Source organism: Streptomyces sp. NPDC001270, assembly GCF_042896695.1.
Lineage (GTDB): Bacteria > Actinomycetota > Actinomycetes > Streptomycetales > Streptomycetaceae > Streptomyces.
In genome coordinates, this window is sequence record NZ_JBIAXM010000009.1 from 57,672 (window position 1) to 173,014 (window position 115,343).

General features: G+C 70.0%; 94 protein-coding genes, 1 tRNA gene and 6 pseudogenes (1 of these 101 only partly in view). 57 read left to right on the plus strand and 44 right to left on the minus strand.

Translation table 11 applies throughout. The features are described 5' to 3' along the window. Positions 1–1,294, plus strand: partial view of a DEAD/DEAH box helicase gene (locus ACFY2B_RS16845; protein WP_390763871.1) — the 3' portion only. Its footprint begins 1,460 nt before the window's first position; only the last 1,294 of its 2,754 coding nucleotides appear in the window; its start codon lies off the left edge, out of view; its stop codon occupies positions 1,292–1,294. A 40-nt stretch (positions 1,295–1,334) separates the two neighbouring features. On the opposite strand, the pseudogene ACFY2B_RS16850 reads toward ACFY2B_RS16845, so the two are convergent. The 7 genes and pseudogenes from ACFY2B_RS16850 to ssd all read right to left on the minus strand — a co-directional run. After that, positions 1,335–1,913: pseudogene (locus ACFY2B_RS16850) on the minus strand (Rv3654c family TadE-like protein); the annotation flags it as partial. Then, the gene (locus ACFY2B_RS16855; protein WP_390763872.1) at positions 1,910–2,248 is read right to left on the minus strand and encodes a TadE family type IV pilus minor pilin; all 339 of its coding nucleotides are present in this window, start codon (positions 2,246–2,248) and stop codon (positions 1,910–1,912) included. The gene ACFY2B_RS16855 and the pseudogene ACFY2B_RS16850, both read right to left, overlap by 4 nt. 28 nt (positions 2,249–2,276) lie before the next feature. Continuing rightward, positions 2,277–2,414, minus strand: coding sequence for a DUF4244 domain-containing protein (locus tag ACFY2B_RS16860; RefSeq protein ID WP_390763873.1), 138 nt, complete (start codon positions 2,412–2,414; stop codon positions 2,277–2,279). Positions 2,415–2,577: 163 nt separating this feature from the next. Then, on the minus strand, positions 2,578–3,384 hold the full coding sequence (locus ACFY2B_RS16865; protein WP_390763874.1) for a type II secretion system F family protein: 807 nt from the start codon (positions 3,382–3,384) through the stop codon (positions 2,578–2,580). Next, positions 3,381–4,241, minus strand: coding sequence for a type II secretion system F family protein (locus tag ACFY2B_RS16870; protein WP_390763875.1), 861 nt, complete (start codon positions 4,239–4,241; stop codon positions 3,381–3,383). The genes ACFY2B_RS16865 and ACFY2B_RS16870 overlap by 4 nt, the downstream gene beginning before the upstream one ends. Then, positions 4,234–5,448, minus strand: coding sequence for a TadA family conjugal transfer-associated ATPase (locus ACFY2B_RS16875; RefSeq protein ID WP_390763876.1), 1,215 nt, complete (start codon positions 5,446–5,448; stop codon positions 4,234–4,236). The genes ACFY2B_RS16870 and ACFY2B_RS16875 overlap by 8 nt, the downstream gene beginning before the upstream one ends. Continuing rightward, positions 5,445–6,548 carry a septum site-determining protein Ssd gene (gene ssd / locus ACFY2B_RS16880; protein WP_390763877.1) on the minus strand — a complete coding sequence of 368 codons (1,104 nt, stop codon included), beginning with the start codon at positions 6,546–6,548 and terminating at the stop codon, positions 5,445–5,447. Before ssd ends, ACFY2B_RS16875 begins: the two co-directional genes overlap by 4 nt. 581 nt (positions 6,549–7,129) lie before the next feature. On the opposite strand from ssd, the gene ACFY2B_RS16885 reads away from it, so the two are divergent. Next, entirely contained in the window at positions 7,130–7,960 is an 831-nt protein-coding gene (locus tag ACFY2B_RS16885) for an HAD family hydrolase (protein WP_390763878.1), read from the plus strand. A 377-nt stretch (positions 7,961–8,337) separates the two neighbouring features. On the opposite strand, the gene ACFY2B_RS16890 is transcribed toward ACFY2B_RS16885, so the two are convergent. After that, on the minus strand, positions 8,338–9,162 hold the full coding sequence (locus ACFY2B_RS16890; protein WP_390763879.1) for an oxidoreductase: 825 nt from the start codon (positions 9,160–9,162) through the stop codon (positions 8,338–8,340). Between the two features lie 143 nt (positions 9,163–9,305). Here ACFY2B_RS16890 and ACFY2B_RS16895 point away from each other — a divergent pair, with 143 nt between their 5' ends. Beyond that, positions 9,306–10,286 carry an ATP-binding protein gene (locus tag ACFY2B_RS16895; RefSeq protein ID WP_390763880.1) on the plus strand — a complete coding sequence of 327 codons (981 nt, stop codon included), beginning with the start codon at positions 9,306–9,308 and terminating at the stop codon, positions 10,284–10,286. A gap of 3 nt (positions 10,287–10,289) precedes the next feature. On the opposite strand, the gene ACFY2B_RS16900 is transcribed toward ACFY2B_RS16895, so the two are convergent. After that, positions 10,290–11,555: a hypothetical protein gene (locus ACFY2B_RS16900; protein ID WP_390763881.1), complete on the minus strand. Its 1,266-nt coding sequence runs from the start codon at positions 11,553–11,555 to the stop codon at positions 10,290–10,292. A gap of 330 nt (positions 11,556–11,885) precedes the next feature. Here ACFY2B_RS16900 and ACFY2B_RS16905 point away from each other — a divergent pair, with 330 nt between their 5' ends. The 6 genes from ACFY2B_RS16905 to ACFY2B_RS16930 all read left to right on the plus strand — a co-directional run bounded on the left by ACFY2B_RS16905 (position 11,886) and on the right by ACFY2B_RS16930 (position 21,696). After that, the gene (locus tag ACFY2B_RS16905) at positions 11,886–15,137 is read left to right on the plus strand and encodes a bifunctional SulP family inorganic anion transporter/carbonic anhydrase (protein WP_390763882.1); all 3,252 of its coding nucleotides are present in this window, start codon (positions 11,886–11,888) and stop codon (positions 15,135–15,137) included. An 891-nt stretch (positions 15,138–16,028) separates the two neighbouring features. Continuing rightward, positions 16,029–17,984, plus strand: a complete 1,956-nt coding sequence (acs, locus tag ACFY2B_RS16910) for an acetate--CoA ligase (protein ID WP_390763883.1) — start codon at positions 16,029–16,031, stop codon at positions 17,982–17,984. 458 nt (positions 17,985–18,442) lie between these two features. Next, positions 18,443–19,879: a Na+/H+ antiporter NhaA gene (nhaA, locus tag ACFY2B_RS16915; protein WP_390763884.1), complete on the plus strand. Its 1,437-nt coding sequence runs from the start codon at positions 18,443–18,445 to the stop codon at positions 19,877–19,879. Positions 19,880–19,969: 90 nt separating this feature from the next. After that, positions 19,970–20,458: a phage holin family protein gene (locus ACFY2B_RS16920; RefSeq protein WP_390763885.1), complete on the plus strand. Its 489-nt coding sequence runs from the start codon at positions 19,970–19,972 to the stop codon at positions 20,456–20,458. After that, complete coding sequence (locus ACFY2B_RS16925) at positions 20,455–21,378, plus strand: alpha/beta fold hydrolase (RefSeq protein ID WP_390763886.1); 924 nt, start codon at positions 20,455–20,457, stop codon at positions 21,376–21,378. The genes ACFY2B_RS16920 and ACFY2B_RS16925 overlap by 4 nt, the downstream gene beginning before the upstream one ends. A 138-nt stretch (positions 21,379–21,516) precedes the next feature. Next, positions 21,517–21,696, plus strand: coding sequence for a hypothetical protein (locus tag ACFY2B_RS16930; RefSeq protein ID WP_390763887.1), 180 nt, complete (start codon positions 21,517–21,519; stop codon positions 21,694–21,696). Positions 21,697–21,822: 126 nt separating this feature from the next. Here ACFY2B_RS16930 and ACFY2B_RS16935 read toward each other — a convergent pair whose 3' ends face one another. From ACFY2B_RS16935 to nth, 3 genes are all read right to left on the minus strand, one after another. After that, positions 21,823–23,022: a MarP family serine protease gene (locus ACFY2B_RS16935; RefSeq protein ID WP_390763888.1), complete on the minus strand. Its 1,200-nt coding sequence runs from the start codon at positions 23,020–23,022 to the stop codon at positions 21,823–21,825. Positions 23,023–23,119: 97 nt separating this feature from the next. Beyond that, a complete protein-coding gene (locus ACFY2B_RS16940) occupies positions 23,120–23,797 on the minus strand; it encodes an NUDIX hydrolase (RefSeq protein ID WP_390763889.1) in 678 nt (225 codons plus the stop codon). Between the two features lie 388 nt (positions 23,798–24,185). Beyond that, complete coding sequence (gene nth / locus ACFY2B_RS16945) at positions 24,186–25,220, minus strand: endonuclease III (protein WP_390764078.1); 1,035 nt, start codon at positions 25,218–25,220, stop codon at positions 24,186–24,188. A 440-nt stretch (positions 25,221–25,660) separates the two neighbouring features. Here nth and ACFY2B_RS16950 point away from each other — a divergent pair, with 440 nt between their 5' ends. Then, positions 25,661–26,335, plus strand: a complete 675-nt coding sequence (locus ACFY2B_RS16950; RefSeq protein ID WP_030734182.1) for a Crp/Fnr family transcriptional regulator — start codon at positions 25,661–25,663, stop codon at positions 26,333–26,335. Between the two features lie 210 nt (positions 26,336–26,545). Further along, entirely contained in the window at positions 26,546–27,295 is a 750-nt protein-coding gene (locus ACFY2B_RS16955; RefSeq protein ID WP_390764079.1) for a nucleotidyltransferase, read from the plus strand. Between the two features lie 275 nt (positions 27,296–27,570). Here the strand turns inward: ACFY2B_RS16955 and ACFY2B_RS16960 are convergent, their stop codons facing one another. From ACFY2B_RS16960 to ACFY2B_RS16975, 4 genes are read right to left on the minus strand one after another with little or no spacing between them, the layout of a single operon-like run. After that, positions 27,571–28,401 (minus strand): MBL fold metallo-hydrolase, encoded by an 831-nt coding sequence (locus ACFY2B_RS16960; protein ID WP_390763890.1) that lies wholly within the window; start codon positions 28,399–28,401, stop codon positions 27,571–27,573. After that, positions 28,398–29,276, minus strand: coding sequence for an NUDIX hydrolase (locus ACFY2B_RS16965; protein ID WP_390763891.1), 879 nt, complete (start codon positions 29,274–29,276; stop codon positions 28,398–28,400). Before ACFY2B_RS16965 ends, ACFY2B_RS16960 begins: the two co-directional genes overlap by 4 nt. Before the next feature lie 55 nt (positions 29,277–29,331). Beyond that, the gene (locus tag ACFY2B_RS16970; RefSeq protein ID WP_390763892.1) at positions 29,332–29,796 is read right to left on the minus strand and encodes a RidA family protein; all 465 of its coding nucleotides are present in this window, start codon (positions 29,794–29,796) and stop codon (positions 29,332–29,334) included. Beyond that, positions 29,796–29,951 carry a DUF4177 domain-containing protein gene (locus tag ACFY2B_RS16975; protein WP_376524819.1) on the minus strand — a complete coding sequence of 52 codons (156 nt, stop codon included), beginning with the start codon at positions 29,949–29,951 and terminating at the stop codon, positions 29,796–29,798. Before ACFY2B_RS16975 ends, ACFY2B_RS16970 begins: the two co-directional genes overlap by 1 nt. 71 nt (positions 29,952–30,022) lie before the next feature. Here ACFY2B_RS16975 and ACFY2B_RS16980 point away from each other — a divergent pair, with 71 nt between their 5' ends. Together ACFY2B_RS16980 and ACFY2B_RS16985 are read left to right on the plus strand one after the other, a co-directional pair. Beyond that, positions 30,023–31,000, plus strand: coding sequence for an ArsA family ATPase (locus ACFY2B_RS16980; RefSeq protein ID WP_390763893.1), 978 nt, complete (start codon positions 30,023–30,025; stop codon positions 30,998–31,000). Further along, positions 30,997–32,343, plus strand: a complete 1,347-nt coding sequence (locus tag ACFY2B_RS16985; RefSeq protein ID WP_390763894.1) for an ArsA family ATPase — start codon at positions 30,997–30,999, stop codon at positions 32,341–32,343. Before ACFY2B_RS16980 ends, ACFY2B_RS16985 begins: the two co-directional genes overlap by 4 nt. A gap of 46 nt (positions 32,344–32,389) precedes the next feature. Here the strand turns inward: ACFY2B_RS16985 and wblA are convergent, their stop codons facing one another. Next, a complete protein-coding gene (gene wblA, locus ACFY2B_RS16990) occupies positions 32,390–32,728 on the minus strand; it encodes a transcriptional regulator WblA (RefSeq protein ID WP_234540219.1) in 339 nt (112 codons plus the stop codon). Between the two features lie 440 nt (positions 32,729–33,168). Between wblA and ACFY2B_RS16995 the strand changes: the two genes are divergently transcribed. Continuing rightward, the gene (locus ACFY2B_RS16995) at positions 33,169–35,433 is read left to right on the plus strand and encodes a transglycosylase domain-containing protein (RefSeq protein WP_390763895.1); all 2,265 of its coding nucleotides are present in this window, start codon (positions 33,169–33,171) and stop codon (positions 35,431–35,433) included. Between the two features lie 382 nt (positions 35,434–35,815). On the opposite strand, the gene ACFY2B_RS17000 is transcribed toward ACFY2B_RS16995, so the two are convergent. Then, a complete protein-coding gene (locus ACFY2B_RS17000) occupies positions 35,816–36,283 on the minus strand; it encodes a GatB/YqeY domain-containing protein (protein ID WP_376524827.1) in 468 nt (155 codons plus the stop codon). A gap of 96 nt (positions 36,284–36,379) precedes the next feature. On the opposite strand from ACFY2B_RS17000, the gene ACFY2B_RS17005 reads away from it, so the two are divergent. From ACFY2B_RS17005 to ACFY2B_RS17015, 3 genes are all read left to right on the plus strand, one after another. Beyond that, complete coding sequence (locus ACFY2B_RS17005) at positions 36,380–37,306, plus strand: metallophosphoesterase (protein WP_390763896.1); 927 nt, start codon at positions 36,380–36,382, stop codon at positions 37,304–37,306. A 247-nt stretch (positions 37,307–37,553) separates the two neighbouring features. Next, the gene (locus ACFY2B_RS17010) at positions 37,554–38,345 is read left to right on the plus strand and encodes a Pr6Pr family membrane protein (protein ID WP_390763897.1); all 792 of its coding nucleotides are present in this window, start codon (positions 37,554–37,556) and stop codon (positions 38,343–38,345) included. A gap of 33 nt (positions 38,346–38,378) precedes the next feature. Next, positions 38,379–38,452: transfer RNA gene (locus ACFY2B_RS17015), tRNA-Pro, on the plus strand. Positions 38,453–38,548: 96 nt separating this feature from the next. On the opposite strand, the gene xerC is transcribed toward ACFY2B_RS17015, so the two are convergent. The 4 genes from xerC to ACFY2B_RS17035 are packed head-to-tail and all read right to left on the minus strand — an operon-like array spanning position 38,549 to position 41,599. Continuing rightward, a complete protein-coding gene (gene xerC, locus ACFY2B_RS17020) occupies positions 38,549–39,718 on the minus strand; it encodes a tyrosine recombinase XerC (protein ID WP_390763898.1) in 1,170 nt (389 codons plus the stop codon). Continuing rightward, the gene (locus ACFY2B_RS17025) at positions 39,718–39,909 is read right to left on the minus strand and encodes a helix-turn-helix domain-containing protein (protein ID WP_390763899.1); all 192 of its coding nucleotides are present in this window, start codon (positions 39,907–39,909) and stop codon (positions 39,718–39,720) included. The genes xerC and ACFY2B_RS17025 overlap by 1 nt, the downstream gene beginning before the upstream one ends. Further along, complete coding sequence (gene repSA / locus ACFY2B_RS17030) at positions 39,906–41,276, minus strand: replication initiator protein RepSA (RefSeq protein WP_390764080.1); 1,371 nt, start codon at positions 41,274–41,276, stop codon at positions 39,906–39,908. Before repSA ends, ACFY2B_RS17025 begins: the two co-directional genes overlap by 4 nt. Before the next feature lie 47 nt (positions 41,277–41,323). Beyond that, the gene (locus ACFY2B_RS17035) at positions 41,324–41,599 is read right to left on the minus strand and encodes a hypothetical protein (RefSeq protein WP_390763900.1); all 276 of its coding nucleotides are present in this window, start codon (positions 41,597–41,599) and stop codon (positions 41,324–41,326) included. Between the two features lie 234 nt (positions 41,600–41,833). On the opposite strand from ACFY2B_RS17035, the gene ACFY2B_RS17040 reads away from it, so the two are divergent. Continuing rightward, entirely contained in the window at positions 41,834–42,568 is a 735-nt protein-coding gene (locus tag ACFY2B_RS17040) for a GntR family transcriptional regulator (RefSeq protein ID WP_390763901.1), read from the plus strand. A gap of 1,017 nt (positions 42,569–43,585) precedes the next feature. After that, a complete protein-coding gene (locus tag ACFY2B_RS17045) occupies positions 43,586–44,317 on the plus strand; it encodes a protein kinase family protein (RefSeq protein ID WP_390763902.1) in 732 nt (243 codons plus the stop codon). Positions 44,318–45,135: 818 nt separating this feature from the next. Here ACFY2B_RS17045 and ACFY2B_RS17050 read toward each other — a convergent pair. Next, a pseudogene (locus ACFY2B_RS17050) lies at positions 45,136–45,288 on the minus strand (flavoprotein); the annotation flags it as partial. 414 nt (positions 45,289–45,702) lie between these two features. Here ACFY2B_RS17050 and ACFY2B_RS17055 point away from each other — a divergent pair. Then, entirely contained in the window at positions 45,703–46,245 is a 543-nt protein-coding gene (locus ACFY2B_RS17055) for an NUDIX hydrolase (protein ID WP_390763903.1), read from the plus strand. Here ACFY2B_RS17055 and ACFY2B_RS17060 read toward each other — a convergent pair. After that, complete coding sequence (locus tag ACFY2B_RS17060) at positions 46,242–47,591, minus strand: helix-turn-helix domain-containing protein (protein WP_390763904.1); 1,350 nt, start codon at positions 47,589–47,591, stop codon at positions 46,242–46,244. The two genes, ACFY2B_RS17055 and ACFY2B_RS17060, sit on opposite strands and share 4 nt — an antisense overlap. A gap of 158 nt (positions 47,592–47,749) precedes the next feature. Between ACFY2B_RS17060 and ACFY2B_RS17065 the strand changes: the two genes are divergently transcribed. From ACFY2B_RS17065 to ACFY2B_RS17075, 3 genes are all read left to right on the plus strand, one after another. Continuing rightward, complete coding sequence (locus ACFY2B_RS17065) at positions 47,750–48,175, plus strand: ATP-binding protein (RefSeq protein WP_390763905.1); 426 nt, start codon at positions 47,750–47,752, stop codon at positions 48,173–48,175. A gap of 458 nt (positions 48,176–48,633) precedes the next feature. Next, positions 48,634–49,728, plus strand: coding sequence for a radical SAM protein (locus ACFY2B_RS17070; RefSeq protein WP_390763906.1), 1,095 nt, complete (start codon positions 48,634–48,636; stop codon positions 49,726–49,728). 29 nt (positions 49,729–49,757) lie between these two features. After that, on the plus strand, positions 49,758–50,306 hold the full coding sequence (locus ACFY2B_RS17075; protein WP_390763907.1) for a class IV adenylate cyclase: 549 nt from the start codon (positions 49,758–49,760) through the stop codon (positions 50,304–50,306). 192 nt (positions 50,307–50,498) lie between these two features. On the opposite strand, the pseudogene ACFY2B_RS17080 reads toward ACFY2B_RS17075, so the two are convergent. Beyond that, positions 50,499–50,627: pseudogene (locus ACFY2B_RS17080) on the minus strand (aminoglycoside phosphotransferase family protein); the annotation flags it as partial. A gap of 257 nt (positions 50,628–50,884) precedes the next feature. Between ACFY2B_RS17080 and ACFY2B_RS17085 the strand changes: the two are divergent. After that, positions 50,885–51,085, plus strand: a pseudogene (locus tag ACFY2B_RS17085) (adenosylcobinamide-GDP ribazoletransferase); the annotation flags it as partial. 307 nt (positions 51,086–51,392) lie between these two features. On the opposite strand, the gene ACFY2B_RS17090 reads toward ACFY2B_RS17085, so the two are convergent. After that, entirely contained in the window at positions 51,393–52,034 is a 642-nt protein-coding gene (locus tag ACFY2B_RS17090) for a hypothetical protein (protein ID WP_390763908.1), read from the minus strand. 1,213 nt (positions 52,035–53,247) lie between these two features. Here ACFY2B_RS17090 and ACFY2B_RS17095 point away from each other — a divergent pair. The 5 genes and pseudogenes from ACFY2B_RS17095 to ACFY2B_RS17115 all read left to right on the plus strand — a co-directional run. Beyond that, positions 53,248–53,775, plus strand: coding sequence for a hypothetical protein (locus ACFY2B_RS17095; protein ID WP_390763909.1), 528 nt, complete (start codon positions 53,248–53,250; stop codon positions 53,773–53,775). 15 nt (positions 53,776–53,790) lie between these two features. Beyond that, positions 53,791–56,370: a hypothetical protein gene (locus tag ACFY2B_RS17100; RefSeq protein WP_390763910.1), complete on the plus strand. Its 2,580-nt coding sequence runs from the start codon at positions 53,791–53,793 to the stop codon at positions 56,368–56,370. Further along, positions 56,367–57,146, plus strand: coding sequence for a hypothetical protein (locus ACFY2B_RS17105; protein ID WP_390763911.1), 780 nt, complete (start codon positions 56,367–56,369; stop codon positions 57,144–57,146). The genes ACFY2B_RS17100 and ACFY2B_RS17105 overlap by 4 nt, the downstream gene beginning before the upstream one ends. 1,108 nt (positions 57,147–58,254) lie before the next feature. Continuing rightward, entirely contained in the window at positions 58,255–59,226 is a 972-nt protein-coding gene (locus ACFY2B_RS17110) for an SGNH/GDSL hydrolase family protein (protein WP_390763912.1), read from the plus strand. Positions 59,227–59,464: 238 nt separating this feature from the next. Continuing rightward, a pseudogene (locus ACFY2B_RS17115) lies at positions 59,465–59,575 on the plus strand (IS5/IS1182 family transposase); the annotation flags it as partial. Between the two features lie 67 nt (positions 59,576–59,642). Here ACFY2B_RS17115 and ACFY2B_RS17120 read toward each other — a convergent pair. After that, entirely contained in the window at positions 59,643–59,864 is a 222-nt protein-coding gene (locus ACFY2B_RS17120) for a hypothetical protein (protein ID WP_390763913.1), read from the minus strand. A 375-nt stretch (positions 59,865–60,239) separates the two neighbouring features. Between ACFY2B_RS17120 and ACFY2B_RS17125 the strand changes: the two genes are divergently transcribed. Beyond that, complete coding sequence (locus ACFY2B_RS17125) at positions 60,240–60,497, plus strand: UTRA domain-containing protein (protein WP_390764081.1); 258 nt, start codon at positions 60,240–60,242, stop codon at positions 60,495–60,497. A gap of 249 nt (positions 60,498–60,746) precedes the next feature. Here the strand turns inward: ACFY2B_RS17125 and ACFY2B_RS17130 are convergent, their stop codons facing one another. Continuing rightward, positions 60,747–61,319 (minus strand): hypothetical protein, encoded by a 573-nt coding sequence (locus ACFY2B_RS17130; RefSeq protein ID WP_390763914.1) that lies wholly within the window; start codon positions 61,317–61,319, stop codon positions 60,747–60,749. An 838-nt stretch (positions 61,320–62,157) separates the two neighbouring features. Here ACFY2B_RS17130 and ACFY2B_RS17135 point away from each other — a divergent pair. Further along, positions 62,158–64,347 carry an SdrD B-like domain-containing protein gene (locus tag ACFY2B_RS17135; protein ID WP_390763915.1) on the plus strand — a complete coding sequence of 730 codons (2,190 nt, stop codon included), beginning with the start codon at positions 62,158–62,160 and terminating at the stop codon, positions 64,345–64,347. Positions 64,348–64,434: 87 nt separating this feature from the next. Here the strand turns inward: ACFY2B_RS17135 and ACFY2B_RS17140 are convergent, their stop codons facing one another. After that, positions 64,435–65,460, minus strand: a complete 1,026-nt coding sequence (locus ACFY2B_RS17140) for a Dyp-type peroxidase (protein WP_390763916.1) — start codon at positions 65,458–65,460, stop codon at positions 64,435–64,437. Between the two features lie 367 nt (positions 65,461–65,827). Here ACFY2B_RS17140 and ACFY2B_RS17145 point away from each other — a divergent pair, with 367 nt between their 5' ends. Together ACFY2B_RS17145 and ACFY2B_RS17150 are read left to right on the plus strand one after the other, a co-directional pair. Further along, positions 65,828–67,150 carry a right-handed parallel beta-helix repeat-containing protein gene (locus tag ACFY2B_RS17145; RefSeq protein ID WP_390763917.1) on the plus strand — a complete coding sequence of 441 codons (1,323 nt, stop codon included), beginning with the start codon at positions 65,828–65,830 and terminating at the stop codon, positions 67,148–67,150. Beyond that, complete coding sequence (locus tag ACFY2B_RS17150; protein WP_390763918.1) at positions 67,147–67,884, plus strand: hypothetical protein; 738 nt, start codon at positions 67,147–67,149, stop codon at positions 67,882–67,884. Before ACFY2B_RS17145 ends, ACFY2B_RS17150 begins: the two co-directional genes overlap by 4 nt. Positions 67,885–67,897: 13 nt before the next feature. Here the strand turns inward: ACFY2B_RS17150 and ACFY2B_RS17155 are convergent. From ACFY2B_RS17155 to ACFY2B_RS17165, 3 genes and pseudogenes are all read right to left on the minus strand, one after another. After that, positions 67,898–68,062, minus strand: a pseudogene (locus ACFY2B_RS17155) (LacI family transcriptional regulator); the annotation flags it as partial. Positions 68,063–68,490: 428 nt separating this feature from the next. Beyond that, positions 68,491–70,086: a cation acetate symporter gene (locus ACFY2B_RS17160; protein ID WP_390763919.1), complete on the minus strand. Its 1,596-nt coding sequence runs from the start codon at positions 70,084–70,086 to the stop codon at positions 68,491–68,493. After that, complete coding sequence (locus ACFY2B_RS17165) at positions 70,083–70,475, minus strand: DUF485 domain-containing protein (protein ID WP_390763920.1); 393 nt, start codon at positions 70,473–70,475, stop codon at positions 70,083–70,085. The genes ACFY2B_RS17160 and ACFY2B_RS17165 overlap by 4 nt, the downstream gene beginning before the upstream one ends. An 816-nt stretch (positions 70,476–71,291) precedes the next feature. On the opposite strand from ACFY2B_RS17165, the gene ACFY2B_RS17170 reads away from it, so the two are divergent. The 3 genes from ACFY2B_RS17170 to ACFY2B_RS17180 are packed head-to-tail and all read left to right on the plus strand — an operon-like array spanning position 71,292 to position 75,152. Continuing rightward, positions 71,292–74,102, plus strand: coding sequence for a nitrate- and nitrite sensing domain-containing protein (locus tag ACFY2B_RS17170; protein WP_390763921.1), 2,811 nt, complete (start codon positions 71,292–71,294; stop codon positions 74,100–74,102). Between the two features lie 20 nt (positions 74,103–74,122). Next, on the plus strand, positions 74,123–74,557 hold the full coding sequence (locus ACFY2B_RS17175) for a roadblock/LC7 domain-containing protein (RefSeq protein ID WP_376524841.1): 435 nt from the start codon (positions 74,123–74,125) through the stop codon (positions 74,555–74,557). Positions 74,558–74,573: 16 nt separating this feature from the next. Beyond that, positions 74,574–75,152: a DUF742 domain-containing protein gene (locus ACFY2B_RS17180; RefSeq protein ID WP_390763922.1), complete on the plus strand. Its 579-nt coding sequence runs from the start codon at positions 74,574–74,576 to the stop codon at positions 75,150–75,152. A gap of 20 nt (positions 75,153–75,172) precedes the next feature. On the opposite strand, the gene ACFY2B_RS17185 is transcribed toward ACFY2B_RS17180, so the two are convergent. Next, entirely contained in the window at positions 75,173–76,393 is a 1,221-nt protein-coding gene (locus ACFY2B_RS17185) for a cytochrome P450 (RefSeq protein WP_390763923.1), read from the minus strand. A 379-nt stretch (positions 76,394–76,772) separates the two neighbouring features. Further along, positions 76,773–79,268 (minus strand): ATP-binding protein, encoded by a 2,496-nt coding sequence (locus ACFY2B_RS17190; protein ID WP_390763924.1) that lies wholly within the window; start codon positions 79,266–79,268, stop codon positions 76,773–76,775. 1,318 nt (positions 79,269–80,586) lie between these two features. Between ACFY2B_RS17190 and ACFY2B_RS17195 the strand changes: the two genes are divergently transcribed. Beyond that, complete coding sequence (locus ACFY2B_RS17195; protein ID WP_390763925.1) at positions 80,587–80,808, plus strand: hypothetical protein; 222 nt, start codon at positions 80,587–80,589, stop codon at positions 80,806–80,808. Positions 80,809–80,820: 12 nt separating this feature from the next. Here ACFY2B_RS17195 and ACFY2B_RS17200 read toward each other — a convergent pair whose 3' ends face one another. The 3 genes from ACFY2B_RS17200 to ACFY2B_RS17210 all read right to left on the minus strand — a co-directional run bounded on the left by ACFY2B_RS17200 (position 80,821) and on the right by ACFY2B_RS17210 (position 84,056). Continuing rightward, entirely contained in the window at positions 80,821–81,366 is a 546-nt protein-coding gene (locus ACFY2B_RS17200) for a sigma-70 family RNA polymerase sigma factor (RefSeq protein ID WP_390763926.1), read from the minus strand. Between the two features lie 183 nt (positions 81,367–81,549). Further along, entirely contained in the window at positions 81,550–83,211 is a 1,662-nt protein-coding gene (locus tag ACFY2B_RS17205) for a hypothetical protein (RefSeq protein ID WP_390763927.1), read from the minus strand. A gap of 11 nt (positions 83,212–83,222) precedes the next feature. After that, positions 83,223–84,056, minus strand: a complete 834-nt coding sequence (locus ACFY2B_RS17210; protein ID WP_390763928.1) for a lytic transglycosylase domain-containing protein — start codon at positions 84,054–84,056, stop codon at positions 83,223–83,225. 612 nt (positions 84,057–84,668) lie between these two features. Between ACFY2B_RS17210 and ACFY2B_RS17215 the strand changes: the two genes are divergently transcribed. From ACFY2B_RS17215 to ACFY2B_RS17250, 8 genes are all read left to right on the plus strand, one after another. Further along, a complete protein-coding gene (locus ACFY2B_RS17215; protein ID WP_390763929.1) occupies positions 84,669–85,193 on the plus strand; it encodes a DUF6668 family protein in 525 nt (174 codons plus the stop codon). Beyond that, positions 85,190–85,474, plus strand: coding sequence for a hypothetical protein (locus tag ACFY2B_RS17220; protein WP_390763930.1), 285 nt, complete (start codon positions 85,190–85,192; stop codon positions 85,472–85,474). Before ACFY2B_RS17215 ends, ACFY2B_RS17220 begins: the two co-directional genes overlap by 4 nt. A gap of 111 nt (positions 85,475–85,585) precedes the next feature. Next, a complete protein-coding gene (locus ACFY2B_RS17225; protein ID WP_390763931.1) occupies positions 85,586–85,873 on the plus strand; it encodes a hypothetical protein in 288 nt (95 codons plus the stop codon). A 17-nt stretch (positions 85,874–85,890) separates the two neighbouring features. Further along, positions 85,891–86,637 (plus strand): hypothetical protein, encoded by a 747-nt coding sequence (locus ACFY2B_RS17230; protein ID WP_390763932.1) that lies wholly within the window; start codon positions 85,891–85,893, stop codon positions 86,635–86,637. A gap of 1 nt (position 86,638) precedes the next feature. Then, entirely contained in the window at positions 86,639–87,871 is a 1,233-nt protein-coding gene (locus ACFY2B_RS17235; protein WP_390763933.1) for a hypothetical protein, read from the plus strand. A 278-nt stretch (positions 87,872–88,149) separates the two neighbouring features. Further along, positions 88,150–89,643 carry an SCO6880 family protein gene (locus tag ACFY2B_RS17240; protein WP_390763934.1) on the plus strand — a complete coding sequence of 498 codons (1,494 nt, stop codon included), beginning with the start codon at positions 88,150–88,152 and terminating at the stop codon, positions 89,641–89,643. 263 nt (positions 89,644–89,906) lie between these two features. Continuing rightward, complete coding sequence (locus ACFY2B_RS17245) at positions 89,907–91,520, plus strand: ATP/GTP-binding protein (RefSeq protein ID WP_390764082.1); 1,614 nt, start codon at positions 89,907–89,909, stop codon at positions 91,518–91,520. Then, entirely contained in the window at positions 91,517–93,346 is a 1,830-nt protein-coding gene (locus ACFY2B_RS17250) for a type IV secretory system conjugative DNA transfer family protein (protein WP_390763935.1), read from the plus strand. The genes ACFY2B_RS17245 and ACFY2B_RS17250 overlap by 4 nt, the downstream gene beginning before the upstream one ends. 176 nt (positions 93,347–93,522) lie before the next feature. Here ACFY2B_RS17250 and ACFY2B_RS17255 read toward each other — a convergent pair whose 3' ends face one another. Continuing rightward, on the minus strand, positions 93,523–93,903 hold the full coding sequence (locus ACFY2B_RS17255; RefSeq protein WP_390763936.1) for a hypothetical protein: 381 nt from the start codon (positions 93,901–93,903) through the stop codon (positions 93,523–93,525). Positions 93,904–94,092: 189 nt separating this feature from the next. Between ACFY2B_RS17255 and ACFY2B_RS17260 the strand changes: the two genes are divergently transcribed. From ACFY2B_RS17260 to ACFY2B_RS17270, 3 genes are all read left to right on the plus strand, one after another. Continuing rightward, positions 94,093–95,130 (plus strand): NlpC/P60 family protein, encoded by a 1,038-nt coding sequence (locus tag ACFY2B_RS17260; RefSeq protein WP_390763937.1) that lies wholly within the window; start codon positions 94,093–94,095, stop codon positions 95,128–95,130. A 123-nt stretch (positions 95,131–95,253) separates the two neighbouring features. Next, on the plus strand, positions 95,254–95,448 hold the full coding sequence (locus ACFY2B_RS17265) for a type II toxin-antitoxin system VapB family antitoxin (RefSeq protein WP_390763938.1): 195 nt from the start codon (positions 95,254–95,256) through the stop codon (positions 95,446–95,448). A 3-nt stretch (positions 95,449–95,451) separates the two neighbouring features. Beyond that, entirely contained in the window at positions 95,452–95,862 is a 411-nt protein-coding gene (locus ACFY2B_RS17270; RefSeq protein WP_390763939.1) for a PIN domain nuclease, read from the plus strand. A 325-nt stretch (positions 95,863–96,187) separates the two neighbouring features. On the opposite strand, the gene ACFY2B_RS17275 is transcribed toward ACFY2B_RS17270, so the two are convergent. The 3 genes from ACFY2B_RS17275 to ACFY2B_RS17285 all read right to left on the minus strand — a co-directional run bounded on the left by ACFY2B_RS17275 (position 96,188) and on the right by ACFY2B_RS17285 (position 99,037). Continuing rightward, positions 96,188–97,123 (minus strand): hypothetical protein, encoded by a 936-nt coding sequence (locus ACFY2B_RS17275; RefSeq protein WP_390763940.1) that lies wholly within the window; start codon positions 97,121–97,123, stop codon positions 96,188–96,190. 217 nt (positions 97,124–97,340) lie between these two features. Next, a complete protein-coding gene (locus ACFY2B_RS17280; RefSeq protein WP_390763941.1) occupies positions 97,341–97,892 on the minus strand; it encodes a DUF4913 domain-containing protein in 552 nt (183 codons plus the stop codon). A 131-nt stretch (positions 97,893–98,023) separates the two neighbouring features. Next, positions 98,024–99,037 (minus strand): hypothetical protein, encoded by a 1,014-nt coding sequence (locus tag ACFY2B_RS17285; protein ID WP_390763942.1) that lies wholly within the window; start codon positions 99,035–99,037, stop codon positions 98,024–98,026. A 211-nt stretch (positions 99,038–99,248) separates the two neighbouring features. On the opposite strand from ACFY2B_RS17285, the gene ACFY2B_RS17290 reads away from it, so the two are divergent. The 3 genes from ACFY2B_RS17290 (at position 99,249) to ACFY2B_RS17300 (ending at position 103,790) form a co-directional block, all read left to right on the plus strand. Next, complete coding sequence (locus ACFY2B_RS17290; RefSeq protein ID WP_390763943.1) at positions 99,249–99,800, plus strand: hypothetical protein; 552 nt, start codon at positions 99,249–99,251, stop codon at positions 99,798–99,800. A 124-nt stretch (positions 99,801–99,924) separates the two neighbouring features. Next, on the plus strand, positions 99,925–101,514 hold the full coding sequence (locus ACFY2B_RS17295) for a glycosyl hydrolase (protein WP_390763944.1): 1,590 nt from the start codon (positions 99,925–99,927) through the stop codon (positions 101,512–101,514). Between the two features lie 224 nt (positions 101,515–101,738). After that, on the plus strand, positions 101,739–103,790 hold the full coding sequence (locus ACFY2B_RS17300) for a hypothetical protein (RefSeq protein WP_390763945.1): 2,052 nt from the start codon (positions 101,739–101,741) through the stop codon (positions 103,788–103,790). A 9-nt stretch (positions 103,791–103,799) separates the two neighbouring features. On the opposite strand, the gene ACFY2B_RS17305 is transcribed toward ACFY2B_RS17300, so the two are convergent. Continuing rightward, positions 103,800–104,204: a DUF3592 domain-containing protein gene (locus ACFY2B_RS17305; RefSeq protein ID WP_390763946.1), complete on the minus strand. Its 405-nt coding sequence runs from the start codon at positions 104,202–104,204 to the stop codon at positions 103,800–103,802. 326 nt (positions 104,205–104,530) lie between these two features. Between ACFY2B_RS17305 and ACFY2B_RS17310 the strand changes: the two genes are divergently transcribed. Further along, a complete protein-coding gene (locus ACFY2B_RS17310) occupies positions 104,531–105,403 on the plus strand; it encodes a LysR family transcriptional regulator (protein WP_390763947.1) in 873 nt (290 codons plus the stop codon). A 325-nt stretch (positions 105,404–105,728) separates the two neighbouring features. Here the strand turns inward: ACFY2B_RS17310 and ACFY2B_RS17315 are convergent, their stop codons facing one another. Further along, entirely contained in the window at positions 105,729–107,093 is a 1,365-nt protein-coding gene (locus tag ACFY2B_RS17315; RefSeq protein ID WP_390764083.1) for a PLP-dependent aminotransferase family protein, read from the minus strand. Between the two features lie 179 nt (positions 107,094–107,272). Between ACFY2B_RS17315 and ACFY2B_RS17320 the strand changes: the two genes are divergently transcribed. The 4 genes from ACFY2B_RS17320 (at position 107,273) to ACFY2B_RS17335 (ending at position 112,314) form a co-directional block, all read left to right on the plus strand. Beyond that, on the plus strand, positions 107,273–107,926 hold the full coding sequence (locus ACFY2B_RS17320; protein WP_390763948.1) for a LysE family translocator: 654 nt from the start codon (positions 107,273–107,275) through the stop codon (positions 107,924–107,926). A gap of 145 nt (positions 107,927–108,071) precedes the next feature. Next, the gene (locus ACFY2B_RS17325) at positions 108,072–108,881 is read left to right on the plus strand and encodes a hypothetical protein (protein WP_390763949.1); all 810 of its coding nucleotides are present in this window, start codon (positions 108,072–108,074) and stop codon (positions 108,879–108,881) included. A 142-nt stretch (positions 108,882–109,023) separates the two neighbouring features. Beyond that, positions 109,024–110,232, plus strand: a complete 1,209-nt coding sequence (locus ACFY2B_RS17330) for a hypothetical protein (RefSeq protein ID WP_390763950.1) — start codon at positions 109,024–109,026, stop codon at positions 110,230–110,232. A gap of 192 nt (positions 110,233–110,424) precedes the next feature. Continuing rightward, positions 110,425–112,314, plus strand: a complete 1,890-nt coding sequence (locus ACFY2B_RS17335; protein WP_390764084.1) for an NAD-binding protein — start codon at positions 110,425–110,427, stop codon at positions 112,312–112,314. A 200-nt stretch (positions 112,315–112,514) separates the two neighbouring features. Here ACFY2B_RS17335 and ACFY2B_RS17340 read toward each other — a convergent pair whose 3' ends face one another. After that, entirely contained in the window at positions 112,515–114,287 is a 1,773-nt protein-coding gene (locus ACFY2B_RS17340; protein ID WP_390763951.1) for a prolyl oligopeptidase family serine peptidase, read from the minus strand. A gap of 149 nt (positions 114,288–114,436) precedes the next feature. Here ACFY2B_RS17340 and ACFY2B_RS17345 point away from each other — a divergent pair, with 149 nt between their 5' ends. Next, positions 114,437–115,255: an SURF1 family protein gene (locus ACFY2B_RS17345; RefSeq protein ID WP_390763952.1), complete on the plus strand. Its 819-nt coding sequence runs from the start codon at positions 114,437–114,439 to the stop codon at positions 115,253–115,255. Positions 115,256–115,343: the final 88 nt, after the last annotated feature.

The following is a 115,343-nucleotide window of genomic DNA, read 5'->3' on the forward strand; positions in this document are numbered from 1 at the left end:
GGCCCTGTTCGACCAGCCCGTGGAGTCCACGGTCCTCGATCCGGACAACCCCTACGTCCTGGCTCCGCACCTGTGCGCGGCCGCCGCGGAGATCCCGCTCACCGAGGCGGACCTGGACCTGTTCGGCCCCGCCTGCACGGAAGTGCTGCCGCAACTGGAGGCCGCGAAGCTGCTGCGCCGCCGGGCGAACGCCTGGCACTGGACGCGCCGGGAGCGGGCCGCCGACCTGACCGACATCCGCGGTGCGGGCGGCCAGCCGGTGCAGGTCGTGGAGGCCGGGACGGGACGCCTGCTCGGCACGGTCGACGCGGGCGCCGCGCACTCGACCGTGCACGAGGGGGCGGTCCATCTGCACCAGGGCCGCACCTACCTGGTGCGCTCACTCGACCTGGAGGACTCGGTCGCCCTGGTCGAACAGGCGGACCCGCCCTACTCGACGGTCGCCCGCGACACGACGTCGATCTCCGTCCTGGAGACGGACGCAGAGGTCCCGTGGGGCGCGGGGCGACTGTGCTACGGCTCTGTGGAAGTCACCAACCAGGTCGTCTCCTTCCTGCGTCGACGTGTCATCACCGGCGAAGTGCTGGGCGAGTCCAAGCTCGATCTCCCTCCTCGTACGCTGCGGACGCGCGCGGTGTGGTGGACGGTCACCGAGGACCAGTTGGACGAGGCACGGATCAATCCGGAGATCCTCGGCGGCTCCCTGCACGCCGCCGAGCACGCCTCGATCGGCATGCTGCCGCTGTTCGCCACCTGCGACCGCTGGGACATCGGAGGTGTCTCGGTCCCGCTGCACCCGGACACACTCCTGCCGACGGTCTTCGTGTACGACGGCCACCCGGGCGGCGCGGGATTCGCGGAACGCGCCTTCCACACGGCCCGCGAATGGCTCACCGCCACCCGCGAAGCCATCGCCTCCTGCGAGTGCGACGCCGGCTGTCCGTCCTGCATCCAGTCCCCGAAGTGCGGCAACGGAAACGAGCCGTTGCACAAGAGGGGAGCGGTACGGCTCCTCACGACCCTCCTGCGCGGGGCTGCGCACCCACCGGAGCCCGAGGAGACACCGGCCCCCGAGGAGACGCCGGACTCCGAGCGGAGATCGCGGCACGAGCCGGCGCCGCCAGGGTCGGCGGAGGGGCAGCCAGGGTCGGTGGAGGGGCCGGAAGGGGCGTCAGAGGGGCAGCCGAGGTCGGCGGAGGGGCCAGGAGGGTCGGCAGGGGTGCCGGGAGGCTCGGCGGAAATGCCGGCAGCGGGCCCTGCGGAGGCGGCCCAGCAGGACCGGCCCGTGCCCTGACCTCCGCCGCGAGCGGACCGCTGCCGGCCGCAACAGTGAGGTCCGAGGTCTCCCCCACGATCACGCACCGCACCAGACGTGTTTCCTGGTCCTCGGCCACCCGTCCGGCTCGCGCGCAGGCCGCGTCCGTGCCCTCGGCCCAATGGTCCGCCGCCGCGAGAGCGGCGAGGTCCGCGCCGCCCGCCGCACGATGCCGGACCACGACGGCCTGGCCCAGAGCGAGCACGCCACCGAACACCACGCACAGGACTGCGATCGCCGCGACGCACCAGACGGTGGCGGACCCCCGGTCCGACGACCGCGCCCGAGCCCACCCGGGGACCCGAACCCTCCCAGGGAACGACAACCGCTCGCGGACCACGCCCCGCCCGAGGAACGAGAACCGCTCGGAGAACGCGACCCGCCCACGGAACGAGAACCATCCGGGGAGGGAAAGCCGCCCAAGGGACAGGGTCCGTGCGGACCCGAGAACCCACCCTCGGTACGGGATCCGCCTGGGCCCCGCAACCCACCCGCGGGACGGGATCCGCCCAGGAACCGGAACTCGCCTGTGGACAACCGGGGCCCGCCTGTGGAACAGAACCGATCCGGGCAAACAGACGGGCGCCCGGCGCCTCATGGACCCACCTCCCCCGTCAGCTGTGGGCCCTCCGTGGCCGCAACGGCCTCCTCCCGCACCTCCAGCGGCAGGGAGCCGAGCAGCGGCGGCCGCGCCACGACCGTGACGCGCACCTGGTGCTCCTCGCGGGCGACCATGACCTTCGCACCGCCCGGTGCCGCCGCACGGGTGATCGCGACGACCGCGTCGGCGGGGTCCTGCCGGGCCGCCGCCCGCGCGCCCGTCCTCGCCGCGTCCACGCACTGGATCTGCGTCGCCACCACGAACAGCCCCCAGACCAGCGCCATCGTGAACGCCACCAGCACGGGCAGCACCACCGCCGCCTCGGCCGTCACGAACCCCGCATCGCGCCTCTCCTCCCACTCACATCCGCGCACTGAGGGCTCGCTTCACGATGGCCTGCAGTTCCGCGCGCACCTGTCCGCTGGTCACGACCTCGTAGAGCAGCAGCGCGAACCCCACCGCCGCGACGATCCCCATCGCGTACTCGGACGTCACCATCCCCGAGTCCCGGCACCGCCGCGCCCAAAGCCGCGCCCACGCCCTCCCGGCGTTCTTGTTCATCTCAACTCCCGCTGTTCCCAAGCCATGCCGAACCTGTCGGCCCTGTCGGCCTTGTCGGCCTTCTCACTTCACGTTCGCCGTCTCACACCCCCTCGTCCCGTCATCCACCACCCCCTCCCACCACGCCACCCGCCAGCCCGATCACCACGGGCAGGACGCCTACGGTGATGAAGGCGGGCAGGAAGCACAGCCCCACCGGCGCGGTGACCATGACGGCCGCCCTGCGAGCCCTCGCCGTGGCGGTACGTGCCCGCTGCGCACGGGCGTCCGCGGCCAGTCGGGCGACGGGTCCCGCGGCGGGCAGCCCGGACTCGTCGGCCCGTTCCAGCAGCCGGGCGAGCGGCCTGGCACCCGGCAGGGACGCCAAACGTCGCCATGCCTCGGCCGGTTCGCCGCCCAGCCGCACCTCCGCCGCACTCTGGGCGAGCCCCTCCCCGACCGGCCCCGCGAGGGCCTCGCCGACGGCCTGGGCGGCGATCACCGGTCCGGCGCCGGCCGCGATACAGGCCGCCAGGAGGTCTGCGGCGAGCGGCAGTTGGCGAGCCGCCTCCGCGGCATCGGCTCCCGCCGGACGGCCCGCCGACTCCTGCCGACACCGCCACCGCCACCGCCACAGCACCGCACCTGCTCCCAGCCCCAGCACCGCGCCGGTGACACCGCCGACCAGCGCCCACCCGGCGCACACCGCCCCGGCCACCGGCAGCCACCGGGGCCCGATGGCCCGCGCCGCCGAGACGGACCGTCGGACGGGCGGCCGGATCGCCGGAGCCCGGGCCGCCGGCAACTCGGCCAGCCGTCCGCGGACCCGGCACTCACGCCGTCGCACCGCGAGGCACCGCACCAGCAAGGCGAGGCCCCACGCCATCGCGGCGGCCACCCCCAGCCTGTGGACAACTTCCGCGCTCACGCCGCCTCCGCTCGCCGTACGATCCGCGCCGTCCACCACAGCCCGGCGACCTCGAACAGCCCGCCGATCACCAGGCAGCCCAGTCCCGCCCCGGTGTGCAGCAACACGCGCAGGGGGTCGGCGCCCATCGCCGTACCCAGCAGGAGCCCGAGGACGGGCAGGGCCGCAAGCATCACCGCGGTCGCCCGCGGGCCTGCCAACTGGGCGCGCAGATCGGCACGCCGGTCGCGTTCCGCGCGCAGGGCCGCGTCGAGCCGGTCGAGGCCGGCCGCGAGCCCGGCGCCCTGGTCCACGGCCACCCGCCAGCACGCCGCGAGTCCCCGAAGCCCCTCCGCGCCCTGCTGCCTGGCCGCCGCGGCGAGCGCGCCCGGTACGTCACCGCCGAACCGGGCCGCTGCGAGCACCGTGGCCTGCGCCTCCCCCAGTCCGTCGGAGTCCCGCGCGGCACGCAGCAGTGCCTCCCCCGGCTGCCGCCCGGCGCGCACCTCTCCTGCGAGCGCCCCGCACAGGGCGATCACCGCGTCCCCGCGCTCCTCCCGGACCCGCCGTGCCGCCCTGGCCAGCCGGACCCGGCGCAGCAGGGGCACCGCGGCCGCCCCCGCGACGACCGGAATCACCGAGCCGCTCAGCAGTCCGACCGCCGCACCAGCGGCGAGCGCGCACCATTCGCCCCGCAACCGGCTGCGCAGACGCCGCAGTTCCCCCGCTACCAGACCCCACAGGGGTGGTCCGGTCGCCACGACACCGCCGCCCGCGAGCAGCAGCCGTGCCCGCCGTGCGCCACGGTGCCGCCCGCCGAGCAGCCACGCGGCCACCGCGACGCACACCCCCGCGGCCCCCATCGGCATCTCACCCATCGCCCCCGTCACCCCCATGGCTCGCTTCGCTTCCGTCATCGCGGAGCAGCCCGCGCAGCCGCTCCCATCCCCGCTCCCGCGTGAACGCCCGCGCGTCCCAGCGCAGCGCGGGCACGGTCCGCACCAGGCCCGCCGGATCCCGCTCCAGTACGTGCACCTCGTTGATCCGCCGCCGTCCGGTACGGTCCCGGACGAGGTGCAACACCACCGACAACGCGGCCGCCAACTGGCTGTGCAGGGCCGCCCGGTCGAGTCCGGCGGCAGTCCCCAGGGCCTCCAGGCGGGCCGGGACATCCGCGGCAGCGTTGGCGTGCACGGTTCCGCAACCGCCTTCATGGCCGGTGTTGAGGGCGGCCAGCAGGTGCACGACCTCGGGGCCGCGCACCTCGCCCACGACCAGCCGGTCGGGGCGCATCCGCAGCGCCTGGCGCACCAGGTCCTCCAGGGTGACCAGGCCGGCGCCCTCCTGGTTGGCGGGTCTGGTCTCCAGCCGTACGACATGTGGATGGTCCGGCCGCAGTTCCGCCGAGTCCTCGGCGAGCACGATCCGTTCACCGGAGCCGGCCAGTCCGAGCAGGGCGCTCAGCAGGGTCGTCTTGCCGCTGCCGGTCCCGCCGCTGATCAGGAAGGACAGCCGCGCCCGGAGCAGTGCCCGCAGGATCCGGTCCCCGCCGGGCGGCACCGTGCCGGCCGCCACGAGTTCGTCGAGGGTGAACGCCCGGGGCCGTACGACCCGCAGCGACAGGCAGGTGCAGCCGACGGCCACCGGCGGCAGCACGGCGTGCAGCCGGGTCCCGTCGGGCAGCCTGGCGTCGGCCCAGGGCCGTGCGTCGTCGAGCCGGCGTCCGGCCACCGCCGCGAGCCGCTGTGCGAGGCGTCGTACCGCCGCCGCGTCCGGGAAGGTCACCGGGGTCAGCTCCAGCCCGCCGCCCCGGTCCACCCACACCCGGTCCGGGGCCGACACCAGGACGTCGGTGACGGAGGGATCGGCGAGCAAGGGTTCCAGCGGGCCGCTGCCGACCAGTTCGGAGCGCAGCAGGGCGGCCGCGCCGAGGACTTCGGCGTCGCCGAGGACTCGTCCCTGTTCGCGCAGCGCCTGTGCCACGCGTGCGGGGGTCGGTTCGGCGCCGCTCTCGGCGAGCCGGCGCCGCACGCCGTCGAGCAGCCGCGCGCCGTCCGCCGGTTCGAGCCCGGGAATCGTCCTCATGTGCCACCTGCTTCGACGAGCGTCCGTCCCCAGAAGTCCTTGCAGAACCGGGAAAGCGGCCCGCGGGCCGCGACTCCGGGTGGTTTACCGCCCTCGTGCGGGCGCAGCAGCCCCGGCTCGACGGGTACTTCGCCGGCCAGGGGAAGTCCGAGCAGACGGGCCACCGCACGGTCGTCGAGTCCCGGTGTGTACGGCCCGCGTACCGCCACGCGCAGGTCGCGCAGGACCATGCCGACGGCGGCGGCCACCCGGCCGGCCGCCGCGACGGCGCGCAGTTCGGCGGGGACGACGAGGAGCGCGAGGTCGAGCTGGGCAAGGACCTCGGCGACGCCGTCGTCCAGGCGCCTGGGCAGGTCGACGACGACCGTGCCGCCGCGCCGCCGGGCGGCGGCCAGCACCGCCCGCACGGCCTGGGGCGGGACGGCGACGCAGTCGCCGCGGTCCCAGCTGAGCACCCTCAGGGAGTGCAGCCGGGGCAGCGACTCCTCCAACGCGCCGCCGCCGACCCGGCCGCGCGAGGCCGCGAAGGCGGGCCAGCGCAACCCCTCGGCCGTCTCGCCGCCGAGGAGCACGTCGAGTCCGCCGCCGAGCGGATCCGCGTCCACGAGCAGGGTGCGCACTCCCTCGCGCGCGGAGGTCACGGCGAGCGCACACGCGAGCGTGGAGGCTCCTGCACCGCCCCGGCCTCCGATGACGCCGACGGTGAACGCGGGCCGACCGACGCCCTCGGCGACATCGGCGATGCGGTCGACCAGCCACTGCTCGCCGTCGGGCAGCATCAGGACGTGGTCGGCACCGATCTGGACGGCCCGTTTCCAGACTCCGGGGTCGTCCTGATCGCGCCCGACCAACACCACTCCGCGTCGGCGCGCGGCCCCGTGTACGCGCCGCGCCGCGTCGTCGCCGACCAGGACGAGCGGGGCAGCCTCCCAGCGGTCTCTGCGCTCCGGTACCCCGTGGTGGACCTCGGGTGTCGCGCCCGCCGCAGCGCACAGACGCAACAGGTCGTCGAGGAGATCGGTGTCCTCGGTGACGATCAGCGGCCGTCCCTGCCCGCCTCCGGTGGCGGGCGGCGGATCGTGGGTGACGGTTCCGGTCATGTGTGCTCCCCCTTCGCTGCATCTCCCGCGCGGCCCTCTGCGGCCACGCGATTCCAAGCGTGTGAAGAACCGGCGAGCTGCCTTCATATGAACGGCCGATACGTATCGGCCGAACGCGCGCCGGCAATCGCCGACCGGCCATGAACTCGCGGTCGGCGGAACGCGTGGGAATCACGGTGCAGCGATCCCGGAAATCATGTGGATCTTGGTGGAAAACTGTGGACGACTCAGTGGTTGTGAATATCGCGGTCACCCATACCGGTGAGCCCGCGCAAGCCGCCGTACGAGAGCCACAGAGCGCCCTACCGACTACTCAGCGTAGCAAGTCATGCCCCTGACAATTTCTTGATCATGCAAGCCCGGTCATGGCCTCACAGCCGACCGAAGAAGCGAAAACCCATCCGGACATGCGACGACCCCCGCCGGGGGGGAGAGCGGGGGTCGTCCCCACGGCCGACTCGGGGGGGGAGGAGTCGGACCGGGTTAGCACGGTCGCGAACGATCCGTGACTTCCATGGTGTACCCGAGAGCCATCTCAGGCAAACCCACGCGCCCCACCTTACGCCGAATGGTGGGCGCCTATGCTCGGAGGTGTGGATAACCACTCCTTGCACCGCACGGCAGCCTTCTTCGACCTGGACAAGACGGTCATTGCGAAGTCGAGCACCCTCACCTTCAGCAAGTCGTTCTACCAAGGCGGACTGATCAACCGCAGGACCGCACTGCGCACCGCATACGCACAGTTCGTCTTCCTGGCCGGCGGCTTGGACCACGACCAGATGGAGCGGATGCGCGAGTATCTGTCCGCCCTGTGCCGCGGCTGGAACGTCCAGCAGGTGAAGGAAATCGTCGCCGAGACCCTGCACGACCTGATCGACCCGATCATCTACGACGAGGCCGCCTCCCTCATCGAGGAGCACCACACGGCCGGACGCGACGTGGTGATCGTGTCCACGTCGGGCGCCGAGGTGGTCGAACCGATCGGCGAGCTGCTCGGCGCCGACCGAGTGGTGGCCACCCGCATGGTCGTGGGCGACGACGGCTGCTTCACCGGGGAGGTGGGGTACTACGCGTACGGCCCGACCAAGGCCGAGGCGGTCAAGGAACTGGCCGAGTCCGAGGGGTACGACCTCGACCGCTGCTACGCCTACAGCGACTCCGCGACCGACCTGCCGATGCTCGAAACGGTCGGGCACCCGCACGCCGTGAACCCGGACCGGGCGCTGCGCCGCGAGGCACTCGCGCGCGGGTGGCCGGTTCTGGACTTCCACCGGCCGGTGCGGCTCAAGCAGCGACTGCCCTCGCTGTCGGCGCCGCCGCGTCCGGTCCTGGTCGCGGCGGCGATAGGTGCGGCGGCAGCCACCGCGGGTCTGATGTGGTACGCGAACCGGCGCCGCGGCTCGGCCGCCTGACCTGCTGCCCGGTTCATAGACATTTGAACCTAAAAGTAAAGAACCCCGGCTGGGGGTTCCGCTGGCTTCGGGTGTGCAGTACAAAGGATTTAACGGCCCGCGAGACCAAAGGGCATCCATCAAGGATCACCTTTACAACGCATTCGGCCCCACGGACCGAGCATGAACACCGGGCACCCACGCGACGTCGACCCGTCGATTACGGGCCAGCCGCACCAGGTGACGGGCGAAGTTCCCGGCCTGATGGGCAGCATTTCGAGGACGCCTGGTAACCCGGTGGACATGCCAGCGGCGGTACGAGGACTCGTACCGCCGCATCCCTGTGAGCGGCCCCCGTGGATCGGTCCCCGTGGCCGCCCCCGGGCTCCGCGCCGCTCTCAGGCGGCTCCGCGTTGCAGTGCCTCGCACACCGCCGTCGACTCACGCACCCCCAGCTCGACCGCCCTGCCGCAATGGGCGATCCAGGCGGCCATGCCCTCCGGAGTGCCGGAGACATAGCCGTCGAGGGCCGCCAGGTAGGCCGCGCGGCCCAGCTCCGCGTGGCCCATCTCGGCGGGGCAGACCGACTTGGGGTCGAGGCCGCTGCCGACCAGGACGATCCGCCCGGCCGCGCGCGCGACCAGGCCGTTGTGGGAGGTGAAGGGGCGCAGCGCGAGCAGTTCGCCGTGCACGACGGCCGCCGTCACCAGCGCGGGCGCGGCGCTCCCCGCGACGATCAGCTCCGCCAGCCCCTCCAGCCGGCCGGACACCTCGTCCGCGCCGGGCAGCGGCAGTTCGATCAGCGGCTCGTCGACGGACTCGCCGTCCTGCCGCGGCCGGCCCACCGCGTCCGCGCTGCCCGCGGCGGCCACCAGGTGCAGCCGGGCCAGCACCCGCAGGGGTGACTGCCGCCAGATGGACAGCAGTTGTCCCGTCTCCGCGGTCAGCCTGAGGGCCGCGCCCAGCACGCGTGCCCCGTCGTCGGCGCTGAAGTCGGTGCGCCGCCGCACCTCCTCCAGGGCCCAGTCGGCGCCGGACAGCGCCGCGGAGCCCCGGGCACCGCGCAGTGCCGCCTCGGAGGTGATCTCGTTGCTGCGGCGGCGCATGATCCGGTGCCCGTAGACCCGGTCCACGGCCTTGCGTACGGACTCCACGGACTCGGGCACGCCGGGCAGCGAGCCCAGGGCCGCGAGCGGATCGGTGGTCGCGCCAGTCGTACTCATGAGTACGACACTACGCGCCCGCCGTTGCCCGACCGCCCTCCCCCGGCGGACTTCGCGCCCCCGTCGATCACCACCCCACGAAGGAGTGGTCTTCTCCCCGCAGCGCGCCCCGCACAGTGATCACACCACTACCCTTCGTGAACATGAAAATTGCTTTCGTCGGGAAGGGGGGCAGCGGCAAGACCACGCTCTCCTCCCTCTTCGTCCGCCATCTCACGGCCACGGGCACCCCGGTCCTCGCCATCGACGCCGACATCAACCAGCACCTGGGCGCTGCCCTCGGCCTCGACGAGGCGGAAGCGGCCGCGCTGCCCGCGATGGGGAGACAACTGCCACTGATCAAGAACTATCTGCGCGGCGCGAACCCGCGCATCACCTCCGCCGAGACGATGATCAAAACGACCCCGCCCGGCGAGGGCTCCCGGCTGGTCCGGGTCCGCGAACCCAACCCGGTCTACGACGCCTGCGCGCGACCCGTGGAACTCGACGGCGGCGCCGTCCGTTTGATGGTCACCGGGCCCTTCACGGACGCCGACCTGGGGGTCGCCTGCTACCACTCCAAGACGGGAGCGGTGGAGCTGTTCCTCAACCACCTGGTCGACGGCCGCGACGAGTACGTCGTGGTCGACATGACCGCCGGTTCGGACTCCTTCGCCTCCGGCATGTTCACCCGCTTCGACATCACGTTCCTCGTCGCCGAGCCGACCCGGAAGGGGGTCTCCGTCTATCGCCAGTACAAGGAGTACGCCCGGGACTTCGGCGTCACCCTCCGGGTCGTCGGCAACAAGGTGCAGGGTCAGGACGACCTCGACTTCCTCCGCGCGGAGGTCGGGGACGACCTGCTCGTCACCGTCGGGCATTCGGACTGGGTGCGTGCCATGGAGAAGGGCCGGCCGCCCCGGTTCGAACTGCTGGAGGACGCCAACCGCCACGCCCTGGGCACGCTCCAGGCGGCCGCCGACGCGAGGTACGAGCATCGGGACTGGGAGCACTACACCCGCCAGATGGTGCACTTCCACCTGAAGAACGCCGAGGCGTGGGCGAACGAGCGCACCGGGGCCGACCTGGCCGCGCAGGTCGACCCCGCCTTCGTGCTCGGCGAGGGCGTGGCCACCCCCGCCTGACGGTTACTGCTTGACCGCCGACGCGCCGGGCGCTCCCTTCGGGGCCGGGGCGGGGCGGGCCGAAAGGAAGGACGCCCAGTCCTGCTTGGGCGCCTGGCCCACCTCCAGGGTGCGCAGCTTGGCCAGCGTCTGCGGGTCCTGGGCGTCCAGCCAGTCGGCCAGTTGCCGGAAGGACACACAGCGCACCTCCGGCTTGTTGCACACCTGTTCCACGACCTCGTCGATGGCACGCATGTAGGTGCCGCCGTTCCAGGACTCGAAGTGGTTGCCGATCACCAGGGGGGCGCGGTTGCCGTTGTAGGCCCGGTTGAAGCCCTGGAGCAGGCCGTCCCGCATCTGATCGCCCCAGTAGTCGTGCTTGTCGGGGTCGCCCTGGGTCGAGGTGCCGGACTGAGCGGTCATGAAGTTGTAGTCCATGGTCAGCTGCTCGTAGGTGTGGCCGGGGAAGGGAACGAGCTGCATGGACAGGTCCCACAGCCCCTCCTTCTTCTTGGGCCAGACCTGGTTGTTGACACCGCTGGTGTCGTAGCGGAAGCCCAGCTCACGGGCCGCCTTCATGAAGTTCTTCCGGCCTTCGAGGCAGGGGGTGCGGGCGCCGATCAGCTCCTTGTCGTAGTCGAAGGGCAGCGGCGCCGACTTCGACAGACCGCTGTTGGTCTTCCAGTTCTTCACAAACTGCTTGGCCTGGGCGATCTCGCTCTTCCAGTCCTCCACCGACCACTCGCCGACCCCGCCGTCGGGGCCGCAGAAGTGGCCGTTGAAGTGGGTGCCGATCTCGTTGCCCTCCAGCCAGGCGAGGCGCAGTTGCTTGAGGGTGTCGGTGATCCCCTGCTCATCGTTGAAACCGATGTCGGAGCGGCCCGGTGAGTGCTGCGGAGGACGGTAGAGGTCGCGTTTCTCCTCCGGCAGCATGTAGACGCCGCTGAGGAAGTACGTCATGGTCGCGTTGTTGGCCTTGGCGACCTTGCGGAAGTGGGAGAACAGCTTCTGGCTGTCTTCGCCGGCACCGTCCCAGGAGAACACCACGAACTGCGGTGGCTTCTCGCCGGACTTGAGCCGCTCGGGTCTGGGCAGGTGGGGCTGCGCCCCGGTGTAGGCGGTGGATCCGTCGCCGATGAGACGGAGCACGCTGTTGGGCGCCGGCGCCCCTTGCTGCGGGCCGGGCGCCCCCTCCTTCGAACGGTCGGAGCCGGTCGCGCAACCGGCGAGCGACGCGGCACACGCCGCGGCGACCATGGCGCCCGCGGCGATCCTCTGGGGGGTGGCCATGTTCCGCCCACCTTCTTCCTTCTCTCAGGCAAACGCTGGTCGGGCGTTTTCTGGTGATGTGCCGGGTTGTGCCGACAGCGCCGCCAAGGTCGCACGGGATCGAGAAGGAATTAATACGACAAGCCGATAAGCCGAGCACTTCACCTCAACAGGTGAAGCTGTGCCCCATTTGCACAGAAAATACCTACATGGCCTTTACTCTGAATTACTATTCATTTACCCAACATTGGTACATGCCGCCGCTGCACGCCGTGCCCCACGGCCATGCCCGCCCCCGTCGTCGACGGGACCCCCTTCCGCGACCGCGCTGCCCCGGAGGAGACGGGAAACATGTCAGCCTGCGTCCACACCCAGCCCCAGCACCTGCACCCACCACACAGCCCGCCGCCGGGCCCGGCCCGCCGGTTCCGCATCGCGGGTGCCGACCTGTCCGCATCGGTCGCGGTCTTCCTGATCGCGCTCCCGCTGTCCCTCGGCATCGCCCTCGCCACCGGCGCCCCGCTCCAGGCAGGTCTGGTCGCCGCCGCCGTCGGCGGGATCGTCGCCGGACGGCTCGGCGGCAGCCCGCTCCAGGTCAGCGGCCCGGCCGCCGGACTCACGGTCGTCACCGCCGACCTGATCCACCGCTACGGATGGCGTACGACGTGCGCCATCACCGTCCTCGCCGGCCTCGCCCAACTGGGCCTGGGCTGCCTGCGCGTGGCCCGGACCGCCCTCGCCGTCAGCCCTGCCGTGGTGCACGGCATGCTCGCCGGCATCGGCCTGACCATCGCCATCGCCCAGTTGCACGTAGTGCTGGGGGGCACCCCGCAGAGCGCCGTCATCGACAACATCGTCGCGCTGCCCGCCCAGTTGGCCGGACTGCATCCCGGCGCGGTGTCGATGAGCGCCCTGACCCTGGCCCTGCTCCTGACCTGGCCACGGCTGCCCGGCAGACCGGGCCGGCTGCTGCGCAAGATCCCAGCCGCCCTCGTGGCCGTCACCGGCGCCACCGCGACCGCCGCACTCTCCGGGCTCGTCCTGCCCACGGTCGACCTGCCGTCCTGGAGCAGCCACGCCCTGGCCGGGCTGCCCGAGGGGCCGGTGCTCGGGCTGGCCGCCGCCGTCTTCACCACCACACTGGTGTGCAGCGTGCAGTCGTTGCTCGGCGCGGTCGCCGTGGACAAGATGGCCGCAGCCCGCCGCGGACCGAAACCCCACGTCGGCCGCTCCGACCTGGACCGGGAACTACTCGGACAGGGCTCGGCCAACATCGTCTCCGGGGCGCTCGGCGGGCTGCCGGTCGCGGGCGTGGCGGTGCGAAGTTCGGCGAATGTGCAATCCGGTGCCGTGAGCCGGAACTCCACGATGCTGCACGGCGTTTTCGTAGTAGTCGCCGCGCTGCTGATGGTTCCGGTCCTGGACCTCATCCCGCTCGCCTCACTCGCCGCCCTGGTGATGGCCGTCGGCATCCAGATGGTGTCGCTGCACCACATTCGCACGGTGACCCGCCACAGAGAAGTGCTGGTGTACGCCGTCACCACACTCGGCGTGGTGTTCCTGGGCGTCCTGGAGGGCGTGGTGTTCGGCGTCGCCGTGGCCGTCGCCGTCGCCATGCACCGCCTGACGCGCACCCGTATCACGCATGAAGAGAAGGGAGGGGTCCATCACGTACATGTACGCGGACAGTTGACGTTCCTGGCGGTGCCCCGGCTCAGCCGAGCCCTGCATCTCGTACCCCAAGGCGCCTACGCCGTGGTGGAGTTGGACGGTTCGTTCATGGACCACGCGGCGTACGAGTCACTGCAGGACTGGCGGACCTCGCACACCGGGCAGGGCGGCACCGCCGAGCTGACCGGCTGCCGCACGGGGCTGCGGTCCAGCGCGCGGACCGCCTCCACCGAATGCCACTGCCGGCCCTGGACGCCATGGCGCAACCACCAGTGCGTCATGCCGTCCGGCGGTCAAGGCGGGCATGGCGGTCAGGGCGATCGGGTGCGTCTGCGAGGTGACGGCAACAGCAGAGGCCGGGCTCCTGATGAGGCTGGGGCGCTGGACGGCAACAGCAATGGGCACTTGGCTTCGGATGGAGTCGGGCTGGCGGGCATCGGCAGCGGGCAGCTGGCTCCGGATGGGGTCGGACAGAGGGGAGGCAGCGGCAACGGACATTCGGCCTCTGACGGGACCGGGCAGAGGGGAGGCAGCGGCAACGGCGCAGCGGGTGGCGTCGGCAGTCGGGACGGCGTCGGTGACGGAAGAAATGGCTTCGCTGGGGGCGACAGCGGCGGCGGAGGCGGCGATTCCGGCGCCAGCACCGCCCCGGCCGTCGCTGGCTCCGGCTCCGGCTCCGCCCTGGACTCGGCAGTTTCCGGCGTCAGTATCGGTGTGCGGCCAGATATCGGTACGGGCTCAGGGGGCGGTGCGGGCCCGGGAGGCGGTGCGGATTCGAGTTCAGGCTCGGGCTCGGCTGCGGGATCGGAAGCGGTCCCAGGATCGGGAGCGGACCGGGAATCGAAAGCAGGAGCGGGCTCTGGCTCGGCAGCCGGGGCAGGCCCTGGCTCAGTAGCCGGTTCGGTCACGGGCTCCGATTCGGTGGCTGGTTCGGCGACAGGAGCGGCAGGCACAGACACAGGCACAGGCGTGGGCACGGGCACGGGTGCGCGCCCGAACCGGGGCTCGGGCTTCGGTCGGGCCGCGGGCTCGGTCTCCCGGTCGGGCTCGGCCCCCGGTTCGGGCTTGCGCCCGGTCACGGCCTCCGGCTCCGGCTGGGTCTTGGGCTCCGCCTTGGGCTCGCGCTCTGCAGTCGACCCGGGTATCCGCACCGGTGCTCACACAGGCACCGGCGCCCACTTCAGCAACGGTGACCACACCGGCACCGGTGCGGACACCGGCATGGGCGGCGTTGCCGACGCGGCCCGCAGTTCCGGTGGGCATGAACTGGCGCGCGGGATCAGCGCGTTCCAGCGCAACACCGCGCCTCTGGTGCGGAGCGAGCTGGCACGGCTGGCACGGGAGGGGCAGCGTCCGTCCCAACTGTTCCTCACTTGCGCCGACTCCCGGCTCGTCACGTCGATGATCACCTCCAGTGGTCCCGGTGACCTCTTCGTCGTCCGCAACGTCGGAAACCTGGTGCCGCTGCCCGGCGCGGAGGGCGGCGACGACTCGGTCGGCGCCGCGATCGAGTACGCGGTGGATGTGCTGAAGGTGCGCTCCATCACGGTGTGCGGGCACTCCGGGTGCGGAGCCATGCAGGCGCTGCTCGACTCCGCCCCGGAGGACGGGCGGTCGCCGCTCGGCCGGTGGCTGCGTCACGGGCAGCCGAGCCTGCTGCGGATGGCCGACGGCAGCCGTCCGCACCCGCGGCTGGCCGGGCGGACGCCGGCCGACGCGGTGGAACAGCTCTGCCTGACCAATGTGGTCCAGCAACTCGAGCATCTCCAAGCCCATGATTCGGTGGCCAGGGCGCGGGCGGCGGGTGCGCTGGAGTTGCACGGGATGTATTTCCACGTGGGCGAGGCACAGGCGTATCTGCTCCGTGGCGCGAGCGGGGAGGAGGTGTTCCAGCACGTGCCCGGGACGGAGGAGTTGCCCAGCCCCGCGTGACCGGGGCGGGGGGTCGGGCAACGTAAGCCGTGCGGGCCGGCACGCCCTGAGCCCGGCGGGCCAGCGCCGGGGTCAAGGCGCAGTGAGCGGGGTGGGGTGGGCGGGGGAGGGGAGGGGAGGGGAAAGGGAACGAAAGAAGAACAGCAGCAAGTGTGCGATCGCAGGCGTCACAAGCATCACAGGAGTCACTCACATCACAGTCCAGGGCCGCCCGTCCCCGGACTGTCCGGGCTCCGCCAACTTCCGACCACCGCCAGCAGCCCCGGACCTGGCCGACACGAGACACGGCCCTACGCCCTACGCCCAACCCAACCGCGCCCGCGCCCGCGCTCTCGCCCTCGCCCTCGCCCTCGCCCTCGCCGAATCCCGCCACACCGCACAGGCACCGGGTCGACACCACTCCAGATGGTGCCCGCATCACCGCACGCACGACACCACACGCCGCCGCACCCCGCCACGCCCCAGCCACACCCCATCTCGCACCCCACCGCCCCACCGCCCCACCGTCAACCGCCATACCCGTCAACACCGTGCGTCCCAGTAGTGGTCTTCGCAGCGCGGCGCTCCCGATGTCGAAGGTCCGACGTGGGAAGTCCATGCCGACCGGCCCGATACCAGTAAGCCCATGTCGGAGGCCCGGACACTGAAAGTCTGGACGCCGAGAGCCCGATGCCGTCCCTGCCTCCTGGTCCCCCTCCGCTCCCCCCGCGATCCCAGCGCCACGTGCTCGACCGCGCAGGTGAACCCGGCCCGGTCGGCGTCCGTGGACGCAGATGGGCGCCACCATCATAGGTCTAAACCAATTGTTCAATTCGGCCCTTGTCATCGCCCCCCGGGTCTGATGAGCTGTGGCCCCGGGACACAACGGACACCCTTCGAAAGGGAGATGTCGTGAGCAACGAAAGCCTGGCCAACCTCTTGAAGGAGGAGCGACGCTTCGCGCCGCCCGCTGACCTGGCCGCGCACGCCAACGTCACGGCAGAGGCGTACGAACAGGCCAAGGCTGACAGGCTCGGCTTCTGGGCCGAGCAGGCCCGCCGGCTGACCTGGGCCGTGCAGCCCACGGAGACGCTGGACTGGTCGAACCCGCCGTTCGCCCAGTGGTTCAAGGACGGCCGGCTCAACGTCGCATACAACTGCGTGGACCGTCATGTCGAGGCGGGGCACGGCGACCGGGTCGCGATTCACTTCGAGGGCGAGCCCGGCGACAGCCGCGCGATCACCTACGCCGAGCTGAAGGACGAGGTCTCCAAGGCCGCCAACGCGCTGCTGGAGTTGGGGGTCCGCGCGGGTGACCGGGTCGCGATCTACATGCCGATGATTCCGGAGACGGCGATCGCGATGCTGGCCTCGGCCCGTATCGGCGCCGCGCACTCGGTCGTCTTCGGCGGCTTCTCGGCGGACGCGCTCGCCACCCGCATCCAGGACGCCGACGCCAAGGTCGTCATCACCTCCGACGGCGGCTGGCGGCGCGGCAAGCCGTCCGCGCTCAAGCCGGCCGTGGACGACGCGATCGAGCGCGTGGACAACGTGGAGCACGTGCTGGTCGTCCGCCGCACCGGCCAGGAGGTCGCCTGGCACGACGAGCGCGACGTGTGGTGGCACGAGATCGTCGAGCGGCAGTCCGCCGAGCACACGCCGGAGGCGTTCGAGGCGGAGCACCCGCTGTTCATCCTCTACACGTCCGGCACGACGGGTAAGCCGAAGGGCATCCTGCACACCTCGGGCGGCTACCTCACGCAGGCGGCTTACACCCACCACGCCGTCTTCGACCTCAAGCCGGAGACGGACGTGTACTGGTGCACGGCCGACGTCGGCTGGGTGACCGGGCACTCGTACATCGTCTACGGGCCGCTCGCCAACGGCGCCACCGAGGTCATGTACGAGGGCACGCCGGACACCCCGCACCAGGGCCGGTTCTGGGAGATCGTGCAGAAGTACGGGGTGACGATCCTGTACACGGCGCCGACCGCCATCCGCACGTTCATGAAGTGGGGCGACGACATCCCCGCGAAGTTCGATCTCAGCAGCCTGCGTGTGCTGGGGTCCGTGGGCGAGCCGATCAACCCCGAGGCTTGGGTCTGGTACCGCAAGCACATCGGGGCCGACCGGACCCCGGTCGTGGACACCTGGTGGCAGACCGAGACCGGCGCGATGATGATCTCCCCGTTGCCCGGTGTGACCGAGGCCAAGCCGGGCTCCGCGCAGCGACCGCTGCCCGGCATCTCCGCCACGGTCGTGGACGACGACGCGAACGAGGTGCCCAACGGCGGCGGTGGCTATCTCGTGCTCACCGAGCCGTGGCCGTCGATGCTGCGCACCATCTGGGGTGACGACCAGCGGTTCCTGGACACCTACTGGTCTCGGTTCGAGGGCAAGTACTTCGCCGGTGACGGGGCGAAGAAGGACGAGGACGGGGACATCTGGCTCCTCGGCCGCGTCGACGACGTGATGCTCGTGTCCGGGCACAACATCTCCACGACCGAGGTCGAGTCCGCGCTGGTCTCCCACCCGTCGGTCGCCGAGGCGGCCGTGGTTGGCGCGGCTGACGAGACGACGGGGCAGGCGATCGTCGCCTTCGTGATCCTGCGCGGTACGGCGTCCGAGGACGAGAGCCTGGTCAACGACCTGCGCAACCACGTCGGCGCCACGCTCGGTCCCATCGCCAAGCCGAAGCGGATCCTGCCGGTGGCGGAACTGCCGAAGACCCGCTCCGGCAAGATCATGCGCCGTCTGCTGCGCGACGTCGCGGAGAACCGCCAGCTCGGCGACGTCACCACGCTGACGGACTCGACCGTCATGGACCTCATCCAGCAGAAGCTCCCGGCAGCACCCAGCGAGGACTGAGCACCAGGCGGAAGCACCACGGCCGGAGAAGGCCCAGCACCACCGACAGGGGCGCCCGAGAGCGGGGCGCCCCTGTTGCGTACGTACTTGTCCCGTACGGCTTGCCGTGCGCAGGGCTCGCACCGCGTACGGCTTGCCGTACGGAGGACTCGTACCGCGTACGGCTTGCCGTACGTAGGACTCATACCACGTACGGCTTGCCATGCGTGGCGCCGACGACGGTGCACAGCCCAACCGCGCCGCCGCCGCCACCGACCGCGCCAACCACACCGGCCACACCGGCCACACCGGCCACACCGACCAACCCCATTTGTACAGAGAGCGAAGATCACCCGAAAGGCCCGTCAGTGCGTCGAGTAAAATACGGAAAGCGTTAAAATTCGAAAAGGTTTGCAAGGTGCGCCGGGAAGTCTGGTCGGCATGTGTTCTGCCGTGCCCACCCACCGGAGGTCTCCCCCGTGACCGCGCCCCGCACCACCACCGCCCGCAAGGTCCTCGGCCGGCTGTCGCTGCCCGAGCGGAGGTTCGTCGCGGACGCCCTGCGGACCGAGACGGTGGGCGGCGTCCTGCTGCTGGCCGCCGCGATCGCCGCGCTGATCTGGGCGAACATTCCGGCGCTGGGGCACAGCTACACGAGCGTCAGCCATTTCCACCTGGGACTCGCGCCCCTCGGCCTGAACCTCTCCGTCGCACACTGGGCCGCCGACGGACTGCTGGCGGTCTTCTTCTTCGTCGCCGGTATCGAACTCAAACGTGAACTGGTCGCCGGTGACCTGCGGGACCCGAAGGCCGCCGTGCTGCCCGTCATCGCGGCGCTGTGCGGAATGGCCGCGCCCGCCCTCGTCTACACCCTCACCAATCTGGCCGACGGCGGCTCACTCCGGGGCTGGGCCGTGCCGACCGCCACCGACATCGCGTTCGCGCTGGCCGTGCTCGCGGTCATCGGCACCTCCCTGCCCAGCGCCCTGCGCGCCTTCCTGCTGACACTCGCCGTCGTCGACGACCTGTTCGCGATCCTGATCATCGCCGTCTTCTACACCAGCCGGCTCGACTACGCGGCGCTCGGCGGCGCGGTGGCCGGGCTCGTCGTCTACTGGCTGCTGCTGCGCAAGGGAGTGCGCGGCTGGTACGTGTACGTACCGCTCGCGGTCGTGATCTGGACCCTGATGTACAAGAGCGGCGTCCACGCGACCATCGCGGGCGTCGCGATGGGCCTGATGCTGCGTTGCACCACCCACGAGGGTGAAGACCGGTCACCCGGCGAGCGGATCGAGCATCTCGTGCGCCCGCTGTCGGCAGGGCTCGCCGTGCCGCTGTTCGCGTTGTTCAGCGCCGGCGTGTCCGTCTCGGCGCGCGCGCTCGGGGACGTGTTCACCCAGCCGGAGACCCTGGGCGTGGTGCTCGGCCTGGTCGTCGGCAAGACGGTCGGCATCTTCGGCGGCACCTGGCTGACCGCGCGCTTCACCCGGGCCTCGCTCAGCGACGACCTCGCCTGGGCCGACGTGTTCGCGCTCGCCTCCCTCGCCGGCATCGGCTTCACCGTGTCGCTGCTCATCGGGGAACTCGCCTTCGTCGGCGACGCGGTGCTGACCGACGAGGTCAAGGCGGCCGTACTGAGCGGATCGCTGATCGCGGCCCTGGGCGCGACGGTGCTGCTGAAGATCCGCAACGCCAAGTACCGCCGGTTGTGCGCGGAGGAGGAACGGGACGAGGACAGCGACGGCATCCCGGACGTCTACGAGGAGGACGACCCCGCCTACCACCTGCGCATGGCCGACATCCACGAGCGCAAGGCAGCCGAGCACCGGCGCCTGGCCCGGGAGATGACCGACGCACGCCACGGGCGTGCCGAAGTGCCGGGCGGGGCAGGCGAGGAGAACGGCCGTCCGGCATGATCTGACGAGACGGTACAAATTACGGGACCGTACGCAGTCAGGCAGAAGACGGATCCGTACGCGCGGCGTACGCAGGAGAGGGAGACCGCGATGAGCGCACCCGACGGCAGCCCGGTCGGCGCCGAACGCAGCATCGGCCAGCTGGTCGCCTCGGCGACCGCCGAGATGTCGGCACTGGTGCACGACGAGATCGCGCTGGCCAAGGCACAGCTCAAGCAGGACGTCAAGCGCGGCGGCGTGGGCACGGGCGCCCTCTCGGTGGCCGCCCTGATCCTGCTGTTCTCGTTGCCGATGCTCAACTTCGCGCTCGCGTACGGCATTCGGACCTGGACCGACTGGAACCTCGCCCTCTGCTTCCTGCTGTCCTTCGCCGCGAACGTCCTGGTCGCCGTCCTTCTCGCGCTGATCAGCATCTACTTCTTCAAGAAGGCCAAGAAGGGCAAGGGCCCGCAGAAGGTGGCCGCGTCCATGAAGGAGACGGCGGGCGTCCTGCAGAACGCCAAGCCGCACCCGCGCCCGGAGCTGCCGCACGACCGGGTGCCCGAGGCCATCGAGGCTGTGGCACGCTCGTCGTCATGACGGACCCCGCCGCTTATACGGCCGTACGGATCGAAGGTCCCTGGACGCACCGGGACGTCGCGGCGAACGGCGCCCGTTTCCACATGGCGGAGCTGGGCGACGGTCCGCTCGTCCTGTTGCTGCACGGCTTCCCGCAGTTCTGGTGGACCTGGCGGCAGCAACTGGTCGCCCTCGCCGACGCGGGCTTCCGTGCCGTGGCCATGGACCTGCGCGGCGTGGGCGGCAGCGACCGCACGCCGCGCGGCTACGATCCCGCCAACCTCGCCCTGGACGTGACCGGCGTGATCCGCTCCCTGGGCGAACCGGACGCCGCCGTGGTCGGCCACGACCTGGGCGGCTATCTGGCGTGGACGGCCGCCGCGATGCGTCCCAAGCTGGTCCGGCGCCTTGCGGTCGTCTCGATGCCGCACCCGCGGCGCTGGCGTTCCGCGATGCTGCGGGACGCCCGGCAGACGGTCGCCGGGTCCTACATCTGGGGCTTCCAGCGGCCGTGGATCCCCGAACGGCAGCTCACCGCCGACGACGGCGCGCTGGTGGGCCGGCTGATCCGGGACTGGTCCGGGCCGCAGTCCCCGGACGGGCAGGCGGTGGAGACGTACCAGCGCGCGATGTGCATCCCGTCCACCGCACACTGCGCGATCGAGCCGTACCGCTGGATGGTGCGGTCGCTGGCCCGCCCGGACGGTATCCAGTTCAACCGCCGTATGAAGCGGCCGGTGCGGGTGCCCACCCTGCATCTGCACGGCTCGCTGGACCCGGTGGTGCGCACACGGAGCGCGGCCGGCTCGGGCGAGTACGTCGAAGCGCCCTACCGCTGGCGGCTGTTCGACGGTCTGGGACACTTCCCGCACGAGGAGGACCCGGCCGGTTTCTCCGCCGAACTCGTCAATTGGCTGAAAGATCCCGAACCCGACAGGTGAAGGCGCCGATGCGCCCGGTATCCGGACCTGAACAGCTGTCCTACGGACGGCCTACGGACGGCCACATGCCTGCCGCATAGGCCAATTGAGGGTCTTCGGGGCGGTTATCGACCTTGGGGCAGGGGCAGACGTCCCGGTATGGGATGGACGCACGACTACAGTGACGCACCCCGCAACCGTCGCTCGACGGGTGGTCTGGACCACCGTCGGCCGGGCACGCCCCAGGCGTCGGACACGGACCTCCGGGTAGGAATTCCGCGCATCCTGCGCCGCCGGGCCCGCTGGGTCTCGGTGCGTCTGCGTCACTCCCGCGGCTGACGGTCCCACCAGGTCCTGCGGGGCACGGTTACCGGTGCCCCGAAGGCCGGTGTCCGGCGGGGACCAACCACCGGCGCCCAGCCGGGCACTGCCACCGGTGTCCAGCAGGGCACTGCCATCGGTGTCCTACAGGGCACAGTGGTCGGTTCCCACCTGCTGGTTCGCCGTGATCCCCTGGGTGATGTCCTGCTGGATCTCGTCCGCCGTGAGCGCGTACCCGGTGTCGGCGTCGTCGAGGGACTTCGCGAACACCACGCCGTACACCTTGCCGTCCGGCGTGAGCAGCGGACCACCGGAGTTGCCCTGGCGGACGGTCGCGTACAGGGAGTAGATGTCGCGGCGGACGGTTCCGCGGTGGTAGATGTCCGGACCGTTGGCCGTGATGCGGCCGCGCACGCGCGCGGCACGGACGTCGTACGACCCGTTCTCCGGGAAGCCCGCGACGATCGCGCTGTCGCCGCTCGCCGCGTCCTGGGAGGTGAACCGCAGGGCTGGGGCGTCGAGGTCCGGTACGTCGAGTACGGCGATGTCGCGCCGCCAGTCGTAGAGGACGACCTTCGCGTCGTACCTGCGGCCGACCCCGCCTATCTGCACGGTGGGCTCGTCGACGCCGCCGACGACGTGCGCGTTGGTCATGACCCGGCGGTCGGCGAAGACGAAGCCCGTGCCCTCCAGGACCTTTCCGCAGCTCTGGGCGGTGCCCACGACCTTCACGATGGAGCGCTGGGCGTGGGTGGCCACGGCGCTGCCCGCCAGTGCCGGGTCGGGCGGCTGGACGTCGGTGATCGGCTCGTTCGAGAACGGGCTGAAGACCTGCGGGAAGCCGTTCTGCGCGAGGACCGTGGAGAAGTCGGCGAACCAGGTGTCGGCCTGCGCGGGCAGCGCCCGGGAGACACCGAGGAGCACCTTGGAGCTGCGGACCTCCTTGCCGAGCGTCGGCAGCGTCGTACCCGCGAGGGCCGAGCCGATCAGCCAGGCGACCAGCAGCATCGCGACGACGTTGACGAGCGCGCCGCCCGTCGCGTCCAGGGCACGGGCCGGGGACCATGTGATGTACCGGCGCAGCTTGTTGCCGAGGTGGGTGGTCAGGGCCTGCCCGACGGAGGCGCAGACGATGACGACGACGACCGCGACGACGGCCGCGGTCGTGTTGACCTGGGCGTGGTCCGTGATGGCGGCCCAGATCACGGGCAGCAGGTAGACCGCGACAAGACCGCCGCCGAGGAAGCCGATCACCGACAGGATGCCGACGACGAAGCCCTGGCGATAGCCCACGATCGCGAACCAGACGGCAGCGACCAGCAGCAGGATGTCCAGCACATTCACTTGTTCAGGAACCTCGCCTCGTCACGCTCCGGTCCGACCGGCACGGCCGGAGTGCCGAGGGAAGCCCCCGGGATAGCACAGCACGGAGGCCACCCTGTCATGCCCGCCCGTCGAGCGGGACCTGCCTGTCCCCGTCCCAGGGCCGCTCCCAGCCCGCGTAGTGCAGCAGGCGGTCGATGATTCCGGCGGTGAACCCCCACACCAGCGCCGATTCGACCAGGAATGCCGGGCCTCGGTGGCCGCTCGGGTGGACCGTGGTGGCTCTGTTGGCGGGTTCCGTGAGATCTGCCACGGGGACCGTGAAGACCCGCGCGGTCTCGTTCGGGTCGACGACACCGACCGGGCTGGGCTCGCGCCACCAGCCGAGCACCGGTGTCACGACGAATCCGCTGACCGGGATGTACAGCTTGGGCAGCACACCGAAGATCTGGACGCCCGCGGGATCGAGCCCGGTCTCCTCCTCGGCCTCGCGGAGAGCGGCCCGCAGCGGCCCGTCGGCCGTCGGGTCGCCGTCCTCGGGGTCGAGGGCGCCACCGGGGAAGGCGGGCTGGCCGGCGTGCGAGCGCAGCGAACTCGCGCGCTCCATGAGCAGCAGCTCGGGGCCCCGCTGTCCGTCGCCGAACAGGATCAGTACGGCGGACTGTCGTCCGGCCCCGTTCCCCGGCGGCAGGAAGCGGCTGAGCTGTAGCGGCTCGACCGTCTCGACGACGTGTACCACCGGGTCCAGCCAGTCGGGCAGCCCGTCCTTGCTGGGCACCACCGGCGTCTCCGGCATCTCCGGCGTCACCTGCGGATCCCGCGGCCTGCCCGCGCGCGTCCCGTCGGCATTCGCCCCACTGGTACTCGCCCCGCCGGTACTCGCCCCGCCGGTATTCGCCTCGCCGGTATTCGCCTCGCTCGTGTTCGTTCCATTCGCATTCGTACCGTTCGCGTCCGTCCGGATACTGTTCGCCCCGCTCGCCCCGTTCGTCTGCGTCTTCGCCGTCTGCGCCGCTGCCGCCTCCGTCCTTACGGTCGGCGTCTTCGTGGTCTGCGTCTTCGGCGCCTGGGTCTTTGTCGTCTGCCTCTTGCTGGTGTGCGTCATGGCCGCCCCCGTTCTGCCGAATCCAACGCCCCGCGGGTCCGAGATCGTTCCAGCCGGTCAAGGTCCGGTTGACCGAGCCTCATCCGGTGGCCAGTGGAGGCGCCGGCTTGCCGCCCGCGTCGAGGTAGGACTGCGGAGGCTTGAGCCGCTGGCCGGGGAAGCCGCCCTTCTCGTACTTCAGCAGCTTCTTCGCCTTGTCCGGGTCGGTCTCGCCCTCGCCGTACGCCGGACAGAGCGGGGCGATGGGGCAGGCGCCGCAGGCGGGCTTGCGGGCGTGGCAGATGCGGCGGCCGTGCCAGATGACGTGGTGCGACAGATCCGTCCACTCGCTCTTGGGGAACAGCGCGCCGACCGCCGCCTCGATCTTGTCGGGGTCGGTCTCCTCGGTCCACTGCCAGCGCCGCACCAGCCGCTGGAAGTGGGTGTCCACGGTGATCCCGGGCTGCCCGAAGGCGTTGCCGAGGACCACGAAGGCGGTCTTGCGGCCGACCCCGGGAAGCTTGACGAGGTCTTCCAGGCGGCCGGGGACCTCACCGCCGAACTGCTCCGTCAGCGCCGCGGACAGCCCTATGACCGACCTGGTCTTGGCCCGGAAGAAGCCGCACGGCCGGAGGATCTCCTCGACCTCCTCCGGGTTGGCGACCGCCAGGTCCTCGGGTGTGGGGTACTTGGCGAAGAGCGCGGGGGTGGTCTGGTTGACCCTGAGGTCGGTGGTCTGCGCGGACAGGACCGTGGCGACCAGCAACTGGAAGGGGTTCTCGAAGTCCAGCTCGGGGTGGGCGTACGGGTACACCTCGCCGAGTTCGCGGTTGATCCGGCGGGCCCGGCGGACGAGCGCGGTGTGCGACTCGCGCCTCGGCGGCTTCACGACGGGCGCGTTCTCGACGGCGGTTTTCCCGGCGGCCACCTTCTTGCCGGCCGCGTTCTTCACCGCCGTCTTCGTCGTCGCCGTCTTCGCCGTCTTCGCCGTCTTCGCCGTCTTCTTCGCAGCGGTCGCCTTCGCGGCTGCCTTCTTGACGGGTGACTTCTTGGCGGCGGCCTTCTTCACGGGAGCCGCCTTCTTCGCCGATGCCGCATTTTTCGCGGGAACGGCTTTCTTCGCAGAAGGGACCATCTCCGCAGAACCGGCCTCCTCCGCGGAGGCGGCCTTCTTGGCGGACACCGACTTCTTCGAGGGCGCGGCCTTCTTCGCCTGCTCTGCCGCAGCCTCTTTCCCCGAAGACACCTTTTCTCCCGTTTTCACCATTTCCCTACCATCATTCGGCCCCTGTTCGCCCACAGCGGAATCGCGACGTACGTCCACCCGCCCAGCCCCCTTGGCCCGTGCTCTCACCGGCGATTTGGACACCCGGCCAGCCTAGAGCCCGGCACCGACATCTGCCCTGGACCCCCAGGATCAGCCCACGATCGGCCCCCTGCCGCTTACCTCGGTACACCCGTGCGGCATCCTTGTGACAGATCACACTGTTTGGACCGTCCGGCAAAATGGGAAGCACGGTCCCCTGGTACACCGGGGAGCAAGATCCCCTGAGCAGGTCGACAAGGAGAGAACTCGTGGACGACGTTCTGCGGCGCAACCCGCTCTTCGCGGCTCTCGACGACGAGCAGGCCGCGGAGCTGCGTGCCTCCATGAGTGAGGTGACCCTGGCGCGCGGTGACTCCCTCTTCCACGAGGGCGACCCGGGCGACCGGCTCTACGTGGTCACCGAGGGCAAGGTCAAGCTGCACCGCACCTCCCCCGACGGGCGCGAGAACATGCTCGCGGTCGTCGGTCCCGGCGAGCTGATCGGCGAGCTGTCACTGTTCGACCCGGGCCCGCGCACGGCGACCGCGACCGCACTCACCGAGGTCAAGCTGCTCGGTCTCGGCCACGGCGACCTGCAGCCCTGGCTGAACGTACGTCCCGAGGTGGCCGGCGCCCTGCTGCGCGCCGTCGCCCGTCGGCTGCGCAAGACCAACGACGCCATGTCGGACCTCGTCTTCTCCGACGTACCCGGCCGGGTGGCGCGCGCCCTGCTGGACCTCTCCCGCCGCTTCGGCGTGCAGTCCGAGGAGGGCATCCACGTCGTCCACGACCTCACGCAGGAGGAGCTGGCCCAGTTGGTCGGCGCGTCCCGGGAGACCGTGAACAAGGCGCTCGCCGACTTCGCCCAGCGCGGCTGGCTCCGCCTGGAGGCGCGCGCCGTGATCCTGCTGGACGTCGAGCGGCTCGCAAAGCGTTCACGCTGATCCGGCTCACTCCGCGCTGCTGCTGACCCGATGGAAACCGGGCCCGAGGCGGCCGAGGGCGCACATCGCGAAAGCCCCGACCCCAAGGGCGTGCATCGCACGGGTGTCGACCCCGAGGCGGTACGGCACAAGGACCTCGACCCCGAGGCGGTACAGCGCAAGGGCCTCGATCCTGAGGGCGATATCGCGCGCGAAGGCTCCCTCGCGCGCGTGCAGCCCGTCTTCCGCCCCGTCGTGACCGCCGCGCGTGCTCGGCTGCCGGAGGCGTTCGGGGTGCGGCTGCACAGCGCGTACCTCTACGGGTCGATCCCACGCGGCACCGCGCGCGTGGGGCGCAGCGACCTCGATCTGCTGGTGGCGCTGGTGGCCGAACCGGACGACCAGGACCGGGCCGCGGCCCGGGCGCTGGGCGCGGCGATCGACGCCGAGTTCCCCCAGATCGACGGGGTGGGCACGCTGTTGTTCGGCCGGGAGCGGCTGCTGAGCGACGTGGAGCGGCACGACCTGGGCTGGTTCGTGGCCTGCCTGTGCACCCCGCTGCTCGGGGAGGATCTGGCCGGCTGTCTGCCCCGCTACCGGCCCGACTCCCTGCTGGCCCGTGAGACCAACGGCGACCTCGCCCTCCTCCTCCCCCGCTGGCGGGAGCGCATCGCCGCCGTGGACGACACGGAGGCGGCCCGGCGGCCCCTCGTCCGGTTCATGTCCCGGCACCTCGTCCGGACCGCCTTCACCCTCGTCATGCCGCGCTGGAACGGCTGGACCAGCGACCTGCACGAGATGGCCGAGGCGTTCGGCGCGTACTACCCGCGGCGGGCGGCCCACCTGCGGACCGCGGCCGGGTACGGCTACGAGCCGGTCGGCGACCCCGTCGTCCTGCGGGCGTACGTCGACGACATCGGACCGTGGCTCGCGCACGAGTACGCGCGCGTGCACGGCGTGAAGACCCCAAGACCCCGCTGACCCGAACCCGCACCGGCCCGCAGACTCACGACCCCGAGGCCGCCCCCGGAACCGCCCCCGGAACGGCACCGACCGCACCGACCCGGAACCGCACCCTCCCGAAGCCACACCAGCCCCGAGGCCGGATCGTCACGCCCCGAACCGATACCAGGCCGCAGCCTCACACCCCCCGACCGGTACCAGGCCACAGCCTCACGCCCCCGGAACGGCACCGCCCTCCCAGCCGGACAGAACCCAGGCCCGGATCCCCGCACCGCGCTCAGAGCAGCCCGCGCTCAGAGCAGCCCGTGCTCGCGCAAGTACTCCAGTTGGGCCCGGACCGACAGTTCCGCCGCCGGCCACAGGGCGCGGTCCACGTCGGCGTAGACGTGGGCGACGACCTCGGCGGGCGTGCGGTGGCCGTCCTCGACGGCCGTCTCGACCTGGGCGAGCCGGTGGGCCCGGTGGGCGAGATAGAACTCGACGGCGCCCTGGGCGTCCTCCAGGACCGGGCCGTGGCCGGGCAGGACGGTCCGGACGCCGTCGTCGACCGTCAAGGACCGCAGCCGGCGCAGGGAGTCCAGATAGTCGCCGAGGCGGCCGTCGGGGTGCGCCACGACCGTCGTGCCGCGGCCGAGGATCGTGTCCCCGGTGAGCACCGCCCGGTCGGCCGGGAGATGGAAGGACAGCGAGTCGGCGGTGTGGCCGGGGGTGGGGACGACCCGGAGCTCCAGACCGCCGGTGGTGATCACGTCCCCGGCGGCCAGCCCCTCGTCGCCGAGCCGCAGCGCCGGGTCCAGCGCGCGCACCTCGGTGCGGGTCAGTTCGGCGAAGCGGGCGGCGCCCTCCGCGTGGTCGGGGTGGCCGTGGGTGAGCAGGGTCAGCGCGACGCGCCTGCCCGCCCGCTCGGCCGCGTCGACGACCGCGCGGAGGTGACCGTCGTCCAGCGGGCCGGGGTCTATGACCACGGCCAGATCGGAGTCGGGCTCCGCGACGATCCAGGTGTTGGTGCCGTCCAGGGTCATCGCGGACGGGTTGGGTGCCAGCACGTTGACGGTCCGCGCGGTGGCGGGACCCGATATGACGCCGCCCCGGGGCTGGCCGGGCAGGGCTGCCGCGTCGGTCATGCGGGACCTCCGCCGGCGGGGGCGGTCGGAATGTGCTTGGTGAACTCGTCGTGCCCCGGCCAGGCCAGCACGATCTCGTCGTCGGCAAGCCGCGCACGGGCCAGGACGGGCGTCATGTCGCGCGCGGGCGCGGCGGCGAACGCCTCGGCCGCGGTGGCGTACGGGGCCAGCTGCCGCAGGATCGCGATGGTGGGCGGCAGCATCAGCAACTCGCCCCGGTCGTATCCGGCCGCGGCCTCGGCGGGCCCGGTCCACACCGTACGGTCGGCCTCCGTGGAGGCGTTCCGGGTGCGCTGGCCCTGCGGGAGGGCCGCCACGAAGAACCAGGTGTCGTAGCGGCGGGCCTCGAACTCCGGGGTGATCCAGCGGGCCCAGGGGGCCAGCAGGTCGGAGCGCAGCACCAGTCCGCGGCGGTCCAGGAACTCGGCGAAGGACAGCTCGTGGGCGGCCAGGGCGGCGCGGTCCGCCTCCCAGTCCGCGCCGGTGGTGTCGCCGGTCACGGAGTCGGGCGTCGGTCCGGCGAGCAGGACGCCCGCCTCCTCGTACGTCTCCCGGACGGCCGCGCAGACGACCGCCTGGGCTCCCGCCTCGTCGATGCCGAGCCGATCGGCCCACCACGCGCGCGTGGGGCCCGCCCAGCGGACCTGGAGGTCGTCGTCGCGGGGGTCCACACCGCCGCCGGGATACGCGTACGCGCCTCCGGCGAAGGCCATGGAGGCGCGTCTGCGCAGCATGTGGACGGCTGGACCGGCCGCGGCGTCCTTCAGGAGCAGCACCGTGGCCGCGCGCTTCGGGCGCACCGGCGTGAGGGTGCCGTCGGCCAGCGCGCGGATGCGGTCCGGCCACTCCGGTGGGTACCACTGCCCATTCGCCATGGCCGGAGGCTATCCCGGCGCAGGCGAATCTTCGAGGGGTCCCCGGGGCCGGGACTCAGGGCACCAGCTCGACCTGGATCTCCACCTCCACGGGTGCGTCCAGTGGCAGCACGGCGACGCCGACCGCGCTGCGGGCGTGCACGCCCTTGTCGCCCAGGACCGCGGCGAACAGCTCGCTGGCGCCGTTGACGACGCCGGGCTGCCCGGTGAAGTCCGTGGCCGAGGCGACGAAGCCGACGACCTTCACCACGCGCGCGATGCGGTCCAGGTCGCCCGCGACGGACTTGACGGCCGCCAGGGCGTTGAGCGCGCAGGTGCGGGCCAGGTCCTTGGCCTCCTCGGCGGTGACCTCGGCACCCACCTTGCCGGTGACCGGGAGCTTGCCCTCCACCATCGGCAGCTGGCCGGCGGTGTAGACGTACGGGCCGGAGATCACGGCCGGCTGGTAGGCGGCCAGCGGCGGTACGACCTCGGGCAGGGTCAGACCGAGTTCGCCGAGCCGGTCCTCGACGGCGCCCATTACGCCTTCTCCCGCTTCAGGTAGGCAACAAGCTGCTCGGGGTTGGGCCCGGGCACGACCTGGACCAGTTCCCAGCCGTCCTGGCCCCAGGTGTCCAGGATCTGCTTGGTGGCGTGTACGAGCAGCGGCACGGTGGCGTATTCCCACTTCGTCATGCGCCGACTGTAGCGGCTGTTATCCACAGCCTCCCGCGTAGGTGTCGGGCGGACTGGTTAGTCTCGAAGACGTGAGCAGGCTCCAGGTCGTCAGCGGCAAGGGCGGGACCGGAAAGACGACGGTCGCCGCCTCCCTCGCGCTGGCCCTCGCCACCGAGGGAAAGCGGACGCTTCTCGTGGAGGTGGAGGGCAGGCAGGGCATCGCGCAGCTGTTCGAGACGGAGGCGCTGCCCTACGAGGAGCGAAAGATCGCCGTCGCTCCCGGGGGCGGCACGGTGTACGCCCTGGCCATCGATCCCGAACTGGCCCTTCTGGACTACCTCCAGATGTTCTACAAGCTGGGCGGGGCCGGCCGCGCCCTGAAGAAGCTCGGTGCCATCGACTTCGCCACCACCATCGCGCCCGGCCTGCGGGACGTCCTGCTGACCGGAAAGGCGTGCGAGGCGGTGCGCCGCAAGGACAGGAACGGCCGGTTCACGTACGACTACGTCGTCATGGACGCGCCGCCCACCGGACGCATCACCCGTTTCCTGAACGTCAACGACGAGGTGGCCGGGCTGGCGAAGATCGGCCCGATACACAACCAGGCGCAGGCCGTGATGCGGGTGCTGAAGTCCCGGGAGACGGCCGTGCACCTGGTCACGCTCCTGGAGGAGATGCCCGTGCAGGAGACCGCGGACGGCATCGCCGAACTGCGGGCGGCGCGGCTGCCGGTCGGCCGGGTCATCGTGAACATGGTGCGGCCCGAGGTGCTGGACACGACCGGCCTCGATCTCGTGCGGACCGTGCCGCACACCGCCGTGGCCCGTTCGCTGTCGGCCGCCGGCCTGGGCGGGGCGCGGCGCGGCGGGAACGCCGAGCGGCTGGTGGACCCGCTCCTGCGCCAGGCCGCCGAGTACGCCGAGCGGCACGCGCTGGAGCAGGAGCAGCGCGCGGTCCTGGGCGAGCTGGGGCTGCCGCTGCACGAACTGCCGCTGCTCGCCGAGGGCATGGACCTGGCGGGCCTGTACGAACTCGCATCCGAGCTGCGGAATCAGGGGTTGTCATGAGTCCGGACCCGGCCCACGCGCAGGACACCGCCCGTCACCGGCTCTCCCCCACGCGCGTGCTGGACGTCGATCCGCTGCTCGACGACCCCGAGACGCGGATCGTGGTGTGCTGCGGCTCGGGCGGGGTCGGCAAGACCACGACCGCGGCGGCCCTGGGGCTGCGGGCCGCCGAGCGGGGCCGGAAGGTGGTCGTCCTGACCATCGACCCGGCCCGGCGGCTGGCGCAGTCGATGGGCATCGATTCGCTGGACAACGTGCCGCGCCGGGTGAAGGGGACGGACGGCGCCGGCGAGCTGCACGCCATGATGCTCGACATGAAGCGCACCTTCGACGAGGTCGTCGAGGCGCACGCGGACCCCGAGCGGGCCGCCGCGATCCTGGCCAACCCCTTCTACCAGTCGCTCTCGGCGGGCTTCGCGGGCACGCAGGAGTACATGGCGATGGAGAAGCTGGGCCAGCTGCGGGCGAGGGAGGAGTGGGACCTCATCGTCGTCGACACCCCGCCGTCCCGGTCCGCGCTGGACTTCCTGGACGCGCCCAAGCGGCTGGGTTCGTTCCTGGACGGGCGGCTGATCCGGCTGCTGACGGCGCCGGCGAAGCTGGGCGGCCGGGCGGGGATGAAGTTCCTCAACGTCGGCATGTCGATGATGACCGGCACCCTGGGCAAGCTGCTGGGCGGTCAGCTGCTCAAGGACGTACAGACGTTCGTGGCCGCGATGGACACCACCTTCGGCGGGTTCCGTACCCGCGCGGACGCCACGTACAAGCTGCTCCAGGCGCCCGGCACGGCGTTCCTGGTGGTGGCGGCCCCGGAGCGGGACGCGCTGCGCGAGGCCGCGTACTTCGTGGAGCGGCTGGCGGCCGAGAACATGCCGCTGGTCGGTCTGGTGCTCAACCGTGTCCACGGCAGCGGCGCCGACCGGTTGTCGGCCGAGCGTGCGCTCGCCGCCGCGGAAAATCTTGAAGATCCTCGCATTGTGGATCAGAGGGACGGGAAAGCTGGACTTCGTAACTCTCCCGACACGTACGGCAGTTCAGATTCCCCCGCTGTTCCCCCCGCTGCCCCCTCAGCCCCCGCGTCCGAGCCCCGCTCCCCGGGCCCGGAACCGGACGTCGACCAGCTGACCGCGGGTCTGCTGAGACTGCACGCCGACCGCATGCAACTGCTCTCCCGCGAGCAGCGCACGCGTGACCGCTTCGCCGCACGCCATCCCGAGGTGGCCGTGGTGGAAGTGGCCGCGCTCCCCGGAGACGTGCACGACCTCGTGGGGCTGCGGGACATCGGCGACCGGCTCGCGGCCAAGCGGCCGGAGCTGCCCGAAACGCGCGCTGACGACGAGTGAGCGTGCGGCGAGTGCGCGTGCGGAGCGACCCGACGGCGAAACGCCCTCAGCCGACCGCCGCGTAGTTCTCGTACACCTCGTCGCTGTCGAGGGGCACGATCCCGGTGCCCCGTTCGTACTCCGAACGCGCGGTCTCCAGGAGCCGACGCCATGAGGTCACGGTGGGGCGCCTGCGCAGCAGTGCGCGGCGTTCGCGCTCCGTCATGCCTCCCCACACCCCGAATTCCACGCGATTGTCCAGCGCATCGGCCAGACATTCAGTGCGTACCGGACATCCGGTGCACACCGCCTTGGCCCTGTTCTGCGCTGCTCCCTGAACGAACAGTTCATCCGGATCGGTAGTGCGGCAGGCAGCCTGCGCACTCCAGTCGGTTACCCAGCCCATACCGGCGCCGTCCTCTCCCGAATCGAGGCTCCCCCACGGCGGCAGCGGCATATTCACCGCCGCCAGTTGAGGACGTTACGGAAGGCGGACACAGCGCAACACCCCCTTCGGGCCCAATCTTGGATGGCCCGAACGGACTATGGGTAAGCGGCAGATCACCCGCGGGAGTGAGCTGACGACATAGGTGATCACGCCGACAAAACAGGACAGCTATGGTGCGCCACAACGGACACCAGGTGACACACGAGGCGGATTCGGACACGCCATCAACATGCCTCGACACACCCGGCGGAGGAGCCCGTCGGACAAAGCCGAGAAGGTCCGGAACGATTCGGGGTCGCCGGACGTATTGATACATGGCCGCGCTGCTGTGACAGTTGAGAGCAGCTTAGGCCAAGGCATGTACGCGTGTCCGGCGAATGAGAACGTAGGCTGCCCCTATGCCAAAGAAGCGCTCGGGCGGTGGTCTGTCGCCAACGCAGCAGGCCGCCAAGTTCCTCGGTGTCAGTGTTCTCGCGGGAGCCGTCATGGCCGGCATCGCGCTGCCCGCGGCAGGCGCGCTGGGCCTCGCGGCCAAGGGCTCGGTCAAGGGATTCGACGAGATCCCGGACAATCTCAAGAGCCCCCAGCTCAGTCAGCGGACCACGATCCTGGACAACCAGGGTCAGCAGATCGCCACGGTCTACTCCCGCGACCGCACGGTGGTGGACATCAAGGACATCTCGCCGTACATGCAGAAGGCGATCGTCGCGATCGAGGACTCCCGCTTCTACCAGCACGGCGCGATCGACCTGAAGGGCGTGCTGCGCGCCGTGAACAAGAACGCGCAGAGCGGCGGGGTCGCCCAGGGCGCCTCCACGCTCACCCAGCAACTCGTGAAGAACTACTTCATCGAGGAGGCCGGCGACGACCCGACGAAGGTCGCCCAGGCCACCCAGCAGACGCTGGGCCGCAAGATCAAGGAACTGAAGTACGCCATTCAGCTCGAAGAAAAGCTGGGCAAGAAGAAGATCCTTGAGAACTACCTGAACATCACGTTCTTCGGCGAGCAGGCGTACGGCGTCGAGGCGGCCTCCGAGCGCTACTTCTCCAAGCACGCCAAGGACCTCAACCTCCAGGAGTCGGCGCTCCTCGCGGGCATCGTGCAGTCCCCGAGCCGCTACGACCCGGTCAACGACGAGGCCGAGGCCACCAAGCGGCGCAACACCGTGCTCCAGCGCATGGCCGAGGTCGGCGACATCTCCCGGCAGGAGGCCGACAAGGCGATGAAGGCCCCGCTCGGCCTGCACGTCAGCCAGCCGAAGAACGGCTGCATCACCGCGGTCAAGGGCGCCAGTTTCTTCTGCAAGTACGTCGAGAACGTCTTCCTCAGCGACCCGGTCTTCGGCAAGACCAAGGAGGACCGCGCCAAGATCTGGAACCGCGGCGGCCTGACAATCCGTACGACCCTCGACCCGCAGGCCCAGGAGTCGGTCCAGACCTCGCTCAAGGACCACGTCAACCAGTCGGACAAGGTCGCCGCGGCCGCCACCCTGGTTCAGCCCGGCACCGGCAAGATCCTCGGCATGGGCCAGTCCAGGCCGTACGGCTACGGGAAGAACGAGACCGAGTACAACTACTCGGTCGACCGCGACATGGGCGGGTCGAACTACGGCTTCCCGACCGGTTCGACCTTCAAGCCGTTCGTGGCCGCGGCGGCGGTCGAGGGCGGCAAGCCTGCCACGCAGGAGTACTCGTCGCCGTACAAGATGAAGTACCCGAGCCCGGTGCAGCGGTGCGAGAGCCAGCCCTACGTCAACACCAAGGGCGAGACCGTCGAGAACGAGAACAAGTCCGAGGTCGGCCCGTTCCGGATGAAGGACGCGATGGCCAAGTCGGTCAACACGTACTTCGTCCAGCTGATCTCCGACATCGGGCTGTGCCCGGTCGTGAACATGACCAACTCGCTGCACGTGGTCCAGGGCAACGGCGACAGGCTGCCCGAGCAGCCCGCCATCGCCCTCGGCTCGGTGGGCCTGTCCCCGCTGACCATGGCGAGCGCGTACGCCGCCTTCGCCTCCGACGGCACGTACTGCACGCCGATCGCCATCGAGTCGATCAGCCAGAAGATCGGCAACGAGCAGAAGTCGCTCCCCGTACCAAAAACGAAGTGCACCCGCGCGATGAACCAGAAGACCGCTGACACGGTCAACACCCTGCTGCGCGGTGTGGTCGACTCCGGTACCGGCAAGGAGGCCGGCCTCACGGACCGCGAGAGCGCCGGCAAGACGGGTACGACGGACGAGCGCAAGAACGCCTGGTTCGTCGGCTACACCCCGAACCTGTCCGGCGCGGTCTGGGTCGGCAGCCCCCAGCAGAACGTCGAGATGAAGAACATCAGCATCGGCGGCGTCTACCGCCCGCTCGTCTACGGTGGTGAGGTCCCGGGCCCGATCTGGAAGGACGCCATGACCGGCGCCCTGCAGGGCAAGCCGGTCCAGAGCTTCAACCTGGTCGACATCCCGGACGGCAACGGCGACAACAACGGGAACGACCACGGCCGGGGCGACGGAAACGGCCGCGGGGACAACGGCGGCGGTGACAACGGCGGCCTCCCCGGCGGCGGCGACAACGGCGGCACGAACCCGAATCCCACGTTCTCCTTCCCCGGCAACTTCATCCAGGGGCAGGGCAACGGCGGGCGGAACGGGCGCCCGCGGGGCTGAGCCCGGCTGAGCGCGGGACACGGCGGACGGGCGGGGCGGACGGGCAGAGGCGCGAACGCTCCCGGCCCCGGCCCCGGAGAGACAACGCGGCGGGGCCGCACCCTGAAGAGGGTGCGGCCCCGTTTCGCTGCCCGGATGCCCGTTGAGCGGGTGGTTGCGGAGGGGGTCGAGCAGGGGGTCGAGAAGGGGTCGTGCCCGTGGTTGAGCCGGAGGTCCTGGCGCGTCGCGGGAGCCCCCTACGCCCGGATCCCAGGCCCCGAGCCCTGGCCCCGAGCCTTCCCCGGCCGTCCCGTCGGATCGGGAATCCCGACCACGGCCCGTCCGAACCCGGCGGGCCGGTCACCGCGAGGCCCGGCGATCACCGCGAAAACAAGATCCCCGCTCAGCCCTGGAGCAGCTTCTTGACCACGGCGGCGACCCGGCCGCCCTCGGCCTGACCTGCCACCTTCGGGTTCACGATCTTCATCACGGCACCCATGGCCCGCGGCCCCTCCGCACCGGCGGCCTTCGCCTCCGCCACGGCCTGGGCGACGATCTCGTTCAGCTCCTCGTCGGACAGCTGCTGGGGCAGGTACGCAGCGAGCACCACGCCCTCCGCCTTCTCCCGCTCGGCCTGCTCGGCCCGACCGCCCTGCGCGAAAGCCTCGGCCGCCTCCCGGCGCTTCTTGGCCTCCTTGGTGATCACCTTCAGGACCTCGTCGTCGGACAGCTCACGCTTCTCCTTGCCCGCGACCTCCTCCTTGGTGATCGCGGCGAGCGTCAGCCGCAACGTCGAGGAGCGCAGCTCGTCACGCTTCTTGATCGCGGCGTTGAGGTCGTCGTGCAGCTTCGACTTGAGCGTGGTGGTCATGGGTCCGATTGTCGCAGGTGCGCAAGTCCGGCCGCCCATCGATTTCCGGGGCGCCCGCGGTCTGTGGGGACCTCCGGGTTCTGACACGATGGTCATATGCGCGCGCTATACGGAGTACCCCTGGGAATCATGGCGGCAGGCGCCGCCGGTGTGGCCTACGCGGCGGCGTTCGAGGTCCGCTCCTTCCGGCTCCGACGGGTGACGATCCCAGTTCTGCCGCCGGGCATGCGGCCGCTGCGCGTGCTCCAGGTCTCCGACATCCACATGGTGAGCGGTCAGCGCAAGAAGCAGCGCTGGCTGCGCTCGCTGGCGGGTCTGCGCCCCGACTTCGTGATCAACACGGGCGACAACCTGTCCGACCCGGAGGGCATCCCGGAGGCACTGGACGCGCTGGGCCCCCTGATGGAGTTCCCGGGCGCGTACGTCTTCGGTTCCAACGACTACTACGGCCCCAAACTCCGCAACCCCGCTCGTTACTTGCTGGAGAAGGCCGGCGGCCGCTACGGCCTGAACGGCAACCCGCCGGTCGTGGGCGCGGTCCACAACCCGTGGGAGGAACTGCGGGACGGCTTCGACGCGGCGGGCTGGCTGAACCTGACGAACACCCGGGGCGTGCTGAAGATCGAGGGCATCTCGGTGGAGATGACCGGCCTGGACGACCCGCACATCAAGCGCGACCGCTACGCGCACGTGGCCGGCGGGCCGTCGAGCGGCGCGGACTTCTCGATGGGCGTGGTCCATGCCCCGTACCTGCGTGTCCTGGACGCGTACACGGCGGACGCCTATCCCCTGATCCTGGCCGGCCACACGCACGGCGGCCAGCTCTGCATCCCCTTCTACGGCGCCCTGGTCACCAACTGCGACCTGGACACGGACCGGGTGAAGGGCCTGTCCACGCACACCGCGGAGGGCCGTACCTCCTATCTGCACGTCTCCGCGGGCTGCGGCACCAACCGCTACACGCCGGTACGGTTCGCGTGCCCGCCGGAGGCGACGTTGCTGACCTTGGTCGGCCGGGAGTAACGAACGCGCGGGCGGGCAACGCGCCCCACCCAGGCAACCGACCGACCACCGACCGACCACCCTCCTCGGAACCAATCCCTGGAACCGGTAACCCACCAGAACCAATCCACGGGCGCTAATCCACGGGTGCTATTCCACTGGGGCTAATCCACCGGAACTAGCCCATCGGAATGAACCCACTCAAGAAATAACCCACCCAGCCCACCCCATATCGCCTATTTCACCCATTCCGCTTAGCGTAGTGGGCATGACGGCCCCGATACCCAGGGACATCCCGGACCTGCCCGCGGTCCCGGGCACGCCCGTACTGATGCCCTCGTATGTCCCGGCCACGGCAGTGGTGGCCCCGGTCCGCCGCCCGCTGGCGGCGCGGTACCGACTCCTCGTCGCCCTCGCGGCCACCGCCGGCGTCACGCTGGAACTGCTGCTCGGCTCCCCCGCCCGCACCCTGAGCTACTTCAGCGTCCAGAGCAACGCCTTCCTTGCCGTGGTCATGGCGCTCTCCGCACACCGAGCGTGGGCGGCCCGCCACCCCCTCCCGTCAGCCCTCACAGGCGCCGCGCTGCTGTACATCCTGACCACGGGCCTCGTCTACCACCTGCTCCTCGGGCACACGACGCCTCCGTTCTCGATGACAGACGCGACGACACCGCCCACCGCCTGGCACGGCCAGTGGACAGCCCTCCAACTCCTCCACACCGTGACCCCGGCCGCCGCGCTCCTGGACTGGCTCCTGCTCACCGCACCCGGCCGCCTGCGCCTCCGCCAGACCGCCACCTGGCTCCTCTACCCCCTGGCCTACCTGGCCTTCCACCTGGGCCGAGCCGAACTCCTCATCCCCGGCACCACGGGCCGCTACCTCTACTCCTTCCTGGACGTCGACCAGCACGGCTACCGGGGCGTCCTCGCCAACGCCCTGCTCGTCGGCCTCTGCGTCTCCGCCCTGGCGGTCCTGCTGGTCACCCTGGACCGCACCCGCCCGAACCCGATCCGCCGCCACGGCAGAATCGGATTTCGTCTCCGGCCACCAGTGGGCTAAAGTAAACGACGTCACCGCGACAGGCAGTGACATCGGGGTGTAGCGCAGCTTGGCAGCGCGCTTCGTTCGGGACGAAGAGGTCGTGGGTTCAAATCCCGCCACCCCGACAGCCGAAACAGCAGGTGAGGCACCTAGGAACGTTCCTAGGTGCCTCACCTGTTTCTGCGTGCGTATCTATCTGCGTGACTAACGCTCCCGCGTGTCTACGGCCGCCGTTCCTGCGTGCCGAAGATGCCGTCCATGACCACGGCGCCGGTCTGGATCACGGGCCGGATCTGCTTCCGATAGACCTCCTCAGTGACCGCCGTCCCGGAGTGCCCGACGAGCTGGGAGATCTCCTCCAGCGGGACGCCCCGGTCGGAGAGCAGGGACACGAAGCTGTGCCGTAGCTCCCGGGGCGTCCACTCGTCGGCGTTGATCCCCTCGATGCCCTTGAGTGCCTGCCGGAAAGCGCGGCGGACGTTGGCAGCGTCGAGCGGCTTGCCGACCGCCGAGGAGAAGACGAGGCCGTTTTCCTCCCACGCCTCGTCAGCGGCGAGCCGATCCCATCCCTGATCTTCGAACTGTTGCCACAGGGCCTCGATGCATCGCGTCGGCAGAGCGAGCGTGCGCCGGGACTTCCGGGTCTTGGTGTCCCCGCTGCGCCGGACCGAGCGCCAGACGGCGATGTGCGGAGGCTGCGGCGGATCAGCGTCCGGTCGGCCTTTCAGGAAGACGTGGTCCCAAGTGAGGGCCCGCAGTTCTTCCGTACGAGCCCCGGTCAGCAGCGCGACGACGATGTACGCGTACATCGTCGTCCCTTCAGCGCCCTTGAGCACTGCTTCGGCCTGGGCGAACGTAAGCGCCTTGGAGGGACGCCCCGCCTGGCCCTGGGGCACAGAGCACAGCTCGACGACGTTGCGCTTCACCTTGTCGCGCGCCATGGCCCGCTTGACCGCGCGGTTCAGGCAGGAGTGGAGCGACTGGAGGGTGCGCGTGCTGAGTGTCCGGGCCTTGATGGCCAGCCAGCGGTCAACGTCCTCCGCGCTGAGGTCGCGGAGCTTGCGAGCGCCGAGCGAGGGAATGATGTGCTTCTCACTCAGGAGCGTGATGGTCTCGACTGTGCTGGGATCGAGGCCAGCCAGACCGTAGGTAAGCCAGTCCGTGATCGCATCCTTGACCGTGTAGTTGGTGGGCGCGATGGCGAGACCGTCTTCATGGTCCCGAAGTACCTCCTTGAGCTTGTTCTTCGCCTCGGTCTTGGTCTTGCCACTCCCCCGCTTCACGATCCGTTTCCCGCTCGGATCGAAGCCGAGGTTCGCCGTGGCGATCCATCGCTGTCTCTTCTCGTCCCAGTGCAGGCCACCGTCACCACGACTACGACGCTTGGTCATCAGGCGGCTTCCCCCAGCTCCATCTGGCTCTGTATGAAGTCGCGTAGGGCGTCGTCCGGGATGCGACGGCACCCCCCGACCTTGAGGGATGGAAGGCGCCGGGTGCGGATCAGCTCGTAGACCTTGGTCCGGCCGACCTTGAGCAGGGCCATCGTCTCGGGCACGGTGAGCAGTTCAGGCGTGGGGGTCATTCGGAGGTTCCTTCCAGGCTGAGCAGAGCGGGAAGTTCTTCGCGGGCGGTTGCGCGGTTCTCGCGGATATCCCGTGCGATGGAGGCCGCGAGCCACGTTTCGCCGGGGGTGTGGCCGTGGCCGGCATAGGTCCAGTGGGCGAGGACGAGCGTGGAACCCTCCGTATCGGCGGGGTCTTCGGGAAGACCTCGCTCTCGGCGCTCCTGGCGTGCGCGGAAGTCGGCGCGGACCTGGCGGCGTTCGGCGAAGGTCGAGGAGTAGTGGCGGGACTTGGTGAGGAAGTGGCCGCGGAAGCCGAGCATGTGGGCCCAGGCCCAGAGCTTGCGGTCCGGGTAGTGCTCGTCGAGGTCATGGCACGCGTGGATCAGGCGCCGGGTGTGGTCGGGCAGGTCGGGCCGCTTGTCGAGTTCCGAAAGCTCCCCGACGCGGCGGTCCACTGTGCCGGTGGACTCGGCGGCCTTGGTGGCGTACTTGGCCACGTACGCGGCCACGGCCTGTTCGGTGAGTTCCTGGCCGTCCGTGCCGATGGCGCGTACGTCGACCTGGGAGCCCCAGCGCAGGACGCGAGCCGGAGCGTCACCGGCAGGCGGGACCGGAACGGAAACGCGGGCGGCGGCATCGCGGATCGCGTCGCCGAGCAGGGTCGTGCTGGCCCACTTGGGTGGGGTGTCGTCGGGACCGGCCGGGCCGTCCAGGCGGACGATGGCGTGAAAGTGGATCGCCCCGCGCTTCTGGAACTCGGCGACCTTGCCGAAGGAGATCCGGCAGACCTCCCGCAGCGTGGCTTGGGTGATGCCCGCGCGGGCGGCGATCTCCCGGCGGAGGTAGATCGTGAACCGGCGCCAGAGGTCCCCGGCGTGGTTGTTCCAGAGGACGGCCCCGGCGTAGTCATACGTGACCGGGTCGAGCGCCGTGCCGAGTTCAGGGGCGTCCTCGGCGTGGACAACACCGCAGCGGCAACGGCCAGTCCCGGGGCGGTTGTGGACCGGGCCGAAGGAGGGCGCCGTCAGGGTGGCGAACACGCCGGGGTGGATGCGTACGCCGTCAGGGATGCCCATGCGCGGGTCACCGGTGAGTCCGGCCCGTATCAGGTGGTAGGCGTCTCCCGCGTATGTCCAGGCGCAGGACGGGCAGCGGGAGGCACGCCGGTTGCCGCAGGCGACCCGCAGGCGTCCGCCCGGTTCTTCGGCCGTGGAGTACGAGTAAAGGACGTCCCCGGTCCGTGCGTCGCGGGTGACGGACGTGCCGGACAGGTGGATCGGATCCGAGCAGCCACCCGTACGGCGTACCTGTTCGCGCCAGCGGTCGAAGCCGGGTGCCGAGGCGACCCGGAGGAGGTCTGCCAGGGTCACCGGGTCGGTGCCCATGGTGGCCGCAGCACCGGCCACGGCCTCAGGGGCGACGGGGAACACCGTCACTCGACCACCCCCGGAGCGTCGACGATCTCGACCTCCAGGACCTTCGCGCCGCCGCAGTCGGGGCAGTAGAGCTGGAACCCGGTGGTGTCGTAGCCGCTGCCAGCACAGGCCGGGCACTCCAGCCACTCGGTGGTGCCGAAAGCCGAACGGCAGGCGGCCGGGTCCTGGCAACGCGCCTTCCCGCACACCGCGCAGCTGCGGGCCGAACGGCGGACGATCTTCGGAGTTAAGGCCGCGGTCTGTCGGCCGGGGTGGATCAGCGAGACAGGCATGATGGAGGCTCCCTTGGAAGAGGGGTGGGGCGGCGCATCTGCTTGGCGGTAGGGCGCCGCCCTTCTTCAGGGAGTGTGCACCTCCCTAGGGAGATTGAAACCAAACCTCCCTAGGGATGTCAATCGGGCCTGCGTATGGACATGCGCAAGAAGCGATCGGGTACACGCTCGTGCGTCCGGCAGGGGCGGCAGGTAGGCTGACCACCCTAGGGAGCATCGAGGAGTGGAGAGACAATGCCCGAGACTGCGCGGCAGATCGCCGACGATCTCCGGGCGCGGATCGAGTCCGGTGAACTACAGCCGGGCGATCGGTTGCCCGGTGAACCCTCGTTGGTGAAGACGTACGGCGTCGCCAAGATGACCGCCAACCAGGCGCTGAAGATCCTCGTGAGCGAGGGCCTGGCGGTCGCGAAGCCCGGATCCGGCACCTACGTACGGGAGTTCAGGCCCATCCGCCGAGTGGCCAACGACCGCCTCTCCAAGTCCCGCCGGGACGCCGGACAGTCCATCTGGTCAGCAGACGTAGCCCAGCGCCCGCTGGTGACCGACGTCCAGGTCTACGAGGCCGAGGCCCCACGCCAGATCGGCCGCTTGCTGAACCTCGAACCCGGAGCAGCCGTCATCGTGCGCAGCCGGAAGTTCGTCGTCGAGGACCGCCCCGTACAGACCGCGACGTCGTACCTCCCTGCCGACCTCGTACGAGACACCCCGATCGCCCAGCCCAACACCGGCCCCGGAGGCAGCTATGCCCGCTTGGCCGAACTGGGAGCCGAACCGGTTGCCTTCTCCGAGGAACTGCGGGCACGGATGCCGAGCGAGGATGAACGGTCGGCCCTGAATCTGGCCGCAGGCACGCCCGTGCTGGAGATCTGCCGTACCGCCTTCACTGAGGACGAACGCCCCGTGGAGGTCAACCAGATGCTGCTGGACGCCGGTTCGTACGTACTGGAGTACCGCCTCAGCAGCTGAGCTGTTACGGATTTCTCTACCTCATCAAGCACCCGGCTACGCTCCGCTCCGCCGGGCGGGCTTCCCGGCTCCGCTCGGGGCGCCGCTCCTGCCTCCGGCCCGCTCCGCCCCGGCTGCGCCGACGCCCGCCCACAGTGGATAGGTCCCGGAGGCCATGAGTCGAGCACCCGACGACTTCGGCCCACGGTCACAGACGATGCCTCCGGCGGGGGATCGGCCGGCACCGGGTGGGAGGGGGCGCCGTTCCCGGCCGCGGGCACATTGTGGCGAGCGTGGGGGCTCCCATCCCGTCCACCGTCGCCCCAGGCAGAGCCGAGCAGACGCGGCCCATGGCGTCCAGGTCGTTCGTACAGTGGCGCGCTCCACCTGGACGCGATGAACCACGCCCGCTCCACGGTGTGTGGGTCGACGGCGGACGGGATGGGAGCTGGGTAAGTGGTGGGATGGCCTCGTCTCCCGCGACCTCCATCTGGATTCACATCCCGCTCCCCTCAGTCGAGCCTTAACCTGGATGCACGGCAAAACGACGTCCGCGCAACGTAGGCAGAGAGTGTGAGGCTAGAGAAGTGGCTGACCCTACCGAGCTAATGCTGGCCGATCTCTCACAGAAGTACGCGGACATGAAAGTCTCAAATGCGTACCTGCGACTATATGAGAGCGAAGGCCGCTTCGGACGCGCCTTCGCTAGCATCCATGAGCGTTTGAACGGCCATTTCGAGGCCATCAACGATAGGGCGGAAACGACCCACCATTACTGGGCCGAGCCGAGCAGAGAAATGATCACCCTAATCAAGGAAGTGAGTAACTTCCTCCAGTCTCTCAAGCACGCGGGTATCGATGTGCACTTAGCAGAGTCCTACGTGGCCGCAGTGAAGTCCTGCCAGTCGTGGCTGGTACGCAGCGGGGGGAGCACCGTGCCAGATGACTTTGAACAGATTCAGATTATCCAGTATTCACCAGTTCTTTTCTCGTCCGGACACCGAGATCAGACTGAAGAAGTCCCAGCAACGAAATCAGTTGCAGCTCATCGGCGAAGGATCATACGCGAAGGTTTTCTCATTCACCGACCCCGACTATGGAATCAAATTCGCAGTAAAGCGCGCCAATAAGGATCTTGGGGCGCGTGATCTCTACCGATTCCGGCAAGAGTTCGACATCCTCAAGCGCTTGAGCTTCCCATATATCGTTGAAGTGTTTCAGTACGACGAAACCCGCAATGAATACAAGATGGAGTTCTGCGATTCCACGCTCCGGGAATACATCAAGAGGCGCAACGATAAGTTGCATTTCTCGTCCAGGAAGAGGATCGCCCTACAGTTTCTATACGGCATCAATTACCTTCACAGCAAAGGCATCCTCCATCGCGACGTGAGCCTACAGAACGTCCTAGTGAAGACCTACAATGACGATGCCGCAGTCCTCGTGAAGCTCTCGGATTTCGGCCTCGCCAAAGACAAAAACTCCGAATACACCCGAACGAAGACGGAGATGCGCGGAACAATTCGCGACCCCCTCCTGGTCAGCTTTAAAGATTACGACGCGCGCAATGAGATCTATGCAATTGGATCAGTGCTTTCCTATATCTTTAGCGGCCGGGAAGCCCTGATTTCCCAAAGAGATACCGCAGGTCTAATTGTGCGAAAGTGCACAGATCATGATATCGATAAGAGATATCAGAGCGTGCGGGAAGTAATTAGCGATGTCGAGAAGATGGATGCACCTTCTCTCCCGACTGACGCTCCTGCTTAACGTCTGGTGCTCTCGTCATGCGACGAACCACAAGAGCCCTAGCGCGATCTGCAGGCTGTACAGGACGCTGCGCGAGACTGAGTGTCTAACTGCGTGACAACCGCGACGCACGACCGCGAACAACCGCGGACGTCAGCGAACCATCAACGCAGGTGGCAGGCGCAGGAGCCCAAGGACAGCGCCCACCCCAAGTTGCTTCGGGACGAAGAAGTCGTGGGTTCAAATCCCGCCACCCCGACAGCTGTAACACCAGGTCAGGCCCGGTTTCCTTCTGAGGAAACCGGGCCTGATTCGTCTCCGAAGCCCATCGGGGAGTGAGCGGGGAGTGGATCATGGAAATCCCACTCCCCGGGGAGTGGACCGGGAGTGAGTCACTACTCCCCGGCAAGTGAGCCTTCCCCTCAACCGGTCGCCGCTCGCTGTGATCGCCACTGTCCCCGTGCCCTTGCTGCCTCCAAGTCCGGAAACCGTAAAGGCTCCTAGCAGGAGCGATCTTGCGTCAGAAGGATCCGACCGAGGGGCCTCACTCGGCGACCACGTCTCACCTAAACCGCCGTGCTCGATATCCGGCGCTCCACCGTCTAGCACCTGGCGGCGAGGTCGCTGCCGGACTCTCTGGACGATGCTCGCCATCCTGCACGGGTCCTGACCTGGCGCATCCAGCGCCTGAGCGCGAGGCCGGCACCGAGCGCACGAGCCCGCGCGGCGCAGGCCCGCAGCACAGTACGGCCCAAGGCCCAGCACAGCGCCCCAGCGCTTCCGCCCACGAAGCAGCCACCGTCCCAGCCCCGCAACCGCCGCGAGCACGGCGGCGCTGATCACGACCGCCTGGACATCCTGGGAGCAAGCAGCTCCAGCACTTCCTCCCAGCGGTAGCGGTCGGCCCCGCCGCCGCCCTTCGGCCGGTGAGGCTCGTACGACCCGATCAGGACACCCATCTCGCGCAGCGCCGAAGATCTGCGGCAAGCCGGTGCAGATCTTCGGCGCTGCAGGTGCGAGCGCACGACGTCGAGGCGCTCGGCGGGGCGATCCGACCGACATCGCCGCCCTGGCCCGGAGCGGCAACGCCAGCCCACCCATCACACTCGCAGCAGCCACCGCGCCCCGCGTAGACGGAGTGAACCGTCGCCTTCGCCGATGGCACCGCAAGCCGGCGGGCCCACACCGTGGAATGCGAGCTCAACGCCGGAGTCCGAGCCGAGGTGGAGAACACTCCACGGCCGGCCGCACGCCTTGCGACGGTCCCAGCGGGCTGGCGACGCGGATATGGACGGCGACTCCGGCCGGACCACGCGAACACCGGCCGGAAGTCGTTGACTGGGGCAGACGGCTTCTCGTCCAAGTGACATTCTTGGAGCTGCACGGCGGCGAAAGGGAGTTGACTCATGCGGTGGACGGTTCATGGCGAGCGTCAGATTTACAGCAACCCGTGGGTCAATCTCTGGCTCGTGGACGTCCAGCAGCCGGACGGCCGACGCTGGGAGCACCATGTGGTCCGGATGCGACATCTCGCCGTCGCCGCTGTGGTGGATGAGCAGAAGCGGGTGTTGATGATGTGGCGTCATCGGTTCATCACGGACACCTGGGGCTGGGAACTGCCTATGGGCCTGATCGAGGCCGACGAGACCCCGGAGCAGGCGGCGGCTCGTGAGGTGGAGGAGGAGACCGGCTGGCGGGTGGAAGGTCTGAAGCCTCTGGTGTACGCGCAGCCGGCGAACGGCATCACCGACTCGGAGCATCACGTCTTCCGTGCTGAGGCTGCCGTCTATGCAGGCCCGCCGACCGAGGTGAACGAGTCGGACCGTATCGAGTGGATCCCGATGTCCGAGATCCGCGGCATGATCGACCGCCGCGAGGTGGTCAGCAGCGGAAGCCTGGTCGGGCTGCTGTACCTCCTGCTGGATGAAGCCACCAGCGCTACGAGTTAGCCGAGAGCTTCGCGCATGCGCTGCTCGAATGCGATCACCGGCGTTTCGCTCGCGTAGGGGGCGAGACGCTGGTGGAACTCGTGGACGTGGCCCGCGACCCGTGGTGAGTCGAGGGATGCGCTGAGGTGCAGCGCGAGCCCGGCACTGTGGCACGCGGAATCCAGCTTGCCCTGCTGGAGCTGGGCCGTGGCCAGCCAGAAGGCGTGGAAGGCCCTGCCTCGCTGTTGTGCGCCCGTTTCCCGCCGGAGGCCCTCGGCGATCAGCGGCTCGGCGCGTTCTGACTCGCCCAGCTTGGCGAGCGCGATCCCGGTGTCGACGATCAGTTTCGTCTCATCGAAGTAGCGGACCCAGGAGGGCGCCTCGTCTTCGTGGCCGCGGGCTTGCTCGTATGCGTCCCGGGACCGACCGATGGCCTGGTGGCAGGTGGCGGCGTCGCGGAGCGCGGCGTGGGCGAAGGCTTCCCGCATGTGGAGCATCGACATCACCAGCGGCTGTCCGCCGGCGGCTCGCGCGCTGTCCTGGGCCTTGCAGGCCAGGGCCACCGCGTCCGTGAGCTGCCCGTCGTACGTCGCCTGCAGGCTCATGCAGGACAGGACGTTGGCCATGAAGAGGTAGTCGTCCTGACCGTGCGAGAGCCGCAGGGCCTGCGTGAAGTGGGCGCGCGCGGTGCTGTACTGGCGAGCGTCGAAGTAGGCCCATCCCGCGAGGCGGGCGAGCTCGGCCGCGAGTGACTGGAGATCGCGGCGCAGAGGGGCGCGGACGCTGCGCATCATCTGCGTCACGTATCGAAGGTGCCCCACGACGGCCGGGCGCAGGGAAGCGCCGCCGTGCTCGTCGTCACGGCGCCAGTAGTCCTCGACCGATGACCGCAGGGCGAGGAGCGTCGACCGCGTCACTCTTCCGTCGGCGAGCGTCAGCAAGTCGTCGAGACCACTGTGGGATTCGGCGTCAGGTGCCTGCCCGGTGTCGGCGAAGGTCCCGGTCCCGGTCTCGGTCTCGGATGTCTGCGCCGAACGGCTCGGGATGTGGTCGCGCGGCGACGTCGCGGAAGCCGGGATCTGCCATGGCCTGTGAGCAAGTCCGAGCATGGCACCGGGGATACGCAGTCCATCGGCGACCCGTTCGATCACATCGATATGGGCGAGTCCGCGCCGCCCCGACATGATTTCCCCGACCCGGCTCGGCGTCATGCCGCACAAGGCGGCCACGCGGGACGGATAGATACCCGCCTTCGTCTTCACGAGGTGAAACACCTTCGCGAAGTCGCGCTGCCGACACGCACGCCGCCACTCGGGGCTGGCGAGTAACTCCGGCGGGAGTCCTCGATGAGGCTGGGGTCCAGGCACATGCGCTCCTCTGCCGCTTCAGGCGGCCGCGTCTGGCGATTGGTCAGCCGCTCCGGATATTACCCACGTTGGGTAACCACCGTGACCTGATTACGTGATGGCCTCTCGCGGTGAGCTGGTCCTCCAACCGCCCGCGATGAGGGGACGCGATGTACGCGATGGCCACGCACGACCAGCAGACCGCACAGAGATGGCACATGCAGTTCAGTTCGACCGCCGCATGCGTCTGCCTCGCCCGGCACCAGGTGGAGAAGACGCTCCGTGACTGGGGATACGTACTCGACGACATCGACCGGGTCGTCCTGGTCTCCAGCGAACTCGCGACGAACGCCGTGCTACACGGACACTTCCCCGGGCACCTCTTCGAAGTCGCTCTGACCTCGACGGACCACAGCTGCCTGATCGAGGTGTCGGACGGAAGCCCCCGCACCCCGATGGCACTACGCCCTACGGCCGAGGAGGAACACGGTCGCGGGCTGCCGCTCGTCAGCGCCCTGGCCGTACGAGTCGGCCACCACGCGCGCAAACCGACGGGCAAGACGGTGTGGGCCCAGATCCTGCGCACGTCCCACGGATCACGATGAGACGGCCCCCCACGCGCGCGTCCCGCGGCACGCGCACGAGCTACCGCCCCGTCGAGATCAGCCCCCGGACCCGCCGCCGGCGGGAGGCGACAGCCGTGATGCGCGTCGTCGGCCGCTACGCCGGAGTCCTCTTCATCATCGGCATCAGCGCATCATGCGGCCTCACCGTCGGGCTGGCACTCGCAACAGCACCGATTCCATAGACCGGTCCGCCCCAGACGAGTACCCGCACCGCGGGTCGGCTTCCCCCGGGCCCACCTGGGGCGGACCCTCCCCCTCCGCCGGCTGCCTAGGAGCGAGCTCGACAGCCGGCGGAGGGCCACCGGCCTGCTCCGCACCCACCAACCGTGAGTCCCCGCCCACAGGGCCCGCCTGTTTCCAGCGTGGGACGCGCCCTGCGCGCCGCGGGCCCTCGTACCGCGATCCGCTTCGACCTGACCCGACAAGAGGTACGCAGAGTGATTCAGCACCCAGCTCTGGAGAACATCGACCGCGCAGTCCCGATCTCGGTCACCACTGACCGCACCCTCAGAGTCAAGGTCATCGACTCCTGCGGTATGACCTGCACCTTCTGCCACAACGAGGGCACCCCCGTCAGCTTGGACAACCGCGATCACACCGCCGGAACATTCACCGACTCAGGAAGCTCCGGACGCGTATCGATCTACGTGGCCACCAACGGCGCCGACTTCCTCAGCGCACCCGTCTTCCCGGACGAGTCCTTCCGCCGCGCACTGGACCAACTCCAGAACGCCCTCGGATTCAACGAAGTACACCTGACCGGAGGCGAGCCGACCCTCCACCCCCGGCTTCCCGAGATCGTGGCCACGGCCAGAGAAGCCGGCTACGCGGTGAGCATCACCTCGAACGGTGAGAACGGGGCTCGGATACTCCCCAGTTGCGCCCTGGCCGGACTCGGGCGCGTCAACTTCTCCGTCTTCGGAACGACTCCCGAAGAACTGGCCCAGGTGCAGCACGTCCGATACCGGAACAGGACGCTGGCTCAACGCAAGATCGCAGCACTGGACGAGTCGATCAGGCTCGCCATGGAGCTGGGCATGGAGGCACGCGCGAACGTCGTCCTGCCGAGCCGAGACCATGTGCCGCGTATTCACGGCCTCCTCGCCAAATACTCCTCCTCCCTTTCCGTCCGGATCCTCTCCTCGCTGTCGGACGGCAACGAGTCCCTGAACGCCATAGATCTCCTCCTCGACGAGCTCGGCGCCGAACTCGAAGAGGTTCGCCTCATCGCGGGCACCTCGGGCTTCCGCATGTCCTACCGGCTGCCCGACGGCCGTCCACTCGTGGTCAAGCACATACGGACCACCCGGTTGCCGACAACCTGCGCCGGCTGCCGGTTCAACAACAGCACCGACTGCGAGGAGGGCTACTACGGCGTGCGCCTGTACCGAGACACCCAAGGCCGATTCCACGTCGGAGTCTGCATTCAACGCATGGACCTCTGCCAGCCCGTGGAAGAGTTCGTAGCCGGCGACGCCTGCGACGAGGTCGTCAGACTGCGGGAGAGCGACCTCCGAGACATGACCGCCTAGCAACCGATCTACCAGGAGCACAGACAGCAATGGCCCAGCACGAGTACGAGGCGAAATTCCTCAGCATCGACGTCGACGGGGTACGCGACCAACTCCGCGCCGCCGGTGCACAACGAGCCTTCGACAAGACCATGTTCACCCGCCTCATCTTCGAGAACGACGCGGTCCAAGGCGAACAGTGGCTGCGTCTGAGGGACGAGGGGGGCAAGAAGACCCTCACCCTGAAGCAGGTCAGCGACGCCACCACCATCAACGGCACCACCGAGATCGAGATCGAAGTCAACGACCTCGACAAGACAGCCGAACTCCTCGCCGCCCTCGGGCTGCGCCAGGTCCGATACCAGCAGAACTACCGCGAGGAATGGCAGCTCGGCGACATCACCTACGATCTCGACACCTGGCCCGATCTCCCCACCTTCATCGAGATCGAAGGCCCCTCGGAAGAGGCGGTCCGCAAGGCTGTGGCCGCACTCGGCTTCGACTACGAGCAGGCCCGCTACGGCAGCATCGACCTGATCTACAAGAGTGAACTGGACCGGAACATCCTCGCCGAGCCAACGCTGCTCTTCGCGGAGTAACCGGCGTGCAGCGCGTGGGCCCGCCGCCCTCCAAGGGCGACGGCCCACCTGCATGTCCCAGTCCCCAGGCCGAGGCTGAGCACCAATCCTCCCGCCGCTGAGCCAGAGCATGGATATGGAGAGTGCACCCTTCCCAAAAACACCGCTCACTACGGTAGATGGGCTCATGTAGCACGCTGGCAGCCCCTACGCGAGACCCGGTGCCCTACGCGTACCGTGCAGAACCACGGCTGCGGCAGCGCCGTAGAGGTCGTCGGCATCGCGGATGGGGGTGCCGAGATCTTCCAGCAGCATCCCCAGCCAGCCATCCAACGCCGCGGCACGCATGGACCCCATCCGGCGGCGAGGCGGGCGGTGTGGTGGACATCGGCGCAGAGTACCGGGCAGCCTGGGAGGTGCCATCGGGCAGCCGGGGGTCTCACCGGACACCGGAGTTTGAACGCCGCCCACGGCGCCGAGGCGCTGAGCAAGGCAGCCGGTGTCATCAGGGCCTCCTGTGGTTGAAGGCGTCCGGGGCGGGCGAGAGTGCTGGCCCGCCCCGGAGCCAGGCGTACGGGCTATGCGGCGGGCTCGGCAAGCAGGTGGCGGCCCTGGCGCAGGTGTACGACGACTCGTGGGCCCGGGGCGCGCTCACCGCCTTGGTCTCGGCCACCGCCGCCCGGCTGGCGCTCACCGCCGCCGCGCGCGCCAGGGTGCCGGCCGCACGGCCCCAGGGGCTGGGCGCGGCCGTGGCGGGGGTGGCGCCGATGGGTGGCGCCCTGGCGGTCAGGGTCCTGGTGCGCAACGAAGACGACGGTAAGGAAGACGTTGGGGAGACTTCCGGGCCTCCGTCGAGGTAGCGGTTGCAGCGCGAAGACGGCCTTCTTGGCACCGCCGAGCGCGCGGGCGGCGCGACGAGGTGCGCGTCTGATCCATGTCCGGCGTCGAACGGGGCATCAGCGAGAATCCATCGAACAGGCGGGCGGACCGCCCGTCGGATCCGGCGAGTGCGTCTACGTTCCCAAACGAGAAGGTCCTTCCGAAGAGGGTGCATAGCGGATCGCCAACTTGGCCTTTTAAAACATCAGTTGAGAGCCACAAGCAACTTCACGCCACCGCATCGATCCGCTCAGCGCACACGCCCCGAATGATCTTCAAGTCAGCCACTGCCTGATCCCGCGCCTCCTCATTACCGGGCAGTCCGCTATTCACCTTCTCAACCGCTTCGCCGATTGCGGCGATGACTACTTTCGGGGCGAATCGCATACCGAACACGTAGCCAGTGTCTACGCGGGTGCGCAAATCCAGCTGCGCCACCTCCCAGGCAGCCAGAATTTCCAAATGCCCTCCGACTCCGGACGATTGTTCCAGCGCCCGGATCAGGTCCTGGATGTTCTTGTACGCCTGCGTGCACAACTTGCGGTAGCGGGTCCACATCTTATGCGTGGCCACCAAGGTGGCAATAGCGACAGTGATCGCTAGAGCTGGCAGCACCTTGGTATAGTCACGAGAGATTGTCGGCAGCACTGCATATAGCAACACTGCCACACCACATGCTCCATTGAGGTTCCCGACCGTCCGGCTGACCATAGCTCGAAGGACACGGCCCTCCAGCCGTTCGAGCAGCCTGTCTTTCGGCTCGAGCCAGTGGGCGAAATAGGGAAAGAGGAGGCAGAAAGCCAGCATCTTCTGGGCGTCCCCGTAACGAGCGATGAATTGCTCTGGAGCTGCGATGATCCGGTCAGCCACATTGAGCGGATAGAAGGATATCTTGAACGCAATAATCCCCTAGATCACCACCTTCACCTTCTCTCGGCGACCGAGCCATACGGGCGTGTGGAACGTCATTTTCAGCCAATGATGTAGCCGACTACGTATGTGGCGTATGGGCTTCGGCGCCTGCAAGTCGGGGGAAATCTGGCGCCAGTGACGTCCCGCCACAACGCTGAGGGCGATACTGAAGACAAAGATCACGGCTCCAACAGCCTGGCGCCCTGTCTGATAAAGCTGGTTACTCGAGAGGTTCAGGACGAACCCAACCGGCAAGAGGGCGAGCTTCCAGTGGGCGCGCACAAGGCCAACAGGCCGGTACCAGAACGACATACCGTCATGCTCCGATTCAGTCGCGGTGCGGCGGATCGGTTTGACGAAGATCAGAGGTTGAACGTCGTATAGATCCGACGGCCAGGACCAGTGGGGCACACTTAATGCCGCCTTGGCCGTACTTCACAAACTGAAGTCTGCTCGGGACGCCTCAATGGAACTGGATGCTGCCACCGCCACCGAGTCAGGACACGACGACTGCTGTGCACATCGCCATGGCGGATACAGCGCACCGGTAGCTGGCCTTGATCTGAGCGGAGCCCGTCGGTCGGTGACCATGCTGCGCCACCGTCGGCGCACCGTCTGCCGCTCGTCGAGCCGCCGGGTGCAGGAGCGGGCGTCGGGGGAGGGTCGGCCATGAAGTGGGCGAGGTCGACGCAATAGGCGTAGCAGCCTTCCCGGGTCAGCCCACGGAGTCGGCAGTCGTAGTCGAAGGCGTGTGCCAGCTCCAGCTTGGCCTGGACGTAGGGCTGGCCCGACGCGTGGTCTGCGCCGGTAGCACCTGTGCGCGGCCCCCAACCCCGTGTCGGTCCCGGCGTCGCGCAGGAGTGTCGCGATCCGGGCACGGCGGAGTTGGACGCCCCCTTGCCGCATTTCGGCCACACCAGGAAGCTCGCGCGCGGGTGATTCCACATGATTCCGGCCGGAAGTACGCCCGCCATATGCGCATCGACCGGGTGCTATGGGGCAACATGCATGTCAAGGACATCGCACACATGAACGCCAGGGGCATTTGGGACAGCACCTTCGGCGACCGGAACAGTCCTTCTCTCTGAGTGACAGTGAATGTACCGTCGGTCAAGTTTTGCGCCTGCACGTACACCGCTGGATGCGCAATCAACGGGGAGGCCATACATCCGTGGATCCACTGACGTTTCCAATGCTCATCGGCACCGCGCTCACCGAGGCGGTCAAGTTTCTGTTCGACCGAGCCGGGGCGGTCCTCGATCGGCGCGCGGGTCGAGTTCCCCTGGAGGAACCGGAGGAAGTGGAAGGACGAGGCGAGCCGTTGACCGTCCGCCCAGCTGAACTGTCCTCCGCGCGAATCGAGCGCATCACCGAAGCCCGCGGAGCACTCCAGGTGTATCTGACGCGTCCGGCGCTGCTGCAGGGAGACGATCCAGGGCTCAGGGAGCTCTTGGGTGCGCTGCGCCTGGACTTGGAGGAGATCTACGGGCGGCAACTGCCCTTCGGCGAAGAGGAGGAGCGGCCTGCGCGCCCGGGAGTCTCTGTCACACAGCGCGCGGACCAACTCGCTGGCCACCAGGTCGGCGTACGCGCGCAGGGCATTTCCCAGAAGGGCCGCGTACATGTGGACCAGGCCGCGAGGGTCATCGAGGCGTCGGCGGAACAGGTAGGCACCGAGATCGACGGAACCATCGGCTGAGAGGCGACACGACCGATGGCTTTCGACGACGAACAGGACTTTGCCCAGCAGCAGCCCGTCACGGCTGCCGGAATACCACACAGCGCAGCCGAAGATTCTCGCGCGCGTCCACCACTGCTCGACCGCCACGCAAATGGAGAAGGGACCAACCGCTTCGAACGTCAAGGCAGTTCCGCCGACGCGCCCACGACAGGCTCAGTGACCAACGCCGAGTCACCAGCGGGCTTTCGCCCCGACGGGGTGACAGTGACGGGCGCGCAGTCCGGCTCCTCCGGACTCCCGTCGTATCCACCTGCACCTGTCGACCCACCGAGCAGTTCGGAGCCTGCGACGCAGCGAGAAGCCGAACGGGGCAGGGTGGCGGCGCCGTCCCCCGAGGCAATCGAGGCCGTCGGACAAGCGGCCACGCTGCAGCGCGCGTTGATCAATCTCGGTGAAATGATCGGCACGAAGTACGTGTTCGAGCAGACTTTGGACGCTGACGCCCCCATCGACGCAGAGTATTTGGCGGTGATCCGCAGGGTCTATGCCGAGCCACGCTCCGAAGGCGTAGACCGACCTCGCAATCCCTTCGCCCAGGCCCTCGCGACCCTGCGGCCTTCAGGTTCTGTTCTGGTCATTAACCGCCCCCCGAACAACAGCAGAACCACGACCGCCTACGCCCTTCTTGACCAGCTAGTAGAAGAAGGCTTGATCACAGAAGTGCGCCCGCTCTCCTTCGGCGGCTCCCAGCACTTCCCCGCACGACGTCTACCTCATGACCACCGGTGCGGCTTCTTGCTCGAACTCCCGCCGGACGAAGACGGCTTCCAGGTAGCCGACGCATTCGGCTCCGGCCTGGGAAAGCTCGGCGAGCGGCTGGCCCGGCGGGACAACCGGCTCATCGTCCTCACCCGCCCTGACCAGTGGCGAAGGATTAGCCACGGCGCACCGCCAGGCATAGCGCCGGATCTAGGCAATATTCGCCCTCATGACATAGCCACCCGATGGCTGCTGGCGCAGGAGCCGTCGTTCCCTGTCAGTTCCTGGCTCAGCAGCACCGGCATACGCCGCCTCGTCGACGGCATGACGCCCACGGACATCCTGAATGTCACTCCTCTCATGCTCGATGAGCACCGGAAGGCCGAGCAACTCGCTGCCGATGACCTCTCGGGCGTAGCCCGGGAATCGGGGCAGCAGACTTCTGCCGAGCGATGCCGCTCCCTCGACGAACAGATCGCCAGTGTTGTGGACGTCCTCAGTAACTGGGAAGACGCGCTCTACGAGTGGCACGAACCAACAGACCGCGTCCGGACCAGCTTCGAACGGAACTTCCTCCTGACCGCGGCTGTCCTGCGCGGCGACCCGGTAGGCCATGTGTATGCCAAGGCCGCGGAGCTAACCGACACGCTCGACAAGAACGACATGCCTGTCCCCGTCCACGGACAGCAAGCCCCGGGCGTGATCGCAATGACCAAGGCGATCAAGGCGCGGCGCGAAGACGATGGCACCCTCCATTTCGACCGCCCGCACTGGGACGACGCCGCGATCGAGTATTTCTGGAACGACCGTCCACTGGCCCGCACCTCCTTCTTGAAGTGGCTCGCCCAGGTCCCCGTCGACGACAACGGAACGAACAAGGAAGCCCTGGAGACCATCACCAAGGAAGCCCGCCGTGCCTTGGCAGGCCGGATCGGTGAGTTCGCGCTGCGCTGGGCCGTGCGCCATCGCAGACAAGAACCGTTGGAGGCGATCGTCACGGCGTGGCACTCCCACGGCACAGAAAAGGAACTGTGGCCCCTGGCAGTGAAGTTGCTTGACAACGCGGCCATCCATGCTGCCAGCGCACCATACGTACATGCTCTGTTGTTGTCCTGGGCCAAGCGCAAGGATCCCTCCCTCCAGCGGGCGGTCGTCGAGGTCTGCACCGGGCAGTTCGGACGTCGGCACACCGGAAAGGCGTTACGCCGCCTGAAGCGCGTGGCAAACAGCGGACTTCCGGAGGTCGTAGACAGCCTGCGCGAAGCGATCCAGGTGCTGTGGGCGGACACGTCCGTCCGGAAGACGCTCTTCGGGTACGTCGTCGATTGGTGCGGTGACGAGAAGATCAGGGACACCGTGGGACACCGTACATTCGCGGCTCTCGCTGCGTCGTCTGCGTCAGAATCCGACCGAGTGCCGCTCGTGCTGGGCAACGACGCCCCTTCGGACGCCGACGAGGACGAAGACTTCCGCCCACCCGTCGCCGGCCTTGTCACCGGATGGCGCACTCTGCTGCGTCAGGCGACCGGAGCGGCAGGGGAACGCGAAATCGACCGCGCCATCTACCTGTGGCTCGATGCGGCCCTCCAGCAGCCGCCACTGCGCCCGTTGATCCTCGACACCCTTCGCCGGGCCGTGGATATCCGCGGCCCTGAAGGCCCGACCCTGCGCGAGGCCCTGCGCACCTGCTCACAGGTATGGGTCCAGAGTGAAGACCGCCCGTACTCGCCCGACCGGGCAAACCTGAAGCACGAACTCTCCTCCCTCCTTGACGCCGACCTCGCCAAGGTCCAGCAACTCATGCTGCAGGAAGACCCCGAGGCAGCCAAGTCAGAGGAGTCCAAAGCCGCATGAAGCGCCGCCCCGTGCCCGAAGGCGCCTCCGAGCCGAGTGCCGCCACCTGGATCGCCACCTTCTCCGACCGACCACGCAGTGCGGATCCGACGCTCTGCTTCTGCGCAGATGTCCGGGCGACCTGGCGGCGCCGTGACGACACTGACATCCCTACGGACCCGTACGCAGCTGGGCGGCTCATCAGGGCCGTGATCGACGAGGCAGCAGCCGACTGCGACGTCCTCCGCCCTGATGCCGCCGAGCAGGACATCGGAACCGCACTCGCCAAGGCTCTACCGATAGGCGGCGCGGGCGTGATCGTCGTGGACGCCACCGTAAGCATCGACGTGGACGAATCAACCCGGAGGGCCGCACTCGCTGCGGAACACCTGCAGCAGAACCACCGTCGCCAGGAAGAGCTGCTGCGCCGCGAACTCGAACTGGACGAGCTGGCCCGTCGCCAGGCCAAAGCACGCGAGGAATTCCTCCAAGACCACATCCTCGCCAACCCCGCCACCGCCCGGCTCTACTCAGCTCTGGAAGGCTCGGCCAGAAACTGGCCCCGTCTGGGCGGACCACCGGCCGGTACGGATCTCGAAGATCTGGTCCGCACAGTCAGACAGTGGCAACCCGGACAGCAGTGGGTCGTTGTCGCTCAGGTGATCCACGATTTCGTCGGCAAGTTGACCCCCGAAGGCTGCAAAGAACTACTCGTCCTACTCGCAGGCACCGTCAGGGCATTCGGCGACGAGGACGCCGCGCGTGCCCTCACCGCCATCGCCGGCGACTTCCAGTGAAGGTCATGCTCCTGCGCTGGCTTCTCGATCCAGTCACCAGTTTGCTGGCCGTGTGGCTCCACGCCCAGAGCCACGGCCGTATGTCGTACGAGGCAGCCTGGCGACTGGCTCGCGTCACGCGGCATCCTGACGAGATGGGGTACCGCCTGTACGGCCATCTCCCTGAGGACCCCACGGAGATGACCGAGCCGCCATGACCGCAGCCAGTGTTCCGTGGCCTCTCATATGAATACGATCCGATCACCCCCCTCACCGCGTAAGTCGTCGCCATCTGCAAACTCGCGCCAGCAATCGCTGCCGAGACGCACGCGAGACACAGGGACCTGCCCTCTTGGGAGAAATCTGGGAGAAGATCTTCTCCCAGAACCCCCGCCACACCGCCCGAGACCAACCGCCACTAACTCTCTGACCTGCACAGACACCCTTCACGGCAGGTTAATAACATGATCGACCCTCATTCGGGACGAAGAGGTCGTGGGTTCAAATCCCGCCACCCCGACAGCTGTAACACCAGGTCAGGCCCGGTTTCCTTCTGAGGAAGCCGGGCGTGATTCGTCTCCGAAGCCCATCGGGGAGTGAGCGGGGAGTGGATCATGGAAATCCCACTCCCCGGGGAGTGGACCGGGAGTGAGTCACCACTCCCCGGCAAGTGAGCCTTCCCCGTAACCGGTCGCCGCTCGCTGTGATCGCCACTGTCCCCGTGCCCTTGCTGCCTCCAAGTCCGGAAACCGTAAAGGCTCCTAGCAGGAGCGATCTTGCGTCAGAAGGATCCGACCGAGGGGCCTCACTCGGCGACCACGTCTCACCTAAACCGCCGTGCTCGATATCCGGCGCTCCACCGTCGAGCATCTGACGGCGAGGTCGCTGCCGGACTCCCCCAACATCGCCCCCGCCCGCGATAGCAAGGCGACCGGTGACTGGTGCTGCTGATCGGCACCTCGACGTAGGCGGACTTCGCCAGCGTGACAAGGTTGACCGATTTGGTGTGAAAAGACGATCTATTCGGACCTGCTACCGATTCCATGATCAGTACCCTTAGTATCCGTATGGCTACCCGGCGCCGGGGCCGCTGTCCTGTCAACCACCGTGTCCTGACGGAGATTTCAGCATGCCCCGATTCAGCAAGAAGCTGGCGGGAGCCGCAGTAGCCGCGGCTCTCTGCCTGCTCGGCGCCAGCGCATCATCGTCCGCCCCCGCCGCAGCAGCAGGCAGCTTGCAGTGGGTCGCGCTCGGTGACTCCTACAGCGCCGGCGCCATCCCCGCGGCGGGCGACACCTTCGAGCACCCCCGCGACGGCTGCCAGCGCACCACCGAGTCCTACCCCGAGATCATCAGGCGGGACCTGGGCTCGCTGGTCCACCTGCACAACGTCAGCTGCGGCAGCGCGACCATCGCCAACGTCTACCGCGAAGAGCAGACGCCGACCGGTTACGAGCTGCACATCCCCGGCGTGATCGACCAACACGACCCCGACTACCCCTTCGCGCCCGTCCCCCCGCAGGTCGACGCCCTGGCCCCCTCCACCGACCTGGTCACCGTGGGTGTCGGCGGCAACAGCCTCGGCTTCGGCGAACTCCTCGGCAAGTGCATCGAGCTCGGTCCCCAGGGATCCGTCGGCTCCAGCCCCTGCAAGGACCACTTCGAGGGGAGCGTGCCAACCCGCCTTGAGACCGTCCGTCGCGAGTACGACCAGATGCTGACGGCGATCCACGCGAAGGCCCCCTTCGCCAAGGTCATCACCGTCGGCTACCCAACGGTCATCCCCGACGCCCCCGCCAACTGCCTGTACGGCAACCTCCTGCAGTTCTCCACCATCCGCCACGCGGATCTGAACTGGCTGCGGGAATCGGCTCTTGAGCCGCTCAACGCCGTCATCCAGCAGGTCACCGCCGCGCACGGCGACCGTTACGTCGACATCTACTCCTCCAGCAAGGGCCACAGCGTGTGCGCCCCCGGCCAGGAGAAGTGGGTGGAAGGCATCCTGCAGCGCCTCCAGCCCCTGACCTGGGCCCTCGTTCACCCCAACGCCCGCGGCCAGGCCAACGCCGCTGCACAGGTCGAGGACGCCATCCTCAGCTGACCGTCGTACGCAGGACAGCTTGAGGCGTCCGCCGCACCCTCCGGTGGGTTGCGGCGGACGCCGCGTTTCACCCGACCTTGCACAACCCCCCGTCCGCGAACCCCACAACATCACTTGACCCCTTCGCCTCTTCTTGGTCCAACCCCTGGCGGCTAGCCCATTCGCGTGTACCCCCTTTACCGCCCCGAAGACCCCTTTTAGTGACCACACTGACTAAACCAGACATAGGGCATCACGTTCCCCGGTCCGTCCGGGCCGCGAGCACGACGCCACCTGTGCCCGCCACCACGGCCTGCTCGACGCCTTGAACACTTTCGCCGCCGAGCCGTGTGCGCCGATCCGCTCCGATTCGGCTCAGCCTCGGCCGCACAACGAAAAAAGGGGCTGTCCTCGGGAGGACAGCCCCTTGCTCGCGCCTACCGCTGGCGCACTCCGCGCGCCCTCAGCAACTCGTCGAGCGCCCCGACCGCCGACCGCGGGTCCAGAGCCAGCCTCGCATCGAGTGCCTCCTCCCACTGCTCGGTGAGCCCCTCCAGGAGGCGCCGGCGCATGCCTGCCGTGATGTGCGTGTACCGAGCCTGTACGGAGCCGTCCTCGTGCCCAAGACGCTCGTCCATGAGCTTCGGTGGTGTCCCCATGTCCTCCATGACGGTCTTGTGAGTGTGACGGAGCCCGTGCGGCGTGAGGCCCTTGGCGATCGGGAGCCAGCACGCCTCAGCCCGTCCGGATGCGTTCCGGCCGCGGACAGGCAGCCCCGGCCACGGTCCTGCGCTCACCGGTACCGAACGCGCTTCCTGCGGCGCCTTCTTCGGATACCGACTTGTGGCGGCAGGCTGGAACAGCCACGTGGCGAACCCGTTGCGCCTCCAGTGCGTCCGCGGGTCCCCTGCGCACATAACCAAGGTCCGACATCGCAGTGACGACCTTGACCCGAGTCTCTTCCGCGACCGCCTCCGGCCGCGGTTCAGATCGCGACGTCGTACCTTCCTGCCGACCTCGTACGGGACACCCCGATCGCCCAGCCCAACACCCGCCCCGGAGGTAGCTACGCCCGCGTGGCCGACCTGGGAGCCGAACCGGTCGCCCTCTCCGAGGAACCGCGGGCACGGATGCCCAGCGAGGATGAACGGTCGGCCCTGAACCTGGCCGCAGGCACGCCCGTACTGGAGATCTGCCGTACCGCCTTCACCGAGGACGAACGCCCCGTGGAGGTCAACCAACTGCTCCTGGACGCCGGTTCGTACGTCCTGGAATACCGCCTCAGCAACTGAGCTGTTACGGATTTCTCTACCTCATCAAGCCCCGGCTGCGCTCCGCTTCGCCGGGCGCGCTCCCGGCCCCGCCGCGGGCGCCACTCCTGCCTCCGGCGGGGGTTCGGCCGACACCGGGATGGACGGGCGCCGTTCCCGGCCGCGAGTCCGTCGTGGCCGGCGCGGGGAGGGGAGTTGGGGAGAGTGGTGGGTGGAGGAGGCGGTTGGTGCGGCCGAGGGGAGGGCAGTGCACTCCCTGGGACGGCTCGGTCAGCCGCCCAGCAGTGGGCTCAGGAACGCGATGATCACGCAGAGCGCGGCACCCAGCAGCAGGACGACCCCGGCCTGACCGAGTCGGAGCCCTACGCGGTCGACGAGGCCGGCACGGAGTTCGGGTCGGCCAGTGGAGTTCGCCCGGGAGGCGAATCCGGCGCCCGCAAAAACGAGCAGCGCCATGCCGAACAGCGTCAACGCCGCGTACCCCTCGGTTCGGGCCGGACTGATCCGCACGTAGGAACCCGCGTGGTCCCGGTCCAGGCGAGCGGTCTCCCCCGAGGCCAAGGAGGGGTTCACCGTGAAGTGTGCCGCCGGGTCCGTAGAGCGTCCGTCGTCCGACCGGAAGGTGCCACTGCACCAGCTCTCGGGCTTCGGCTGACCGACCCGTGCGCAGGATGCGACTGTGAGCGTGCCGGGCTCGCCCAGCAGGCCGACGGCGTGGCCTGCCTGGTACAGCCCGAAGACACTCAGCCCGGCCCCGGTCAGCGCGAACAGGACAGAGAACACCAGCCGCTGGGCCGGGTTCGCCGACCGCGACGGCCCGCGATTCGAGATCACTGGTGCCATGCGCTGCCCCTCTGACCTGGCGGTCCCTCGAAGACGACACGTGACGCTACCGGATGGGCCCAGATCTGGGGCCACCGGGAGGAACTCTTGACGGACGTGTGAGAGCCGGCCAAGAACCAAGAGCGGGCGCCTGGGTGCCGGAAGGCTGTGAACACGGCACGGAGCCCACACGCGCCCTCTACGTGCCCGATCGAGCAGCGCCCGACGGGGAACACCGGGGAACACCAGCGAACGGACCAGGAACGCGCAAGTCACCGTCTCGCCAGGCCAGCACCCTTCCGCATACGTGATCTTCCAAACCAGAACCAGGAACGGCTCCGATCCCGCCACCTCGACAGAGAAACGCCTGGTCAGGCCCAGTGCTGAGAGATCAGCGCCGGGCCTGATTGCGTTGCGGCCCTGTTTTGGGAACCGGTTGGGAACCGTTTGGGAGCCATCGGGGAGCCGAATTCGGGGCGCGGCCCCCATCGGCCCCCACCGGCCCCCAGCAAGTGGCGTTGCACCTTCGAGCGCGCTGCCCGCCGGACGCACACCGGAAGTGCCGGCCCTGCGAATGATCTTCGGCAGCCTCGCCTTCCTGGATACCGACTTCGCTTCGATGGACTCAGGGTCACCCATTCGACCTATGGTCACTCTCTGTATGCAAAATGTTACTCTGAGATACGGGTGTGGCTGTAGTGCAGCGAGGGGCCGCGTTTCATCAGGGCTCATGAGAGACCTGGCATCCGAGACCTGACCTGCATTCCTCCTGCCGAAAGCCACCGAACACCGGGGCGCCGAGCCAAAGCTGCTCTGGGCCCCACTCCATGGCGACTGCAAGGCAGAGAATGGGAATTACGTGATCAGACGAACAGCCTGGCAGGCGGTGCTGGCACTGAGTTGTGCAGGCATCCTGCTGGCGCCCGCCACGCCGGCCTCCGCCCAAACCGGCGAGGGCAAGCTGACGGTCAATGTGTTCAGGGAGTTCGCCGCGACGGGCACCCTCAACCCGCAGATCCAGACCGCCCTGGCCGGGGCGACCATCCGCGTCACGAGCGAACAGTCAGGACAGACGCAGACCTACCCGGTCGGTCCCAACGGGACCATCACCATCAACTTCGACACGTGGAGGCGCTCCGGAGGGAAGTACAAGGTCGAGCTGATCGGCTGGCCCGACAAGTACGACCCGGCCACCGGCACCGGCTTCCTCCAGCCGGCGTTCGCCGGCACGGGACTGTCCTCTCACCTCAACTTCGTGGACCTGACAGAGGACCAGGACGTCACGCTCAACATGGCCGTGTGGAATCCCGAGGACTACTGTCAGGACAACCCCACCCTGGTCACGGCCTGCTTGCAGGCAGCGACCAAGCCGGGCGAGAAGACGCTGGTCACCTTCCCGTACAACTCCCGGGGTGACACCCAGGGCAACAACACGAACCCGAGGCCGATCGCCACGGTCCCGGACACCGGCGCTCTCTACGGGCTGGCCTACCGCAAGAAGGACAAGCGGCTCTTCTCCGGGGCCTACGCCAAGCGTCACACCGAGTACGGCCCCGGCGGCCAGGGCGCGATCTACGTGACCGACCGGACCACCGGCGCCACCAGTCTGTTCACGACGGTGCCGAACGCGGGCAGCACCGGACACAATCAGAGCAACCGGGTGGACGCCCCGTTCGCCAACCGGCCCGGCAAGGAGTCCCTCGGCGACATCGAGATCTCCTCGGACGGCTCGGAGCTGTACGTCGTCAACATGAACGACGGCAATCTCTACACCTACGACGCGACGCAGGCCACGGCCGGCGGTTTCAAGCGCGCACCGGTCAAGATCCCGGATTCCGCCTGTTCCCCTGCCGGCGACTGGCGGCCGATGGGACTGGGTGTGCGCGACGGCGTGGTGTATGTGGGCGGCGTCTGCTCCGCCGAGAGCACACAGGACCCCACCAAGCTGCGGGCGGTGGTGTGGACGTACGACCCCGTCACCGCCACGTTCGGTGCCGCGCCGATCGTCGACGAACCACTGAACTTCCCCCGCGACCCTGCCCAGGACCCCACGCCGGGCGACTGGAAGCCGTGGACGCAGGACAACCTGGCCCAGTTCCCCATGGGGAATACGGCCTACCCGCAACCCATGCTCAGCGACATCGAGATCGAGCGCGACGGCAGCCTGGTCCTGGGCTTCCGCGACCGGTTCGGTGACCAGTCCGGGCTGGTGATCCCCAACGCCAACCCCAGCGGCGGCATCGAGAGCACCGTCACGGGCGGCGACATCAACAAGGTCTGCCGCAAGTCCGACGGCACCTACCACTGGGAGGGCAGCGCCGACTGCCCCCGCCCCCAGGGCGGCAACGAGTGGTTCACCGGCGACACCTACTACACCGGGACCGGCCATCGGGAGACGGCGCAGGGCGCGCTCGCGCTCCCGCTCCAGCAGAACACGATCGCCAGCACCGTCCTGGACCCGTGGCGCACCATCAACTCCGGCGGGATCGGGTGGTTCGACCGGACGTCGGGCCACCGTGACGCGATGCAGGACGGGTTCGGGGTCGTCTACGACACCGACGGCGGCTTCGGCAAGGCCCATGGCCTGGGCGACCTGGAGCTGCTGTGCGACGAACCGCCGGTACAGATCGGCAACCGGGTCTGGCTCGACGACGGCGGCGGCACCCAGAACGCGAGGTACGACGAAACCCTCGGCATCCAGGGCGTGACCGTCACCCTCAAGGATTCGGCCGGGCGGGTCGTCGCGAGGAAGAAGACCGACGCCAAGGGCGAGTACTACTTCGACCATCGCGACGGGCTCCAGCCGAACACCGACTACACGGTGGAATTCGACAAGACCACCGTCGACACCAGCAATCTGCCCCCGTACATCACCTCACCCGCCGACCTCATGTGGACGCCCACCACGGGCCGTGACCCGGCGACCAACTCGGACGCCGAGCCGACCGGCGGCGACAACCAGGCGCCGACCGCGGTGGCGAAGGTGAGGACCGGTCCTCCCGGTTCGGTCAACCACGATCTGGACGCGGGGATGTGGGCGGGCACCTGACAGCCGCCCGCGTCAGCCGCGGGGATCCGGGCCGCGCCGGTACGGGCGGACCCGGATCCTCCGGTTTCTTCCGAGTCCCTTCCGGGCTCAGGAGAACAGCGGGGCGCCAAGCGGACGCGTCCCACTGAATCCCGGCAGCACGAGAAAGGTGCCGGAGGCGGTGGCCGTGGCGAAGGACGACAGCTCGTCGCCGTCATCCAGCCGCTGCTGTGTCGCCACGAAGGTGCGCAGTTCACGCTGGAAGCAGATGAACAGCAGCCCGCGGTCCTCCGGTCCGTTGGCGTAGCTGTAGCCGCGCCGCAGCATCAGTCCGCTGCCCGTGCCGTTGGGGTTGGCGCGCCGTGCGTGCGCCATGGCCGGGACCAGGTACCGGCCCTGCGCGGACTTCGCACCCAGATCCATGGGCGCGTCCGGGCCGCCGCCGCTCAGTGGCGCCCCGTCCTCGCGGCGCCGCCCGATCACCCGCTCCTGCTGTGCCAGGTCCTGGGCGGCGAAACGTGCCACATCCAGCCGCAGGCGCCGCACCACCGAGACCGTGCCGCCCCGCACCCGGGCCGGGGTCGGCAGCCACACCTCCTGGTCCAGCTCCCGTCCGGTGCGCGGTACGACGATGCCGTCCAGAAATCCCAGCAGGTTGCGCACCGGTACCCGCTGTCCGGCCGGTCCGGGTTGTGTGGGCGGCGCGGGGGGCCGGAAACCGTGCTGCGACCAGCGCGGCGCGGCCGAGTGCTCCTGGAGCCAGGCTCTCAGGGCGCCGTCGGCGAGCGTCACCACCTGCGGGTCGGATGCGCAGACCTGGACCATCAGGTCGCCGCCCCGGGCCGAGTCGGGCATGTCCTCCCGGGCGAATCCGGGCAGTTCACGGGCTCCGGGCAAGTCGCCGTCCACGGCGGCCACGACGCGTGGGCCCACCCCCACGGTGACGGTCAGGTCGCCCGGCGGGAATCCGCCCAAGGCCGTGTCACCGTCCCGCGTGGTGAGCCCGAGGACACGGGTGCCCAACCCGGCGACAAGTCTCCCGCTCCGGCCCGCGAAGTCGCTGCCCGGCCCGTCCTGACGTCCGGCTCCGGGCAGGTCATAGACCGACAGGGCCACGTGCTGCTGGGGCTGCACCGGTCGGTCGACCCCGGCTTGGCGACTGCCCCGAGCGGACAGGGCCACCGCCTCCGGCGCGGAAGACGGCCTGGTCCCGGAGGCCCCGGCCCGGGACACACCGCCCGGGGGAGCGGTCGGCCGTCCCCGCGCACCGGCCGCGTATCCGGTGATCCCAGCAGCCACCATGGCCGCCGTTGCGCTCACCAGTGCCCTGCGCCGCGACGGCCGCTGTTCCGTACCTGATCCACCCAACCGGGCACTGACAGTAGTCATTCAGGTACTCTAAGCCAACACCCGCTTCCTCACGGATCGGAACAAACCGCACATGACGCCGCTCATCGCCCGCCGGGCACATGGCCGTTGGCGCGCTGGGACGCTGGGCGGCATGCTGGCTGCCGCGCTCCTGTGCGGCGGTTGCTCGGGAGCGTCCACGACCACCGACGGCGACGCCCCTGCCCGCTCGGCCCGGCCCGTCACCATCCGGGTGCCGGCGCAGGCGGCGACGATCAACACCGCCCTCGCCCGAGCCCGCCCCGGCGACCTGGTGCTCGTCTCGCCCGGCGTGTACCACGAGAGCGTTCAGGTCCGCACCGACCGTGTGGTGCTGCGGGGCACCGACCGCAACCGCGTCATCATCGACGGCCAGAGCCGACGCTCCAACGGCATCGTGGTCACCGCAGCAGGCGTCTCCGTGGAGAACCTGACCGTCCGCAACCACCTCCTCAACGGGGTCCTGGTCACCGGTATGAGCAACGCCGACGGCGGACTCGCCCGCGGCAGCGACGGCTACCAGCACCTGGACCCGGCCCGCTTCCCTCCCCTCGACGGCTTCCGCGTCCGCTACGTCACCGCTCATGCCAACGGCCTGTACGGCATCTACGCGTTCAACGCCCGGCACGGCGTGATCGAGCGCAGCTACGCCTCCGGCAGTGCCGACTCCGGTCTCTACGTCGGCCAGTGCAAGCCCTGCGACGTACTCGTCCAGGACAACATCGCCGACCACAACGCCATCGGCTACGAGGGCACGAACGCCAGCGGACCCGTCTGGGTGCTGCGCAACCGGTTCACTCACAACCGGGTCGGCCTGACCGTCGACACCGACTACCAGGAAGCCTTCGTACCCCAGACCGGCGGCGTGGTCGCCGGCAACCTGGTCGCCGACAACAACGCCCCCGACACCCCCGAGCAGGCGGACGGCGGTTTCGGGATCGGCATCGGCATCGCCGGCGGGCAGCACAACGCGCTCCTGCGCAACCGCGTCAGCGGCAACTCACGTGCCGGTATCGTGCTCGCCTCGCACGAGGACGTGCCTCCCCTGGGCAACCGGCTGGAGGACAACGCCCTGTCCGGCAACGCGGTCGACATCACCTACCGGGCTTCGACCCGATCCCCCGGTCAGGGCAACTGCCTGCGCGGCAACACCCTGCACCGCACCCTTCCCGAGGACCTCCCCCGCACCGCCCCATGCCCTGGAGGAAACAGCCGGTCCTCCGCCACGGCGCCCCTGACCCCCACCACACCGCCACCGGCGGGAATCGCCTTCCTCGACGTCACCCCGCCCCCCGCCCAGCCGCAACTCCCGCACGCCCGCACCGCACCCGCCACACCCGCGCTCCACCTGCCCGGCGACGTACACCCCGACCGCGTACCCCTCCCCGCCCCGGACCTGCTCGCCACACGCCCCCGCCAAGGAGGGACCGCACGGTGACGCCGCCACACCACCGCACCCTGCCGTGCCTCCCCGCCTACGGCATCGTGCTGACCCTCATGACGCTCCTCAGCACCTCAGCCTGCACCCAGGACAAGCCGCCCGTCCCGGCCACCGCCACCACCGCCCCGGCCCTGACCACGCCGCAGGCCGAACTGCTCGCCCTCACCCGGTTCACCAACTATCGGCGCGGCGCCACCCAGGTCACAGCCGACATCCCGGTCCAAGGACGCATCGCGCGACTCACCGGCCGCCTCGACTGGCGCCACGGGGCCGGACTCGCCATCCTCCAAGGCAACGGCGGCTTCCTCGAACACGGACGACACCTCCTGCGCTGGGACCGCACCACCGTCTCCGTGCAGCGCAACTGGACCGAACCCCTCCCCACTCACCCACCCCGCGACGGCTGGATCCAACGCGCGCTCACGACCCGGGCGTCCACCATCGACACCACACTGCTCCTGCTGCTCGACCTGGCCGCCGACCGCCCCGACAACGCCCAGCTGCTGCTCCACAGCGGCGCCCGCCGCGTCGGTCACGAGAAAGTGGCAGGAGTCCCCGTCACGGTGTTCACCGGCCCGTCCTCCGCGACGCCCCAAGGGACCGCCTCCGGAGCGGCCCGCACCGGCCCGGGCCGTACCCGCTACTGGATCGACGCGGACGGCCGGCTCCGCCGCTTCTCGGCACGGCTGGGCGGCGGCACGGAGTGGCTGGTCGCGACGTTGTCCGTGTGATGCTCGCGCATGCCGGGGTGACATGGGCACAGCGTGCCGAGACGGCGCCGTCGATGCGGCCCATGCTCTCGTCCATGAGGGCCTTCTCCGTGCCGGGGTCCTCCATCACGGTCCGGTGGGTGTGACGGAGGCCGTGAGGCGTGCGGCCCTCGGCAATCGGGAGCCGGCAGGCGTCGGCGATGATCACGTCTCGGATGGGCCGGGCGCGGGGCAGGGGAGCCAGCCGCTGCCCCAGGAGGCCCCGAGACAGCCGGTGAGCAGCAGGGCATGCAAGGTAGTTCGGGCGCGGTTGGCTCGACGGGGAGCAGCGGGCCCGCGAGCGCCGGCGCAGCCTGGTCATGGGTCGCCGCGGTCAGCTCGGCGCGACTCGAAGAGTCCCGGGCGAGTACTCGACACGTCCCGCCGAAAAGGGGGGACTTGGAGTTCCGTCGGCATCAAGGGCGACGCCTTCACCCGTCGGGCCCACGGAGCCGAGCCGAGCGGCCGACCGCGCGTCGTCGCCTCCCTCTCCCAGGGGAGCAGGGCACACGACGCGCAGCCGGCCCGGAGAGAGGGGCGGGCGGTCCGGGACGAGTGGGAGCCCGGGGCATGGACTGCCGCGGTCGGCTACAGATCGGCACCGATCCCGGTCAGCGCGCGGACTTCCATCTCCGCGTGCTTGTCCGGGTCCGCGGGGTGCCTGCTGAACACGGTGCCGAGGTATCCGCACAGGAAGGAGAGCGGAATCGACACAACGCCCGGATTGGTCAGCGGGAACCAGTGGAAGTCGACCGTCCTGATGATCGACGTGGGGCCGCCCGAGACCGCCGGCGAGAAGAGAATGAGCACGAGGCAGGACGCCAGACCGCCGTAGATGCTCCACAGCGTTCCCGAGGTGTTGAAGCGTTTCCAGTACAGCGTGTAGAGCAGCGTCGGCAGGTTGGCGGACGCGGCGAGCGCCAGGGCCAGCGACACGAGGAAGGCGACGTTCTGGCCGTCGGCCACGATGCCGCCGATGATGGCCAGGAAACCGATCACGAGCGCGGTCAGGCGGGCGACCCGGATCTCGGACCGGGGATCGGCCTTGCCGCGTCGGAGCACGTTGGCGTAGACGTCGTGGGCGAAGGAAGCCGAAGCGGCCAGGGTCAGGCCGGCCACGACCGCCAGGATCGTCGCGAAGGCCACCGCCGAGACAATTCCCAGGAGTACGACTCCACCGATGTGGAAAGCGAGCAGAGGCGCCGCGGAGTTCTCGCCGCCCGGGGCGTGAACAATGGTGTCGGAGCCGACCAGGGCCGTGGCGCTGTAACCGACGACCAGGATTCCCAGGTAGAAAATGAACATCGACCAGGAGCACCACACCACCGAACTGCGTGCTTCCTTGGCACTGGGCACGGTATAGACGCGCATCAGTACGTGCGGCAGGCTGGAGATGCCCAGAACCAGCGAAAGAGCCAGCGAGACGAAATCGAGTTGGCTCGTCCCGTCCGTGCCGTACGAGCTGCCCGGCTGAAGCAGTTTTTCGCCCAACGGGCTGTTCTGCGCGGCCTGTTCCAGCAGTCCGGAGAAATTGAATCCGAACTTTCCGATGAGGAACACACTGATGAAAGTCACACAGACCAGGAGCAGTCCGGCCTTGATGATCTGCACCCAGGTGGTGCCCTTCATCCCGCCCACCAGGACGTAGAAGACCATGACGATCCCCACGCCCGTGATGAGGAGCGCCTGACCGCCCCGGGTGTGCACGTTCAGCAGCAGGGCCATCAGCCCGCCGGCGCCGGCCATCTGGGCGAGCATGTAGAAGAAGGTGATCACGAGGGTGGCGTTGGCCGCCGCAGCCCGCACCGGGCGCTGCCTCATCCGGAAGGCCATCACGTCACCCATGGTGAATCGCCCGGTGTTGCGCACGCGTTCGCCGATGAGCAGGAGGGCGACCAGCCAGGCGACGAGCCATCCGACGGAGTAGAGGAATCCGTCGTAGCCGTGGACCGCGATCGCTCCGGAAATGCCCAGGAAGGAAGCGGCGGAGAGGAAGTCACCGGACATCGCGATGCCGTTCTGCATGCCGGTGAAGGCGCTGCCCGCGGCATAGTAGTCGGCCGTCGACTGGTTTCTGTTGGTGACCTTGTAGACGATGAACAGGGTGATGAAGACAAATATCAGGAACACGCTCAGGTTGAGCGTGGGACTACCGATCGCCGGGGCCGCGAGCTGTGCTGTCATTCCTTGCCGACTCCTGCTAGTTCGTTGATCCTCTGCACCTCCGGATCAAGCTTCTTCCGGGCGAAACGCTGGTACGACAGGACGATCACGACGGTGGACGCGAACTGCATCAGGCCCAGGACGGTGCCGGTGTTGATTTCACCCACCAGCTTGTGACTCATGAACGCGTGGGCGTAGGCGGAAAGAACAGCGAACGCCATGTACCAGAAGAAGAAGGCCATGCTCATCGGAATGATGAACAGCCGAAGTCGTCTGCGCAGCCGCAAGAACTCGGGGCTCTGCTGAATCGCGTGGTAGTCGGGCTCGGCTTCGTCACGGGGTTCGATGAACTTCGGTCCGGCGGGCCGCTCGGAAGTATCGGCGGTCGGCGACCATACCGGTTTGGTCACGTTCCCCTCCTGGGGTATCCGGGCGGGACGGCCAACCGGCGCTCCCGGAGCGGGAGATGAGAAGAGGTAAGCCGTGGCCTGTTGAGCGGTGGAAAGTGTAGTGAGATGCCGCACGCCGTCAAACAGCGGCCCACCGCGCACACGGTGCTCGCAAAATCTACACGACACCCGTGATGCACTCGCGGGTTCTGCGCCACTTGACCACCTGAGGCCCAGAACAGTGACGAATTGAAGGAGGCTTGACCTTTCGTTTGTTGTTTATTTACTATTAGAAATTTGGACTCGTGGTGCGGCTCGTCGGCTCGCCGAGTAAGGCGAACCTGCGCGTACGGAATCGCTCGTCGGTGCCCGGGGTAGAGTGGCGGCAGCATTTTTACCGTTCCGTTGGCTGCTCTGAACGCGCCCGTGCTATCCACTACTTGACGAGCAGATACATAATGGGCGGGCAACGGCTCGGCCCCGAGAAGGGGGAGGTAAAGCAGTCAATGGATTTCCCTGGGCGCGCCCCTCACGTAGCCAGGCCGACTGGGCCCCCTTGGCCGAACCTTCCTTTGGCTCCCGAGGTGCTTCTCCACGGCCGGGCATATGCCCGCTCCTGGGGTCGGGCACCGTGGCGTGACCGCGGGTAGCTGCGCCACCTCGTCGGCATCGCCCTTTACCGCCGGGCATTCCACATCCTGTTCAGGGGAAACCCAGGAGAAACGGCACAGTGATAGGTCCCTGTGAGCAAGCTGTTCCGACTGCGGAGCTCAGCTCGTGACCGCGGCGAGGCACGCGGTCACGCGTCCGGTTCGGCCATCGTGGTGGGCCCCGCTCGTGCAGTGGCGGAACTGGCGGCTGCTGGTGAAGCTCGGAGCCGTGCTGATCGTGCCGGCCTTGCTCGCCGTCGCCCTGGGCGTCATCCAGATCCAGCGTGACGTCGCACAGGCCAACTCCTACGCGGACATGCAGAAGCTGGTCAAGATGCGTGGCGAGCTGCGGTCCCTGCTGGGGGCCCTGCAAATGGAACGCACCATGTCCGTCGAACGGCTGGGCGACAGCGTCCCCCTCGCCCCCTCCGCCCTGCGGGAGCAGACACAGCGCGTCGACCGCGCGCAGGCCGCCGTCACCAGCACCAGGAACCAGGAAGTCTCCCTCACGGGTGTCGCGGCGAACCGCTACCGGGACGCCGACAGCCTCCTGACCCGGCTGCCCGCCCTGCGTACGCAGGTGGCGTCCGCCCACATCACTTCCTGGACCGCGCTCAACGACTACAGCACGATCATCAAGGGGCTGCTCAACCTCGACGAAGCGCTTTTCAGCCCGCTCAGCGCTTCCCAACTGTCCAGGTCGGCAACGACGTTGTACGACCTGGAGACGGTCGAGGAGCAGATCCACCTCCAGCACGTGATGCTGCTGGAGGCGGTCAGTCAGGGCCGTACGATCACGCCGACGCTGGGCAAAGCCTTGCAGGAGTCCGGCGTCCGGTTGCAGGACGGGCTCGCCGACTTCCAGACCGTGGCCACCACCGCGGAGCTGAGCGACTACGAACGGACGGTCACCGGCTCGGCCGTCAGCAGGCGGGACCAGGCGGTGAGCGCCGCGCTGGCCGCGGCCCCCGGTTCGGAGGCACCGCAGAATGCCGCCACCTCGCTGCCGGCCTCGGTCGAGGAGTGGAACCACGACTCCGAAACCACCGGAATGCTCGTCGCCAAGGTGGGAGACGACCTCACCCGCACGCTGCGCACGACGTCGGCCAGGTTGCAGGACCAGTCGAGCACCCGCGCGGGCCTGGCGTCCGTCACCGTCTTCGCCGTACTGCTGCTCGCCCTGGCCATCGGTCTCGCGATCGGCCGGGATCTGCTGCGGTCGCTGGCCGTCCTGCGGACGACGGCGCTCGACGTGGCGGAGCACCGGCTGCCCGCGGCGGTCGCGAGCATGCGCGAGGGGCAGGTGGCGAAGGCCGCGATCGACGTCGTACCGGTCCACAGCACGGAGGAGTTCGGCCAGCTCGCCAGGGCGTTCGACACGGTGCACGCGCAGGCCGTGCGCCTGGCGGCGGAGCAGGCAGGGCTGCGCGGTGACCTCAGGAACACCCTGGTCAACCTCTCCCGGCGCAGCCAGAGCCTGGTGGACCGCCTGCTGCTGCTGATGGAGCAGTTGGAGCGGCGCGAAGAGGACCCGGACCAACTGGCCAGCCTCTTCACGCTCGATCACCTGGCGACGCGTATGCGGCGCAACAACGAGAACATGATGATCCTGTGCGGCAGCACGCTGGTGCGCTCGTTCCATCAGCGTGCGGCGCTGGACACCGTGCTGCGGGGTGCCGTCTCCGAGATCGAGCGCTACCAGCGCGTCACCGTCCAGCCCAGCCCTCCCGTCGACGTGATCGGGTACGCGGCCGGTGACCTGGGCAGGCTCGTCGCCGAACTGCTCGACAACGCCACCGCGTTCTCCCCGCCGCACACCCAGGTGCTCATCGGTGGTACCCAGATGTCCGACGGCTCGGTGCTGATCGAGATCCAGGACGAGGGAATCGGGATGAGCGAGCGCGACCTGGCCATGGCCAACCAGCGCGTGGCCGCGGAAGTCGCCACGGATGCGCCCGTGTCCCGGCAACTGGGACTGTCCGTGGTCGGTCGCCTGGCCCAGCGGCACGGCATCGCCGTCAGCCTGATCTCGCAGCCGGACCGCAGGGGACTGCGGGTCCGGGTGCACATCGCGGCCACGCTGGTCACCGCGCAGGTGCCGGCCCACACGGACCAGCCGGGCGCCCTGGCCCAGCAGCCGACCGCGGCCGGCGTTCCGGGGCGGGCGAACGGCGGCACGACGGCACCCCTCCCCCGGTCGGCCGGCGGCGGCCGACCGGGGGCTGGCGGGACGGCGCCACTCCCCCGACGGGCACAAGGCGGCCGACCCGACGACGGCAGGACGCCACCGCTCCCCCGGCGGGCACAAGGCGGCCGACCCGACGACGGCAGGACGCCGCCACTCCCCCGGCGGGCACAAGGCGGCCGACCCGACGACGGCAGGACGGCACCGCTCCCCCGGCGACCGCTCTCCGGTACTGCCCGAGGGGCTGCCCCGGTCGACGAGGGTGCCACCCGGGAGTCCATGGAGTCCGTCGGCCGCCAGTGGTTCGCGGAGTCCGGGTCGGCATCGGCAACGGCCGCTGCGGGCAACGGGAACGGCGCGGCCGGCGCGGTGCCGCCCGCCTCGGCGGTGAAGCCCGTGCCTGGCCCGCCCGGCCCGTCCGGCCCTGCGTTCTCGCCCGACGCGGCGTTCTCGCCCGGATCCCCCGGCGACCGGAAACCGCCGACGGACCGACCGGCGCCCCCGCTTCCTGTCCGACACCCCGCCGGGCAAGCCGCACAGGAGCCTGACGAGCAGGCCCGCCTCACGCAGGCCGGATTGCCCAGAAGGCTTCCGTCCACGCGATCCGATCAGCTGACGCGACCCGATCTGCCCACGAGATCCGATCAGCTCACGCGATCCGATCCGCCGGCCCGGGCCGAGCGCCCGGCTGGGCGGCCCCCCGCCGAGGAGGACGGAACAACGGGCTCGGCAGCCGGCCGCGCCCACAACTTCCTCAGCAGCTACCAGGCGGGCCTCCGCCGGGCGCGACCCGACCAGACACCGAACCCATAGCCGACGGGCAGGAAGAAGCCATGACATCACCCCACTCCGGGGAGGTGAGCCAGTTCGGATGGCTGGTCACCAACTTCACCGAGCGAGTTCCCAATGTGGCGCACATCGTGGTGATCTCGTCCGACGGGCTGCTGCTCACCGCGTCGGACCGGCTGTCGGACGAACGTGCCGAGCAACTCTCCACCATCGCGGCCGGCGCCATCAGCCTGATCCATGCCGCTGCCCGCTGTACCGATACCGGAGACGTACGGAGCACGGTGATCCAGATGGAGCACGGCAACATGCTGATGATGTCGATCCGGGACGGCTCGTGCATGGTGGCCCTGGCGGCTCCGGACTGCGAAATCGGCCAGATCGCCTACGAGATGTCCGTGCTCGTCGACCAGGTCGGTGAGATGCTGACTCCGGAACTGCGGACCGAACTGCAGCAATCCCGGCAGACTGCCGCCCGATAGCGCGGACGAGAAGAACATGAGCACCGGTGAAGGCCCGTCCGGGCCTCGGAGAGATCAGGATACGGGCGACGAACAGACCTTCGCCGACGTGCTCAACGCGTTCAGTTTCGGCAGCGGGCGGCGCAGGCGGAAGACGTCCGGAACGCGTGGCACGCCGCAGGACGTGCAGCACCACGAGGGGGAGAACGACGCGTCGTTCGGGCGGACGCCCGGAGCGGACGACCAGCCGGCCGCCTGGGAGCCCGGGAACGCCGAGGGGGAAGCACCGGCCGCGTCGGTCCGCGCCTACGTGTGGACGGGCGGCCGGACCAGGACGCACCACCACTTCGAGGTCGAGACCCTGGTCACCGCTGCCGAACCGAGCAGCAACGCCGTCCCGGAGCCCTACCGAACGGCGCTCGTGCTGTGCCAGGAACCGAGATCGGTGGCCGAGATGGCGGCGCTGCTCGCGATGCCGCTCGGGGTGGCCATGGTCCTCCTCGGTGAGATGGCGGATCACCAGATGATCGTCATCCATGGTGCGGCGATCGACGACGGCGGTGCCCCGACCACCACCCTGATGGAGAGGGTGCTGGTCGGACTGCGTCACCTCTGACGGGCCCGGCCCGACCCGGCTCAGGCCGCCGCGCTGTCGATCTCCACGACGCAACGGCGGAGTTCGTAGCTCGCGATGTCGTCGATGAAGGAGACGTCGGGTGGGGTCACCATGCGTAATCCGGGCAGGGCGAACAGTCCGCTGAGGAAGATGTCCGTCTCCAGGAGTGCGATGTGCAGCCCGGGGCACTTGTGCGGGCCGTCGCCGAAGGACAGTCCCGGGGAGCCCGCGCCGTCGCTCATGGGGCGGCCGGGGCGGAGGTGTTCCGGTCGCGGGCCCGCGGCTCGTTCGTCGAGGTTGGCGCGGTCGATGAGGATGTCGACGCGCTCGCCCGCCGGTACCGTCAGGGTCTCGTCGCCGCTGCCGGGCAGGTCGAGGGGCTGGGTGGTGCGGCGGCTGAGGCGGCCGATGACCGGCTCCAGGCGGAGGATCTCGCTGAGCACCGCGCGCCTGCCGTCCTCGTCCGACTGCTGATAGTGCGCCAGCAGATCGGCGTCGGAGAACAGGTGCCAGGCCGCCGCGCTGATGAACTCACGGGTGGTGACCATCCCGGCGGCGGCGAAGGTGATGCATTCACCGAGGATCTCCTCGGCCGAGCAGCCCTCGTCCAGCAGGTGCGAGATGAGGTCGTCGCGGCGCCTGCGGCGGCGGGCCCGTACGGCGGGACGTACGTCGCCCAGGTAGATGCGCAGCCAGTTGGAGTTCTGGCGCATCATCCAGTAGATGCCGTGCAGGCTGGTGAGTCCGGGCGTACCGAATTTCTCGGGGAAGAAGCGGTCCAGCCGCTGTTTGATGCCGGGGCGGCTGTCGGTCAGGCCGATGACGGCGCAGGCCACCTCGATCGCCAGGTTGAAACTCAGGTCGGACAGCGCGGCCCTGCGGGTCGTTCTGAGGTGGTCGAGTTGGGCCTGCGTGACGCGGAGCATGACGTCGCGGTAGTGCTCGTCGACGCGGCGCGGGGTGAAGAACCGGGCGGTCTGGCGGCGGTGTTCGCGATGTTCCGGCCCGTCCCGGTAGAGCACCGGCCGCCGGATGCTCGACGGGAGTTTCTCGACCATCTGGATGCCCAGACCGGCCTGCACGGTCGTGGTGCTGCGCAGGACGGCACGGGCTTCGTCGTACCCGTGCACCCGCCAGACGCCGTCGCTTCCGCGCGAGACGGGACAGCCGGTCGCCGCCGTGTCCCGCTCGATCCTGCGGCATCCGTATTCCCTGTCCGCTTCCCGGTTCTCGCCGCCCACGAGCGGCACCTCCCTTTCCCGAAGACGATGCCGTGCGTCGCAGCCAGCGCGTCCCCGGCCGACGCCGGCGCCGGGGCCCGCAGGGGGCCTTCTGGTTCCTTCCCGGCCACGGCGGTCTCGTATCCCCGGGCGACGGACCGTATCCGGCCCATGTCCGGCTCGTATCCGGCCCATATCCGACCCGTAGCGGCCTCCGGCGGCGGTCCGCGAGTGCCCGTCGCACGACTCGGCACGTGCCGACTGGCCGTCGCGCGGTTCAGCACGTGCCGGCCGCCTGCCAGTCGGCTCCGCACGTGCCGGCCGCCTGCCACTCGACTTCGTACGCGCCGGCCGCCAGTCGCACGGCTCCGCACCCGTCAGTTCCCCGTCACCTGGCGCATCACGCGCCTTCGGTGGTCTGCCAGGCCGCTGCGGGGTCCGTCGTCCGTGCCGCGAGCGGCAGCGACACGACCATGGTGAGACCGCCGCCAGGGGTGTCCTCAGGGGTGAGGGTGCCGTCCATCGCCTCGGTCAGTCCCCGCGCGAGGGCGAGACCGAGGCCGAGGCCGCTGGTGTTGTCGGTGTCGCCGAGGCGCTGGAACGGTTCGAAGATCCGGTCCCGGCCGTCGGCCGGCAGCCCGGGCCCCCGGTCCACCACCCGCAGCTCCACCCGCCCCGCCAGCGCACTGGCCGTGACCAGCACCCTGCGGCCGGGCGGGGTGTAGCGGGCGGCGTTGCCCGCCAGGTTGGCGACGACCCGTTCCAGCAGCGGCGGATCGGCCAGCACCGGTGGGATCTCCTCCACGTCCGCCACCTCCGCCCCGGGCACGTCCGCCAGCGCCGGGGGCAGCACCTCCTCCAGCGAGGTCGCCCGCAGGTTCAGCGTCAGCGCACCGGCCTCCAGGCGGCTGAGATCGAGCAGGTTCTCCACCAGACGGTTCAGCTTGGCCATGGACGCGTCGGCCGTGGCGAGGAGTTCCTCCCGGTCCTGGTCGGAGAAGGCGACGTCCCGGCTGCGCAGCGAGGTAACCGCGGCCCAGCCCGCGGCGAGCGGGGTGCGCAGGTCGTGGCCGACGGCCCGCAGCAGGGCCGTACGCAGCCGGTCGGCGGCCTTGACCGGTTCCACCTCGGCCGCCGCCTCGGCGAGCCGGGCGCGCTCGACCGCGGAGCCGACGTGTGCGGCGAAGGCCGCGAGCACCCGCCGCTCGGAGGAGGAGAGAGTACGGCCGTGCAGCACGAGGTAGGCGTCCGGACCGGCGGGCACGGCCGTCGCACCCGGTGCGTCGGGGGGCTCGTCCACCAGGTCCGCCGAGTCCATGCCGAAGGTCTCCCGGGTGCGCTCCAGCAGCGCCGGGATGGCCGCCTCGCCCCGCACGATGCTCCCGGCCAGGGAGGACATGGTCTCCGCCTCGGCGGTGGCCCGCGCCGAACGGCGGGACAGGCGCAGCGACCGGTCGACCACCGCCGCCACGGTCGCCGCGACGGTCGCGAACACCAGGAGCGCCAGCAGGGCGTTCGGATCGTCGAGGGTGAAATGGCCGATGGGCGGGATGAACCAGTAGTTCAGCAGCAGGGACGCCGTCACCGAGGCGATCACCGCCGACGTGACACCGCCTATGCAGGCCACTCCCACCACGGCGAGCAGGAACAGCAGGGCCTCGCTGGTCAGGTTCAGGCTGCCGCGCAGCTGGGCGAGGACGACGGTGAGCAGGACCGGCAGCACCAGGCCCGCCACCGGACCGGCGATCATCCGGGCCGTCGACAGGGTGCGGCGACGGGACGGCAGGAGGGTGCCGCGGCCGGCCCGCTCGTGGCTGACCCGGTGCACGTCGATGTCACCGGACAGTTCGGTGACCGTCTCCCCGGTGCCCGGCGCGGTCAGCAACCGGGTCAGCCGGCCGCGGCGGCTGGTGCCGAGCACGAGCTGGGTGGCGTTCTCGGCCCGCGCGAACTCCACCAGGGAGGTGGCCACGTCGTCACCGACCACCGAGTGGTAGCTGCCGCCGAGGTCCTCGACGAGCCTGCGCTGCCGGGCCAGCGAAGCGTGCGACACCCCGGCGGCGAGGCCGGTGCTGCGGGCCACGTGCACGGCGAGCAGGTCGCCGCCCGCGGACCGGTCGGCGATGCGGGCGGCCCGCCGTACCAGGGTGTCGCCCTCCGGACCGCCGGTCAGCGCGACGACGACCCTCTCCCGGGTCTCCCACACCCGCCCGATGCCGTGCTGCGACCGGTACTCCTGCAACGCCTCGTCGACCCGGTCGGCCACCCACAGCAGCGCGAGCTGGCGCAGCGCGGTGAGGTTGCCGGGCCGGAAGTAGCTGGCGAGCGCCGCGTCGATCTTCTCGGGGGCGTAGATGTTGCCGTGCGCCATGCGGCGGCGCAGCTCCTCGGGGGGCATGTCCACCAGCTCGATCTGCGCGGCACGCCGTACGACCTCGTCCGGCACGGTCTCGTGCTGCGGCACCCCGGTGATCTTCTCGACCACGTCGCCCAGGGACTCCAGGTTCTGGACGTTCAGCGCGGTCATCACGTCGATGCCGGCCGCGAGGAGTTCCTCGATGTCCTGCCAGCGCTTGGGGTTGCGGCCGTCGCCGGGGACGTTGCTGTGGGCGAACTCGTCGACGATCGCCACCTGCGGGCGGCGGGCCAGGACGGCGGCCAGGTCCAGCTCCTGGCACCGTCCGCCCCGGTGGGCGCAGGCCACCGGGGGAACCGTCTCCAGCCCGTCGAGCATCGCCTGCGTGTGCGGGCGTCCGTGGCACTCGGCGAATCCGACCACCACGTCCGCCCCGCGGACGGCGCGCCGCCGCCCCTCGTCGAGCATCCGGTAGGTCTTGCCGACCCCCGGGGCCGCCCCGAGGTAGATCTTCAATCGTCCGCGCCGTACGTCACTCATCGCCGCCGATGCGCTCCGCTCAGTTGTCCAACACCCGTCACGGGAGAGGGGTTTCCAGGGAAGCCGCTGCTGAGGGCGGCCGGAGGGCCGTTAGCGGTTCTTTGGCGTCGACCCCGGCGACCTTGACACCGCCTTGACGTGGCGCGGGCCGGGCAGGTGGGGCGGGGTGTGCCGGGCAGGTCAGGGTCGGGTCGGGTTCGCCGGGCAGGTCAGGGTGGGGGCCGGGTGTGCCGGGAAGTCCAGTCGGTCGGGAGCCGGTGCGGCTTCCGCGTCTGCGGCGTGCTGCCGCCGCCGCGGTACGCGAGCGTGGAGGACATGCCGTGGTGGGAGCTGTGCGCGGTGGGGAACCCGTCGGGATCCCCGCCATCGGGCCGGTCCTCGCCGCCGCGGCGGCCGTGGGAGCGGCGGCGGCACTCGTGGCCCCCTGTCCTGACGTGGCCGTAGCCCCGCGCGCCGACCGCGGCACAGCGTGAGCCGGTGGTACGTCATGAGCGCGTGGTGCACCGTGAGCGCGTGGACGGCACAAGCCGCGTGGTGCACCGTGAGTCGACCGACCGCGGGGGCCACCAGTGACCGGCCATTCCCCTGGCCAATTCTCTGATCTGTCGCCCACGCGCGATCATCCTCGCTACTCTCGGGGCCCGAGGGAGGCGAGCATGGAGAAGTTACGGTCGGGGGATCCGCGGCGGGTCGGTCCGTTCCGGGTCATGGCGCGGCTCGGCGGCGGTGACATGGGCACGGACTGCCTGGCGTCCCGGCAGCCCGCACCGGACGGTGCGCGGGATTTCCTGAGCGCGCTACGGGTCGCGGGACCGGGCGGCCGGAGAGTCCGGGTGGCCCGGATCGGTGCCGGGCGCCGGGAATCAGCCCGCGGGCCGGCCGCCGCGGCCACGGCGAGACACAGGCACAGGCGCGGGCGGTTGGCCGTCGTGGGAGGCGCGGTCACGGCCCTGGATCTGACGGCGGCAGGGATCGCCGTCAAGGTGATCGACGGCACAGAAGGCGGAGGAGGCGAAAAGGGCGGACGTGGCACCGTCGGCGCGTCGCACGCGCCGTCATCGGGCCCGAGCCCGTCCGCGCCGTCCCCCGGCGCGTCACCGACGCAGGATGACTACACCACCCGGCTGATCGGATCGCTGCGGTACGACCCCGGCCAGGGCGGCTGTGTGATGGACGGGACCACTCCGCCGCGCCCGGCAGCCGACTACGGCACGCCGCGCGGCCCCTGGAACGCAGAGGCGACTACCTGTCCCGTGCGGAGATCACGGTTCGCGTCGGCCGCTCCGTGGACATGGGGGGCGAACCGACCGTCGTCCACGTGACCGTCCCGAAGGGGGAGGACACCTGCCTGGTGCTGCCCGAGGGCCGTGACCCATGGACCTTCACCTGGCCCGACCAGGTGGTGAAACAACTGCCAAGCGCCGCCGACGACATGGCGGCGGTGGAACTGTTCGGTCCCTGCACGGTGGTGATCGTGCGGGGGAACGTGCAAGGGTGCGACGGCTTCCTGGGCGACATCAAGGGATACGGCGAAGCCTGACGGCGTGCGGTGCTAGTCCATTCCCCGCTCTTCCAGGGCCGACCGCAGGCTACGCAGGGCATAGTACACGCGGGACTTCACGGTGCCCTGGGGGACGCCGAGTTCGTCCGCCGCCTGCTGGGTGGTGTGGTCCGCGAAGAAGGTCGCCTGGAGCACGTCGCGGTGTGCCGGTGACAGCGCTTGCAGGGCGTCGTGCAGCACCATCGACGACAGCATCTGGTCTATGTCGTCGGCCTCGGCGCCCAGTTCGGTCAGCCAGGTGGCTCCGCTGATCTCCGTCGGCCGGGCCATCCGCGTACGGTGCGCGTCTATGACGAGGTTGCGGGCCACCCGGAACATCCAGGGACGTATCGCCATTCCCTCGTCGTCACCGAGGTTCTGCTTGTTCCAGCAGCGCAGCAACGTCTCCTGAATGACGTCCTCCGTGCGGTGGGTGTCCCCGCCCAGCATCCGCAGCACATACGAATAAAGAGCCGGGCCGTGTTCCAGGTAGAGGTTACGAAGCGCCCGTTCTTCCGGGGAGACCGCGCTAGCCGACCCGATGACCGTCACGTTCATGGTGTGCTCCTGCTCCTTGGGATGTCCGGCCCAGTCCACGGGGACTGAGACTGGAGCTCCTGGGGAACGGAGTGTTGCGAGGGGTGTTCCACGTACGTTGGACACTCGTTCTGATACTCGATGGATACGCTGGTGAGAGCCTGTTTACCGGCGAGTATGCAGGGTGTACAACCAAGGGGTAAATCAGACGTACTCCTCAAGTTCCTCCACGTGCCCGCGGATTCGCTCGGCGAGTTCCGCGTGACCGGGGGGCAGTGGGCCGCGCGCCTGCAACCTGTCCCACATGTGCAGCAGTTCGCGCCCGTGGACGAGGGCCGCGACGTCGTCGTCGAGCCGTTGCCAGGCCGCCGCCGCCCGCGCCACCTCCGTCGACGCCCGCTCGTCCGCGGCGCCGCAGCGGATCCGGGCCACCGCCAGGGCCAGCACGGTGGCCTCGCGGTACTCGCCGCGCAGGTACGCCAGGTATGCCTCCACCGAACGCGCCTCCAGGGTGTGCGCGTGCTCGGCGCCGACCGAATCGGTCAGGCTCTCGCGCAGCGCGGTCGCGTCGGCGAACGCCTCGTCGAGCCGGCCGATGGCCGACAACGCGTTGATACGGCCGATGCGTTCGGCGATCTCGGGCGGGAGATCGGTGCCGGCGGCGGAGACCGAGGCGAAGGCGGCGACCGGGGCGTCGGAGTCGGCGCCGGTTCGGTCGCCGCCCGCCGCGTCGTCGCTCACCCCACCCGTGGCGGCCTGCGCGCGGGCCCGCCCGATCGCGGCGGCGAGGGCGGAGACGGGAGCGCGGGCGGGAGCTGGAGCGGCGGGAGCTGGAGCGGATGCGGCCGGGGGTGCGGGGGTGGTTTCGACGACCGGGGGTTCGGGGGCGGCGAGGGCGGTTTCGGCAGCCGGGGGCACGGCGGGCTCGGGAACGCGCTGGGTGACCGGGGGCGCGATCGGCCCGGCGGCGGTCTCGACGACCGGGAACACGGTGGGGGCGGAAACGACGTCGGCGACCGGGAACGCGGTGGGTGCGGGGGCGGCGGTCTCGGTGGTCCGGGGTGCGCCGGGCGGCGGGACGGTGGCGGGGGAACGCCTGGCCGCCACCGGGGTACGGGCGGGAGCCCTGGCAACGAGCAGGGCCGGGGCGGGGCCCGCGGACACGGTCGGGGCCGGTTCCAGATCCACGTCCGGGTCCAGGTGCGGAACCGGGTCCGGGGTCGGGAGCGGGGCCGGTGGTGGGGGTGCCGGGGTCGCGGCGAGCGGTTCGGTGAACGGGGCTTCCGCGGAGGGGATGTCCGCAGAAGGGAACTCCGCAGCGAGTGCTTCCTCGGTCGGGGCGTACGCGGAGGGGCCCTGAACGAAGGGTGCTTCCTCGGAGAAGGACTCCTCGTAGAAGCCTTCCTCGGAGGGGGACTCCTCCGCGAAGGCTTCCTCGGAGGGGGACTCCTCCGCGAAGGCTTGCTCGGAGGGGAACTCCCCCGCGAAGGCTTCCTCAGGAGGGGACACCTCGGCGAAGGCTTCCCCGGAGAAGGACCCCTCGGAGTCGGAGGGGGACACCTCGGCGAAGGATTCCTCGATCGCGTCGTCCCCGGTCGAGCCGTCCTCCACGAAGTCGTCCTCGATCGAGTCGTCCTCGGGAATGAGGACGTGGCTGGAGCCGTCCGGTGCCACCTCAAGGACGAAGTACGAGTCGCCGGGGCCGTCGGTCACGGTCGCCTCCACGGAGGTGCCGTACTCCTGCGCGTACCGCTGCAACTGGTCGAGCACGGCCTCGTGCACGGACTCGTCCGGCTCGGGGACGACGGGATCTCCGTCGATGTCGGCGAGCCCGTCGTCGGAGATGTACACATCGAAGCGGGCCATGGCTGTCCTCCTCATGGGGTGGGGCTCGGGCTGTCGCTGGTGGGCGGAGGAGGCGGGGGAATCGTCGCCCTGGGGTCGAAGGATTCGCCGTCGGTGACACTCGGAGTCGCCCCGTACGGCATGTCGACGATGCCGCCGTACTTGGCGAACTGAGCCCGGATGGCGGCGATGTAGCCCTGCGTGTCGTTCGTCAACGCCACCCCGCCCGCTCCCACGCTGGACGCGTCCATCCCGAGGTGGTAGGCGGCGAGGGTGAGGTCCAGCACGCTGCCGGTGGCCGTCTTGTTGTCGACCCGCTTCTGGTTCTCCTCGGCGAGAGCGCACATGTACCGCGCCTGCGCCATGATCGAGTCCTTGTTGTCCGTGGCGGAGGTCTTGTCGTTGTCGTCGTCGTCCTTGCCGTACTTCTCGAAGATCGCGGGCGGCAGCTGGGAGATGCCCTTCGCGCCGTTGGCGCCGACCATGCTGGAGTTGAAGCCGGACGCGTACTCGATCTGTGAGGCGATGACGATCGGCCCGATCTGGGTGCACTGACCGCCGGCCGTCTCAATGATGTCCTGAAGGTCCGCGGGGACGGAGTCCGGGGCCAGCGCGCCCTTGCCGTCGCCCTGGAAGGCGGTGATCGCCTGGTCGCCCATGTCGTCGTAGTCGTGGTGGCTCCCGCCGCCGCCCCCGAACAGCAGGATCAGCACGACGATCGGCATGAGCAGGATGCCGAGCCCGCAGAAAATGATCACTATGGGAGTCGCTACGACTATGGCCAGGAGGCCGAGACAGCCGCCACCGAGGGCGGTGAGGGCCGAGATGATCAGCGCGATCGGACTCTTCTGTTGCTCGGTACTCATGTGTGTCCGCCTTCCTCCCCTCATCTTTTGAACCGCTGGGGCCGCATCGCCGTTGTGGTGTCGACGGGCTCGAAGAGATCAAACGCAGCTCAGGGCGAAGAAGTTCAAACCGGTGGAAAACAGATGAGCCAGCGCAGCGGAAGCACGAGCGAAGAAGGGGACGGGGCGCACATGGGCACTCCCTCGGCGTCGCCGTCGGGCCCACAGCCATGGGTACGGGGACCGAAGTCCACGCGGCCGGCCGCCGGCGACGGGATGGGGCCGGGGACGGCCCCCGGTGACCCGATGCCCCCGGCCGGACCCGGCGTACCGCCGTCGGGCCGACCCGCCCCCCGCCGTGGACGGCCGGGGGCGGGCCCCGGCGCGCCCGCGGGCCCGTCGTCGGCGGGTGCGCCGTCGGCCGGGGGAACGGCGCCGGTCCGTGGACCCCGACGGACCCCACCCCCCACCCCCACGCCCCGAACCGGCACGCCCGGGGCAGCTCCCCGAGCGGCCGGGCCCCGAGCCGGTGCGCCCGAGGCAGCACCAGCGCCCCGCACCGCACCCCGGCCCGCCGGGCCCCGCTCCCCCCAGCCCACCCGGGCCCAGGGCCGCGGTCCCGCGTCCGCCCCCGTGCGCCGTCCCGCGTCCGCCCCCCGTGCCGCCGAGGCGCCCTGGGACGAACCCCGGCGGCCCAGGCAGACCGGGGCGAAGTCCCGGGGCCGGGACGAGATCGGCTGGGTCAAGGCACACGGCGGTGCCGGTGCGACCACACTCGCCGAACTGCTCGGCGGTATCGACGTGGGCGCCCGCTGGCCGGATCCGGCCAGGGGCGAACCACGCCGGATCGTGCTCGTCGGCCGGACCAGCGCGCAGGGCCTGACATCCGTCTCAATGGCGCTCGGCGCGCTGAACGACGGGAAGGCACCGCAGGGTCTCGACCTGGTGGCCGTGGTCCTGGTCGCCGACACCCCGGGCCGGCTGCCGCTCAGCCTGCTGCGCCGTATCCGGATCATCCGCTCCGCCGCCCACGTGCACCGGGTGCCGTGGATCCCGGCCTGGCGGGTGGGCGGCCGTCCGCGCGCGCTGCCTCGGCAACTCAGCACACTTGCCCACCTGCTGGGCACCGACCTCCGCCCCGAGGGAACCACGTCATGAACCAACTGCTGCTCCACGGCGCCTTCCTGGCCGACGACTTCGACCCCAACGCGGGGGGCGAGACCACCTCCATCCTCGGTGTGCTCGCCTGGTGCGCCTCGGCCGCCGGGGTGGGCGGACTGATCATCGTCGGCATGCAGATGGCCCTCCAGATACGGCGTGGTGAGCCCGGTGAGGGCGGCATGCACTTCCGCGGTGTCCTCTTCGTCACCCTCTCCTGCATCCTCGCCAGCTGCGCCGGTCCGCTCGTCGCGTTCCTCGGCGACCTGGGGCTGCACTGACCCCACCCCCGTGCATGTGCCCGTACCGCTTTCCCCGACCACTCGCCTCACCGCTCCCTGTCCAGCTCCACGCCCGCCGTCCGGCCGGGCGCCGAACTCCCTGGAGATTCCATGTCCCTCGAACTGTTCAACCACGCCGTTCAGCTCGCTGACGTTCCTGACCCGCAGACAGGAGACGCCCCAGGGGAGCTGAAGGACAAGGTCACACTCGTACTCGGCATTCTGGCCTGGGCCGGTACCGCCGCCGGCGTGGCCGGTGTGCTGATCACCGGCTCGATGATGGCCGTCTCCCTGAAGCGCGGCGAGAGTTCGGAGCACATGAGCCGACTCGGCATGGTGCTCGGCGGCTGCGTCCTGGTGGCCACCGCGGGCCCGCTGGTCAACTTCGTCTTCAATTAGACCGGCGGTCGTCCTAAATGTTCCTACGCAGACAGCGGCAGACCGAGGAGCCCGGGCCCTACTGGCGCCAGCGCGGCTGGCAGTTGTCCGCCGGGTTCCTCGCCCTGGTCGTGGTGGTGGGCGCGGTCGTCGCGCTGACCTCCGGCGGTGACGGCAGCGCCGAGGCCGCCGCGCCTTCCCCCGGGCCGTTGTCCGGCGCGCTCACCAAGGACGGCCGCCCCGTGGGCTGCCACACCGACGACAGCGCCGGTGACGCCCTGCCCAAGGCGGCGCCCAAGGACGTCACCTGGCGCACGATCGGCGTCACGCGGGTGCCCGTCTCGGCGACGGCCGGACCGACGCAGACCAAGGGCACACCATGGTGGTGTTTCTCCCACACCGCCATGGGTGCCGTGGTGGCGGCCCACGTCATCACGGCCCAGACGAGCGAACCCGGCTGGCAGACCGTGGTGAAAGAACAACTGGTGGCGGGGTCGGGGCGCGACATGTTCGAGTTCACGCGCGAGATCAGCGGGGATTCGACCTCCCAAGGGGTGGACAAGTCGATGATCGCCTCGTACGCCGGCTTCTCCGTGCTCTCCTGCACGCGCACGGCCGCGAGCGTAAGCCTGCTCATGCGGAACCAGCAGGGCTTCATGTCGACCAGCATCAACCTGCGCTGGGAGAAGGGCGACTGGAAGATCCTCCCCTCCGACAGCGGCTCCCTCTTCTCGAAGCCGCAGTCGGTGCAGAACACCAACGACTATCTCGTCTGGGGGTCCTGACGTGACGTGCAGCTCGGGCAATCCCGTCCTGGACTTTTTCCTGGGCTTCTTCTCGATGCTCACCGACCCCATCGGTGGCATCATGGACATGATCTCCAAGCTCGTCCTGGCCGCCGCGATCTCGGTGTTCGGGGGGTTGGTCAACAGTATTCCGACCCTGACGGGCACGGACTCGTCCAAGGACATCAACAGCGCGTCACAGTGGATCGTGGTCTACCTGGCGGTGGGCTCGCTGGTCTTCGCCGCCTGCCGGATGGCGATCGAGCGACGCGGCGACGCGGGCACGACCGCCCTCAAGGGCATCATGCGCGTCGTCCTCGTCTCCGGCGCCGCCACCACCGTGGTGAGCGCCGCGGCCGGCCTCTCCGACCGTTACTCCCAGTACCTGTTCGACCTGGGTGCGAAGAAGCAGCTGGAGTCCATCGGCAGCTGCTCGTCCGGCGGCATCGACAATGCCTTCCTGATGCTCATACTCGCCCTGCTGCTGCTGCTCGCCGGGATCATCCAGACGATCCTGCTCTACATCCGGCTCGGCGTGATGATCGTGCTGCTGGGCACTCTGCCGCTGGCCGCGGCGGCCTCGATGACCGACTGGGGCTCCGGCTGGTGGCGCAAGCACATCGGCTGGATGGTCGCCTGGCTGTTGTACAAACCCGCGGCGGCTCTCGTGATGTACTCGGGCTCGGTGTTGATATCGAACACGAAGCCCGGCACGGCCAACGCCAGCGAGCGCATCGCCGGCATCGGCGTCATGCTGCTGTCCGCCGTCGCCCTGCCCGCGCTGCTCAAACTCATCGTGCCCGCCACCGCGGCCCTCGGCGGCGGCGGTTCCATGTCCGGGATGTCGCAGGCCGGCAGCGCGCTGGCCTCCGGTGCCCGCTCGATCGGCGGCGGCAGCGGCAGCGGCGGCAGCGGCGGCCGGGGCAGCATGGGCCCGAGCGGCGCGTCCGGCACGGCCGGTGGCAGCGGCTCCAGCGGTTCCGGCGGTTCGTCCGGCGGGAGCGGCCCGAGCGGTGCCGTCGGCAAGGCCGCGGCGGCGCGGACCGGCGGCGCGGGCGCGACCGGCGCCTCGGGTTCCGGCGCGGGCGGCGGATCGGCAGCGAGCGGAGCCGGCCGGGCGGCCGGTGCGGCCGGGCCCGCGATCACCGCGGCGGCGACCGTGGCGAAGGTCGTGAAGGACACCGCGGTCTCCGGGGTGAGCGGGGCCAACGGCGATGCGGGGTGGAACAAGTGACCGCGTCGCAGACGTTGACCCGTACGGCGTCCGGCTGCTCGCCGCAGGACGCCGACGGCGATCGGAGGCACCACCCCTGATCCCTGGACGACGGTGGCCACGCCCGGCACCCGAACTCGACGGCAGCGTGCCCACTCGGCACCCGTACGTCGCCGCCGTCCCCCGGCCGACCGCCGGACTCCCCTTCCCCCGGGGGGAGTCCGGCGGTCTCGTCCGCCCTCCCTTATCCACCGTCACCCTCGCCGTCCTCCCCTCCCCCATGAAAGGAGACCGACCTCATGTCCACGGAATCCGCTACCCATCCGACCTACGGGAACTGGCGCAGGCCAAGGCGGCCGGGGCTCGGCCCGCTCGGGCTCGTCGGCACCTTCGGCGTCTTCGGCGGGCTCGTCATCGTCCTGCTGGCGTCGCTGGTCTCGCTGTTCCTCGCGCTGTTCATCCTGGTCCCCCTCGTCATCGCCCTGGCGCCGCTCACCATCCGCACCCAGGACGGCCGCAACATCTACCAGCTGATCACGCTGCGTATCGGCTGGCGCAACCGCAAGGCCAAGGGCTCGCACCTGTACGTGTCCGGTCCGCTGTCCTCCCGGCCGGGCGGCCGGTTCCGGCCACCGGGCCTGCTCAACAAGGTCACCTCCTCGGAGGGCCGGGACGCCTACGACCGGCCGTTCGGCGTGCTGCACCACCCGGCCCGCAACCTGTACACGATCGTCCTGGGCTGTGACCCCGACGGCGGTTCGCTCGTCGACCCGGACCAGGTCGACGTGTGGGTGGCGCTGTGGGGCGAGTGGCTGGCCCGGCTGGCCCACGAACCCGGGCTGCGCGGCGCCTCCGTGATCGTGGAGACCGCCCCCGACCCGGGCACCACGCTCGCCCACGAAGTGCTGCCCCGGATCCGCGAGGACGCCCCGGCCGCCGCCCGCGCCGTGATGGAGGAGGTCGTCGAGCGCTACCCGCACGCCTCCTCCGAGATGCACACCTACGTCACCCTCACCTACGGGGTGCCCGCCGGGCAGCGCCGCAAGAAGGACGACGTGATCGCCGACCTCGCCATCCGCATCCCGGGCCTGCTCAGCGGGCTCATCTCGGCGGGCGGCGGAGCCGCGTACCCGCTGTCGGCGGAGCGGATCGCCGAGGTCGTCCGCGTCGCCTACGATCCGGCCGTCGCCGCCGACGTCCTCAACGCCCGTGCCGAGCACGGCGGAACGGGCCTGGAGTGGGAGGACGCCGGACCGGCCGCCGCCGTCGAGACCGTCGGCAGCTACCAGCACGACTCGGGGGTGTCCCGGACCTGGCTGCTGACGCTGGCGCCGCGCGGCACCGTACGGTCCTCGGTGCTGCGCGGCCTGCTGGAGGCCGCCCCGGGCACCCGCCGCAAGCGGGTCGCGCTGCTGTACCGGCCCATCGACGCGGCCACCTCGGCCCGCATCGTCGAGTCGGACCGGCGCAGCGCCCAGTTCATGGCGACGTCCGGCAAGGGCATGGTCCAGGCCCGCGCGGCCTCCGAGGTACGGGCGGCGGAGCAGACCGCGGCCGAGGAGGCGGCCGGCGCCGGTCTGGTGGAGTTCTCGCTGATGCTGACCGTGACCGTCGACGAGATGAGCGAAATGGCCGACGCGAGCGTCGCCATCCGCAACCTGACCGCGGCCTCCCGGGTGATGATGCGGCCCGCCGACCGGATGCAGGCGGCGGCGTTCTCCTGCACCCTGCCCGCCGGGATCCTCCCGTGGGAGCAGACCCTCATCCCGCACGAGATCCAGGAGGCGCTGTGAGCCGGCGCAGCGACCAGAAGAAAGCCGAACGCGAGGACCGGCTGGCCGAGCAGCGGGCACGCAGCGTGCTCACCGCGGAGCGGTCCGGTCAGGACCCGTCCTGGCTGGAACAGGACGTCAAGAACGGCAAGGGCAGCGGGTCCAAGGCGAAGCAGAGCGCCAAGGGGAACGCCGGCGGCAAGCAGAAGAAGCCGTCCCGCCCGAGGGAACCGTACGTCCCGCCGCGCGGCTGGAACGGGGTGGGTGGCGGACGCGTCGGCTTCATGGACCCGCCGACCATGTGGCGGGCCACCACCGTGCAGGCGTGCGGCATGTGGCCGTTCGCCGCCGGTTCCGGCTCGCCCATGACCGGAGTGCCGCTCGGGCAGCACCTGTTCACCGGCGCCACCGTCTGCGGCGACCCGCTGAGCTGGTTCACCCGGGCCCGTTACATCTCCAACCCGTCGCTGTTCATGCTCGGCATGCCGGGCCTCGGCAAGTCCACCCTGATCAACCGGATGCTGATCGGTCTGGCCGCGACCGGTGTGGTCCCGCTGGTCCTCGGCGACCTCAAGCCCGACTACGCCGACACCGTCCGCGCGCTCGGCGGCCAGGTGATCTCCATCGGCCGCGGCCGGGGCGGCATCAACGTCCTGGACCCGGGCGCGATGGGCGCGGCGGCGGCCAGGATCGGCGGCGAGGCGGGCGAGGTCCTGAAGGCCGAGACGCACGGCCGTGTGCTGAACATGGTGGCCGCGCTGATCACCATCGTGCGCGGGCGGCCCATGGACGACCACGAGCAGTCCGTGCTCTCCGCCGTCCTGCACCATCTGCGCGAGCGCACCCCCGCCGGTCACGCACCGCTGCTGCCGGATCTGCTGCGGGTCCTCACCGAGGGCCCCGACCGGGTGCGTGCCGTCACCCTGGACCGCGGGTCCGACACCCGCTACCGGGACGCCGTCGACCCGCTGCACCGCTCCCTGCTGGGCATCCTGGACGGGCCGCTGGGCGACACCTTCGCCTCCCCGACGTCCACCCGCATCGACCTGAACTCGCCCGCCGTGTGCATCGACATCTCCGGGATCGGTGAGGCGGACACCCAGCTGACCGCCGCGGCGATGCTCGCCGCCTGGTCGGACGGGCTCGGCACGGTGGCCGCCTCGCACGCCCTCGCGGACGCCGGACTCACGCCCCGGCGCTGGTTCTTCACCGTCCTCGACGAGCTGTGGCGTCCGCTGCGTGCCGCCTCCGGCATCGTCGACCGCATCGACGCGCTCACCCGGCTCAACCGGTCCCTCGGTCTCGGCGACGCCAAGATCACCCACACCCTGAAGGACGCGGAGGCCCTGGGCACCGACTCCGACCGGGCCAAGGCGCGCGGTTTCGTGGAGCGGGCCGGGATGGTGGTCTGCGCCGGACTGCCGAAGACCGAGATGGAGGACCTGGGCCGGGTGGTGGGACTGTCCCGGCGGGAGATCGAACTGGTCTCGTCGTGGTCCTCGCCGCCCGGCTGGAGCATGACGGGCGAGAACGAGGAACCGCCGGGCCGGGGCCGCTTCCTCATCAAGGTCGGTGGCCGGCCCGGCATCCCCATCAAGGTCGCCATCACCGACGCGGAACGCGACCTGCACAACACCAACACCCGCTGGACACCCAACGACGCGGAGGACGCGGGAGGGTCCGCGGCGGCCCTGGCCGAGCAGGTCAAGCGGATCGCCGAACTGGGTGCGGTCCCGGGTCTGCCCGAAGGCTTCGACCTGAGCGGGCTGCCCGACGCCGCCAGGGCCGCGGATCTCGGCGCACTGCCCGGAGCCCCCGGCTACGGCACGCGCCCCGGCACACCCGGCGCACCCGCGACCCCGGCGAGCCAGCCGAGCAAGCGCAGGAGGACCACATGAGCGGGCGTCCCGGCGGCGGCATGGACTCCCAGGTCTCCTGGGCGATCGTCGCTCTCTTCGGGGCCGTCCTCAGCCTGTTCACCCTCGTGTGGGCAGGCGGCACCCTGGGCGCCGGCATCACCGGCCACGGCTGGCACGCCCCGCCGTACTCGCTGTCCACCCTGGGTGGCCTGGCCGGCGGCGACACGGCCGGGCTCTGGCCCGGCGCCCCGGCAGCCGCCGTCTACGGGGGCATGCTCGGCATGCTGGCGCTCCTTGCCGTCCCCGCCGCCTTCGTCGTCCGGTTCTTCATCGCCCGCGCGGGCAACAGCGCCACCAGGAGCCTGGCCGGCCGCCGTGAGATGGCCGCCATGTGCCCCAAGGGCATCGAGGCCCGCGCCCGTGATCTGCGCCCCACCCTCAAGGGCCGCGGCCAGTTGCACCCGGACGAGACCGGCAACCTCCTCGGCGACCTCGAACCCCGCGGCCCGGAACTGCGCAGCAGTTACGAGGACGTGGAACTGGACCTGATGGCGCCCCGCGCGGGCAAGTCCACCGGTATCGCCGTGCCCCGCGTGCTGCGCGCGCAGGGCGCGGTCCTGCTCACCTCCAACAAGTCCGACGTGTACTCCGTCACCCGCGCCGAACGCGAGAAGGCCGGCAAGGTGTGGACGTTCGACCCGCAGGGCATCGCCCACACCCCGCGTGAGATGTGGTGGAACCTGCTCGGCGAGTGCCACACCATCGAGGCGGCCCGCCGGCTCGCGGGCCACTTCGTGGCCTCGGTCAACGACGACACCGCGAAGAAGGACTTCTGGATCTCGGCCGCCCAGAACACCCTCACGGCGCTGTTCCTGGCCGCCGCCCGGGGCGGCGCCTCGGTCCAGCACCTGCTCGGCTGGCTCGCCGACCCCGCCGACCGGATGCCGATCGACCTGCTGCGCGACGCCGGTCTGGTCGCGATGGCCGAGCAGTTGCAGGGCACCATCCGGGGCGCGGTGGAGACCCGGGACGGCATCTACGAGACGGCCCGGCAGACCGTCTCCTGCCTCCTCGACCCCGAGATCCTCGGGTGGGTCACGCCCGACCCCGACACCCCCGAGTTCCGCCCCGACCAGCATGTCCTCGGCAAGGACACCCTCTACCTCCTCTCGAAGGACGGCGGTGGATCCGCGGCCGGGGTCATCGCGGGCATCGCGGACGCGACGATGCGGGCGGGCGTGGTCGCCGCCGAGCGCATGGGCGGCCGGCTCGACCCGCCGCTGACCGCGGTCCTCGACGAGGCGGCCAACGTGTGCCGCATCTCCGACCTGCCCGACCTCTACTCGCACTTCGGTTCCCGCGGCATCAACGTGGTGACCCTGTTGCAGAGTTACCGGCAGGGCGCGCGGGTGTGGGGCGAGATCGGGATGGACGCGCTGTGGAGCGCGGCGACCGTGAAGCTGCTCGGCGCGGGCCTCGACGACGCCGACTTCGTGCAGAAGATCTCCACGCTGGTCGGCCAGCACGACGTCAAGACCCCGAGCATCTCCCGCAGCAAGGACGGCACGTCCCGCTCGTACTCCTACCGCCAGGAGGCCGTGCTGCCCCCGGACCGCATCCGTGCCCTGCCCAAGGGCACCGCGCTGCTGCTCGCGACCGGCGTCAAGCCCGCCTTGATCAAGCTGCGCCCCTGGTACAAGGAGCCCGGTGCCGACGCCATCTCGGCGCAGGCGAAGGCGGAGGCGGCGGCCATCACCGAACGGGCCGCACGCCGGCTGATGGGTCCGGGCATGAGCCCGGACCCGGGCACGGGCGTGAGCTTCGACAAGCCGGGCCCGGCCGAGTGGGACGGCGCACCCGCCTGACCGAACGCGGCGGACGCGCCCGCCCGCACGCGCGGGCATGCGTGGCGGACGCGCCCGCCCGTAGCCGCAAGCGTGCGGCGGGCGCGCCTGCTCGTACGCGCAAGGGTGATCGGCGTCCACGCCCGCCGGCCCGACCCGGACGCGGGCGCCCGCCGGTCGCCGTAGGCGACCAGGTCTCAGTGGGCGACCGCGACCGCGGTGCCGAACATCACGGTCGAGGTGAAGAACCAGCCGAACGACGGTGCCAGCAGATGGCACACGTTCCACAGCCGGGCGTCGGTGGGCTGGTCCCGCCGGTACACCACCGGCACGCTCCGGCCGACCCGCGGCAGCCCGCACAGCGGCCCGTACTTCCCCGGGTCGAGGAGAAGGTCACGTCCGAAGTGGTCGGAGAACCGTACGAGCCCGCCGATCCGCCGGTCGGCGGGTGCCCGGGGCGTCACGACCCCCATGACCCGCAGTCCCCGCGCCCACAGGCGCACCGCCGCCAGCACCGCCCTGAGGGCGGCCACCAGGGAGCCGACGCCGAAACCGATGACGAGCGCCTGAAGCACCACATCCGACAACATACCGCTCCCTCACCGGCCGACGACCTTGTAGTCACAACGGAAACGCACACCACTCCGGTTCACACTCGTCCCATTCGCCCCTGCCTGCCTTGAACCACGGCGGTTCGCATCCCGTTGTGAGGATGCCCCCTGCCGCCGCCTGACATGCGGCGCCCATGAGAGGAGCCCCTGGCCCCGATGACACGGACCCCGCGCGTACCAGGCCGCCGGACGATGGTGGCCGTCGCCCTCGCCTGTACGGTGACGGCGACGGTCCAGCAGCAGCCTGCCCGTGCCGAGCCGACGACGCTGGCCGAGGTACAGGCCGAACTGGACCGGCTCTACCACGACGCCGAGGTCGCCACCGACAAGTACAACGCCGCGAACGAGAAGGTGACCGCGCAGCAGAAAAGCGTGAACAGGCTCACGACACAGATCGACGCGGCCGAGAAGAAACTGACCCAGCTCACCTCGCTCGCCGGGTCCGCGGCCCGCGCCCAGTACCGGGGCGGCGGCCTGCCCGCCGAGGCGCAGTTCCTCCTCTCCCCCGACCCCGCGCTGGCCCTGGACACCGCCGCCATGACCCGCCAGGCGCAGCTGACCACCCAGAACGTGCTGACCGCGCTGACCGAGACCCGCGAGGAGCTGACCACCCGCAAGGCCGACGCGTCGGACCAACTGCGGCGCCTGACGGAGAGCCGCAAGGCCAAGGCGGCCGAACGCAAGACGATCGAGAAGCGCATCGACGACGCCCGGCAGCTGGAGGCCCTCCTCTCGGCCCAGCAGCGCCGCGACCTGGAGGCGCTGGACCGGAAGACCGCCGGCGACTCCCAGGACAAGTGGGAGAGCACCGGCATCCTCAAGAAGGTCGGCACCGAGGCCAGCGCCGCCGGCCGCAAGGCCATCGCCTTCGCCACCAGCCAGATCGGCAAGCCGTACGTCTGGGGCGCCCAGGGCCCCAACTCCTTCGACTGCTCCGGGCTCACCTCCCAGGCGTGGCTGGCCGCGGGCATCCCGATCCCGCGCACCTCCCAGGAACAGTGGCGCCAGCTCAAGCACGTCCCTGTCGAGAGCATGCGCCCCGGCGACCTGATCATCTACTTCTCCGGCGCCACCCATGTCGCCCTCTACATAGGCGACGGCCAGATCATCCACGCCCCCAGGCCCGGACGCTGGGTGACGGTGGCACCGGCGGGGTCGATGGCGATCCTCGGGGTGGTACGGCCGGATGCATGAGGGTGGCGCCGTCGGCTCCGCCCTTCTCCGGTGCGCCGCGGAGCACCTCGCGCATAGATATCGAACGATTCAAGAAAATGATATCGTTCCGATGCAATCACCTGAGTCAAGGAGGCCGCCTGCATGTCTCGTACTGTGATTGACCTCGACGACGAGGCCACTGCCGAACTGATGGCGCTCTACAACATCAAAAGCAAGGCCGCAGCCGTCAGGCGCGCCATAGACGAGGCTGTCAAACTCCATCGTCGACTGGCGTTCATGGACGCCATCGACAGCGGGGAAATCGACCTGACGTACGACGCGCGGAAAGCCGGCTGATCTGTGCGCTACCTGATCGACAAGTCGGCTCTGGCCCGCCGCACAAAACCGGCTGTCCGAGGCGTCTTGGACCCACTGGTTCAACGTGGTCTCCTCGCAGTGACCGGAGCGGTGGAGATCGAGATCCTGTACTCGGCGCGCAACCCGGAGGAGGCCGGGAAACTCCGCTACTGGCTCGCCGGATTCGATCACTTGCCTTGCCCGGATGAATGCTGGGACCGAGCCAAAGAGGTTCAGGCCCGGGCCACTCGCACAGGAAACCACCGAGCGTTGTCGATGGCGGATCTACTGATCGCAGCCACTGCTGAACGTCACCGCGTTCCTGTCCTGCATTACGACGAGGACTATGAGCAGATCGCCAACATCACTGGCCAGGCTCACGAGTGGGTTGTGCCGGCCGGTACCGCTGACTGAGCGGCGAGCCTCACGTCCTGGCCGTCGGCAACCGGCGCGACGTCTGTCGATGGCTTCCCTGAGACGCCCGAGTTGTCGGGTCTGCTGCGGACGCCCGGGTGCGACACCGTAGGGAAGGGCGGAGCCTACCCCCATCGGAGCTGCCCGAGTGGGAGTAGGCGTTGCGATCCTTGGGTGCGGCGCGCTGTCGACATCCCGCCCCACGAGCAACGAGAACGACCACTACGCGCGGTCCCGGCCCCCGGTGAACGGAGCTGACCGGACCCGGGCACCGCGGCCGTCGGGCGGGCAATTCACCAGAGCGCCTTCGCCACCGGCCGAATCACTAGCGACTCGGACCCTGGGAGGTGTTCCTCTGGCGGTGCTCACTCCTCGCCGATTGGCGGCGCTGAGGCTGCCGTCCATCGGGCGTCCCGCTGGTCCACTGGGGGTTCTGCCCCTCACGCGCGTAACGAGCCGTCAGCGAGTTCTGCGGTGCCGCGTCCGTGGGCGAGTGCTGATCCGACGACGTCCCCGACCCCGAAGACACGAACGGGGTCGTGGTGCCGAAGCCCTCCCGAATGGACGTCAACGGTGCAACGCCCGCGTCCCGCCGGTGGTACGTGGGCCTGCGTTGGGTGGTGGTGTCGACGCCCGGCGGCTGGAACGTCGTGCTGCGGCTGAGAGAGAGGTCTTGGTCGTACGGCGTCTGCACCGGCGTCTGTCCCCATCCGAGGAGCGGGTCATTGGGGCGCAGCGTCCAGTTGTTGACGGCCTTCGCGTGGGCCGCCTTCTGCTCCTGGTGCGACGGCCCGATCGCGAGGGCGGCAGTCGCCGCGGCTTTCTCCACCAGACCGGCGTATGGTTCCACCACCCCGCCAGCCAGGTTCGTGGCTCCCGCCCCGAAGTTCACAGCCTGCGTCGCCGACCTCAACGCGTCTCCGGCCATATCCCAGCTGATTCCCTCCTCCCTGAAGGTCTGGAGAGCGGACTTCACGTTGTCGTGCACGTCCGCGGATTGCGTGGCCAAATGGATGCCCTGGCCGACCTTTCTGGCAATCTTCCCACCGGCCTTGATCATCGGGTCGGCGGAGAGATTCTCGGCCGCCGTGCCTCCCAGGACGATTAAGGAGGCGGTGACCTTGGCGTATCTGATGACGTCCTTGCGGTTCTCCGCCACCCATTGCTTCTGCTGTTCCCACCACGTCTGCACCTGCCAGCCGTCCCGGCCACCAGGGAAGACGGCGTAGGAGGTGTTGTCGCTCGGGTCCTGGAAGAGCACGGGCTGGTTGGCGGAATCAGGGGTGGACGTGAAGCTGGGAGCTCCCTGTGAAGATCCGGAGGAGGAGCGTCCTCCCCCTTCCAATCGCCTTAAGTCAGATTCCCATTCCCTTTCGGATCTTTCCGGCATGTCCGAGTCCTTCCCGTAGCAGGAATTGCTTGGCGGCGAACTCAACGGAACAGGAACGCGGACGGTTCAAGCTTCAAGCGGGCCGGGTTCAGCGCCTGACGCCCCCGGGCGCAGACCGAGGCGGCGCAGACCGAGGCGGCGGGGGCGGAGGCGGCGGAGGCGGGGGCGGTCCGAACGGGTCGACGGCGTCGACGGGAGGTGTCTCCTTGCCGCGGTGCATACCGGGCTTGCAGCCGGCGAAGGGGCCCTGCGGGTCGCGCAGGGTGCCCATGACCGGTGACAGGTGGTCGCGGTGCCACATGGCGGGGCCGCTCGGCGTGGAGCCCGGACCGGTCAGTTCGCCCCAGGCCAGCCAGAGACCGTGGAGCTGGGCGACGGCTTCGGGGTGTTCCCACCAGCGGGCGCACCAGGGTGCGGTGGAGCTGACCTCCCTGCCGTAGACCGGCAGCAGCACATGGTGGGTCCACAGGGTCAGCTGACGCAGCGCCTGCACATACTCGGGACCCTCCTTGTAGAGGATGAACAGCGGCGGCGGGAGGGGTTCCTGCGGCGGAGCGGGATTCCCCGTCCCGGCGCCGGGATCCGCACCGCGGGGGGCGTCCCGCCCGGCCTCGGTGGCTTCGGGGTTCTGCGTCGACATGGCTGGAAGGGTCCTCCGTAGGTCGGGCTCACTTGGCGGTTTCGGTCGTCAGGCGGTGTGCTGCGCCGCCCGGCCGTGGAGCACAACGGAGGGGCGGCGGAGGGGGTTCAGCGCGGAGCCGGACGAACGGGTCACCGCGCGGGGGCCTGATTTCTCGCGGCCATCTTTGTGGGGTGCCAGGGATTGTTCGAACCCAGCTCTTTATCGGGCGTCTGGGACTGGGTGGTACGCGCCGTCGTCGCCGGGTGCTGCTGGTTGGCGATCCGCACTGCATCCGAGCCGACCAGGGATTGCGGGAAATCGTATGCGCGTTGGTCGGGGCTCACCCGGGGGGTGGTGTTTCCGGCGGCGGGCTGTTGCAGCTGATCGACCTTGGCCTCACGAAGCGCGTTCAATGCGTGAGCGTCAACGGTCCTACCGTCTCTCGGACCCGACATACGGGCTCTGGGATCGCCCACTTGCCGGCTTCCCGACACGGGCTTGCTGATGCCACCCCGGGCGTTTATCCGCCCGGTGCTGTTCGGCTGCCTGGTCGAGGCGGCCCGACTTCTCGCCGTGGACTCCTGCCCCCGCGCCGCGCTCCTCTCGTTCGTCGACTGCGCGGGATCGCGGAGGGCGCCGCGGGCCGCGGCATTACCTCGGGAACCGTTGCGCCATGCCTCCCGGGATTCGGCATTGGCGACAATCGCCTTGACCAACGGCATGCGTTCCGGTGATTTCCTGAACTCTCCGTGCAACTGCTTGTCGGCCTTGAGCTGGCGCAGCACCTCGTCCTCAAATGCCTCACGCTGGCCGGGATCAAATCGTGTGATCGCCTCGCGAATGTAGTGCAGCGCTTCGGCCGACGACATCTCGGCAGTGTGCTGCTGGCCGGGCGCGTAACCACCCTGACCGGGCCCGTACCCGCCTTGGTTCACCGGACCGCCCTCGAACGAGGCGGCTCCCGACCGTGGCCGACGGCCCATGAGTTCGCGGATCGCGTCCAGCAGCATCCGCGCCAGGTCGTCGAACGTCGACTGCTGGCGATTGCGATGCTCGGACTCGGCCCTGAGCACATCACGCGCCATCGCTCGGCGCTGTGCGTCGTTCACCTGCACGGTGTTCGCCTGCTCGGTGCCCTGGGGATACGGGTCGTCGGTCGCCATGGTCGCCCTCTCTCCTCGATACTCTCGCGGCCGGTTCCGGTGCATCGGCCTCTTGCGTCACGTCTGCCGACACGGGACACGACGGATGGCGCGGGCGAACGGTTCAACCACGGCCCTCTGCTCACGGCTGAACCCCGAACCGAGGCGGTGCCGTTGTAATGCCCAAGGGCGTTCATCGGGCGCACCAGGGCAGACAAAGAAAGGACCGGACATGGACAATCGTCCAAGTAAGGGTGCCTCGGACGACTACTTGCGTCTGAACCAAGGCACGGGCAGGCCCTCGTACAACTACTCCCAGAGCACACAGCAGCCGGAGGAAAGTGTCCGCTCCAACAGCAGCGGGCAGCAATCTCCGCCCGCCTACGAGTCTCCGACTCCCTTCTACCCGGGAAATTTCAGGGACGCGCGCAGCGACACGGCCTACGGCTACCCGTCCGCGCTCGATCGAGCAGAGACCCAGATCCCCGAGGACTCCATCGACCGCGGCTTCGCCGCCCGCCGCTATCACAGTGATGACGCCAACCACCCCCAGTTCGGCATCCCCGCCGACCAGGCATGGTTGAACAGGGGAATGACCGGGAGCCCGACGGCCATGTCACCGGGGTGGGCCACCCCGCCCCCGGCCAATCAGGACGTGGCCCGCGCCCTGCGCGACAGCCAGCCGTTCCAACGGCCCGTCACCGCCGACCGGAGGGCGCACTCCGACCAGCCGCAGGGCCACCAGAACCGAAAGGCGACGCAGCACAAACCCAAGACCCGATAAACCCACCCCTTCCACAGTCACACCCGGAAACGGTGAACCATCCGCCCCTCGCATCCGTCGTGCCTGCGCGGGCGGTGTCCCATCGGACCAGCCGGCCCGCGCAAGCTCGACCGAGAGGCATTCCATGCGCAGACGCACCTCCTTTCTTCTGGCCTTTTTACTGGTCATAGTCGGTGTTTCCGGTACCACGTGGGCCATCCAGTCCCAGCGCTCGGACAACACCAAGATCAACAGCAAGTCGGCCGCCGACGTCGGCGGTGCCGACCACACCGTCACGTTCGAGAACAGGACGGACGGCCGCATCTGGGTCGGCAGCACCGTCAACGCCGACGGCTCGGCCGCGATCACCGGGCTGCCCACGCTGGAGCCGGGCCAGTCCGCCACCATCACCATCCCCGAGCACGCCGGTGCCGGGCACTGGCGCGGCACCTTCTTCGCCCGGCAGGGCTGCGCGGGCGAATCGGGCAGCACGTTCCACTGCGCGGTCGGTGACTGCGGGCCGTTCGTCGACCACTGTTCCACGGGTGAACAGCCCACCGGTCTGGCCGAGTTCAACTTCGACCCGGCCGACTCGCTGGCGCCCTGGTACGACGTCAGCTACGTCAACGCCGTCGCCACGCCCGTCACCATCACGCCCAACGACGTCCCCGTGCCCGAAACCGGCTCGTGTGCGCAGGCGGGCTGTGCGGACGATCTGCTGTCGAGCTGCCCGGCGGACAACCTCCAGAAGGACGGCTCGGGCAAGCCGCTGGTGTGCGTCAACCCCAACCGGGACGCCAAGACGCCCTACAGCGACAACGTCAACCAGAAGTGCCCGAAGGCGTACGCCTGGTCCAAGCAGGACGCCGAGCAGGGCAACAAGGTCATGTACCAGTGCACCCAGTGCAACGGCATGACCGTCGCCTTCGGCAACGGCTCCACGCAACCGCCCGCCGAATCGGATCCGCCGGCGCAGCAGCCGGCCCCCCCGGCGCAGCCGGTGAACTCCGGCCGCAAGGGCATCAGCCTGAACCCGGTCGACGGCGCCTCCGAGGCGCTCGCCGACTCCAAGGCGTCCTGGTACTACAACTGGGACGCCGCTCCGGGTCCGGTCACGGCGCCCCCGGGTGTCGAGTTCGTCCCGATGATCTGGGGCGAGGGCTCCATCGTCGACGCCAAACTGGGCCAGGCGAACAAGTACGGCAAGGAACTGCTCGGCTTCAACGAGCCGGACAATCCCGGGCAGTCCAACCTGACGGTCGACAGGGCTCTGACCCTGTGGGGCTGGATGTCGATCACCCACATGCGGCTCGGCGCGCCGGCCGTCTCCTACGGCGCTGACGTGCCCGGGGGCTGGCTGGACCAGTTCATGCAGGGAGTGCAGCAGCGCGGTCTGCCCCAGGTCGACTTCATCCCGTTGCACTGGTACGGCGGGGACTTCGGGCCTGACGCGACCAACCAGCTGCGCGATTATCTGCAAAGGGTCTGGGACCGGTACCACAAGCCGATCTGGCTGACCGAGTACGGTCTGACCGACTTCTCCTCAGGGACTCCTCGCTACCCCAGCGAGCAGCAGCAGGTCGACTTCATCAAGTCGTCGACGCAGATGCTGGACAGTCTGCCCTTCGTCGAGCGCTACGCGTGGTTCACGCTGTCCACCCAGACCGCCCCGACCGGTCTGTACAACGGAACGACCCCGAACGCCAGCGGCCAGGCATACCGCGACGCGAACTGAGTCGAAGGCTGAACGCCTTCAGCCCATGTGCGGGGCGGCCCTCGGCCCAGTAACTCGCCGTGACCCATCCAGGGTCACGGCGAGTTTGCATTCGGGGGAAATCAATTGGGAGACAAAACCTCGGGAATTGAACCGTTTCCCCGCCGGTCCCGTTGCCCTTCGCGTGGTCTGCCTCGGCAGACCCGACGGGGGAGATCGACCGGGAAGGTCAGGAGGAAATGGGCATGAACCGGGACGAAGAAACAGGTGAACCCATCATGAAAGGCGGCCACGATCCGGGCGGGGAACCCGTGGACCTCGACAAGTCGGCATCCGCCGGAGAGGCGTCCGCACCGATCCCCCACTTCGCGGTGGTCGTCTCCGGCGACGGCTCCGCCGCCATCAACGGCGAACCCGTGCCGACGGCGGACGGCGAGTCGGCCGACACCGCGATCCTCGACGCGCTGCACCGCCACGCGCAGGACCGCGGCACCACAGTGACGGCGGCCATCTCCGACCCTTCGGCGGGCTACGTCGGCTACGTCGAGGTAGCCCCCGACGGTTCGAGCAGGCTGCTGGAGCAGCACGAGGAACCGCATCCGGAACCGGACCAGCCGTCCGGCCACACCATGGCACCGCCGGCACCGCCGGCACCGGACGTGGATCCGGCGGCGCCCGAGTACGGGCACGGGGACGCGGACGCGGACGCGGAGAGCAACGGGTACGCGGACGGGGACGCGGAGGGAGAGGAATACCGGGGCGAGGAGGAGTACGAGGACGCGGAGGACGACGAGTACGAGGGCGAGTACGAGGGCGAGTACGCGGGCGCCTACGACGCCTCGGCCGAGGGCGAGGACGCGCGGGCCGCGCACGCCGGTCCGGGGCCGGACGAGCACGCCGAGGGGGGACTGGCCGACGACGACTACGGCCTTCTCAGCGACGACGACCCCCGTGCCGATGCCCCCGGCTACGAACGGGCCGAGGACGGCCCCGACGGCCAGGACTACTTCGCCGACCTCTCCAAGCCGGGCGATCCCGCCCACCAGAGCGACCTCGGCCTCGACCCCGATGACCTGAACGATCCGAGTGATCCGCACGGTCCCGGCGACCTCGACGACGGCTTCCGCCACGAGCACGAGCACGAGAACGAGCACGAGGACGAGGACGAGTACGAATACGAGAACGAGCACGAGAACGAGAACAACGAGTACGGGGACAAGGAGAAGTACGGGGACGAGTACGGGGACAAGGACGAGTACGAGGACGAGGCGGCGTACGCGCTGCCGGAGCCCACGGGGTCGCCCTTCGAGCCCCGCGTCACCATTCCGACGCCGGGGGCGGTACGTGACCTGGACCCGGAGCCGGACCCGGAGCCGGAGTCCGAGCTGCGGTCCGAGGCGGAGTCAGGTCCGAAGTTCCGCCGCAGCAGCAACACGCGGCAGTCGGACGACGAGTACACGCCGCCCGGCCTGCTCAACCGGCCCCTGGTCGTCGGTCCGGTGGCACTCATCGTGGCCGCCCTCGTCATCGTCCCGCTCGTGATCCTGGGCAGCGGCGGATCGGGCGGCGGGAACCAGAAGCAGACCGCGAGTTCCAACGACGAGTCGTACAGCCCCACTCCGGGCGGAACGCCGACGGCCACCGCGTCCCCGTTCATGTTCACCCCGGCGCCGACGCCCCCGGCCACGGCCACGGCCACGCCCACCAAGCCGAAGGCCAAGTCCACGCCCAAGACCGCGCCGGGCCCCGGTACGGTCACCGTGACCGCCCAGGCCCCGCGCGTCACCAAGACCGTGATCGCGGCTCCCCCGCAGGACACCGCCGCCGACGCCGTGAAGCGGCTCGCCCGGAACGACCCCTCGGGACGGCACATCTGCTATCGCGCGTACGTCGGAAGCGGCTGGCAGAAGCCGGTGTGCGACGGGACGATGGCCGGCACGACGGGCAGGAACCTGGCGATCAAGGCCCTCAACATCTCGACGTACGGTGTCTCCGGCTCGGCCGCGAACGCCTTCCTGCACGACCCGAAGTCGACCAACGGCCAGGGCCACTGGCAGCCGAACTGGACGGCCGTCACCGGCAGCGGCAAGGACTTCTACATCGGCAGCGGGAAGAAGAGCGCCCCCTACATGACGGGCTTCGCCATCAACGTCGGCAGCGGCCAGGTCTGCCAGGTCGTCCACCTCCGTGGCGGCAACTGGGGAGACCAGTACTGCAAGAACGCGCGCCCCGATTACAACTTCGGCGGCACCCTCGACAACAACGTATGGCTGGAGGCCGTCAAGTTCACGGTGTGACCGGAACGGTCACAGCAGGACGATCGCCACTCCGAAGGACAGGAAGATCGCCGAACCGGCCAGCAGGAACACCACCGGGCCCGTCATGTGGCGCCACATCAGCACCCGGGCGGCCTGGGAGTCGTGGGCCAGGTAGACCACCGGGACCTCCCGGCCGGTCGGCAGATTCATCCCGCTGCCCCGCATCCGCGTGGTGAACTCCACGCGGTGGCCGCGCCGGTCGGCGAAGGCGATGACGGGTGCCCAGGTGGGGCCCGAGTCGCCGCTGCGCACCCGGACGTTGTCGACGACGACGCCCCGTGTGCGTATGCCGTGCCGGCGCAGCCGCCGTACCGTGGTCGCGTCCCGCAGCCCCAGGGTCAGGAGCAGCATCGCCGCCGCTCCGCACGCCACGACACCCATGGTTTTGGACATCCTGTCGCCTCTTTCCGTCGCGTCTCGTCCCGTCCCGGACTCGGTTCCCCCAGGGAATGGGAACGCGCTTTCCGGCCGTTCGGTTCTACGTCGGCCGACGCGGCGGCTTCCGCGGAGGCCGCCGCGTCGGCCTCTGCGGCGGCTTCCCCGGCGATTTCCACGGCGGCTGCCACGGCGGCTGCCATGGCGGCTTCCGCGGTCCGGCATCGCCGCCGTGTCCCGGCCCGGCCGGTGCGCTCCGATGGCCGGACCTGTGGTTGTCTCCGAGACTGACAGCCCAGGCACGTGACCGGCACGGCCGGCGTCCCCCGGGCGGAGGAGTGGCCATGGATCTGCGGCAGATGGAGGTCGTCGTCGCGGTCGCCGAGGAGGGCGGGTTCAGCGCGGCGGCCCGGCGGCTGCACATCGTGCAGTCCGCGGTGTCCGGCACCGTACGGGCGCTGGAGCGTGAGCTGGGCGCACCGCTGTTCCACCGCACCACGCACCGGGTCTCCCTCACCGCCGTCGGCGCGGCCTTCCTGCCCGCCGCGCGGGCCACCCTGCGGGCGGCGGAGGAGGCACGGGCGGCCGTCGACCTCGCGCAGGGGGAACTGCGCGGCGAGATCACGATCGGCGTGATGCAGGGCCTGTACGCCGGCCTGGCCCCCGCCCTGGCGGGCTTTCACCGCGAGCACCCGGGCGTGACGGTGCGGCTGCGTCAGAAACCGGCCGGTCAGATCCCGCAGGGTCTGCGCGACGGCATCCTCGATCTGGCCGTCGCCGCGCTCGAACCGACGCAGTTGCGCGGGCTGACCACCCGGCTGCTGGCGCGGGAGGAGATGGTCCTGGTGACCGCGCCGAGCCCGGACCCGGCGCGGGCCGCGGCGGAACGGCCGGTGACGACGCTGGCCGAGGCGGCGCGGCTGCCCCTGGTGGGTTTCCCGCCGGGCTGGGCGATCCGGCACGCGGTCGACCGGGCCTTCCGGGCGGCCTCCCTCGAATACAGCGCGACGTTCGAGGTGAACGACATCATGGCGGCCGTCGACCTGATCCGGCACGGACTGGGCGTGAGCATCATGCCGCCGTCGATGGCGGCCTGGTTCCCCGAGCTGCCGACGCGCCCCTTCGCCGCCCACGCCCCGACGTGGACGCTCAGGCTCGTCCACACCCGCGCGGAACAGCCGCCCGCGGTCACCGCGCTGCTGCGCCACATCAGGTGACCGGCTCTGCTCACCGGGCTCAGGTGACCGGCTCAGCTGACCGGGCTCAAGTGACCGGCTCAGCTGACCGGGCTCAGGTGTCCGGGCCGGATTCCCCCGGTCCGGCGGTGTGGCGGGTCACGGCGGCGTCCGCCGTCCGGTGGCCGAACGCCGGCGCCCGGATGACGCAGACCGCGAGCGCGATGCGGTGTTCCCTTCGCCTTTCCACCCCGCCGGATGCCCGGTCTCCGAGCCTCGGGCCGTTCCGGGCGCACGGCCAGACGACGGACGCCTAACGGGTGAGGACCCTCCGCGCGACCGACCGCTTCCCGTACCTTCCCGTACCTCAGCTCTCGCCCGGTTCCTCCGGGGCGGAGCGGGCCAGGCGGGCCAGGGTGGTGAGCGCGTGGGCGAGGACGTCGGGCGGGGGCGAGGCCAGGGCCAGGCGCACCGCGGCCGGGGTCCGGGGTCCGACCGCGAACGCGCCGGCCGGCACCACCCCGATGCCGTGCCGCGCGGCCGCCGCGACGAACGTGTCCGTACGCCACGGGCGTGGCAACCGCCACCAGCAGTGGTAGGAGTACGGCTCGCTCCGCACGGCGAAGCCCGCCAGGCACCGGCCCGCGATCTCCTGGCGTACGGCCGCTTCCCGCTGTTTGGCCGCGACCAGTTCCCGTACCGCCCCGGCGCGTTGCCAGCGGTCGGCCGCCTCCACGGCGAACCGCATGGGCGTCCAGCCGCCCGAGCGCAGAGCGGTGGCGATCCCGGCCGCCAGGTCGTCGGGCGCCACCGCGTAGCCGAGGGTCAGGCCGGGGGCGACGCGCTTGGAGAGGCTGTCGATCAGTACGGTCCGCTCGGGCGCGCGGGCGGCGAGCGGGGGCAGGTCGTCGCGCAGGAAGGCCCACACGGCGTCCTCGATCGCGGGGATGCCGAGCCGCCCGAGCACCTCGGCCAGCGACTCCACGCGGGGCGCGGGCATCGAGCAGGAGAGCGGGTTGTGCAGCCGCGGTTGTACGTAGAGGGCGTGCAGCGGGGCGGCGGCGTGGGCGTCCGCCACGGCCTCGGGCAGCAGCCCGGCGTCGTCCATGGCGAGCGGCACCAGGGTGATGCCGAGCCGGGCGGCGACGGCCTTGACGACGGGGTACGTCAGTTCCTCGACGCCAAGCCGGCCGCCCGGCGGGACCAGCGCGGTGACGGCGGCGGTGAGGGCCTGCCGGCCGTTGCCCGCGAAGAGGATCCGGGCGGGGTCGGGGCGCCAGCCGCCGCGGGCGAGCAGGTCGGCGGCGGACTCCCGGAGGGCAGGCGGGCCGGAGGCACCGGACGGGCGCAGCGCCTCCGCCAGGGCGTCGGGCCGCAGCAGTGGGCCGAGCGCCTCGGCGAGCAGCGCGCTCTGGCCGGGCGCCTCGGGGTAGTTGAGTTCCAGGTCGACCCGGCCGGTCGCGGGTTCGGTGAGGGCGGGGGCGGCGAGCGGGGCGGCGGCGCGGACGAAGGTGCCGCGGCCGACCTCGCCCACCGTCAGTCCGCGCCGGGCCAGTTCGCGGTAGACGCGGGCGGCGGTGGAGTCGGCGATGCCGTGCCGCCGGGCGAACTCGCGCTGCGGGGGCAGCCGGTCACCGGGGCGCAGCAGCCCGGCCCCGATCTCCCCGGCCACCCCGTCGGCGACCCGCCGGTAGTCCTTGCGGTGATCACTGCGGCAGCCGTCCGGGGACATCCGCCGGCCCGCATCCCAGTCGTCTTTCACGTCATTCCCCAACTCCCCCGCACCTCCACTGCCATGCGTACGGCTTCCACCCCACCACAGAATTGCACCGAGAGCAATTTCCCTATTGCACCGATATTCCACGGGGCAATATTCTCGCCGCCGGATGGAAATCGAGAGGAGAGACCTCCATGGTGGAAACCAGCGGCCTGCTCGGTGTCGCGGCCGTGGCCCTCGGCATGGTCCTCGCCCCGGGACCGAACATGGTCTACCTCGTCTCCCGCAGCATCACCCAGGGCAGACGCGCCGGAATGATCTCCCTGGGCGGCGTGGCACTCGGCTTCCTGGCCTATCTGCTCGCCGCGAACCTGGGCCTGTCGGTGGTGTTCGTCGCCGTACCCGAGCTGTACGCGGCGGTGAAGCTCGCCGGTGCCGCCTATCTCGCCCACCTCGCCTGGAACGCGCTCAGGCCCGGCGGCCTCTCCGTCTTCGCCCCGCAGGACGTGCCCCCCGACTCACCGCGCAAGCTGTTCACGATAGGGCTGATGACGAATCTGCTCAATCCGAAGATCGCCATCATGTACGTGTCCCTCATCCCGCAGTTCGTCGACCTGGACCGCGGACACGTCCTCCTCCAGGGCCTCGTCCTCGGCGCGGTGCAGATCGTGGTCAGCGTCGCGGTCAACCTCGCGATCGTCCTGACGGCCGGCGCGATCGCCGTCTTCCTCGCCCGCCGCCCGTCCTGGCTCAGGGCGCAGCGCTACCTGATGGGTACGGTCCTCGGCGGCCTCGCCGTGTCACTCGCCCTCGACACCCCCGACGCCGCCCACGCGGGCGCGCGATGAGGATCCGAGCCGTCCCGCGGCGTTCTTCCTCATTGAACTCGCTTTTGCCGAGGGCCGTTGTGTCCCACAGCGAGGTGAGCCCGCTGAGGACGCGCACAACCCGGTGAACAGCTCGACCGAACGCCCGTAGAAAGGCGAAGCCCATATGCCTCCCCAGAACGACGACCAGCAGCGCAGTGCAGAACGGTTGGCGGAGCAGCGCGCAGCGATCACGCACGCGCTGGACGTACACCGCGTCGACCACCCCACAGCCACCACGCAAGACCCGCCAGAGGGACAGCGCGCCATCGACGGCGCAGCAATCATGCAATACGCACTGAACCTCCAGGAACGCGCCAGGCAAGAGGCTGCCGCCAGGCTCGTACATGCGGAGATCGAATGGAGTCCTTCGGGGTATATCGCCGCTCTGGACGTGTACGCGGCCCACCAGCAGATGAATCCGCAATGGCCGACGATGCCTCCCCCCGGACTCAAGGTCGCTGTCCACCCGGCATCGCTGGGAAGGGAGGGGGAGGTCCCGGTCATGGTCACCCTCGACATACCCCAGCCCCAGATACCCGAACCGGGGCGCGTCCAGCCCCCGAGGTTCCTGGCCGGCCCACGACTCGACCTCGACGACGCCTCGGTCCACATGGCCATCCGAACCACCGGAGTGGACCAACTCTCTTACCAGCAAGCCCAATCGCTCCGCGGGCCAGACCTACCGAGCCGGTACGACGGCGTGGTCTCGGCGCGCGAGGAAAGGTTCTTCCGCCAGGCGCAGCCGACACCGCCGGCCCAGCCGCACAACCCCTACGCCGCGGACGCCAACAGGTATCTGCCGACCGCTTCAAGCCCCGCAGGTGGCGTATACCCCTCGCCCACCACCCCACAACCCGCATCAGGCCCCGCCTGGCAACCATTCCTGAACAACTCCCCCGCCGCGCCTGCCAACCGCGCCCCGGGCCGAAGATGACCCCCACCCCCACGGCGACAGCGGGCCATGCGAGCCACGTACCCCGCCCCGACAGCCCCCGCACACCGACCCTGCCCCTGACCCAGGACACCCCACCCCGGAGAACAGCTCGGCCGAAGGCCCACAGAAAGGCACATCCCCTATGCCTCCCCTGAACGACGACCAGCAGCGCAGAACACAACGGTTGGCGGAGCAGCGCGCAGCCACCACGCAAGGACCGCCGGAGGTACAGCGCGCCAACGACCGCGCAGAGATCATTCAATCTCCACTGAATCTAATGGAAAACGCCAGGAAAGCGATGCAACGGGGTGTCGCCGAGTCCCTCCTGGCGCAGGTTGCAGAGAGCCAAAGGGCGGAGACCGCCGCTCTGGACGTGTACCAGGCGTACCGGCAGATGTATCCGGAACTGCCGACGATGCCTCCCCGTGGACTTCAAGTCGCCCTCCACCCGGCATCGGTCAAAAAGGTGGGCGGACACCCCCTCATCGTCACCCTCAACACATCCCAGCTGGAGGAAGATGCGGGCAAACCGGCCCCGCGCTTCCTGGCCGACCCACACCTCGCACTCGACAGTCCCCCGGTCGCCAAAGCCCTCATGAACGCCGGAATGGACAAAATCTCGTACACGGCAGCCCAAAAGCTCCAGAGGCCAGGTCTACTGCCCATGTACCAAGCCCAGATCTCCCACCGGGAAGAGTCGAGCGCCCACACCTCGACAAGCCAGCCGACCCAGCCGCACAACCCCTACGCCACGTCCACCGTCGCGTCCATCCTGGCACAGGCTGAGGAGAGCCTGACGGCCGAGACCGCCGCTCTGGACGTGTACCAGGCCCACCGGCAGATGTATCCGGATCTGCCGACGATGCCTCCCCCCGGACTTCAAGTCGCCCTCCACCCGGCATCGGTCGGAAAGGTGGGCGGAGACCCCCTCATCGTCACCCTCAACACACCCCAGCTGAAGGAAGATTTCGGCAAACCGGCCCCGCGCTTCCTGGCCGACCCACACCTCGCACTCGACAGTCCCCCGGTCGCCAAAGCCCTCATGAACGTCGTAGTGGACAAAGACTCGTACACGGTGGCCCGAGGACTCCAGAAGATGGGTCTACTGCAGGAGTACCAAGCCCAGGTCCTCCGCCGGGAAGAGTCGAGCGCCCACACCCCGCCAAGCCAGCCGACCCAGCCACACAACCCCTACGCCACGTCCGCCGCCGCCTACCTGCCCACCACACCGGGCACCGGACAGCACTCAGCCGCCAGGACCGGAACCACACAACCCACGTCAGGCCCCGCCGGACAACCCTTCGGGCACTCCCCCGCCGCACCTGCCAACCGGCCCGCCCCCGGCCGATGACAACCCCACGCCACGCATCACCGACGGCCTTCCCGAGGACGCCCCGCTGAACCTCCGGGAAGGTCCCGGCGCTCACCGCTCCCGCCCCCGTTCCTTCCCGCCTCCGCTGGAACCGTCTTTCCCGGTGCGGCAGTCTTCTCTCCCGTGGGGAACGTTCCGATGCAGAGTGGGCCGGGTGGTGCGCCCGCGCCCATGGTGGTGTGCGGCGACGACGGGCTCGCGCACCGGCTGGCCGCCGAGTTGCGCGGGGTGTACGGCGCCCAGGTGACCCTCGTCGTACCGGCCGGCGCGCGCACGGCACGGCCCCCGGTGGTCGGGCGGGCGCGGGCCGCGTCGGTCGCGCTGCTGGACCGGGTGAACGCGGCTGTCGGCCGGGCCGCGGGCAACGGCACCGGGCTCGCCGGACTCGGCACCGGACTCGCCGGGCTCGGCAGCGGCGGTACCGGCGGCTCCGGCGGTGAGACCGGGCGCACCGACCGGGTGTTGGAGGCGGCCGAGCCGACCGAGGCGGTGCTCGCCGACGCGGGCGTGGACCGGGCCGCCGCGCTGGCTCTCGTGTACGACGACGACGAGACCAACATCCGTGCCGCGCTGACCGCCCGCCGGCTCAATCCGCGGCTGCGGCTCGTGCTGCGGCTCTACAACCGGCGGCTCGGCCAGCACATCGAGGAACTCCTCGACCAGGCCGCCGCGTTGGCGACCGGCGACGGCCCCGACTCCGTCGGTGACGCGTCGACGACCGTGCTGTCCGACGCCGACACCGCCGCCCCCGCGCTGGTCGCGACCGCGGTCGCCGGCACCCGCAAGGTCGTCCAGACGGACGGGCTGCTGCTGCGCGCGGTGGAACGGCCGCCGCTCGCCCCGGGACAGGTCGCCGACCACGGGCTGCGCACGCTGGCGCTGCTGTCGGCGACCGGCGGCGATCCGGCCGACGCGGACGGCTCCGAGGGCGGCGGGGAACGCGGGCCGCAACTCCTGCCCGACGAGGCGGACGTGCCGGGCGCCACGGGCTGCGGGAGCATCGTCCTTGAGCAGGTGTCGTACGCCGCCGGGCAGCCGCTGCCGGCCGGCCGCACCGGGGTCGTACCGCCCTTCGCCTCGCTGTTCTCGCGGCGACTGCGCTGGTCGCTGGCCGGGCTCGCGGGGTGTGTGATCGCGCTGGCCCTGGCGCTGTGGCTGGTGACGGGGATCCATCCGCTGGGCGCGTTCTACCTGACGCTGCTGGACCTGTTCGCGATCGACGAACCGGCGCTGGGCAAGCCGCTGGGGCGGCAGATCCTGCAACTGCTGTCCGGTCTGGTCGGGTTGCTGCTCCTGCCGGTGCTGCTGGCGGCGGTCCTTGAGGCGCTCGGCACCTTCCGGACCGCGACCACGCTGCGCAAGCCGCCGCGCGGACTCGGCGGGCACGTGGTGCTGCTGGGCCTCGGGAAGATCGGCACCAGGGTGCTGACCCGGCTGCGGGAACTGCACATCCCGGTGGTGTGCGTGGAGGCCGATCCGGAGGCGCGCGGCCTCGCCACGGCGCGGCGGCTGCGGGTGCCGGTGGTGCTCGGGGACGTCACGCAGGAAGGCGTGCTGGAGGCCGCCAAGATCCACCGGGCGCACGCGCTGCTGGCGGTGACCAGCGCGGACACCACGAACCTGGAGGCCGTGCTGTACGCCCGGTCCGTCCGCCCCGACCTGCGGGTGCTGCTGCGGCTGTACGACGACGACTTCGCGACCGCCGTCTACCGCACCCTGCGGGCCGCCCACCCCCGGGCGGTCACCCGCAGCCGCAGCGTCACGCACCTGGCCGCGCCCGCCTTCGCCGGAGCGATGTTCGGCCGGCAGATCCTGGGCGCGATCCCGGTCGAGCGGGAGGTGCTGCTGTTCGCCGCCGTGGATGTGGACGGGCATCCGCAGTTGGAGGGGCGCAGCGTGGCCGAGGCGTTCCGGGCCGGGGCCTGGCGGGTGCTGGCGCTGGAGGGGAAGCAGCAGCAGCCGTCCACCGACCATGTGCTGAGCGCCGGTGACCGGGTGGTGCTGGCGGCGACCCGCCAGGGACTGGCGGAACTGCTGGGCCACCACCACCGGACCCCGTGAGCCCCCGCACCGGCCGGTCCGCCACCGACCGCCGGAGCCCGGTGGCAGACGGCCGGCACGGGCGGGCGCCGCGGCGGCGGCAGACTGCCACGGCATGTAGCTCCCTACGCCGCCCGCCCCGACCCACCGGTCGGGCCTTCACCGCCCGGCCAACTTCACCGCCCGGCCCGCGTCGCCCGACGGACTACTCGCCCTACGGACTACTTCGGGAGATGCCGCTCCGCGAAGTCCAGTTCCAGCCGTACCTGCTTGATCCGTTCGTCCACCACCAGGGAGCCGTGGCCCGCGTCGTAGCGGTACACCTCGTGGACCGCGTCCCGGGCCGCGAGCCGTCCGACGTAGTTGTCGATCTGCCGGATGGGGCAGCGCGGGTCGTTGACCCCGGCGGAGATGTAGACGGGGGTCTTCACGTCGTCGACGTAGGTGAGCGGGGACGAGGCCCGGAAGCGGTCGGGGACCTCCTCGGGGGTGCCGCCCAGCAGCGTGCGGTCCATGGCCTTCAGCGCCTCCATCTCGTCCTGGTACGCCGTCACGTAGTCCGCGACGGGGACCACGGCGATGCCCACGGTCCAGGCGTCCGGCTGGGTGCCGATGCCGAGGAGGGTGAGGTAGCCGCCCCAGGACGCGCCGGTGAGGACGAGACGGGCGGGGTCGGCCAGGCCCGAGGACACCGCCCAGTCGCGGACCGCGGCCACGTCCTCCAGCTCGATCAGGCCCACCCGGTGCTTCAGGGCGTCGGTCCACGCGCGGCCGTAGCCCGTCGAGCCGCGGTAGTTGACCCGGACCACCGCATAGCCGTGGTCCACCCAGGCGGCCGGGCCCGCGGCGAAGGAGTCGCTGTCGTGCCAGGTGGGGCCGCCGTGCAGGTCGAAGACGGTGGGGAGGGGTCCGCTCGCCCCGGCCGGCTTCTGGATCAGCGCGTGAATGCGGCCGCCGGGGCCGGTCACCCACGCGTCCTCCACCTCGACGGAGGGCGGGCACCTCATCCCCGGCGGGTCCAGGACCACCTGGCCGGTCGTCGACCGCACCGCGGACGGCTCGGCGGCCGACGACCACAGGAACTCCACGCTGTCGTCGGGCCGGGCCGTCGCGCCGGAGACCGAGCCCGGCGGCGTCGGGATGCGGGTCAGCCCGCGGCCCGCCAGGTCGTAGCGGAACAGTTCGCTGCGCGCCTCGAAGCTGTGCGCGATGAGCAGGGCGCTGCCGTCCGGATACCAGTCGGCGCTCACGTCACCCGGGAGGTCCAGGTCCAGATCGGTCTGCTCACCCGACGCCACGTCCCAGACCAGCGGCTCCCAGCGGCCACGGCGCTGGTGGCCGATCAGCAGCCGGGTGTCCCCTTCGACCGGGGCGAAGCCCAGCACTTCGAGGCCCAGCTCCCGGGTGCCGCCCTCGCTGTCGTCGAGTTCGGCGACCGTCGTGCCGTCCGGGCGCAGCACGCGCAGCGCGGAGTGCATGGCGTCGCCGTGCTCGGTGTGCTCGATGGCGATCAGCGCGCCGTCGTGCGAGAGGTCGCCGACGCCCGCCGACTCGCGGTGCCGGTACAGCTCGAACGGCGCCTCACCCTCGCGGGCGACATGGATCGTCGTGCCGTCCTCGTCCGTCGAGCGCCCGACCACGGCCGTGCGGCCGTCCCGGGCGAGGGCGAGACCGGCCGGGTAGGAGGGGTCGAGCCCCGGTGTGGCGAGTTCGTCGTCGCCGCCCGTGAACGGCTGCCGGCGCCACACCCCGAACTCGTCGCCGTCCTTGTCGTCGAACCACCAGATCCACGCGCCGTCCGGGGAGAGCAGCCCGTCCGTCGTACCGTTCGGCCGGGCCGTGGCCTGGCGCTGCGCTCCCGTGGTGCGGTCCCACGCGTACAGCTCGTAGGTCCCCGTCGCGTTCGACACGAACAGGGAGCGGTCGGGCGCGTCCTGCGCCCAGTCGGGCAGCGACACCCGCGGCGCGCGGAAGCGCCTCTCCCAGTCCGGCATTCTGCTCTCACTCCTGGCCCCAGTCATGGCCCCATACTGCCTGGTCCCGCCGACGGCCGCGGCGGAGTACCCCCAGCCTGTGGACAACCCGGCGCCGCTGTCGGCGACCCCCCGCCCGAACGCCGGGGAACAGCCCGTACCGTGGTGGCGTGTACCGGTTTCTGCTGACTCCCCGCTGGTGGGGCATCAACGTCTTCGCGCTGCTCGCCATCCCGCTGTGCGTCTTCATGGGATCGTGGCAGCTGAGCCGGTTCGAGTCGCGGGTGCAGGCAGGCCGTGACGCGTCCGAGAAGGTCACCACGGACCGGACCGAGGCGGCTCGGCCGCTCGCCGGTCTGCTGCCCGTCGACACGGCCACGTCCGGCAAGCGGGCCACCGCCACCGGCCGTTACGACCAGCAGCTCCTCGTACCCGACCGGCAGCTGGACGGCAGGGACGGCTACTACGTGCTGACGCTGCTGCGCACCGGCTCCGGCAAGGCGCTGCCCGTGGTGCGCGGCTGGCTGCCCGGCACCGCGGACGCGGCGAAGGCGCCCGCCCCGCCGGCCGGCGAGGTCACGGTCACCGGTGCGTTGCAGGCGTCGGAGACACCGGGTGACAACGGGGTGAGCGCCCTGGGCGGGCTGCCGCCGGGGCAGACGGCGGCGATCAGTTCGGGATCGCTGGTGAACCTGGTGCCGTACCCGGTGTACGACGCGTGGATCACGCTCGACAAGGGCGACGCGGGGATGACGGCGGTACCCGCGACGGTGCCGCAGGGCTCGGGGCTCGACCTGAAGGCGTTCCAGAACCTCGGGTACACCGGTGAGTGGTTCGTCTTCGCGGGTTTCGTGGTCTTCATGTGGTTCCGGCTGCTGCGCCGGGAGGCGGAGTACGCCCGGGACGCGGAACTGGGTCTGTTCCCGGAGGGGGAGCCCGAGGAGGAGAAGGCCGAGGAGGAGAAGGCCGCCAGCCCGTCGGCCGTCTGATCCGCCGGGTGTACGGGGTCTGATCCACCAGGGGTCCGGGCGTCCGGTCCGCCGGAGGGACGTAGTCCGATCCGCGGGGTCCGGGCGT

Excerpts from the sequence above, each read along its gene's own strand:
- ACFY2B_RS16860 (WP_390763873.1), bottom strand. The coding sequence starts at position 2,414 with ATGGTGACGTCCGAGTACGCGATGGGGATCGTCGCGGCGGTGGGGTTC.
- ACFY2B_RS16870 (WP_390763875.1), bottom strand. The coding sequence starts at position 4,241 with ATGGGTGAGATGCCGATGGGGGCCGCGGGGGTGTGCGTCGCGGTGGCC.
- ACFY2B_RS16875 (WP_390763876.1), bottom strand. The coding sequence starts at position 5,448 with ATGAGGACGATTCCCGGGCTCGAACCGGCGGACGGCGCGCGGCTGCTC.
- ssd (WP_390763877.1), bottom strand. The coding sequence starts at position 6,548 with ATGACCGGAACCGTCACCCACGATCCGCCGCCCGCCACCGGAGGCGGG.
- ACFY2B_RS16885 (WP_390763878.1), top strand. The coding sequence starts at position 7,130 with ATGCTCGGAGGTGTGGATAACCACTCCTTGCACCGCACGGCAGCCTTC.
- ACFY2B_RS16890 (WP_390763879.1), bottom strand. The coding sequence starts at position 9,162 with ATGAGTACGACTGGCGCGACCACCGATCCGCTCGCGGCCCTGGGCTCG.
- ACFY2B_RS16895 (WP_390763880.1), top strand. The coding sequence starts at position 9,306 with ATGAAAATTGCTTTCGTCGGGAAGGGGGGCAGCGGCAAGACCACGCTC.
- ACFY2B_RS16900 (WP_390763881.1), bottom strand. The coding sequence starts at position 11,555 with ATGGCCACCCCCCAGAGGATCGCCGCGGGCGCCATGGTCGCCGCGGCG.
- ACFY2B_RS16905 (WP_390763882.1), top strand. The coding sequence starts at position 11,886 with ATGTCAGCCTGCGTCCACACCCAGCCCCAGCACCTGCACCCACCACAC.
- ACFY2B_RS16920 (WP_390763885.1), top strand. The coding sequence starts at position 19,970 with ATGAGCGCACCCGACGGCAGCCCGGTCGGCGCCGAACGCAGCATCGGC.
- ACFY2B_RS16925 (WP_390763886.1), top strand. The coding sequence starts at position 20,455 with ATGACGGACCCCGCCGCTTATACGGCCGTACGGATCGAAGGTCCCTGG.
- ACFY2B_RS16930 (WP_390763887.1), top strand. The coding sequence starts at position 21,517 with ATGGGATGGACGCACGACTACAGTGACGCACCCCGCAACCGTCGCTCG.
- ACFY2B_RS16940 (WP_390763889.1), bottom strand. The coding sequence starts at position 23,797 with ATGCCGGAGACGCCGGTGGTGCCCAGCAAGGACGGGCTGCCCGACTGG.
- nth (WP_390764078.1), bottom strand. The coding sequence starts at position 25,220 with ATGGTCCCTTCTGCGAAGAAAGCCGTTCCCGCGAAAAATGCGGCATCG.
- ACFY2B_RS16960 (WP_390763890.1), bottom strand. The coding sequence starts at position 28,401 with ATGACCGACGCGGCAGCCCTGCCCGGCCAGCCCCGGGGCGGCGTCATA.
- ACFY2B_RS16965 (WP_390763891.1), bottom strand. The coding sequence starts at position 29,276 with ATGGCGAATGGGCAGTGGTACCCACCGGAGTGGCCGGACCGCATCCGC.
- ACFY2B_RS16970 (WP_390763892.1), bottom strand. The coding sequence starts at position 29,796 with ATGGGCGCCGTCGAGGACCGGCTCGGCGAACTCGGTCTGACCCTGCCC.
- ACFY2B_RS16975 (WP_376524819.1), bottom strand. The coding sequence starts at position 29,951 with ATGACGAAGTGGGAATACGCCACCGTGCCGCTGCTCGTACACGCCACC.
- ACFY2B_RS16985 (WP_390763894.1), top strand. The coding sequence starts at position 30,997 with ATGAGTCCGGACCCGGCCCACGCGCAGGACACCGCCCGTCACCGGCTC.
- wblA (WP_234540219.1), bottom strand. The coding sequence starts at position 32,728 with ATGGGCTGGGTAACCGACTGGAGTGCGCAGGCTGCCTGCCGCACTACC.
- ACFY2B_RS16995 (WP_390763895.1), top strand. The coding sequence starts at position 33,169 with ATGCCAAAGAAGCGCTCGGGCGGTGGTCTGTCGCCAACGCAGCAGGCC.
- ACFY2B_RS17000 (WP_376524827.1), bottom strand. The coding sequence starts at position 36,283 with ATGACCACCACGCTCAAGTCGAAGCTGCACGACGACCTCAACGCCGCG.
- ACFY2B_RS17005 (WP_390763896.1), top strand. The coding sequence starts at position 36,380 with ATGCGCGCGCTATACGGAGTACCCCTGGGAATCATGGCGGCAGGCGCC.
- ACFY2B_RS17010 (WP_390763897.1), top strand. The coding sequence starts at position 37,554 with ATGACGGCCCCGATACCCAGGGACATCCCGGACCTGCCCGCGGTCCCG.
- xerC (WP_390763898.1), bottom strand. The coding sequence starts at position 39,718 with ATGACCAAGCGTCGTAGTCGTGGTGACGGTGGCCTGCACTGGGACGAG.
- ACFY2B_RS17025 (WP_390763899.1), bottom strand. The coding sequence starts at position 39,909 with ATGACCCCCACGCCTGAACTGCTCACCGTGCCCGAGACGATGGCCCTG.
- repSA (WP_390764080.1), bottom strand. The coding sequence starts at position 41,276 with ATGGGCACCGACCCGGTGACCCTGGCAGACCTCCTCCGGGTCGCCTCG.
- ACFY2B_RS17035 (WP_390763900.1), bottom strand. The coding sequence starts at position 41,599 with ATGCCTGTCTCGCTGATCCACCCCGGCCGACAGACCGCGGCCTTAACT.
- ACFY2B_RS17040 (WP_390763901.1), top strand. The coding sequence starts at position 41,834 with ATGCCCGAGACTGCGCGGCAGATCGCCGACGATCTCCGGGCGCGGATC.
- ACFY2B_RS17055 (WP_390763903.1), top strand. The coding sequence starts at position 45,703 with ATGCGGTGGACGGTTCATGGCGAGCGTCAGATTTACAGCAACCCGTGG.
- ACFY2B_RS17065 (WP_390763905.1), top strand. The coding sequence starts at position 47,750 with ATGGCCACGCACGACCAGCAGACCGCACAGAGATGGCACATGCAGTTC.
- ACFY2B_RS17075 (WP_390763907.1), top strand. The coding sequence starts at position 49,758 with ATGGCCCAGCACGAGTACGAGGCGAAATTCCTCAGCATCGACGTCGAC.
- ACFY2B_RS17100 (WP_390763910.1), top strand. The coding sequence starts at position 53,791 with ATGGCTTTCGACGACGAACAGGACTTTGCCCAGCAGCAGCCCGTCACG.
- ACFY2B_RS17105 (WP_390763911.1), top strand. The coding sequence starts at position 56,367 with ATGAAGCGCCGCCCCGTGCCCGAAGGCGCCTCCGAGCCGAGTGCCGCC.
- ACFY2B_RS17110 (WP_390763912.1), top strand. The coding sequence starts at position 58,255 with ATGCCCCGATTCAGCAAGAAGCTGGCGGGAGCCGCAGTAGCCGCGGCT.
- ACFY2B_RS17120 (WP_390763913.1), bottom strand. The coding sequence starts at position 59,864 with ATGGGGACACCACCGAAGCTCATGGACGAGCGTCTTGGGCACGAGGAC.
- ACFY2B_RS17130 (WP_390763914.1), bottom strand. The coding sequence starts at position 61,319 with ATGGCACCAGTGATCTCGAATCGCGGGCCGTCGCGGTCGGCGAACCCG.
- ACFY2B_RS17145 (WP_390763917.1), top strand. The coding sequence starts at position 65,828 with ATGCTGGCTGCCGCGCTCCTGTGCGGCGGTTGCTCGGGAGCGTCCACG.
- ACFY2B_RS17160 (WP_390763919.1), bottom strand. The coding sequence starts at position 70,086 with ATGACAGCACAGCTCGCGGCCCCGGCGATCGGTAGTCCCACGCTCAAC.
- ACFY2B_RS17175 (WP_376524841.1), top strand. The coding sequence starts at position 74,123 with ATGACATCACCCCACTCCGGGGAGGTGAGCCAGTTCGGATGGCTGGTC.
- ACFY2B_RS17180 (WP_390763922.1), top strand. The coding sequence starts at position 74,574 with ATGAGCACCGGTGAAGGCCCGTCCGGGCCTCGGAGAGATCAGGATACG.
- ACFY2B_RS17190 (WP_390763924.1), bottom strand. The coding sequence starts at position 79,268 with ATGAGTGACGTACGGCGCGGACGATTGAAGATCTACCTCGGGGCGGCC.
- ACFY2B_RS17200 (WP_390763926.1), bottom strand. The coding sequence starts at position 81,366 with ATGAACGTGACGGTCATCGGGTCGGCTAGCGCGGTCTCCCCGGAAGAA.
- ACFY2B_RS17205 (WP_390763927.1), bottom strand. The coding sequence starts at position 83,211 with ATGGCCCGCTTCGATGTGTACATCTCCGACGACGGGCTCGCCGACATC.
- ACFY2B_RS17210 (WP_390763928.1), bottom strand. The coding sequence starts at position 84,056 with ATGAGTACCGAGCAACAGAAGAGTCCGATCGCGCTGATCATCTCGGCC.
- ACFY2B_RS17220 (WP_390763930.1), top strand. The coding sequence starts at position 85,190 with ATGAACCAACTGCTGCTCCACGGCGCCTTCCTGGCCGACGACTTCGAC.
- ACFY2B_RS17225 (WP_390763931.1), top strand. The coding sequence starts at position 85,586 with ATGTCCCTCGAACTGTTCAACCACGCCGTTCAGCTCGCTGACGTTCCT.
- ACFY2B_RS17230 (WP_390763932.1), top strand. The coding sequence starts at position 85,891 with ATGTTCCTACGCAGACAGCGGCAGACCGAGGAGCCCGGGCCCTACTGG.
- ACFY2B_RS17240 (WP_390763934.1), top strand. The coding sequence starts at position 88,150 with ATGTCCACGGAATCCGCTACCCATCCGACCTACGGGAACTGGCGCAGG.
- ACFY2B_RS17245 (WP_390764082.1), top strand. The coding sequence starts at position 89,907 with ATGGACCCGCCGACCATGTGGCGGGCCACCACCGTGCAGGCGTGCGGC.
- ACFY2B_RS17250 (WP_390763935.1), top strand. The coding sequence starts at position 91,517 with ATGAGCGGGCGTCCCGGCGGCGGCATGGACTCCCAGGTCTCCTGGGCG.
- ACFY2B_RS17260 (WP_390763937.1), top strand. The coding sequence starts at position 94,093 with ATGACACGGACCCCGCGCGTACCAGGCCGCCGGACGATGGTGGCCGTC.
- ACFY2B_RS17265 (WP_390763938.1), top strand. The coding sequence starts at position 95,254 with ATGTCTCGTACTGTGATTGACCTCGACGACGAGGCCACTGCCGAACTG.
- ACFY2B_RS17280 (WP_390763941.1), bottom strand. The coding sequence starts at position 97,892 with ATGTCGACGCAGAACCCCGAAGCCACCGAGGCCGGGCGGGACGCCCCC.
- ACFY2B_RS17285 (WP_390763942.1), bottom strand. The coding sequence starts at position 99,037 with ATGGCGACCGACGACCCGTATCCCCAGGGCACCGAGCAGGCGAACACC.
- ACFY2B_RS17290 (WP_390763943.1), top strand. The coding sequence starts at position 99,249 with ATGGACAATCGTCCAAGTAAGGGTGCCTCGGACGACTACTTGCGTCTG.
- ACFY2B_RS17295 (WP_390763944.1), top strand. The coding sequence starts at position 99,925 with ATGCGCAGACGCACCTCCTTTCTTCTGGCCTTTTTACTGGTCATAGTC.
- ACFY2B_RS17300 (WP_390763945.1), top strand. The coding sequence starts at position 101,739 with ATGAACCGGGACGAAGAAACAGGTGAACCCATCATGAAAGGCGGCCAC.
- ACFY2B_RS17305 (WP_390763946.1), bottom strand. The coding sequence starts at position 104,204 with ATGTCCAAAACCATGGGTGTCGTGGCGTGCGGAGCGGCGGCGATGCTG.
- ACFY2B_RS17310 (WP_390763947.1), top strand. The coding sequence starts at position 104,531 with ATGGATCTGCGGCAGATGGAGGTCGTCGTCGCGGTCGCCGAGGAGGGC.
- ACFY2B_RS17315 (WP_390764083.1), bottom strand. The coding sequence starts at position 107,093 with ATGTCCCCGGACGGCTGCCGCAGTGATCACCGCAAGGACTACCGGCGG.
- ACFY2B_RS17320 (WP_390763948.1), top strand. The coding sequence starts at position 107,273 with ATGGTGGAAACCAGCGGCCTGCTCGGTGTCGCGGCCGTGGCCCTCGGC.
- ACFY2B_RS17325 (WP_390763949.1), top strand. The coding sequence starts at position 108,072 with ATGCCTCCCCAGAACGACGACCAGCAGCGCAGTGCAGAACGGTTGGCG.
- ACFY2B_RS17330 (WP_390763950.1), top strand. The coding sequence starts at position 109,024 with ATGCCTCCCCTGAACGACGACCAGCAGCGCAGAACACAACGGTTGGCG.
- ACFY2B_RS17335 (WP_390764084.1), top strand. The coding sequence starts at position 110,425 with ATGGTGGTGTGCGGCGACGACGGGCTCGCGCACCGGCTGGCCGCCGAG.
- ACFY2B_RS17340 (WP_390763951.1), bottom strand. The coding sequence starts at position 114,287 with ATGCCGGACTGGGAGAGGCGCTTCCGCGCGCCGCGGGTGTCGCTGCCC.